General features: G+C 44.3%; 102 protein-coding genes, 5 tRNA genes, 1 pseudogene and 1 other annotated feature (1 of these 109 running past the window's edge). Of the genes and pseudogenes, 38 read left to right on the forward strand and 70 right to left on the reverse strand.

The genetic code is table 11. The annotated features are described in order from the left end of the window. Window positions 1–102 precede the first annotated feature (102 nt). From AB4167_RS07000 to AB4167_RS07035, 8 genes and pseudogenes are all read right to left on the reverse strand, one after another. On the reverse strand, window positions 103–1,674 hold the full coding sequence (locus tag AB4167_RS07000; protein ID WP_017060963.1) for a BCCT family transporter: 1,572 nt from the start codon (window positions 1,672–1,674) through the stop codon (window positions 103–105). Between the two features lie 271 nt (window positions 1,675–1,945). Further along, a pseudogene (locus tag AB4167_RS07005) lies at window positions 1,946–3,545 on the reverse strand (BCCT family transporter). A 169-nt stretch (window positions 3,546–3,714) separates the two neighbouring features. After that, window positions 3,715–4,353, reverse strand: coding sequence for a response regulator transcription factor (locus tag AB4167_RS07010; protein ID WP_017060961.1), 639 nt, complete (start codon window positions 4,351–4,353; stop codon window positions 3,715–3,717). Then, on the reverse strand, window positions 4,346–5,701 hold the full coding sequence (locus tag AB4167_RS07015) for a cache domain-containing protein (protein WP_017063573.1): 1,356 nt from the start codon (window positions 5,699–5,701) through the stop codon (window positions 4,346–4,348). The genes AB4167_RS07010 and AB4167_RS07015 overlap by 8 nt, the downstream gene beginning before the upstream one ends. Before the next feature lie 104 nt (window positions 5,702–5,805). Further along, window positions 5,806–7,089, reverse strand: coding sequence for a TRAP transporter large permease subunit (locus tag AB4167_RS07020; RefSeq protein WP_372136349.1), 1,284 nt, complete (start codon window positions 7,087–7,089; stop codon window positions 5,806–5,808). A gap of 9 nt (window positions 7,090–7,098) precedes the next feature. Beyond that, window positions 7,099–7,644, reverse strand: coding sequence for a TRAP transporter small permease subunit (locus AB4167_RS07025; RefSeq protein ID WP_017060958.1), 546 nt, complete (start codon window positions 7,642–7,644; stop codon window positions 7,099–7,101). Window positions 7,645–7,841: 197 nt separating this feature from the next. Continuing rightward, the gene (locus AB4167_RS07030; RefSeq protein WP_017060957.1) at window positions 7,842–8,936 is read right to left on the reverse strand and encodes a TRAP transporter substrate-binding protein; all 1,095 of its coding nucleotides are present in this window, start codon (window positions 8,934–8,936) and stop codon (window positions 7,842–7,844) included. Window positions 8,937–9,506: 570 nt separating this feature from the next. Further along, window positions 9,507–9,899, reverse strand: coding sequence for a hypothetical protein (locus AB4167_RS07035; RefSeq protein WP_017060956.1), 393 nt, complete (start codon window positions 9,897–9,899; stop codon window positions 9,507–9,509). A 220-nt stretch (window positions 9,900–10,119) separates the two neighbouring features. On the opposite strand from AB4167_RS07035, the gene AB4167_RS07040 reads away from it, so the two are divergent. Beyond that, window positions 10,120–10,920, forward strand: coding sequence for a DUF2982 domain-containing protein (locus AB4167_RS07040; RefSeq protein WP_372136350.1), 801 nt, complete (start codon window positions 10,120–10,122; stop codon window positions 10,918–10,920). A 111-nt stretch (window positions 10,921–11,031) separates the two neighbouring features. Here AB4167_RS07040 and AB4167_RS07045 read toward each other — a convergent pair whose 3' ends face one another. The 15 genes from AB4167_RS07045 to nrfB all read right to left on the reverse strand — a co-directional run bounded on the left by AB4167_RS07045 (window position 11,032) and on the right by nrfB (window position 25,887). After that, a complete protein-coding gene (locus tag AB4167_RS07045; protein WP_372136351.1) occupies window positions 11,032–11,685 on the reverse strand; it encodes an MBL fold metallo-hydrolase in 654 nt (217 codons plus the stop codon). A 220-nt stretch (window positions 11,686–11,905) separates the two neighbouring features. Further along, a complete protein-coding gene (locus AB4167_RS07050; RefSeq protein WP_017060953.1) occupies window positions 11,906–12,454 on the reverse strand; it encodes a YcbK family protein in 549 nt (182 codons plus the stop codon). Between the two features lie 198 nt (window positions 12,455–12,652). After that, window positions 12,653–14,191 carry a murein L,D-transpeptidase gene (locus AB4167_RS07055; RefSeq protein ID WP_017066831.1) on the reverse strand — a complete coding sequence of 513 codons (1,539 nt, stop codon included), beginning with the start codon at window positions 14,189–14,191 and terminating at the stop codon, window positions 12,653–12,655. 80 nt (window positions 14,192–14,271) lie between these two features. Then, window positions 14,272–15,360, reverse strand: a complete 1,089-nt coding sequence (locus AB4167_RS07060; RefSeq protein ID WP_372136352.1) for a DUF1513 domain-containing protein — start codon at window positions 15,358–15,360, stop codon at window positions 14,272–14,274. After that, window positions 15,350–16,411, reverse strand: a complete 1,062-nt coding sequence (locus AB4167_RS07065; RefSeq protein ID WP_102332081.1) for an imelysin family protein — start codon at window positions 16,409–16,411, stop codon at window positions 15,350–15,352. Before AB4167_RS07065 ends, AB4167_RS07060 begins: the two co-directional genes overlap by 11 nt. Window positions 16,412–16,570: 159 nt before the next feature. After that, window positions 16,571–17,959, reverse strand: coding sequence for a di-heme oxidoredictase family protein (locus AB4167_RS07070; protein ID WP_137001105.1), 1,389 nt, complete (start codon window positions 17,957–17,959; stop codon window positions 16,571–16,573). A gap of 111 nt (window positions 17,960–18,070) precedes the next feature. Further along, window positions 18,071–19,330 (reverse strand): imelysin family protein, encoded by a 1,260-nt coding sequence (locus AB4167_RS07075; protein ID WP_372136353.1) that lies wholly within the window; start codon window positions 19,328–19,330, stop codon window positions 18,071–18,073. A 176-nt stretch (window positions 19,331–19,506) separates the two neighbouring features. Next, window positions 19,507–20,103, reverse strand: a complete 597-nt coding sequence (gene ribA / locus AB4167_RS07080) for a GTP cyclohydrolase II (protein WP_009848836.1) — start codon at window positions 20,101–20,103, stop codon at window positions 19,507–19,509. 249 nt (window positions 20,104–20,352) lie between these two features. Beyond that, on the reverse strand, window positions 20,353–20,529 hold the full coding sequence (locus tag AB4167_RS07085; RefSeq protein WP_017063565.1) for a hypothetical protein: 177 nt from the start codon (window positions 20,527–20,529) through the stop codon (window positions 20,353–20,355). Between the two features lie 89 nt (window positions 20,530–20,618). Continuing rightward, window positions 20,619–21,059, reverse strand: coding sequence for a heme lyase NrfEFG subunit NrfF (nrfF, locus tag AB4167_RS07090; protein WP_017063564.1), 441 nt, complete (start codon window positions 21,057–21,059; stop codon window positions 20,619–20,621). Next, on the reverse strand, window positions 21,056–21,610 hold the full coding sequence (locus AB4167_RS07095) for a DsbE family thiol:disulfide interchange protein (protein ID WP_102332079.1): 555 nt from the start codon (window positions 21,608–21,610) through the stop codon (window positions 21,056–21,058). The genes nrfF and AB4167_RS07095 overlap by 4 nt, the downstream gene beginning before the upstream one ends. Next, complete coding sequence (locus AB4167_RS07100; RefSeq protein WP_372136354.1) at window positions 21,603–23,507, reverse strand: heme lyase CcmF/NrfE family subunit; 1,905 nt, start codon at window positions 23,505–23,507, stop codon at window positions 21,603–21,605. Before AB4167_RS07100 ends, AB4167_RS07095 begins: the two co-directional genes overlap by 8 nt. 128 nt (window positions 23,508–23,635) lie before the next feature. Then, complete coding sequence (gene nrfD / locus AB4167_RS07105) at window positions 23,636–24,610, reverse strand: cytochrome c nitrite reductase subunit NrfD (protein WP_372136355.1); 975 nt, start codon at window positions 24,608–24,610, stop codon at window positions 23,636–23,638. A gap of 2 nt (window positions 24,611–24,612) precedes the next feature. Beyond that, window positions 24,613–25,299, reverse strand: coding sequence for a cytochrome c nitrite reductase Fe-S protein (nrfC, locus tag AB4167_RS07110; protein ID WP_017060985.1), 687 nt, complete (start codon window positions 25,297–25,299; stop codon window positions 24,613–24,615). A gap of 3 nt (window positions 25,300–25,302) precedes the next feature. Continuing rightward, window positions 25,303–25,887, reverse strand: a complete 585-nt coding sequence (gene nrfB / locus AB4167_RS07115; protein ID WP_008222036.1) for a cytochrome c nitrite reductase pentaheme subunit — start codon at window positions 25,885–25,887, stop codon at window positions 25,303–25,305. A 482-nt stretch (window positions 25,888–26,369) separates the two neighbouring features. On the opposite strand from nrfB, the gene nrfA reads away from it, so the two are divergent. Beyond that, window positions 26,370–27,800 (forward strand): ammonia-forming nitrite reductase cytochrome c552 subunit, encoded by a 1,431-nt coding sequence (gene nrfA / locus AB4167_RS07120; RefSeq protein ID WP_029235145.1) that lies wholly within the window; start codon window positions 26,370–26,372, stop codon window positions 27,798–27,800. 125 nt (window positions 27,801–27,925) lie between these two features. Continuing rightward, window positions 27,926–28,270 (forward strand): rhodanese-like domain-containing protein, encoded by a 345-nt coding sequence (locus AB4167_RS07125; RefSeq protein WP_017063559.1) that lies wholly within the window; start codon window positions 27,926–27,928, stop codon window positions 28,268–28,270. 25 nt (window positions 28,271–28,295) lie between these two features. On the opposite strand, the gene AB4167_RS07130 is transcribed toward AB4167_RS07125, so the two are convergent. Together AB4167_RS07130 and gyrA are read right to left on the reverse strand one after the other, a co-directional pair. Next, window positions 28,296–28,925 (reverse strand): tetratricopeptide repeat protein, encoded by a 630-nt coding sequence (locus AB4167_RS07130; protein ID WP_017066842.1) that lies wholly within the window; start codon window positions 28,923–28,925, stop codon window positions 28,296–28,298. A 169-nt stretch (window positions 28,926–29,094) separates the two neighbouring features. After that, entirely contained in the window at window positions 29,095–31,737 is a 2,643-nt protein-coding gene (gene gyrA, locus AB4167_RS07135) for a DNA topoisomerase (ATP-hydrolyzing) subunit A (protein ID WP_017072500.1), read from the reverse strand. A gap of 258 nt (window positions 31,738–31,995) precedes the next feature. Here gyrA and ubiG point away from each other — a divergent pair, with 258 nt between their 5' ends. The 4 genes from ubiG to yfaE all read left to right on the forward strand — a co-directional run bounded on the left by ubiG (window position 31,996) and on the right by yfaE (window position 37,045). Continuing rightward, window positions 31,996–32,739, forward strand: coding sequence for a bifunctional 2-polyprenyl-6-hydroxyphenol methylase/3-demethylubiquinol 3-O-methyltransferase UbiG (ubiG, locus tag AB4167_RS07140; protein WP_017060991.1), 744 nt, complete (start codon window positions 31,996–31,998; stop codon window positions 32,737–32,739). A 508-nt stretch (window positions 32,740–33,247) separates the two neighbouring features. Next, window positions 33,248–35,530 carry a class 1a ribonucleoside-diphosphate reductase subunit alpha gene (gene nrdA / locus AB4167_RS07145; protein WP_017060992.1) on the forward strand — a complete coding sequence of 761 codons (2,283 nt, stop codon included), beginning with the start codon at window positions 33,248–33,250 and terminating at the stop codon, window positions 35,528–35,530. 103 nt (window positions 35,531–35,633) lie between these two features. Next, window positions 35,634–36,767 carry a class Ia ribonucleoside-diphosphate reductase subunit beta gene (gene nrdB, locus AB4167_RS07150; protein WP_017063554.1) on the forward strand — a complete coding sequence of 378 codons (1,134 nt, stop codon included), beginning with the start codon at window positions 35,634–35,636 and terminating at the stop codon, window positions 36,765–36,767. Further along, window positions 36,767–37,045 (forward strand): class I ribonucleotide reductase maintenance protein YfaE, encoded by a 279-nt coding sequence (gene yfaE, locus AB4167_RS07155; RefSeq protein WP_010438115.1) that lies wholly within the window; start codon window positions 36,767–36,769, stop codon window positions 37,043–37,045. Before nrdB ends, yfaE begins: the two co-directional genes overlap by 1 nt. A 172-nt stretch (window positions 37,046–37,217) precedes the next feature. Here the strand turns inward: yfaE and napF are convergent, their stop codons facing one another. Both napF and AB4167_RS07165 read right to left on the reverse strand, forming a co-directional pair. Continuing rightward, the gene (napF, locus tag AB4167_RS07160) at window positions 37,218–37,733 is read right to left on the reverse strand and encodes a ferredoxin-type protein NapF (RefSeq protein ID WP_372136356.1); all 516 of its coding nucleotides are present in this window, start codon (window positions 37,731–37,733) and stop codon (window positions 37,218–37,220) included. Then, on the reverse strand, window positions 37,733–38,299 hold the full coding sequence (locus AB4167_RS07165; RefSeq protein ID WP_017060995.1) for a molecular chaperone: 567 nt from the start codon (window positions 38,297–38,299) through the stop codon (window positions 37,733–37,735). Before AB4167_RS07165 ends, napF begins: the two co-directional genes overlap by 1 nt. A gap of 198 nt (window positions 38,300–38,497) precedes the next feature. Here AB4167_RS07165 and AB4167_RS07170 point away from each other — a divergent pair, with 198 nt between their 5' ends. The 3 genes from AB4167_RS07170 to AB4167_RS07180 are packed head-to-tail and all read left to right on the forward strand — an operon-like array spanning window position 38,498 to window position 42,415. Beyond that, complete coding sequence (locus AB4167_RS07170; RefSeq protein WP_017069171.1) at window positions 38,498–40,936, forward strand: DmsA/YnfE/YnfF family dimethyl sulfoxide reductase; 2,439 nt, start codon at window positions 38,498–38,500, stop codon at window positions 40,934–40,936. Window positions 40,937–40,947: 11 nt separating this feature from the next. Beyond that, window positions 40,948–41,568, forward strand: coding sequence for a DMSO/selenate family reductase complex B subunit (locus AB4167_RS07175; RefSeq protein WP_004733360.1), 621 nt, complete (start codon window positions 40,948–40,950; stop codon window positions 41,566–41,568). Between the two features lies 1 nt (window position 41,569). Beyond that, a complete protein-coding gene (locus AB4167_RS07180) occupies window positions 41,570–42,415 on the forward strand; it encodes a dimethyl sulfoxide reductase anchor subunit family protein (protein WP_372102921.1) in 846 nt (281 codons plus the stop codon). 174 nt (window positions 42,416–42,589) lie between these two features. On the opposite strand, the gene AB4167_RS07185 is transcribed toward AB4167_RS07180, so the two are convergent. After that, window positions 42,590–43,828 (reverse strand): CinA family nicotinamide mononucleotide deamidase-related protein, encoded by a 1,239-nt coding sequence (locus AB4167_RS07185; protein ID WP_017069172.1) that lies wholly within the window; start codon window positions 43,826–43,828, stop codon window positions 42,590–42,592. A gap of 210 nt (window positions 43,829–44,038) precedes the next feature. Here AB4167_RS07185 and AB4167_RS07190 point away from each other — a divergent pair, with 210 nt between their 5' ends. Beyond that, the gene (locus tag AB4167_RS07190; RefSeq protein ID WP_017069173.1) at window positions 44,039–44,947 is read left to right on the forward strand and encodes a DUF3943 domain-containing protein; all 909 of its coding nucleotides are present in this window, start codon (window positions 44,039–44,041) and stop codon (window positions 44,945–44,947) included. A gap of 267 nt (window positions 44,948–45,214) precedes the next feature. Next, window positions 45,215–45,727, forward strand: coding sequence for a glycine cleavage system protein R (locus AB4167_RS07195; protein ID WP_017061000.1), 513 nt, complete (start codon window positions 45,215–45,217; stop codon window positions 45,725–45,727). A gap of 73 nt (window positions 45,728–45,800) precedes the next feature. On the opposite strand, the gene nspC is transcribed toward AB4167_RS07195, so the two are convergent. From nspC to uvrY, 10 genes are all read right to left on the reverse strand, one after another. Beyond that, on the reverse strand, window positions 45,801–46,940 hold the full coding sequence (gene nspC, locus AB4167_RS07200; protein ID WP_102393396.1) for a carboxynorspermidine decarboxylase: 1,140 nt from the start codon (window positions 46,938–46,940) through the stop codon (window positions 45,801–45,803). A 199-nt stretch (window positions 46,941–47,139) separates the two neighbouring features. Next, window positions 47,140–48,393: a carboxynorspermidine synthase gene (locus AB4167_RS07205; protein WP_017069176.1), complete on the reverse strand. Its 1,254-nt coding sequence runs from the start codon at window positions 48,391–48,393 to the stop codon at window positions 47,140–47,142. Window positions 48,394–48,401: 8 nt separating this feature from the next. Beyond that, window positions 48,402–51,353 (reverse strand): pyridoxal phosphate-dependent class III aminotransferase, encoded by a 2,952-nt coding sequence (locus AB4167_RS07210; protein WP_372136357.1) that lies wholly within the window; start codon window positions 51,351–51,353, stop codon window positions 48,402–48,404. A 1,069-nt stretch (window positions 51,354–52,422) separates the two neighbouring features. Then, a tRNA-Gly gene (locus AB4167_RS07215) sits at window positions 52,423–52,498 on the reverse strand. A 32-nt stretch (window positions 52,499–52,530) separates the two neighbouring features. Then, window positions 52,531–52,617, reverse strand: a tRNA-Leu gene (locus AB4167_RS07220). An 80-nt stretch (window positions 52,618–52,697) separates the two neighbouring features. Further along, window positions 52,698–52,773 (reverse strand) — tRNA-Gly (locus tag AB4167_RS07225). A 36-nt stretch (window positions 52,774–52,809) separates the two neighbouring features. Further along, a tRNA-Cys gene (locus AB4167_RS07230) sits at window positions 52,810–52,883 on the reverse strand. 266 nt (window positions 52,884–53,149) lie between these two features. Then, complete coding sequence (gene pgsA / locus AB4167_RS07235; RefSeq protein WP_017061490.1) at window positions 53,150–53,707, reverse strand: CDP-diacylglycerol--glycerol-3-phosphate 3-phosphatidyltransferase; 558 nt, start codon at window positions 53,705–53,707, stop codon at window positions 53,150–53,152. 46 nt (window positions 53,708–53,753) lie between these two features. Then, entirely contained in the window at window positions 53,754–55,586 is a 1,833-nt protein-coding gene (uvrC, locus tag AB4167_RS07240) for an excinuclease ABC subunit UvrC (protein ID WP_372136358.1), read from the reverse strand. Window positions 55,587–55,601: 15 nt separating this feature from the next. Beyond that, window positions 55,602–56,246 (reverse strand): UvrY/SirA/GacA family response regulator transcription factor, encoded by a 645-nt coding sequence (gene uvrY / locus AB4167_RS07245; RefSeq protein WP_004729778.1) that lies wholly within the window; start codon window positions 56,244–56,246, stop codon window positions 55,602–55,604. Between the two features lie 426 nt (window positions 56,247–56,672). Here uvrY and AB4167_RS07250 point away from each other — a divergent pair, with 426 nt between their 5' ends. Next, window positions 56,673–59,036 (forward strand): DNA polymerase II, encoded by a 2,364-nt coding sequence (locus AB4167_RS07250; protein ID WP_372136359.1) that lies wholly within the window; start codon window positions 56,673–56,675, stop codon window positions 59,034–59,036. Between the two features lie 93 nt (window positions 59,037–59,129). Here AB4167_RS07250 and AB4167_RS07255 read toward each other — a convergent pair whose 3' ends face one another. Next, window positions 59,130–59,897 carry a nucleotidyltransferase domain-containing protein gene (locus tag AB4167_RS07255; RefSeq protein WP_136982005.1) on the reverse strand — a complete coding sequence of 256 codons (768 nt, stop codon included), beginning with the start codon at window positions 59,895–59,897 and terminating at the stop codon, window positions 59,130–59,132. 137 nt (window positions 59,898–60,034) lie between these two features. Here AB4167_RS07255 and yeiP point away from each other — a divergent pair, with 137 nt between their 5' ends. The 3 genes from yeiP to AB4167_RS07270 all read left to right on the forward strand — a co-directional run bounded on the left by yeiP (window position 60,035) and on the right by AB4167_RS07270 (window position 61,574). Further along, window positions 60,035–60,604: an elongation factor P-like protein YeiP gene (yeiP, locus tag AB4167_RS07260; protein ID WP_136982006.1), complete on the forward strand. Its 570-nt coding sequence runs from the start codon at window positions 60,035–60,037 to the stop codon at window positions 60,602–60,604. A 10-nt stretch (window positions 60,605–60,614) separates the two neighbouring features. Next, window positions 60,615–60,944, forward strand: coding sequence for an HI1450 family dsDNA-mimic protein (locus AB4167_RS07265; RefSeq protein WP_004741258.1), 330 nt, complete (start codon window positions 60,615–60,617; stop codon window positions 60,942–60,944). A 147-nt stretch (window positions 60,945–61,091) separates the two neighbouring features. Next, the gene (locus AB4167_RS07270; RefSeq protein WP_017061495.1) at window positions 61,092–61,574 is read left to right on the forward strand and encodes an RNA methyltransferase; all 483 of its coding nucleotides are present in this window, start codon (window positions 61,092–61,094) and stop codon (window positions 61,572–61,574) included. A 227-nt stretch (window positions 61,575–61,801) separates the two neighbouring features. Here the strand turns inward: AB4167_RS07270 and rluB are convergent, their stop codons facing one another. The 3 genes from rluB to rnm all read right to left on the reverse strand — a co-directional run bounded on the left by rluB (window position 61,802) and on the right by rnm (window position 64,533). Continuing rightward, window positions 61,802–62,836: a 23S rRNA pseudouridine(2605) synthase RluB gene (rluB, locus tag AB4167_RS07275; RefSeq protein ID WP_017055112.1), complete on the reverse strand. Its 1,035-nt coding sequence runs from the start codon at window positions 62,834–62,836 to the stop codon at window positions 61,802–61,804. Window positions 62,837–62,995: 159 nt separating this feature from the next. After that, the gene (locus AB4167_RS07280) at window positions 62,996–63,616 is read right to left on the reverse strand and encodes an L-threonylcarbamoyladenylate synthase (protein WP_009848751.1); all 621 of its coding nucleotides are present in this window, start codon (window positions 63,614–63,616) and stop codon (window positions 62,996–62,998) included. A gap of 62 nt (window positions 63,617–63,678) precedes the next feature. Next, window positions 63,679–64,533, reverse strand: a complete 855-nt coding sequence (gene rnm / locus AB4167_RS07285; RefSeq protein ID WP_136982008.1) for an RNase RNM — start codon at window positions 64,531–64,533, stop codon at window positions 63,679–63,681. A gap of 120 nt (window positions 64,534–64,653) precedes the next feature. Between rnm and AB4167_RS07290 the strand changes: the two genes are divergently transcribed. The 8 genes from AB4167_RS07290 (at window position 64,654) to AB4167_RS07325 (ending at window position 73,377) form a co-directional block, all read left to right on the forward strand. Then, window positions 64,654–64,779, forward strand: coding sequence for a trp operon leader peptide (locus AB4167_RS07290; RefSeq protein ID WP_009848753.1), 126 nt, complete (start codon window positions 64,654–64,656; stop codon window positions 64,777–64,779). Then, window positions 64,726–64,840 (forward strand) — a sequence feature (Trp leader region). (Overlaps the previous gene by 54 nt.) Before the next feature lie 125 nt (window positions 64,841–64,965). Further along, window positions 64,966–66,555 carry an anthranilate synthase component 1 gene (locus AB4167_RS07295; protein ID WP_017063545.1) on the forward strand — a complete coding sequence of 530 codons (1,590 nt, stop codon included), beginning with the start codon at window positions 64,966–64,968 and terminating at the stop codon, window positions 66,553–66,555. A gap of 2 nt (window positions 66,556–66,557) precedes the next feature. Further along, window positions 66,558–67,148, forward strand: a complete 591-nt coding sequence (locus tag AB4167_RS07300; RefSeq protein ID WP_010438041.1) for an aminodeoxychorismate/anthranilate synthase component II — start codon at window positions 66,558–66,560, stop codon at window positions 67,146–67,148. 9 nt (window positions 67,149–67,157) lie between these two features. Beyond that, window positions 67,158–68,153 carry an anthranilate phosphoribosyltransferase gene (gene trpD / locus AB4167_RS07305; protein ID WP_136982010.1) on the forward strand — a complete coding sequence of 332 codons (996 nt, stop codon included), beginning with the start codon at window positions 67,158–67,160 and terminating at the stop codon, window positions 68,151–68,153. Between the two features lie 25 nt (window positions 68,154–68,178). Continuing rightward, the gene (gene trpCF, locus AB4167_RS07310) at window positions 68,179–69,618 is read left to right on the forward strand and encodes a bifunctional indole-3-glycerol-phosphate synthase TrpC/phosphoribosylanthranilate isomerase TrpF (RefSeq protein WP_136982011.1); all 1,440 of its coding nucleotides are present in this window, start codon (window positions 68,179–68,181) and stop codon (window positions 69,616–69,618) included. 131 nt (window positions 69,619–69,749) lie between these two features. Continuing rightward, the gene (trpB, locus tag AB4167_RS07315; RefSeq protein WP_060982409.1) at window positions 69,750–70,940 is read left to right on the forward strand and encodes a tryptophan synthase subunit beta; all 1,191 of its coding nucleotides are present in this window, start codon (window positions 69,750–69,752) and stop codon (window positions 70,938–70,940) included. Beyond that, window positions 70,940–71,746, forward strand: a complete 807-nt coding sequence (trpA, locus tag AB4167_RS07320; protein ID WP_136982012.1) for a tryptophan synthase subunit alpha — start codon at window positions 70,940–70,942, stop codon at window positions 71,744–71,746. Before trpB ends, trpA begins: the two co-directional genes overlap by 1 nt. 311 nt (window positions 71,747–72,057) lie before the next feature. After that, window positions 72,058–73,377, forward strand: coding sequence for a dicarboxylate/amino acid:cation symporter (locus AB4167_RS07325; protein WP_346393668.1), 1,320 nt, complete (start codon window positions 72,058–72,060; stop codon window positions 73,375–73,377). A gap of 102 nt (window positions 73,378–73,479) precedes the next feature. On the opposite strand, the gene AB4167_RS07330 is transcribed toward AB4167_RS07325, so the two are convergent. The 5 genes from AB4167_RS07330 to hisC form a co-directional block, all read right to left on the reverse strand. Beyond that, the gene (locus tag AB4167_RS07330) at window positions 73,480–74,787 is read right to left on the reverse strand and encodes a TRAP transporter large permease (protein WP_010438025.1); all 1,308 of its coding nucleotides are present in this window, start codon (window positions 74,785–74,787) and stop codon (window positions 73,480–73,482) included. Window positions 74,788–74,808: 21 nt separating this feature from the next. Continuing rightward, window positions 74,809–75,288, reverse strand: a complete 480-nt coding sequence (locus tag AB4167_RS07335; RefSeq protein ID WP_004736522.1) for a TRAP transporter small permease — start codon at window positions 75,286–75,288, stop codon at window positions 74,809–74,811. A 67-nt stretch (window positions 75,289–75,355) separates the two neighbouring features. Then, on the reverse strand, window positions 75,356–76,315 hold the full coding sequence (locus AB4167_RS07340; RefSeq protein ID WP_136982013.1) for a TRAP transporter substrate-binding protein: 960 nt from the start codon (window positions 76,313–76,315) through the stop codon (window positions 75,356–75,358). Window positions 76,316–76,902: 587 nt separating this feature from the next. Then, the gene (locus AB4167_RS07345; protein WP_136982014.1) at window positions 76,903–77,676 is read right to left on the reverse strand and encodes an ABC transporter substrate-binding protein; all 774 of its coding nucleotides are present in this window, start codon (window positions 77,674–77,676) and stop codon (window positions 76,903–76,905) included. A 10-nt stretch (window positions 77,677–77,686) separates the two neighbouring features. Then, window positions 77,687–78,829, reverse strand: coding sequence for a histidinol-phosphate transaminase (gene hisC, locus AB4167_RS07350; protein ID WP_136982015.1), 1,143 nt, complete (start codon window positions 78,827–78,829; stop codon window positions 77,687–77,689). 181 nt (window positions 78,830–79,010) lie between these two features. Between hisC and AB4167_RS07355 the strand changes: the two genes are divergently transcribed. From AB4167_RS07355 to AB4167_RS07380, 6 genes are all read left to right on the forward strand, one after another. Further along, entirely contained in the window at window positions 79,011–79,898 is an 888-nt protein-coding gene (locus AB4167_RS07355; RefSeq protein ID WP_136982016.1) for a LysR substrate-binding domain-containing protein, read from the forward strand. 285 nt (window positions 79,899–80,183) lie between these two features. Then, window positions 80,184–80,432, forward strand: a complete 249-nt coding sequence (locus AB4167_RS07360; RefSeq protein WP_017069991.1) for a hypothetical protein — start codon at window positions 80,184–80,186, stop codon at window positions 80,430–80,432. Between the two features lie 133 nt (window positions 80,433–80,565). Further along, window positions 80,566–81,132 (forward strand): septation protein A, encoded by a 567-nt coding sequence (locus AB4167_RS07365; RefSeq protein ID WP_017061509.1) that lies wholly within the window; start codon window positions 80,566–80,568, stop codon window positions 81,130–81,132. 188 nt (window positions 81,133–81,320) lie between these two features. Further along, a complete protein-coding gene (gene yciA / locus AB4167_RS07370) occupies window positions 81,321–81,719 on the forward strand; it encodes an acyl-CoA thioester hydrolase YciA (RefSeq protein WP_009846426.1) in 399 nt (132 codons plus the stop codon). A 194-nt stretch (window positions 81,720–81,913) separates the two neighbouring features. Next, on the forward strand, window positions 81,914–82,210 hold the full coding sequence (locus AB4167_RS07375; RefSeq protein WP_136982017.1) for a YciI family protein: 297 nt from the start codon (window positions 81,914–81,916) through the stop codon (window positions 82,208–82,210). A gap of 1 nt (window position 82,211) precedes the next feature. Beyond that, entirely contained in the window at window positions 82,212–82,607 is a 396-nt protein-coding gene (locus AB4167_RS07380; protein WP_017062026.1) for a GspS/AspS pilotin family protein, read from the forward strand. Between the two features lie 92 nt (window positions 82,608–82,699). Here the strand turns inward: AB4167_RS07380 and metE are convergent, their stop codons facing one another. After that, window positions 82,700–85,063 (reverse strand): 5-methyltetrahydropteroyltriglutamate--homocysteine S-methyltransferase, encoded by a 2,364-nt coding sequence (gene metE / locus AB4167_RS07385; RefSeq protein WP_372136360.1) that lies wholly within the window; start codon window positions 85,061–85,063, stop codon window positions 82,700–82,702. A gap of 280 nt (window positions 85,064–85,343) precedes the next feature. On the opposite strand from metE, the gene AB4167_RS07390 reads away from it, so the two are divergent. Then, entirely contained in the window at window positions 85,344–86,255 is a 912-nt protein-coding gene (locus tag AB4167_RS07390) for a LysR substrate-binding domain-containing protein (RefSeq protein ID WP_017063530.1), read from the forward strand. A gap of 139 nt (window positions 86,256–86,394) precedes the next feature. Here the strand turns inward: AB4167_RS07390 and AB4167_RS07395 are convergent, their stop codons facing one another. Together AB4167_RS07395 and AB4167_RS07400 are read right to left on the reverse strand one after the other, a co-directional pair. Continuing rightward, window positions 86,395–86,595 carry a DUF4250 domain-containing protein gene (locus tag AB4167_RS07395; RefSeq protein WP_004736508.1) on the reverse strand — a complete coding sequence of 67 codons (201 nt, stop codon included), beginning with the start codon at window positions 86,593–86,595 and terminating at the stop codon, window positions 86,395–86,397. 132 nt (window positions 86,596–86,727) lie between these two features. Beyond that, window positions 86,728–87,408, reverse strand: coding sequence for a hypothetical protein (locus tag AB4167_RS07400; protein WP_017062029.1), 681 nt, complete (start codon window positions 87,406–87,408; stop codon window positions 86,728–86,730). A gap of 237 nt (window positions 87,409–87,645) precedes the next feature. Between AB4167_RS07400 and AB4167_RS07405 the strand changes: the two genes are divergently transcribed. Next, window positions 87,646–90,003, forward strand: coding sequence for a YgiQ family radical SAM protein (locus AB4167_RS07405; RefSeq protein ID WP_136982019.1), 2,358 nt, complete (start codon window positions 87,646–87,648; stop codon window positions 90,001–90,003). 110 nt (window positions 90,004–90,113) lie between these two features. Here AB4167_RS07405 and AB4167_RS07410 read toward each other — a convergent pair whose 3' ends face one another. The 3 genes from AB4167_RS07410 to AB4167_RS07420 are packed head-to-tail and all read right to left on the reverse strand — an operon-like array spanning window position 90,114 to window position 93,068. Beyond that, window positions 90,114–90,578 (reverse strand): GtrA family protein, encoded by a 465-nt coding sequence (locus AB4167_RS07410; protein ID WP_372136361.1) that lies wholly within the window; start codon window positions 90,576–90,578, stop codon window positions 90,114–90,116. Beyond that, entirely contained in the window at window positions 90,565–92,052 is a 1,488-nt protein-coding gene (locus tag AB4167_RS07415) for an ArnT family glycosyltransferase (protein ID WP_372136362.1), read from the reverse strand. The genes AB4167_RS07410 and AB4167_RS07415 overlap by 14 nt, the downstream gene beginning before the upstream one ends. Then, the gene (locus AB4167_RS07420; RefSeq protein ID WP_017062033.1) at window positions 92,049–93,068 is read right to left on the reverse strand and encodes a glycosyltransferase family 2 protein; all 1,020 of its coding nucleotides are present in this window, start codon (window positions 93,066–93,068) and stop codon (window positions 92,049–92,051) included. Before AB4167_RS07420 ends, AB4167_RS07415 begins: the two co-directional genes overlap by 4 nt. Window positions 93,069–93,193: 125 nt before the next feature. Between AB4167_RS07420 and AB4167_RS07425 the strand changes: the two genes are divergently transcribed. From AB4167_RS07425 to AB4167_RS07440, 4 genes are all read left to right on the forward strand, one after another. Further along, the gene (locus AB4167_RS07425) at window positions 93,194–93,871 is read left to right on the forward strand and encodes a response regulator transcription factor (RefSeq protein WP_017062034.1); all 678 of its coding nucleotides are present in this window, start codon (window positions 93,194–93,196) and stop codon (window positions 93,869–93,871) included. Further along, window positions 93,868–95,166, forward strand: a complete 1,299-nt coding sequence (locus AB4167_RS07430; protein ID WP_372136363.1) for a sensor histidine kinase — start codon at window positions 93,868–93,870, stop codon at window positions 95,164–95,166. Before AB4167_RS07425 ends, AB4167_RS07430 begins: the two co-directional genes overlap by 4 nt. Window positions 95,167–95,258: 92 nt before the next feature. Continuing rightward, window positions 95,259–96,194, forward strand: coding sequence for a pyridoxal-phosphate dependent enzyme (locus AB4167_RS07435; protein WP_372136364.1), 936 nt, complete (start codon window positions 95,259–95,261; stop codon window positions 96,192–96,194). Window positions 96,195–96,416: 222 nt separating this feature from the next. Continuing rightward, entirely contained in the window at window positions 96,417–97,154 is a 738-nt protein-coding gene (locus AB4167_RS07440) for a dienelactone hydrolase family protein (RefSeq protein ID WP_136982025.1), read from the forward strand. 75 nt (window positions 97,155–97,229) lie between these two features. On the opposite strand, the gene AB4167_RS07445 is transcribed toward AB4167_RS07440, so the two are convergent. The 13 genes from AB4167_RS07445 to AB4167_RS07505 form a co-directional block, all read right to left on the reverse strand. Beyond that, entirely contained in the window at window positions 97,230–98,483 is a 1,254-nt protein-coding gene (locus AB4167_RS07445; RefSeq protein ID WP_136982026.1) for a D-amino acid dehydrogenase, read from the reverse strand. A gap of 226 nt (window positions 98,484–98,709) precedes the next feature. Continuing rightward, the gene (locus AB4167_RS07450) at window positions 98,710–99,636 is read right to left on the reverse strand and encodes a LysR family transcriptional regulator (RefSeq protein WP_136973584.1); all 927 of its coding nucleotides are present in this window, start codon (window positions 99,634–99,636) and stop codon (window positions 98,710–98,712) included. Window positions 99,637–99,881: 245 nt separating this feature from the next. Continuing rightward, the gene (locus AB4167_RS07455) at window positions 99,882–100,859 is read right to left on the reverse strand and encodes a bifunctional oligoribonuclease/PAP phosphatase NrnA (RefSeq protein ID WP_017062040.1); all 978 of its coding nucleotides are present in this window, start codon (window positions 100,857–100,859) and stop codon (window positions 99,882–99,884) included. A gap of 58 nt (window positions 100,860–100,917) precedes the next feature. Next, window positions 100,918–101,724: an ETEC_3214 domain-containing protein gene (locus tag AB4167_RS07460; RefSeq protein WP_017071747.1), complete on the reverse strand. Its 807-nt coding sequence runs from the start codon at window positions 101,722–101,724 to the stop codon at window positions 100,918–100,920. A gap of 2 nt (window positions 101,725–101,726) precedes the next feature. Then, on the reverse strand, window positions 101,727–101,897 hold the full coding sequence (locus tag AB4167_RS07465) for a hypothetical protein (RefSeq protein WP_017062042.1): 171 nt from the start codon (window positions 101,895–101,897) through the stop codon (window positions 101,727–101,729). Between the two features lie 78 nt (window positions 101,898–101,975). Beyond that, the gene (locus AB4167_RS07470) at window positions 101,976–103,469 is read right to left on the reverse strand and encodes a transglycosylase SLT domain-containing protein (RefSeq protein ID WP_136982027.1); all 1,494 of its coding nucleotides are present in this window, start codon (window positions 103,467–103,469) and stop codon (window positions 101,976–101,978) included. Between the two features lie 84 nt (window positions 103,470–103,553). Beyond that, entirely contained in the window at window positions 103,554–104,165 is a 612-nt protein-coding gene (locus tag AB4167_RS07475) for a lipoprotein (RefSeq protein WP_017062044.1), read from the reverse strand. A gap of 15 nt (window positions 104,166–104,180) precedes the next feature. Next, a complete protein-coding gene (locus tag AB4167_RS07480) occupies window positions 104,181–105,164 on the reverse strand; it encodes a hypothetical protein (protein ID WP_029236521.1) in 984 nt (327 codons plus the stop codon). A gap of 50 nt (window positions 105,165–105,214) precedes the next feature. Continuing rightward, window positions 105,215–106,198, reverse strand: coding sequence for an LPP20 family lipoprotein (locus tag AB4167_RS07485; protein ID WP_136982028.1), 984 nt, complete (start codon window positions 106,196–106,198; stop codon window positions 105,215–105,217). 762 nt (window positions 106,199–106,960) lie between these two features. Next, window positions 106,961–107,746 (reverse strand): HAD-IIB family hydrolase, encoded by a 786-nt coding sequence (locus AB4167_RS07490; protein WP_136982029.1) that lies wholly within the window; start codon window positions 107,744–107,746, stop codon window positions 106,961–106,963. A gap of 35 nt (window positions 107,747–107,781) precedes the next feature. After that, complete coding sequence (locus AB4167_RS07495; RefSeq protein WP_065585139.1) at window positions 107,782–109,065, reverse strand: TRAP transporter large permease; 1,284 nt, start codon at window positions 109,063–109,065, stop codon at window positions 107,782–107,784. Window positions 109,066–109,074: 9 nt separating this feature from the next. Continuing rightward, entirely contained in the window at window positions 109,075–109,539 is a 465-nt protein-coding gene (locus tag AB4167_RS07500; protein ID WP_017062049.1) for a TRAP transporter small permease, read from the reverse strand. Window positions 109,540–109,646: 107 nt separating this feature from the next. Continuing rightward, window positions 109,647–110,660, reverse strand: coding sequence for a C4-dicarboxylate TRAP transporter substrate-binding protein (locus AB4167_RS07505; RefSeq protein ID WP_017062050.1), 1,014 nt, complete (start codon window positions 110,658–110,660; stop codon window positions 109,647–109,649). 273 nt (window positions 110,661–110,933) lie between these two features. Here AB4167_RS07505 and AB4167_RS07510 point away from each other — a divergent pair, with 273 nt between their 5' ends. Further along, window positions 110,934–111,638 carry a glycerophosphodiester phosphodiesterase family protein gene (locus tag AB4167_RS07510; protein WP_136982366.1) on the forward strand — a complete coding sequence of 235 codons (705 nt, stop codon included), beginning with the start codon at window positions 110,934–110,936 and terminating at the stop codon, window positions 111,636–111,638. 9 nt (window positions 111,639–111,647) lie between these two features. Next, entirely contained in the window at window positions 111,648–112,400 is a 753-nt protein-coding gene (locus AB4167_RS07515; protein WP_052879051.1) for a DeoR/GlpR family DNA-binding transcription regulator, read from the forward strand. Between the two features lie 64 nt (window positions 112,401–112,464). Here the strand turns inward: AB4167_RS07515 and gltS are convergent, their stop codons facing one another. The 4 genes from gltS to AB4167_RS07535 form a co-directional block, all read right to left on the reverse strand. Next, window positions 112,465–113,679: a sodium/glutamate symporter gene (gene gltS / locus AB4167_RS07520; RefSeq protein ID WP_017062061.1), complete on the reverse strand. Its 1,215-nt coding sequence runs from the start codon at window positions 113,677–113,679 to the stop codon at window positions 112,465–112,467. A gap of 254 nt (window positions 113,680–113,933) precedes the next feature. Further along, window positions 113,934–114,024, reverse strand: a tRNA-Ser gene (locus tag AB4167_RS07525). Window positions 114,025–114,204: 180 nt separating this feature from the next. Continuing rightward, the gene (locus AB4167_RS07530) at window positions 114,205–114,654 is read right to left on the reverse strand and encodes an L-alanine exporter AlaE (protein WP_017062062.1); all 450 of its coding nucleotides are present in this window, start codon (window positions 114,652–114,654) and stop codon (window positions 114,205–114,207) included. A 248-nt stretch (window positions 114,655–114,902) separates the two neighbouring features. Beyond that, window positions 114,903–115,343, reverse strand: partial view of a hybrid sensor histidine kinase/response regulator gene (locus tag AB4167_RS07535; RefSeq protein ID WP_017062063.1) — the final stretch only. Its footprint extends 2,013 nt past the window's final position; only the last 441 of its 2,454 coding nucleotides appear in the window; its start codon lies off the right edge, out of view; its stop codon occupies window positions 114,903–114,905.

The following is a 115,343-nucleotide window of genomic DNA, read 5'->3' on the forward strand; positions in this document are numbered from 1 at the left end:
ATGCTCGGCGCACCAAAAAAGGCAGAAGAGTTTCCTCTTCTGCCTTCATATTATTTACCGTTCTACTGCGTATAAATTGCAGTAGATTTCAGCTTAAAAAGCCTAGCGTTTTTCTGTACGCATACCCATTAGCAAGCTCACACACATCAGTAATAGAATGATGGTAAATGGTAATGCCGTCGAGATTGCACCCGCTTGTAGAGCTTGTACTGCTTCAGTACCACCAACCCACAATAGAGCCACAGCAATCGCACCTTCAAGGAACGCCCAGAACACACGTTGAGGCACAGGCGTATCAACTTTACCACCCGCGGTGATGCTGTCGATTACTAGAGAGCCTGAGTCAGACGATGTAATGAAGAATACTAGAACCAATACAACCGCAATGATTGAAAGCAGAGTCCCGAACGGCAGTGCATCAAACATTTGGAACATTGCTAGTGATACATCTGTTAGGCCGTCTTGACCAAGAATACCAACGTTATTCACGATTTGGTCAATCGCCATGCCACCGAATACTGACATCCAAATGATAGTCACTGTAGTCGGTACAATCAGTACTGCTGTGATGAACTCACGAACGGTACGACCTTTAGAAACACGTGCGATAAACATACCTACGAATGGAGACCATGAGATCCACCAAGCCCAGTAGAATACAGTCCAACCGTGCATCCACGTTTCATCTTCACGACCGTGAGGGTTACTCAACGGAATGATGTTTTCAATGTATGCCATCAATGTCGTTGGGATAGAACCTAAAGTCACCGCGTAGCCGATTAGAGCCACTAAGATAAGCAGTAGGAAAGCCACCAACATGTTGATGTTACTGATAACTTTAACGCCACCATCAATACCACGAAGTACTGATACTACCGCCAATAAAGTCACCGCTGTAATCACAATAACTTGCAGACCTAAGCCCGCTTCAATGCCGAATACATGCTGAATACCACTTGCCGCTTGTTGTGCACCAAGACCTAACGATGTCGCCAGACCAAATAGCGTTGCAAGTACAGCAAGAATATCAACAATGTGACCTGCCCAGCCCCAAGCTCTATCACCTAAAATTGGGTAAAAGATAGAACGGATAGAAAGAGGCAATCCCTTGTTGTAAGAGAAAAACGCAAGTGACAGTGCTACTACGCCATAAATCGCCCAAGGGTGTAGACCCCAGTGATACATGGTTGCGCCCAATGCCAGTTTTGCAGCTTCTGGTGTGTTTGGTTCAACACCTAACGGAGTTTCAAACCAACCCGTGAAGTAAGCCGCTGGCTCTGCCACACTCCAGAACATCAAGCCGATACCCATACCTGCGGCAAACAGCATCGATAGCCAAGAGAAGAATGAGTAATCTGCCGTCGCATCAACACCACCAAGGCGGATTTTGCCGTACGGAGAAACAATCAAACCTAAGCAGAAAATTACGAAAATATTACCCGACCAGATGAAAAGCCAATCAAACGAATTGATAATCTGGCCTTTAACGCCATCTAGCGCAGCCTTTGCTGAAGCGGTATCTGTAATAAGAACACCGATCAGGAACAAAGCGATAAGTCCCGCACTAATACCAAATACTGGGTTATGAACATCAAAACCCCATTTTTGGACGTTATCTTGACCGACAGTGTAATCCGTACTGTCGATACTGTATTTATCTATACCTTTAGTCATCATCCCTCTCTACGGAATTCTATTAGGGTCTATTGACCTCGTATTCCTTACTTACCTGCGACTTAATTACAAACTCGAACCTACGATCCAAGTAGTACAAGCTGTTGTCACAATAATTCAAATACTTGGATGTCTGAAGTTTAGCAGGTTAACTTGTTGTTTTCAGTAAACTAGAATCGGTTCGATGGAATTTCAAACAATATTCACGTAATTACTCAAGTTTATGACGAAAAAAAGGTCGACCCTGTCGACCTTTTTATCAAAAATACTTTTAACTCAAAGCATTTTGGTGCTTAACCAATTGATTTTCAGTTCGTAAACCTAGTAATAAGCTTAGGCACATAAGCAATAATATGAAGGCAAATGGTAGCGCTATCGATACCGTTCCAGCTTGCAGTGCTTGAATAGATTCCGTACCACCAACCCATAGTAGAACCGCTGCAATCGCGCCGCCCATCAACGCCCAAAATACACGTTGTGGAACCGGTGCATCCACTTTACCGCCAGAGGTAATGCTATCGATAACCAATGAGCCTGAATCAGAAGAGGTGATAAAGAACACCATAATCAAACCAATCGATACCACTGAAAGCACAGAGCTCATTGGCAGAGCATCGTAAGTATGGAAAAGAGAAAGTGTAATATCTTGCAGACCATTCACACCAATCTCGCCCACCTTGTTCGCCACTTGATCAATCGCGATGCCACCGAAAATAGCCATCCAGATGATGATTACTGTCGTTGGGATGAACAATACAGCAACGATGAATTCACGAATCGTTCGACCTTTAGAGATACGAGCGATGAACATGCCTACGAATGGTGACCAAGACATCCACCACGCCCAGTAGAATACCGTCCAACCTTGCATCCACGTTTCGTCATCACGACCGTGAGGATTGCTTAAGGGAATGAAGTTTTCAATGTAGCCCATTAGCGCGGTGGGGATTGCTTTAATACCCGCCATGCCACCAGCGATGGTAACGAAGATAAGTAAGCCCAAAGCAACCAGCATGTTCACATTACTCAGAAGCTTTACACCACCGTTGATGCCACGAACCACGGACATTGTCGCTAAGAAAGTAACCACAGCGATAACAATCAGCTGCATGCCAATACCGCCATCGGTACCAAATACATGGTTAATACCACTTGTTGCTTGTTGAGCACCTAAGCCCAATGAAGTTGCAAGGCCAAATAGCGTTGCAAGCACAGCGACGATATCAACAATATGACCAAACCAACCCCAAGTTCTATCACCCAAGATAGGGTAGAAAATAGAGCGGATTGATAGAGGTAAACCTTTATTGAAGGTGAAGAAGGCAAGCGCTAGAGCAACAACCGCGTAAATCGCCCAACCGTGCAGACCCCAGTTGTAGATGGTTGCACCAAGAGCCAACTTCGCCGCTTCAGGAGAGTAAGCTTCAACACCTAGTGGTGTTTCATACCAGCCAGTGAAATAAGCTACTGGCTCAGCAACCCCCCAGAACATTAAGCCAATACCCATTCCTGCGGCGAATAACATCGACATCCAAGATAGGTTTGAGTGCTCTGCTTTGGCATCATTGCCACCAATACGTATCTTGCCATACGGGGAGACAATGAGGGCAAAACAGAAAATTACGAAGATGTTTGCTGCCCACATGAAGAAACCATCGAAGTTACCAATGACTTTCCATTTGATTCCATCAAGCGCCACTTTTGCGGTTTCAGGGTCTGCGACTAGAAGTGCCAACAGGAAGATAATGACCGCCCCTGCACTGATTCCAAATACTGGGTTATGAACATCAAAACCCCATTTCTGAACGTTATCTTGTCCTACTGTATAATCGGGTATTTTCAATACTATACCTATCTTTTACAGGCTCCATGCTTCCTCTCTAATTTGCAGCGCACAGTTTGCAACATTGCATTCGGCGCTTAAATTTCGAAAAGAAGAATATCAACCTGTCGCAAAAATACTAAAAAAACCTCCATAAAGGAGGCGTAAATTACACATTTAGTAATTAAATTACACATTTAACGTTATTTAGCGTAAGTTCAGTCCACAAGCCCGGAGCTGACCGCATATTTAGCAAGCTCTGCCGTAGAGTGAATATCGAGCTTATGCTTAATATTTTGCCTATGGGTTTCTACCGTTCGATAGCTGATATTCAGCGCCTTTGCGACCTCTTTACTGCTCTCCCCTTTTGCGACTAATTTCAGCACAGCCTCTTCACGTCTGCTCAATGGATTCTTGACAGATGGCGTGGGAGTAATCGGCTGAGTAAACAAATTCTGCGTGACTTTTTCACAGAAATAGGTCGATCCTTGATTGACCGTTTTGATTGCCTGTACCATTTTTTCAGCCGAAATCTCTTTCAACATGTAACCGACAGCACCCGACTGCATCACCTTCATGATGTATTCACGGTTGTTATGCATGGTCAGCATCAGGACCTTGGCTTCTGGGTCTTCTTCTTTAATCAGATGGGTGGCATCAATGCCATTCATGATAGGCATGCTGATATCCATCAACACCACATCAGGGCGCAGAGACTTAACGACCTCTACGGCTTCTAGTCCATTGCTGGCCGTACCTATCACGCTAATATCTGGCTCGAGTTCCAATCTCGCCATAAAGCCATCCAGTACCACTTGGTGATCATCAGCAATCACAACTCGAATAACTTCACTCATTCATTAATCCCTCTAGTGTCAGTAACACTGTAATTTCCGTTCCGAGGCCAATCTCACTCATCAATTCAAAGTCACCACCGATGAACTCCACTCGCTCTCTCATGTTACGCAGCCCGATCCCTCGTTTTTCCATCGCTTTATAGGTGTTGAAACCGACACCGTTATCTTGAATCAGTAGTTGCAACACATTACCAATTTGCTGAGCGATAACCGTTACTTTGGTCGCTTGTGCATGTTTTTCTATATTATTCAGCGACTCTTGCACGACTCGATATAGGGTCGTCGCCGCCTCTGATTTTAACTTACCAGGTTGAGTAGCAAACATGGTCTCGACTTCTATGCCCGAGTGCGCCTGAAAATCTAACAGTAATGAAGACAATGCCGCTTCTAAGCCTATGTCATCCAATGAACTTGGACGAAGTTGATGCGAGATGTGCCTCACTTCTTCGATCGCTCGCATCAGTGAATGCTGCGACTTATTCAAATGTGCTTTAAGGTCTTCATTTTGTAGCTTATTACCGAGCAGTTCCAAATGGCAACGACTCGACACTAATAATTGGTTAATACCATCATGCAACTCACGCGCTAGATGCTTCTTCTCGTCTTCTTGGAACATCACCGTCTTATGCGCCAGCTCCTTTAAGTTGTTATCAGCAATCCGATGTTCATGCATGTTAATAGCCAAGGTCAGCACGATGATGACCGCGACCGTTACGCTCAAAATCACCACAATCGAAAAGAACGTGGTTTCAATATTCTTATTTATCGCAGCCTGCATCGAAGCCACTTCTTGGTGTACGTCTTCAATATACAAGCCGGTGCCAATCATCCAGTCCCAACGCTCTAACCAAGCGGCGTAGCTCAGCTTAGACACCACCTCACCCGTCGACGGTTTTTGCCACAAATACTGGTGAAACCCGCCTCCGGTTTGCGCTTCTCTTAACAGAGCCTCTATCAGAAAATCGCCATCTTCATCTTGCAGTTGGAGTAGGTTTTGGCCTATCAATTCTGGCTGAATTGGATGAACCAAGTTGGTCCCGAGGCGATCGTATGCGAAGAAGTACCCGTCAGAGCCATATCTAAGTTTAGACAATATGGTTCGAACTTTTTTTTTGGCTTGGGCTTCTTGGATATTTGGATCGTTATAGACGTGTTCTATGGCGTCGAACGCGAGATCAACCGTGTCTTTGAGGGCGTTTTCACGCGACTTGATTAGGCTGTCTCTAAAGATCTCGACTTCTTTAGCGCCTAACGTCTTAGTCTGGTGCAGCGAGATCCAACTAATACTCGCCGTTACCAGCAGCAACGGGAGCAACGTCAGCAAAATCAGCTTGGCTTTTAGAGGCATTTCTTTCCCTCACAAAAAACGGCTTACTGAACATCAATAAGCCGTTTTACTTTAGCAATTTATAGATAGCCGTCGAAACATATCATTCACATTCTTGGCTTCACTCACATTCCATAGAAAGATGGGAAAGCGAGAAGTGATCCAAGTACGAGGATTTGAATCAGAATGAACGGCATCACACCTCGGTAGATGTCCTTAGTCGTCACGCCTTTCGGTGCTACGCCTTTTAAATAGAACAAACTAAAACCAAATGGCGGCGTTAAGAAGGAAGTTTGTAGGTTCATCGCAATAAGGATAGCGAACCATGTCATGTTGATGCCCATCAGTTCAGCAACTGGCGCAATGATCGGCACGATGATGAAACAGATCTCTACGAAGTCGATGAAGAAACCCAGAATCAGAATCACCAGCATGGTAATGATCAGGAAGCCCCATTTTTCACCTGGCAGTTGTAGCATCCACTCTTCAACCAGATAGTCGCCACCAGTGTAGGTAAACGCCATTGAGAATGCCGTTGCACCCAACAAGATAGCAAATACCATCGCCGTTACTTTCACCGTCTCTTTCGACGCCTCGTACACCATCGACCAACTAAATTGACCGTAAAGCAGTGCAAGTATCATCGCACCCGCGCCACCTAATGCAGCTGACTCTGTTGGCGTAGCAACACCTGCGAAGATAGAGCCCAGTACAACAATGATTAACGCTAGAGGCGGAAGAATCGCTTTCAGTGCATTAAACACTTCCTGCTTACCGCTGATGGAGTCATCACGTTCAATCGGTTGAGCCGCTTCAGGGTGTAGCTTTGCGTATATCAAGATATAAACGATGTACGCGCCGACCAGCATCACGCCTGGCCAAATCGCCGCTTGGAACAAGTCGCCTACAGGAACACCTAGAACATCACCCAATAGAATCAATACGATGGAGGGTGGAATGATCTGCCCTAGCGTACCAGACGCACAAATAGTGCCGCAGGCTAAGCCTTTGTCGTAATTGTACTTGAGCATTACAGGTAGGGAGATAAGTCCCATAGCAACAACAGAAGCACCAACCACGCCAGTAGAAGCCGCAAGTAGTGAACCTACTAATACGGTTGAAATCGCGATACCACCACGAACGCCGCCAAACAGTCGCCCCATAGACTCAAGCAACTGCTCAGCAAGCTTGGTCTTTTGTAGAACGAGCCCCATAAAAACAAACAATGGAACGGCCATCAGAACCGTGTTTTCCATAATGGATTGAATTCGATATGGCATGAAGGCAAACATTTCAATGCCCTCAGCCCAAACACCAAAGATTAACGCGATACCACCAAAGGTAAACGCCACTGGGAAGCCAAGTAAAAGCGCAAACAAGGCTACGAAAAACATTACTATTCCAATCATGTTCAGCCTCTACTTGTTTTTTGTATGAATATTGTTTGCATGGATAAGATGCGGATTAAAAATCTTATTCAGTGAATGCAGGATCAAACCTACGCCACTGAGTGCCATCAAAAAGAATGACAGCGGGATCATAGCTTTGATGATCCAGCGATACGGCAGGCCACCGGGATCGCCTGAGGTTTCACCCAGTTCATAACTCTCTTTGGCAACATCGATACCAAACCAAGCCACCAGCAGGCAAAACGGAAGTAGAAAGATAAGCGTGCCAAGCAGGTCAATAATCGCTTGTGCTTTAAAGCTCAGTTGCTCGTAGAACACATCCACTCGCACATGACCACCAGCCTTGATGGCATAAGGAACACCTAATAGGAAAACGGCTGAGAAGAGGTGCCACTCCATCTCTTGGAAGGCGATAGAGACATCGTTGAAGGCATATCTCATGACAACGTCATACACGACGTTGGCGATAAGTAAAATAAACAACATACTGGAAAGCCATCCCAGTGCGTCACCGATACGATTAAACAGGCGTTCAATATAAATTAGACTTCGCATTCCCGACTCCATGGAATTTGAAAAGACATCGCGCAGCTGAGGTAACGAGCTGTAGGACGTAGAAAAGGTTCTTGAGCGTAATACAGGATTTATCCTGCTTAGTTATTATGTTTTAAATGAACCCTCGGCTTATTCACTCTTAAATACTCAATAAGAAAAGCTTCGGGTTCATTTAGATTCAGTTCAACAACTGTCGATTATTTCGCTTGGCTATTTAGATAAGCTCTATGTGAAATATCCGTCCATGAACGTACTTGCTCTAGGTAGCTTGCTTGTGAAGCTTGAATCTCTTTTGCTAGCTCATCTTTCTCAGCATGTGCAGCCAGTAGGCGATCGTTCGCTTCTTTCAGAGCAGACATAACCTCTGGTGGGAAATCTTTCACTTGTACATCTGGGTATTCTGTCTTCATTGAAACCCAGTTCTTACCACTTTCGTGCGTTGCTTGTGTGTACATGTCGTAAGCCGCAGTACGCATTGCAACACGTAAGATTTCTTGTAGGTCTTCAGGCAGCTTGTTCCATGTACGCTTGTTCACTAGGAATTGAAGCTCTGAACCCGGCTCGTGCCAACCTGTGTAGTAGTAAGGCGCGATTTTGTGGAAGCCCATTCGTAAATCCAGCGATGGACCTACCCACTCTAGTGCATCAATCGTGCGACGCTCTAGAGACGTGTAAAGTTCACCTGGGGCAATGTTCGTCGGTTTAGCACCTAGCTCAGCAAGAATCTCGCCTGCAAAGCCCGGGATTCGCATTTTCAGACCTTGTAGATCTTCTACGCTGTTGATCTCTTTTTGAAACCAACCACCCATCTGAATATCCGTGTTACCACCTGGGAAAGACATCAAGTTATGTGGAGAGTAAACCTGCTCCATCAACTCCATACCACCACCGTGATAGAACCACGCGTATTGTTCTGCTGGCGTCATACCGAAAGGCATAGAAGTGAAGTAAAGAGTGTTTGGAACTTTACCTTTCCAGTAGTAAGAGCCTGAGTGACCCATGTCGTATTGACCAGACTTAACCATGTCAAAAACGCCAAGAGGTGCTTTGTGTTTGTTTGCTGAATCGATTCTGATTTGCAGTCGACCATTCGACATCTTCTCAGCCATCGCCGCCATGTTTTTGGTTGCATCACCGAAAACTGGGAAGTTTGGTCCCCAAGTTTCCGCAAGTTTTAAACGGTAAACCTTATCAGCGGCTGTAGCACCAGTAGCGACCAAAGCTAAACAAGCCGCAGCAGTTACTGCAACGTTTTTAAAAACTCGTGTGAGGGAGTTAGAAATGAGACTCATGTTCACGTCCTTTGTTGGGTTAACACTCTTTCTATGAGCATTTTTTATGATTCAACACAAGAGTGCACCGTGATGAGGCAACAAGATATCAGGGAGAGCACGCACGACGGGCGCACACAAACTGCGTATTAGACCAAAGGATTACGTAGAACTACGTAGGAGATAATTAGGTAATGTCGATTTTAAAGGATTGAGGCCATTCACCAGAGAAATGCTTATTGGTAAATACCTAAGTATTAATAATTAAATACTCTTAACAATTGATTGCCATTTCGTGATGAAGCTCTATTCATTGCTGTATTTTAGGGAAAACAATCAAGGCGTTGCTCTCTTACTCTACCTAGCTAACGCCCTACTTTAGTGCTTGCTGATTCGAAGTTCAGACACGAGACAAGAGTAATCAGTTAAGCCGTATATCGAATTGGAGGTGAGATTATTGAGCCTAGATTTAGACTTGGATTTAGATTTGGGCTTGGGCTTGGGCTTGGGCTTGGCATAATGTGCCAGATACAAAAAAGCCTCGAAAATCGAGGCTTAAAAACTTAACGAAGCGAATGTAATCCCACAGGATTAGATAGCTTTGTAGATAACCTTGTTACCTGCTAGCTGCTCTTTCGCTACTAGGTTTTCTTCAAGAAGTTTTTTCAATGCGCCTGTTGCCCATGAAGCTGCTTTCGCGTCTTCTTGACCAGCTTCTAGGCCGATACCTTTAGGGTTAATGCCTTCAGCATTGCTAACAACGATGTCTAGAACTTGTTGTTGCTTAGGAGTCAGTGCTACTGCAACTTCTTTAGTTGCTGCTACTGCTTTCTCTACCGCTGGTTTTGCTGCTACAGTTTTTTCTGCTACAACTTTCTCTGCGACAGGCTTCGCTTTTTTCGGCGTTGCCACTGCTTTAACTACAGCCGCTTTAGTGCGTTTCTGCAGTTTAGCCTGCACCTTACGCTTATGAGCAAGTCTCATTGAATATTTCTCCAGTTCACTGCTCTTTTCGCAGTGGTGAAAATTTGAAGCGCGATTTATACCAAAAAACAGGAGCTATTTGTAGAGTGAAGCGTCGAAAGTCGACGAAAAATACCGATATTGTCTGCTAGCGTCTATTATTTAAACATCGACTTATCAATTCAGGGTCATATACACTGGTTATCCATCCAGACAAAAATATGAAAACTTGGTGTTGCCTATGGACACTCGTCACCTTAGTAATTTCTCTTTGCCTTCATTCACTCGCTCGTACCGTATCCTCGCCGTTATTTTGGGCTTCATTTGCTTGATCGTTGCGCTCTACAGTGACAATCCAAAGTTACTGATCGTGGGTGCTTTTTGCAGTATTGCGCTTCTGGGAACCGGCTACTATTTGATGCTGCGCAGCCGAGTGATGTTCACACTCACCCCGACTCATTTTCAGCAGCACTTTTACAAAGGGGGTTGGGTTTTAAAATGGAGTAACATCCAAAAGATTGGTCTTTGCACTTATGAGCAAGATGGTTGGCATCAGCCCCTGCCTTGGGTCGGAATTAAAGTAAAAGATTACTCGCCCTACCTCGATTCGATTTGTCCTAAAATCACATGTGAATTATTACTCAGCCAACGAGCACTTTTGTACTTAGGAGCCAAACAAGCAGGCAAAGAGTCCAACTTTGAGGATATGGTTCTCGACTCATCGCATTACCACGCGCGTTGTACCGAAAACGGCTGTGTTGAATTAAGCCAATATAAAGAGTCGCAGAATACCGACGACGTTGATTTCAACAATAACCAATCACAAGACAACCTTGATTCACCGAGTGAGACAAACAGTCAAAACGCGGTGATTAAAAACTATTCTGGATTGCAGGCGATGCTTGCCAACAGAATGAAATATCAAAGGGGCTTCCACGGTTATGACATTTTCATATCAACCCATGATTTGAATATGAGTGGAGAAGAGTTTGTGGGGCTGGCTCGACGCTACTTGGCTGCCGCTGAACGTCTTTCTGATTAAGGTTTACCAGTAAGTTCACACACAATAAAAAAGCTTAGCTTTCAGGACAAAAGCTAAGCTTCATTTTCAATCAATCGACACAAATAATCGGTTGGAAAATCAAAGATTTAATTAGTACAGAGGCATTTCATCTGCGACGAACGGGTTTGATGCACGCTCGCGACCGAATGTCGATTCAGGACCATGGCCCGGAACGAATGTTACGTCACTGCCTAGTGGCCAAAGCTTAGTCTTGATTGAAGCGATAAGCGTATTGAAGTCACCTTGTGGGAAGTCAGTACGGCCAATTGCGCCGTTAAACAACACATCACCCACAAACGCTAAACGAGCTTGCTCACTGAACAGTACAACGTGACCTGGCGTGTGGCCCGGCGTGTGAATCACATCAATCACTTGATTACCAAAAGTGACTTTGTCGCCCTCTTCTAACCAAGTGTTTGGTTCAAAAGCTTTACACAGTGGGAAACCAAACATCTGACTTTGATTCTCTAGACCTTGTAGCCAGAAGTTGTCTGCCTTATGCGGGCCCACAATTTCAACCTTCAAGATCTCAGCAAGTGGTACCGTACCGCCAACATGATCTAAGTGACCGTGCGTCAGTACCAAGTTCATAACCTTAACACCGAGTTCTTCAATGATAGCCGCGAGTTGTTGAACATCACCGCCCGGATCGACAACGATGCCTTCCATGGTTTCATCACACCACACAATCGAGCAGTTCTGAGAAAAAGAGGTAACAGGTACAACTTGATACTTAAGAGACATATACAAACCTTAAAGAGCGAATCTGGTGAACAACTCGAATATCGCTATGTTATTGGCAACAAACCCAACAATAACAAACTAAACAGCAACAAACTAAACAGCAACAAACTGAGCAGCAATAAACCGAATTATTAGAACAAACTGAAATTTGGGCAAACTATGACATTGGATGTCTACTTTGACAAGTGCCTACCGTATCACTCAATAACTCAGCTTAGCTCTACCAGCTGCGAACTGGACCAGTATCAATGTGGATGAAGTTACTACGAGCGTAATAACCAACACCACCTGCTTGCAGACTTTTAGCTACGTCTCTCAGTTCCTTTAAATCAACACCATCGATACGAAAATCGATCGCTTTACCAAGCATGTGATAGCTCTTTTTAGCGACACCACTCGACTTAGAGCGCAACGCTTCGTTGGTTGCTGGAGAGCGGTAGCCAGAGATGATTTGAACTTCTTTTTGAATACCCAGTACATTTTGAATCTGAGTGATCTGATCAAACAGGTTCTTATCCATTGGATGAATCTCATTGCGGCGGAAGTCACGGCACAGTTTGCTAAGGCGTGCCATCTCGTCACCAACATAGTTAGTGCCATCGAAATAACAAGTCTCTAATCGTTCACCAGTGTGAAGATTGTTCATGCTAATCGTTCTTGGTTGATCCGGGTATGAAGCGAAAGCGATAGAAGGAGTAAGAGAGGCGACTACAGCAGTACCACCAGCGTAAGTCAGAAACTGACGGCGTGAAAATAAACTTTGAGACATACAGCAAAAAAACCAATTAGATCGAACGAAAAATGCACGATACATAATGGAATTTGCTGCGTCAACGTACAAAAACCGTGCAAAACGTTAGTATTTGTAACCTTTGCACGGTTAGTTATTGATACTCATTATAATTTTATCAATAGAAGCTTGGTTGTCATTTTTCAGTCAAGATCACCTTTCTTGACCATATTTCAATCAACCGCCCTCTTTATCATATTGGTAGATATCACCGCGGTATTGTATGCCTCCTTCTTCAAACAACACGGTTTGATAAATGATATGCACTGGAATTCGCTTCTTGAGACGAACCTTAGTATTGGGCGCAAGTTCATCATCCTGATTCGGCACTTTCTTTACCTTAGTCGCAAATAACAACTCCGCGAGTTCCTCGGCATGCTCAACACGAATACAACCAGAGCTATAGGCGCGGAAGTCATCGTTAAACAAGCTTTTACTTGGGGTGTCATGGAGATAGATGGCTCGCTTGTTGGGCGTATTGAACTTATACAAACCCAATGCGTTACTAGAGCCTGCTTGCTGGCGCATTCGATAAGGAAAAGAGTTAAAGTTAATCGTTTGCCAATCTATCTCGGTAGTATCGACAGTTTCCATCGAACGCCAACCATCGATCACTTGAAAATTGTGTGTTTCAAGATAACTCTCGTCGGCTTTTACTTTAGGCAAGATATCTTTAACCATGATTTTCCATGGCACGTTCCAAGTCGGATTTAAGATAACCGAATCAAGCTTTATCTCTAAGAGTGGTGTTTTTCTCGATTTTCTCCCAACCACAACTTTAGATTCAAAAACCTCTTCCCCATCTTCCCAATACTTCATATCAAAACTAGGTACATTCACCACAATCAGTGAGTCTCTATTTCTTGGCCATAAGCGGGCACGCTCGGCGTTCAATGCTAGGGAAGTAAGTCGATCATCAAAGCCCATATTGATCCATTTGATCGTGTCTGGCCCGATGATCCCATCATCCGTAAGACCGTGCATGCGTTGGAAAGATTTAATCGCCTTTTGCAGATCTCGATCGAACTTGGGAAAATCGACCGCGATCATCGAGGTATCAACACCAACCAAAGCAATGCGCTCAACAAGAACCGTCTTGTCTGAAAGCTCGTCACCCAAGCGCTTCAAACCTTTCTGTCTATATCGTTCAATATTGAGTTCAGAGGCGGTTTCTAACACCGAATAGGTTGCTTTGAATTGGTCAAAATCCCCAACAGGCGGCGCGTAAGACAACACCATCTCCAATAAGTAATCATTGGCAACGCTGCTTTTTAAGCTCATCAGAATATGCGGAGAAGGCGCAGGTAATTTGGAATGCAACTTGCCCGAGAAGTACCAATCTTTACCGGCAAGCGGCGCATTTTCAACGTAGCTCAGGTAGTAGATAAAAGTATCGGTAAGTAATATGTCCAACTCTTGCCATTGAGCATGGGATTGATAGTGACGGATTTGCTTGAGTTGTCGCTCGAAGAGTGGTGCCATTTGCGCTTGTTCAAGAAGCGACAATTGGAACTCAAACGCTTTAACCAGCTCAGGAGAATCCCAAAGGATAGGCAGAGAAGTGTCTTGATAGATACTCTGTGTGAGCTCTGGATATATAAGCATGAAAGAGAGTTCTGATTCCGCCGGAATGAAACGGCTCTCGTCAGAACTCGCATAGCTCCATGCATGCACGGAAACTAACACCAATAATCCACAGAAGTATTTTGCTAACATGCTTAACTCCGTCACCAACAATTCCATAAGTATGGCAAAGAAACGGGAGTAAGCATGTTATTTTTTAAGGGATTTATGAATCAAATTGCACTCCAGTGATTATCCCACTGGACCGATGATTGCTGAGTTGATTTCTCATAAGGCTTGCGCTGGCTAACCACACTGCCCGCCCCAGAGCTTAATCGAAACTCACCATCAAACAGCACAGCACCAGAAGCGTCAGATAATGCAGACAGTTCTACTAATTCTTTGGTCTCTTTCGACCAAATACCGTAGCAATTGCCTCTTGGCGAAGTCGCAATAATCCAATCGTCTGACGCCGCAATACTGGCGATATAGTGATTGAACCTTGCCCATTGCTCAGGCTCTGCGTTCAGTGATTCAAACTGGCCGCCTTTAGTATGCATCGCCAATAGCGAAGGATACTCATCTGGTTCACCACGATATTGCTGGCCACAAAGTACCGTTTCAGCACCATCATGGGCTAAATGTCGAATGCTCAGCTTCTTATCCAACAATTCAACCTGATCAAGTAACACACCTTCAGGAGAAACATAACTCAAGCTCGGCAGCATCGAATCGAGGTTTTTCGGTGTTCTACCATCAGTATGAACGCCACCAACGCCGATCGCGAGATTACCATCCGGCATGATGATCACTTCATGTGGGCCGATACCGAAACCAGTGAACTCTTCGACCTTACGATAGCCTTGCGCGACATCGTAAACGCCAATCACGCCTTGGCTGGTGTCCGTTTTCCCTTCGGTGGCATACAGTAACTTGCCATCTAATGAGTAAACCCCATGACCATAGAAGTGGCGGTTGTTACCTTTGACGACCATTTTGATCTGCTGACCGTTTTTATAGTCAAACACCATAAAATAGTCACCAGGACGACGAGCAAAAACCACCGCATGCGATGAGGTTGGGCAAATCGCGACGCCATGGCCACGATTGGGGATGGGAAGTTGGCTCAGTGGCATGCCAAATTCGTCAGCCACAACTGCAGAATATTGACCACGACCATTAAGCGCACAGCCAATCAGTTGGGGATCGTTCGACGCACTCACCCCATCCTTTCGAGTCGCACACCCAAACGGAAGCAATGGAACAGCTGCACAACCCAGTGCAGCCTTGAGTAACGATCTTTTCGTATTATCAGTCACCATCGGTAGCATTAAATCCTATTACCACGCCAAGCTCTATCGCTACTTCTTCATGAATCAGGTACTTCAAACGTTCTAGTTTGTTGTATTGAGTCAGCACCTCTCGGTAGCCCTCTTTGCTCTGTAATAGAGTAAACAAGCTAGAGTCTGTAGGCCAAGTATCTAAGGTTAGCGTGAACTGGGCAGCTACACGATCGGCAAGGTCATTTAAGCCCTTTTCTCTCAATAAACCATCAAGACCATTACCATCTGCTAAGTACAATTTCTCTAGCGCCGCTACGTTCGATTTCAGCTGAGTCATTGAGGTTTGAGCGCGCCATGATTCCGAGAAGTAAGGGCGTGGATGACCAATTTTAGCCATCGGACGACTCAGTTTTTTCATGCTGTAATCAAGTTGATTGGTCAACAAAGCGATGTACTCCGATTCCCAACGCATCTCGTCCAGTGCTAACCACGGGTTAACCTGCCAAGCTTCAGCAATAGAGGCCGATTTCATCGCCAGGTTTTGTGCGATAGCTTGTGAAGATAGACAACCTGAAGCTTTGTCTTGAAGCAATGGAGATTGCTCGTCGTACAGAGACCACTCCAAGGCGCCAAGCCCTTGAACAGTCACACTCTGCTGTGCGATTTCATCTTGTGACCAAGCTTTATCTTGCTGAGTCAGTTGACGCATTTTTAGACCTGTGGTGTTCTTTTTGTCTGGCCAAAACTGAACATTCCAGCTCTGTTCCAATGCCGCTGTTGGGCCTCTTTCTTGTCCTTGCAGTGCCATCCAGCTGTTCATGGTGAGCTGCCACTGATTTTCCAACGCATCCAGCTCAATATTGTTGGTTTCACAGTAACCCTGCATCAAGACTTCCAGCTCACCGGCTTGCTTAGCGAATAGCACGGCTGAATCAAACTCTTGTTGATACACGCTACGGCTGATATGAGCAGTCGTGTCTGCTTGATAAGAGACACCGTTAACCTCAGATGAAGCCGTTTGCTCACCCGATGACTGGCAGCCTGCCATGATTAATACCGACAAGGGCATTAACAAAAATTTATGTGCCATGCTGTTACCTTACTTCCTAGTTTTTCTTTTAATTATATGAGTTCAATAAATATGAAACGACCGCTGGCCTCGTATCCCTACAAGTTCAGCGGTAGTCAGTCTTTTGTTAGCGGTTTTCTTAAGTAACTAAGCCGTTGGCTTAACTGAATTCAAGACAGCCTATAATGAGTCCAAAAACGCTAGTAGTGCTTCGCGTTCACTGCTACTCAAAGCTAATACTTTTTGTTTTGCCATTTCTGCTTCACCACCATGCCAAAGTACCGCTTCCATAACGTTTCTTGCGCGACCGTCATGAAGTAAGAACGTATGACCGTTCACTTCTTTGGTATAACCTAATCCCCAAAGTGGTGTGGTACGCCACTCTTGACCATTGGCAAGATACTCAGGACGGTGATCTGCTAAACCTTCACCCATGTCGTGTAGCAACATGTCGGTATATGGGCTAATTAACTGATTAGACAATGCAGGCAAGCCTTCACGCTCAGCCGTGCGGAATTCAGCTTGGTGACAACTTTGACAACCAGCGTCTTTAAACAGCTTTTTACCTTGTACGACAGCTGGGCTATCGACATTACGACGAATAGGTACTGCGAGATGCTGCGAATAGAACTCAACAAAATCTAAGATATTGTCACTGACTTCTGGCTCGCCACCATTTGGAAAATCATCACAGGTTGATTGCGCTGATGTGCAGTTTTCATTCGGAAATAAGCGGCTTGTCAGGCCTAAGTCACCGTTAAATGCCGCCGCGTTTTGCTGCATTAAGTTTGGCTGCCCGGCTTTCCAACCAAAACGACCTAGCGCCATTTCATTGGTTTGAACATCAAGAACATAGTTAGCTTTACCCGACACACCTTGCTTGTCAGCAAATTGCTGCTCTGCAAATCCTAGAATCGTTTCTTGTGGGATACTTTCAAGCAGACCAAGACCAATCATTGGCGGCGCCACTCGAGCTGAAAACTCGGTCTTAGGATGCATCTCGCCGAAAGCAAGTTCAGTAATATTTAAAGTGGGTTTACGCAGAGTAACGACGGTGCCGTCTTTGAATTCAACAGGAACATCCGTGTAGCTAATGTTCACTTTGCCCTCTGGTTTTACACCTTGAAGCGCAAAATCTTGTAGCTGACCGCCGTACGTCGGCTCTGGAATTCCACCATCTCGAATGAAGGCTTGTCGCTGCTCAGGCGTTTCAGCCGGAATGCTTAAACGAACCAACATGGATACTGCGTTCTCATCTCCTTCTTCTGGCGCGTGACCACGACCATCTTTGATGTGGCAGTTTTGACAGCCGTTAGTATTAAATAGTGGTCCTAACCCATCACGAGCATCGGTTGATGACGGTGCAGGAACCCAAGGGTTTCTAAAGAAGCTATTACCTACGCTGAAATCCAAGCGCTTACTCATTGGTAGATTGGCTGCGGGAAGGGAAAAAGCGTTCGCTCCTTCTTTCTTCACGGTCGTTTTGCCGCCAGAGTAGGTTTCATGAGCGTGTAATGGAGATACGAAAAACAGTGCGGTTAATAGTGAGGCTGAGAGATACGACTTCATACATTGCCTTGCTGTGTTTTTGATTTTAGTTTTTATGTGGGTGTGGCTTTCTTGAGGATCAAACAATTAAGGGCTCAATCAGAGCCCTTACATTTGTGTCGGCTCGGGTTCTTAGAACTCGTGATCCGCTGTGTCTGGGTTTAGGCTATCAATGCCAATCACACCCGCAGCACGCTCAATAGCCGCTGTTTGAGACACTAGCGCAACAATTGTTTTGTTTACTAGTGCATTACCCGCAGCGTTGTCAGCAGCGATTAGCTGATCGAAGTGCTGGTTGTTTTTCTCTGCAGACGTTACTAATTCGCCTACTTGTGCACGTGCTAGGTCAAACTGCTTTTGAATCTCTTTCGCAGCTTGCTCATCTTTTTGCTCTACTAGGTCGAACAGGCTTGGGCCGGAAAGCAGAGTACCGTCTTCACGCTTGTATAGACCCGTGTAAACGTTGTAGATGCCTTGCTCGTTGTAGTAGTGAGAGTTGTGCGTGTTATCAGAGAAACAATCGTGCTCGTCTTCAGTAGAGTTTGCTTCTAGTGCAACCTTCATACGCTCACCCGCTAGCTCACCTAGAGACAGTGAACCCATGCCAAACAGCATTTTACGAAGACCATTCTCGCTAGATTCTGAAAGAAGCTCTTGACGGTAGTTGCCTTTCTCGCCTTCAGCCCACTGCTTTTCCATCCATTCTAGGTCTTGGATAAGTAGCTCAGCAGATGCTTTTAGGTATGCGCCACGACGGTCACAGTTGCCGTTAGTACACTCAGCGCCAACAACGAAATCAGTGTAAGCACGCTCACCTGCACCGCTGTTTGTACCGTTTAAATCTTGGCCCCAAAGTAGGAATTCAATTGCGTGGTAGCCAGACGCTACGTTCGCTTCAGAACCACCGATCTCGTTCAAGTCTGCGATTAGCTCAGGGGTGATGTTGGTTGCATCAACGGTAGTCTGACCAATTTGGAAAGTCTTGTTAGCCACGATGTTTGCGCTAGCGCCTTCGTTACCAAGTTCATATTGGTAATCAGTCGAAACATAATCAATCAGGCCTTCATCAAGTGGCCATGCGTTCAGTTGGCCTTCCCAATCATCAACAACAGCGTTGCCGAAGCGGAAAACTTCTGACTGTTGGTATGGTACGCGAGACTCAAGCCAAGCTTGTTTTACTTGTTCGAAGTTGCCAGCAGAAGGAGAAGCTAAGAAGGTATCAATAGAAGAGTTCAACGCTTTTGCTGTAATTACTGAATCTGCAAACACTGCATGCGCAATATCTGCGTAATGTTCTACAACTTGATCTTGAGTTACTGCTGCGAAAGAAGAAGCAGAGGCAAAAATGAGTAACGAAGTTACGGCTTTTGTCACTAAAGATTTAATGGTCATGAAGCATCCTTGTTGAGCTTTAAATTATTATTCGTAGTAATAGTGCAAACCATTATCATTTGTACTACGGATTGAAATAATACAAACTTACAATTTTATTGCAAGATAAATACAAAAAAACCTCACATATGTGAGGTCTTTAAACATTTTTATGTTAAGCGTAACAAAGAGGCTAATCAGATATCCAGATTATGCTTACCGTGTGAGACTTTTGCCTTCAGGTAGCTTTCATTACCCGATTTGATATGAGCAGAGGTATTCACCACTTCTTCAATCTCAATACCAAAAGATTTTAGCTCATTGATCTTCTTAGGGTTGTTGGTGACTAAGCGGATTTTTGTAGTACCTAAGGCGCGTAGCATTTCAGCAGCTTCAGTAAAATCGCGTAGATCATCGCCAAAACCTAGGTGGTTGTTGGCTTCATAGGTGTTCATGCCTTCGCTTTGCAGACGGTACGCATCGATTTTGTTGTACAAGCCAATACCACGACCTTCTTGGCGAAGATAAAGGATCACCCCACCCGTCTCACCCATAATTCTAATGGTTTCGTCTAACTGCTCGCCACAGTCACAGCGAGAAGAATGGAAAACATCACCAGTCAGGCACTCAGAGTGCATACGAACAAGAGGTATGTCTTGTGTCTTGTCTGCTGATTTAAATATCACAGCAACATGCTCTTTATCTGTTTTCAATCCATGAAAAGACAGAAGTTCAGCATCTATACTGCTTGTTACCCCTACTTTGAAATCTATTCTGGCACGCACTTCCGCCATAGCTATACTCACTTGAAAATTCGATGTATTTAACGACGCTACATTATATGTCTAGGCAATATTTTGTAGCTAACTATCTAATGATAGACACTATGAGGCTGTTAACAATTTTTTTCAAGGTCGACCTTGTACAAATTGTTATAATATAACAATTATTTTTCAAGTAAGAAAAAACCCCACATTGGGATGACCAACATGGGGTTATAAATTAAACAGTTGCGGCTAAAACTACACTTTTTTACAGAACGCTCAACTTACTTGAGTTTGCTTCCAGATGACAAGTTGCACCCAAGCATTCTCTAATTCGGTTAGCTCTTCTTGAGTAAGCGTAGAAATGCTCGACTTTGCACTGTATTTTTCTGCCCATTTATCAGATCGGACATGAGTATGGAACTCTTTCTTTAAATTTGAGATTACGTTATCCACAGATACATCCTTATATAGCAGTGCTTAGCCTTTATAATCGGTCAATGTTACAAAATACAGGTCAATTGGTAAACAGTAATACACAATTTTTATGAGCTCTTCCTAACACTTTTTACTGATAAATATATAAATAAGAGAAATAATAGGCTCGGTAGCAACCAAAGTAATAGATTTGAAACCTTCATCGCCGGCTTATAAAGTACAAATTCACCAAATCTTTCCGTCATATATCGAGTAATCTCATTATTACTCTTCCCTGCTTTCACCATATTGAACACAACAAGGCGTAAGTCTTTTGCTATTGGTGAGTTGGATTCAATCAGATTTTGGTTTTGACATTGTGGGCAGCGTAACGTTTTCGCCAAGCTAATAGCACGTTGCTGTTGTTCTGGGTTTTCAAACTCAAACAGTTCAACTTGAATACTCGTCTCTGTATTACTGGCAGTAAACAGATCTTCAGCCATGGTTGAAAGGCTAATCACTAAAAGAGCTGACAGCATAAACAAGGTTTGTATTAGAGACTTCATCATCCATTCACACCATCAAAATACATCGCAAGCTCATCTTTCCATACCATTTCATTAATCACGCCCAATAGCTTTTTAATGATCTGGCCATTGGCATCAACCAAATACGTTTCAGGTGTGCCGATTACGCCCAACTCTAACGCTAACTTGCCTTGAGGGTCACTGATCACGGTTAAGTACGGGTTGCCATCGTTCGATAACACGTTAATCGCAGCCCCAGAGTTATCTCGATAATTGAGCCCAACGATGGGAATGCCTTTATCGTGAAGTTGAAGCAAAAATGAATGTTCGGTTTTACATATCCCGCACCAAGATGCCCATACATTAACCAGTTGATAAGGGTGCTGCGTGACATCAGTAAGCGTAACTTTCTGCTGACCACTGACGCCTTCACTATTCACTAACGCACTCGATGTAAATTCTGGAAATGCCCTTTGTTGTTCAGACACCATGGTCGATTGCTGCTTATTATCAAGCGCAAAGACAAATCCCAGCACCACAATCAATGCTAAGGCAATTAGAGTAATTAGCTTGTTACGAACGCTGTTATGCATACTGTGACGCCTTAACGGTTTTCTTTTTACGATGAGTCAATGAGAGCAAAGCGCCGATAATGGAGAACAGCCCACCAAACCAGATCCAGCGCGCATACGCCTTATACTGAACACGAAATGCGTAAGCGGTGGAATCAACTTTCTCACCCATGGTGATATAAACATCACCATGCCAGAACCATTTCATTGCGGGCTCACTCATGTTCATGACTCGAACTTGGTAATGTCTTCTTTCCGGCGCGATAGAAAAGCGCTGCTCGCCAGACTCTAGGCTGAGTATCGCTTTTTCTGCGGTAAAGTTTGAAGCGACATACAGCTCAGTATCACGATGAGAAAGCGTCCAATCCATGAATTCGACTTCTACGCCTGGGCTTAACTTATAGCTGCGCTCAAACGAGTGGTAGCTATTCATGGCAGCACCTACCGCTAACACCGAAACCCCAACATGGGCAAAGGTCATCACCCAGACTTTGCGTTGGAACTTGGAACTGCGCGTTACCACCAAACCATACACATGAGTGAGTAAAACCCAAAATGCGAGTGACCATGTCATCAGCACCATCACTTGGACCTTCTCTACTTGCAAAGCGTAACAGACAAACCCGAGGCAAATAGATGCTAGAGCGATCAACGTAATAACGCCTTTCGATGCTTGAGGCTTAATAGTCAGCAATGGGGCAAGGCCGACGACAGCCAACGCAAGCAAAGCCAAAGGTGCAATCAAGAGATTAAAGTAAGGCGCGCCGACCGAGATATTTCCCAGGCCAAGCAACTCAAAGACCATAGGATAAAACGTGCCGAACACCACGACAGCAGTCGCCAGAACAAAAATAAGCACCGCAACTAAACTCAAAAAACTCTTACTGGCGAAACTGGTAATCGGGCTTGATTCAAAAGACTCTCCTCTGACGATAAGCAGAGAAAATGAACTCACCAGTACCAGAACTAATATCAGCAGCAGTGCAATCCCTTTGGTTGGGTCGACTGCAAAAGCGTGTACCGACGTTAATACGCCAGAACGAACAATAAAGGTGCCTAAGATACTCAAACAAAACGTAATGAAAGCAAGACTGAGAGACCATTTCAGTAACTGTTGTTTGCCCTTAGCAACGCCTAGACTGTGCAGTAAAGCGGTCGAAGTAAGCCACGGCAACAAGCTGGCATTTTCAACAGGATCCCAGAACCACCAGCCGCCCCAGCCTAATTCGTAATACGCCCACCAAGAGCCAAGAATGATCCCTGCGGTTAAAAAGATCCAAGCGACTAGACACCAACTGCGACAATGAGCAACCCAATCAAATTCAATTGGATCAACCAGCAAAGCGGCAACTGCAAATGCCAGTACCACAGAAAAGCCGACATAACCAAGGTAAAGTAATGGAGGGTGAAAGATCAGACCTACATCTTGCAGCATTGGGTTAAGGTCACGCCCTTCTAGCGGCAAGATCGAGTTCATTTCAAATGGATTTGATGCGAATAACGTGAACCAAGCAAATATCGCGAGCAGTAGATTCATTACCCACAACACACGGCTTTGGTATTCATTCGAATAGTGTTTTTGTAAGGCAATAACGCCAGACCAGACGCTGATCGTCAGTACCCAAAATAACAAGGAACCTTCATGGCCTGCCCATACGGCTGCGAGCTTAAAAAATGAGGGTAATTGAGTATTTGAATGTTCAGCGACATAGAGAATAGAGAAGTCATCACTGACAAAAGCATAGCCAAGCAATGCAACAGAAGTGAGAGAAAACAGCGCACTTGAAAGAGAGAAACTGCGGATTAAACCTATATTTTGCGTCCGTTTGTTTAGCATTTGATAAAACGAATGCACACCAATAATGCTACTGAGTACAGCAACCAACACTAAACTAAACAGCCCCAAAGAACCGACCATATCACCTCAATAAGGCTCCGCTTGAGCAGAGCCGATCTGAACACGCATCTCATGTTTACTTAAAGCATGTTCATTAATAAGCAGATATTTAGTATCCAACATCTGCTCACTAATAAACTTGAGCAAAATTAAGCTATCGTTAACTGCCCCGCATAAAGAACAAAAGTTCGTAGCATTAATACGCCCATTAGGCTCAGCGAAGTCACGGAGAAAATATACACCGAGCTATGGCGGATTGAGGTTGGTGTAACGGCATTCAGCAACAACGGTAAAACCATGCCAACACCGATGACGCCATACCAGAACCAACTCGCCCAGAAGCCACTGCCAATTGCATTCCATACTGCTTGCTCACTTTGACCACCAGCGAAAATAAGCCCAGTAAAGAAAGTAATTAGAACAAACAATTCAAACATCACTACCGGACGTTCAAATCCGTGGATCCATGAAATACTCGGGCTATGAGGTGATTCTTTAAAGACCAACACACCAAATAAAATACACGCCGCCGCTCCCGAAGATAAGCTCGAGAATAAGAACAAAATCGGCAACACTGGGTTATTCAACAGTGGGAAGGTATTTAAAGCTGAAAGCAAGAATCCGGTATAAGCGGCAAGCATTAGAGCAAGAACAGCTAAGAATATTTCCAAAGCATTCTCAAACACTTCTAATTTGCCAATCCAGTTACTGACGAAATCGAGTCGTCCTTTTAACCATGTTTGGTCATTTGAAAATACGACGATTTGATCTCTAAATATAATGCCGATCCAAAGAAATAAGATCACCATATACACTTGGAATAAGATCACACCCATCGACATCACAGACGTCGGATTATAGAAGATCATGATCTTCCAAAAAGATAACGGTTTTGTCAGGTGGAAAACCAAGATCAGTAGGCCTGAAATGATCCCAAATGGCGCAAGAAAAGCGGTCGCCTTTAACACACCATTATGAGCAGGATCGCCTTCAATGACCTTACGTTTTAGGTAAATGGAGATCATTACGGCACCCGCCGACATCCCCGCGAGAAATAGATAGATAGCTATAATCCAGTCCCATACCACGGTACCAGACTGAAAAGCTGTGTCCCATGCACTCATAATCAGATCTCCCCTTTTTGGTGTGGCACTTTATAGAGTTTTGGCTGAGTACCGAGATAAGCCTTATCTCTGTAAACCACTTCAGATTTAAGTACCTGGTTTATCTCGCTCTTAGGGTCATTTAAGTCGCCAAATATCAGCGCATTGGTAGGGCAAGATTCAACACAAGCAGGTAATTTACCTTGCGCAAGATTGGTATCGCGGCAGAAGTTACATTTGTCGGCCGACTTATTCTTAGGATGGAAGAAGCGCACTTGATATGGACAAGCTAGCAGGCAATAACCACAGCCGACACACTTCTCTTTATGTACATCAACAATTCCTGTCTTCTCATCTTTATAGGCGGCGCCTGTTGGGCAAACCATCACACAAGGTGCATTATCACAATGTTGACAAGAGTTACGAGTGAAACGGTAATCAACATTTGGATATTCACCTTGAGGTTCGCTCTTTATGATTTCTAAGCGCGATACGCCTTCAGGCACTTTGTTTACTTCACGACACGCCTCAGTACAAGCAGTACAGCCAATACAAGCGGTTTCGTCATGAACCATTCCGTAACGCTTGGTGCCATCTTCCTGAACATTAGCCAGCGTTTTGCGGCTTGTAACCGCTGCAGTACCTGCAACACCAGTTGTGAAAATAACGGCACCCGCGCCAGCTAAAAAGTTTCTTCTTGAGCAGCTCATTGATTACTCCCCTTCTTTCTTCTGGTTGAAGTCTGAATGGCAATCCACACACAGCTTGATGGTTTGCTTTTTATCTAAGCCAAGCACCTTCGCTTCACTCGCATGCACATCGTGACAGTTTGAACACGTTAAGTTTTGTGCGTGTACGTCATGAGTCCAACTCGCTTCGCGCAGATCATCAGGCTTATGACAATCTATACATTGGCTGTTGGCATCTAGGATTAAGCTAGGATCGAGGAAAACCTTTTCGGTTCCGGGTTGTGATTGAGCCGCGCGATACTTCACCACCTCAGGTGCACCATCACGGTGATCGGGGCCAATAGAACTATGACAATCTGTGCAATTCACTTCACGGCCAAGCAAAGCGTGCGCACTCTCACCATGTGAACCAAATACCGTTTCTTTAGAATCTTTATGGCATTGGACACACTTGTAATCTTTGTCACGTATTAATTCGACTTCATGTCTTGTTGACTCTCCTACTGGCGTAACAGCAGGCTCTGCAACAGCATGAATGGAATAACCATAGAGGCAGAATGCTAGAAGGGATTTAAGCATTATGACTATGGCCAATTTAATATTGCCCATTTTATCCTTTCCTTATACCGGCATTATTTAACTCTCAACTAAATAATATTCCGGTTAAACAAAAGTACCCTTAAACGATATTATTACCGCTTAAATGATATCAATTCTTATTTTGGATAAGCCACAACGCTTTCTATATTTAGAATATACCCCTAATTAGGTAAAGCGAAATATACAAAGGGTAATATGTGAACACAATCACCCTATTTATAGTGAGGGCATGTCGGGTAATTATTTGTTATATATGATAATAATTCTCAATAAGACCAGTCTAACTTGATGTCCACATACCCCTTTAGGGCTATATAAACTTCAACGTGATTGAAGTCACTGTCATTAATTGATCTAAAACAAGCAAACATCCGACACGTAACAAAATGTGTTTATTTATGAATTAATATAAACAGCAATTCTCCAGTTCTTAATTTGAATAGCAAACTCACAACGCTTGGTATAAAAATCAGTATATTGGAGATATCACTGTGAAAAAGCATTGGATACGTAATTCCGTCACAGCATTATTAATGGTTAGCGCATCACTAGTAAGCGCGACCAGTTTTGCTGCGTCTGAACAAAAAGAAATTGGTGATCCTCGTAACGACCAGTTCGAGCAAAACCACCCAGATCAATACCATTCATGGAGACAAACGTCAGAGAGCGAAGCCATTGAAGACGCACTAAAAGAAGATCCAAACATGGTTATTCTATGGGCGGGCTACGGTTTCGCGAAAGACTACAACAAAGCCCGCGGCCACTTTTATGCGGTTGATGATGTAAGACAAACCCTGCGTACTGGCGGACCAACCGACGAAAATTCAGGCCCAATGCCAATGGCGTGCTGGAGCTGTAAAAGCCCAGACGTAGCACGCGTTATTGAAGAGCGTGGTGAAGACGGTTATTTTGAAGGTAAATGGGCTCGTCTTGGCAGCGAGATAGTCAATCCAATTGGTTGTGCCGACTGTCACGATACTCAAAGTGAAGGCTTTAAAAATGGCGAACCTGCACTAAAGATCACTCGTCCTTATGTTGAACGTGCGTTCGATGCGATTGGGAAGAACTTCGAAGAGCAAGGTCGCTTTGATCAGCAAGCCTCTGTGTGTGCTCAGTGTCACGTGGAATACTACTTCACGGGTCCAACAAAAGGTGTGAAATTCCCTTGGGATAAAGGGACGCGTGTTGAACAGATGGAAGAGTACTACGATCAGATTGGTTTTAAAGATTGGACACATAAAGTCTCTAAAGCACCAATGCTAAAGGCTCAGCACCCAGGTTACGAAACTTGGCGTGAAGGTATTCACGGTAAGAACAACGTCGCTTGTGTTGACTGCCACATGCCTAAAGTGACGAAAGAAGACGGTACCGTTTACACCGACCATAAAGTAGGTAACCCGTTTGACCGCTTCGAAGACACTTGTGCTAACTGCCATACTCAATCTAAAGAGACCATGCGTAACATCGTTTCAAGCCGCAAAGCTCAAGTACTAAACATGAAGCTGACCGCTGAGAAACAAATCGTAGCCGCTCACTTTGAAGCAGGCGCAGCATGGGAAGCAGGCGCAACAGAACAAGAGATGGCACCTATCTTACAAGATATTCGTCATGCGCAATGGCGTTGGGACTACGCTATCGCATCTCATGGTGTTCACATGCACGCGCCTGAAGTAGCCCTAGAGGTTCTTGGAACGGCGGTTGACCGCGCAGCAGACGCGCGAACTAAGATTGTTCGTCTACTTGCGAAGAAAGGCATTACCGATCCAATCGAGATTCCAGATATCTCAACCAAAGAAGCCGCTCAGAAAGCGCTAGGAATGGACATGGATAAGATGAATGCTGAGAAGCAACACTTCTTAGACACCGTGGTTCCTAAGTGGGAAGAGCAAGCTGAAAAGCGTGAAGCTAACTACGAATACTAGTTCCTTCAAATAGACCAATAAGATAAAACCAGTCACACTGTAAAGGTGTGGCTGGTTTTTTAGATTTGGGCGCACTCAACCGTCCCAATTTCACATTACCTTTTAGCTAATTCAAGGAACAAAGAATGAAGCACTTACTTTCGCTTTCGGCATTATGCATCGCATTAACAAGTTCAGGACTTCACGCCTCAGAACGAGCAGAAACAGGGTGGGAAATGATTGAGGAAGGTGCGCTGGTCGTTGATGTCAGGACACCAGGAGAGTTCAAGCAAGGTCATCTGGACAATGCGATTAACTACCCTCTTTCTGAAGTCGCTACGCACTTTGCCAGCATAGACAAAGCTCAACCTATCGTTTTGTATTGCCGCAGTGGTAACCGCTCAGGACAAGCTTACCAGTATTTGAAAGCTCAAGGGTTTACACAGATCCACAACGCTGGCGGTTTAATTGAGATGCAAGAAAGCAAATAATCTCGAAATTACAGATAGTGCCCGTTTAACGGATCATTTGCTTAGCTTGGTTGATCGAATGGATGATAGAGACACGATCAATGCCTTTCTGGTTAGAATCGAGAATTTGAGTCCAAGCATCGATCGCTTGTTGGTAGCGCATACTGATGAAGTGATCGGTCGCTATCAACATCAATGCCGTACGATCGTTGGGATCAAGCTCCATGGATTGATTTAAGAGCACTTTCACATCATCACTCATCGCTTGTGAACTTAGGTAATACAAGGCGCTCGCTTTAGCTGCATAAAGCCCTGAAGGCGCCTGTGGGTCTAAACGAATCGCATAGTCGTAACAGGTAAATGCAGCATCAAACTCCCCTTTCTGCATATAAACACCACCAAGCTTAAACCAAAGGTCTGATTGATTAGGGTCTTGCTCCAGGCTCTGCTGAAGTTCATTTTGGAAATCTGTTGCTGTATAGCTGCTGTCGTCACTTGAAGTAAGTTGAGGGGCTTCTTGTTTCATCTGAGACCAAACCAGAATGCTGGCTAATATCGCCACACATGAAATAAGGAGGTTGCCTTTAAGATGACTGGTTTTTCTGTTTGATGCGATCACGATTGCCACTAGAAATAGGCTCATTAGCAGCAAAGCAATCAGTAACCAGATATCCATTCCATTCTCCTTTCATTGACGCTTTACTGTACCTTTTTCTCACTAAAACAATATTGATCGAGGTTTAGCTATTGGCTTTTAAACAAGTCACAGCCAAATTCTAGGTAATAAAAAACCGAGCACAATGGCTCGGCTTTTTGTCTCAACTTCTATTTATAGAAGTGAAAGATTACTCAGTGTCTTGCTCGCTATCAGAAGCGTCTGATGCTTGCTCTTCACTTGATTCAGAAACGACTGCTGCTTCAGCGTTTGCTACTTCAGCTTCGCCTTCAACAACCTCAGCTTCTTCTACTTCGTCGATACGTTGTAGACCTACAACGTTCTCGTCGTCAGAAGTACGAATCAGTGTTACACCTTGAGTGTTACGACCAACTTGGCTCACTTCCGCAACGCGAGTACGTACTAGCGTACCTGCGTCGGTGATCATCATCATTTCGTCGCCTTCTTCAACTTGAACAGCGCCAACAACTGGGCCATTACGTTCAGAGACTTTGATAGAAACCACACCTTGCGTTGCACGGCCTTTCGTTGGGTATTCAGCTAGTTCAGTACGCTTACCGTAACCGTTTTGAGTCACAGTTAGGATATCGCCTTCGTTAGAAGGAACAATCAACGATACTACTTGATCGTCTTCTGGAAGCTTCATACCACGAACACCAGAGGCAGTACGGCCCATTGCACGTACTTTGTCCTCGTTAAAGCGAACAACTTTGCCCGATTTAGAGAACAGCATGATGTCGCTATCACCGTTAGTGATGTCAACGCCAATCAGTGAATCATCGTCACGTAGGTTAACTGCAATTAGGCCGTTAGCACGTACGTTTGCGAACTGATCCAGTGATGTCTTCTTAACAGTACCGTCACCCGTTGCCATGAAGATGAATTTCTCGTTAGAGAACTCAGAAACAGGCAGGATAGCCGTGATACGCTCACCTTCTTCTAGAGGAAGAATGTTAACGATAGGCTTACCACGAGCAGTACGACTTGCTAATGGCAGTTGGTAAACTTTCAGACGGTATGTCTTACCACGAGTAGAGAAACATAGGATGTTATCGTGAGTATTAGCAACAAGCAGACGCTCAATGTAATCCTCATCTTTCATCTTAGTTGCACTCTTACCTTTACCACCACGACGCTGAGCTTCGTAGTCGCTTAGGATTTGGTACTTAACGTAACCTGCGTTAGAAAGCGTTACTACAACGTCTTCTTGAGCAATCAGCTCTTCCATGTCGATGTCATGAACTGCCGCTGTGATTTCTGTACGACGCTCGTCGCCATAGATTTCACGTACTGCTTCAAGTTCTTCACGGATAACTTCCATCAAACGCTCAGTGCTTGCAAGAATGTGCATTAGCTCAGCGATCTCTTCTAGAAGGGCTTTGTACTCGTCTAGAATCTTCTCGTGCTCAAGGCCTGTTAGGCGGTGAAGACGAAGTTCTAGAATTGCTTGTGCTTGTGTTTCCGTTAGGAAGTATTGACCATCGCGGATGCCGTATTGGTCTTCTAACCAATCAGGACGAGCTGCGTCAGTACCTGCACGCTCAAGCATTGAAGCAACGTTACCAAGATCCCAACCACGAGACACTAAACCAACTTTAGCTTCTGCTGGTGTTGGCGCGCTCTTGATCAGTTCAATGATTTCATCAATGTTAGCAAGTGCTAGAGACAATGCTTCAAGGATGTGTGCACGGTCGCGTGCTTTCTTCAATTCGAAGATAGTACGACGAGTCACAACTTCGCGACGGTGGTCTACGAAGCACTTAAGCATGTCTTTGATGTTGAACAACTGTGGTTGACCGTTATTCAACGCAACCATGTTGATACCGAAAGTCGTTTGCAGTTGAGTTTGAGCGTATAGGTTGTTAAGAACCACTTCGCCTACTGCATCACGCTTACATTCAATAACAATACGCATACCGTCTTTATCAGACTCGTCACGCAGTGCACTGATGCCTTCTACTTTCTTATCTTTAACCAGTTCAGCAATCTTCTCGATCAAACGAGCTTTGTTTACTTGGTAAGGAATCTCAGTAACGATAATGGTTTCTTTACCATTCTTCTCTACTTCGATATCCGCTTTTGAACGCATGTAAACCTTACCGCGGCCAGTCTTGTAAGCATCTACGATGCCTTTACGACCACTGATAAGTGCTGCTGTTGGGAAGTCAGGACCAGGGATATAGTCCATTAGCTCATCAATAGTGATATCTTCATTATTGATAAATGCTAAACAGCCATCAACAACTTCACCAAGGTTATGTGGTGGGATGTTGGTAGCCATACCTACTGCGATACCAGAAGCACCGTTTACCAATAGGTTAGGAATTTTTGTAGGAAGTACTGCTGGAATTTGTTCTGTACCATCGTAGTTCGGTACGTAATCCACAGTTTCCTTATCAAGGTCAGCCAGGAGCTCGTGAGCAATTTTCGCCATACGAACTTCGGTATAACGCATTGCAGCCGCGGAGTCGCCATCGATAGAACCAAAGTTACCTTGGCCATCAACTAGCATGTAACGCAGTGAGAACGGTTGCGCCATACGAACAATAGTATCGTATACAGCACTATCACCATGTGGGTGGTATTTACCGATTACATCACCTACTACACGAGCAGACTTTTTATATGGTTTGTTCCAATCATTACCTAGTACATTCATCGCGAACAAAACGCGGCGGTGTACAGGTTTTAGGCCATCACGCACATCTGGAAGGGCACGACCAACGATGACGGACATCGCGTAGTCTAGGTATGAACCTCTAAGCTCATCTTCAATATTTACGGGCGTGATCTCTTTCGCTAGATCGCTCATAGAGCCATTTTCCCTCTATAGTCAGATCGTATTTTTGAATACGTATAAGACCGAAAAATATAACACAAATTTACCTACGGAGGCATCACTTTCCCTCTCCTTTTACCATCTTGTGACCCTTGTAGCCAATCAATTGATGAGAAATTGCACCTCCGCATCATATCTTGCTGAAACATGGTCACTTTACATCCAATAAACTAGCAAAATTGTAGATCTTCTGGTCAGCGCGAAAAGGCAAGTTATAATGCCTGCAATTTCATGGATGCATTATTTAACTTGGAAATGCCGATTATGACTAAATCACAGAACGTAGACCCAGCAGAAATCAAGAAATTCGAAGACATGGCGTCACGCTGGTGGGATCTAGAAGGCGAATTTAAGCCACTACATCAAATCAACCCACTGCGCCTAAATTACGTATTAGAGAAGACTGAAGGCCTATTTGGTAAGAAAGTCCTCGATGTTGGCTGCGGCGGCGGTATTCTTGCAGAAAGCATGGCGGTTGAAGGTGCGATAGTGACAGGCCTAGACATGGGTAAAGAACCGCTAGAAGTCGCGCGCCTTCACGCATTAGAAACGGGCACCAAGCTCGATTACATCCAGAGCACTATCGAAGACCACGCAGAACAGAACCCACAGACGTACGATGTGGTAACGTGCATGGAAATGCTTGAACACGTTCCTGACCCACAATCTGTTATCACTGCCTGTTCGAAATTGGTGAAACCGGGCGGCCACGTGTTCTTTTCTACATTAAACCGTAATTTCAAATCTTACTTGTTTGCGATTGTTGGTGCAGAGAAGCTATTGAGGATCGTTCCAGAAGGCACTCATGAACACGAGAAGTTCATTCGCCCTGCTGAACTTATCAAGATGGTCGATAACACTCCGCTGCAAGAACTAGGGATTACAGGGCTGCACTACAATCCTCTTACGGACACTTATCGTTTAGGCACAAATGTAGACGTAAACTACATCGTCCACACGCAAAACTTTGGCTAAAAAATATCGGTAGCCCTACCGTAAAACCTTTTGTAAAAAAGACGAATGAAAAGAGTTGCAATTACCATAACTTTGCGACTTTTTTCAGTCTAAATTTCGTGCGCTAGCTTCCATTTTGACCACCTCGATTTAAATTTAATCGCCTAAAATCAATCGCCCATTTTGGCCAAAGATCAAGGAATTTTTTTTTATGGGCGTGCAAAAATAAAGCATCATTAAAAGCCGACTTTTATACAATCAAGTCACATATAACCTCATCAGTTAGTGGTCACTTACAGTTTTTTTTCAATCCACCACTTATCCACAAGCAACCCCATTTCTTTACCTTGAAAAATATCAGTTGTAGCACTATCTTGTAACCCAACAAACAAATGACCCCTATATGTTGTGTTTGAACTACAATGTATGGGTAGACCAAGATCACAAAGCCGAAACGTAATTTACAAAAATTACACAGAAATACACAAAAACACGGCCTTGTTCAGTTTTGTTAGGGAAATTAAGCAGAATGAACCAACAACTTACTGTTACCAAGCGTAACGGGCGCAAAGAAACGATCGATCTAGAGAAGATCCATCGCGTGATTACATGGGCAGCTGAAGGCTTGCACAATGTTTCTGTATCACAAGTAGAATTGAAAGCTCACATTCAGTTTTACGATGGCATCACCACTACTGACATTCATGAAACTATCATCAAGTCAGCAGCGGATTTAATCTCTGAAGAGACTCCTGATTACCAATATCTAGCAGCACGTCTGTCTGTATTCCACCTACGTAAAAAAGCGTACGGCGAATACGAGCCGCCTGCACTGTATGACCACGTTGCAAAACTGGTTGATATGGGTAAATACGATAGCCACCTTATGGAAGATTACACGAAAGCTGAATTCGAAGAGCTTGACGAGTACATCGACCACAAACGTGACTTAGACTTCTCTTACGCAGCGGTTAAGCAGCTCGAAGGTAAATACTTCGTGCAAAACCGTGTAACGAAAGAAATCTACGAGAGTGCTCAGTTCCTTTACATTTTAGTTGCTGCGTGTCTATTCGCTAAATACCCGAAATCGACTCGTCTTGACTACATCAAACGTTTTTACGACGCATCGTCTACGTTTAAGATTTCTCTACCTACACCGATCATGTCTGGTGTACGTACGCCTACTCGTCAATTCAGTTCTTGTGTACTGATCGAGTGTGGTGACAGCCTTGATTCAATCAACGCGACAGCAAGCTCAATTGTTCGTTACGTATCTCAACGTGCTGGTATTGGTATCAACGCAGGTCGTATCCGTGCGCTTGGTTCTGAAATCCGTAATGGTGAAGCGTTCCACACAGGCTGTATCCCTTTCTACAAATACTTCCAAACAGCAGTAAAATGTTGTTCTCAAGGTGGTGTTCGTGGCGGTGCAGCAACGGTATTCTACCCACTATGGCACGGTGAAGTTCAGTCTCTATTAGTACTGAAAAACAACCGCGGCGTTGAAGAGAACCGAGTTCGTCACATGGATTACGGCGTACAGCTGAACAAGCTTATGTACTCTCGCCTAGTTCAGGGTGGCAACATCAGCCTGTTCTCACCTTCAGACGTACCTGGCCTTTACGATGCGTTCTTCGAAAACCAAGACCGTTTTGAAGAGCTATACGTTAAGTACGAAAACGATCCTTCAGTGAAGCGTGAAACGGTTAAAGCCGTTGAGCTTTTCTCTCTGCTAATGCAAGAGCGTGCTTCTACTGGTCGTATCTACATTCAGAACGTTGACCACTGTAATACACACAGCCCGTTTGATTCTGAAGTAGCACCTGTTCGTCAATCGAACCTATGTCTAGAAATCGCGCTTCCTACTAAGCCACTTTCTAACGTAGAAGATGACGAAGGCGAAATTGCACTATGTACGCTTTCAGCATTCAACCTTGGCGCAATCAATGAACTGGACGACCTAGCAGAGCTTTCTGAGCTGGTTGTTCGTGCTCTAGATGCACTGCTTGATTACCAAGACTACCCGCTTCCAGCTGCATACAAGTCGACAATGAACCGTCGTACTTTAGGTGTAGGTGTAATCAACTACGCATACTACCTAGCTAAGAATGGTGTTAAGTACTCTGATGGCAGCGCGAATGGCCTGACTCACCGTACTTTTGAAGCAATTCAATACCACTTGCTAAAAGCATCTGTTGAACTAGCGAAAGAGCAAGGCCGTTGCCCATCTTTCCACGAGACCAACTACGCGAAAGGCCTACTGCCAATCGATACTTACAAAAAAGATATCGACTTAGTATGTGAAGAGCCACTGCACTACGATTGGGATTCTCTACGTGAAGAGATCATGGAGCACGGTCTGCGTAACTCTACGCTAACAGCGCTTATGCCTTCTGAGACATCGTCTCAAATCTCGAACGCGACTAACGGTATCGAGCCACCACGTGGTTACGTATCAGTGAAAGCATCGAAAGACGGCATCCTTAAGCAAGTGGTTCCAGATTTCCTAAATCTTAAAGAGAACTACGAGCTACTTTGGAACATTGGTTCTAACGACGGTTACCTACACCTAGTGGGTATCATGCAAAAATTCGTTGACCAAGCTATCTCTGCAAACACTAACTATGATCCAAGTGTTTACGACAGCGGTAAAGTACCAATGAAGAAGCTGCTTCAAGACCTACTAACAGCGTACAAGTACGGTGTTAAGACGCTTTACTACCATAATACTCGTGATGGTGCTAAAGACGACCAAGGCGATGCAGTTCAAGTGCCGGAAGAAGATTGTGAAGGCGGCGGTTGTAAGATCTAAACCGCAATAAACATTAAGACCCCAGAGAAGAGTTATCTTCTCTGGGTTTAAAGCATTAACAGGGTCCGTTTTATTACGGGTCTTTAAAGGATTTGAGGCATTTATGGCTTACAGTACTTTTTCTCAGCAAAAAAATGACCAACTAAAAGAACCAATGTTCTTGGGTCAGTCGGTAAACGTTGCACGTTACGACCAACAAAAATTCGAAATCTTCGAAAAGCTTATCGAGAAGCAGCTTTCTTTCTTCTGGCGTCCAGAAGAAGTAGACGTGTCTAGCGACCGTATCGACTACAACAAGCTTCCTGAGCATGAAAAGCACATCTTCATCTCTAACTTGAAGTACCAAACGCTTCTAGATTCAATCCAAGGCCGCAGCCCTAACGTTGCCCTACTTCCATTGGTATCTCTACCAGAAGTTGAAACTTGGATTGAAACTTGGTCTTTCTCTGAAACGATTCACTCTCGCTCTTACACGCACATCATCCGTAACATCGTGAATGATCCAGGCGTAGTATTCGACGACATCGTTGAAAATGAAGAGATTCTGAAGCGTGCTAAAGACATCGCTTTCTACTACGACGACCTAATCAAGCTAACGGCTGACTACCACCGCTACGGTGAAGGCAACCACAGCATCAACGGCGAAGACGTCAAGATTTCACTTCACGACCTGAAGAAGAAACTTTACCTATGTCTAATGTCTGTAAACGCACTAGAAGCGATTCGTTTCTACGTAAGTTTCGCATGTTCATTTGCATTCGCTGAGCGTGAGCTAATGGAAGGTAACGCGAAGATCATCAAGCTAATCGCTCGTGATGAAGCCCTTCACCTTACTGGTACACAGCACATGATCAACTTGCTACGCAATGGTCAAGATGATTTTGAATTCATGCAGATCGCTGAAGAGTGTAAGCAAGAGTGTTTCGACCTATTCAAAGAAGCGGCTGAGCAAGAGAAAGAGTGGGCAGAATACCTATTCAAAGATGGCTCTATGATTGGTCTGAACAAAGACATTCTTTGCCAATACGTTGAGTACATTACCAACATCCGTATGCAGGCTGTTGGCCTAGGTACGGCTTACCCAGCAGCAACGTCGAACCCAATTCCATGGATCAACGCTTGGTTGTCTTCAGATAACGTTCAAGTTGCTCCACAAGAAGCAGAAATCAGTTCTTACCTAGTTGGCCAAATCGACAACGAAGTAAAAGCTGACGACTTTGAAGGATTTGAGCTGTAATGCCAACAATCAAAATCAACAAACTGACTTCAATTGAATCTAACCCTTCAAACACTCTGTTGGAAACAATGGAACAAGCTGGGTTAGAGCCAGAATACAACTGCCGAGATGGTCACTGTGGCGCTTGCCGCTGCACGTTGGATTCTGGTGAGGTCGAGTACGTTGGTTTTGCTATGGCTTACACGCAAGGTAATGAGATATTGCCTTGTATCTGTAAAGCAAAGACTGAGCTATCGCTGAGTAACGTTATTCATAGAAACAAGCAAAAACGCGCATAAGCCAGCTGGCTTTAGGTCACTTTGTTCGAATATCGTCAATAAGAATCAAAAAAGGGTCCGCTTCCTTTAGGAATGCGGACCTTTTTCTATTTATGTCTTTAGGTATCTAAAGCGACTCGTCTATCACTCAACCAAATCTTCCTGTTGGCTTGTGTCATACAAAGCCAAACGTTTATTGCTGAGTCAGGTTAAGAGTCACAGAGCCAATATAACAAGCGCTTCGGCACTCTCCACAGCCGTTACACTTATCTTTGTCCACTGTAGGCAACTCTCCTACTTCGATGTGTATTGCACCAGCTGAACACGCCGTTTGGCATGCTGAACAGTCCATTTTCATGTAATTATTGCAGCTATCCGCAAAGCTCGGCTTGAGGTCGATATAAGGCGTGACCGTTGGATGAAGTGCGCCGGTCGGACACACTTCAGTGCATTTGTTACACATAGAACAACTGTTGTAATCCAAATTCAGCAGCGCACTGCCCTCTAGCATCTCAATAACGCTATTTGGACACGATTGTTCACACAATCCACAACCGTCGCAAAGACGCTCAAACAGCACCTCATCGACCGCTCTTGGCGGTCTTGCATGCAAGCGCTGTGATATCTCTTCATAATTCGCGGCTGCTTTAACCGGTTTAGAAAGTCGAGTTAAGAAACCGCGTCTATTTGAATTTATTTGTTCAGACATTAGTCGATATATAACTTTTTAGTAGCAACGTTTAAATTATATTCAGATATTAAGTACTTAAACCAATCTATTACATCAACCGATAGCTTTTTATAAAAAGATAACTCTGATGCTTTATTTAGTTTTTCTAAATAAACAGAAGACCAAGTTAATAAGTGACCCTCAAGCAATTCACCAGCTGAATTAATATTATTATTTTCTAACAAATACGCATGAGCGAATAACATTAAACCAAATTGATCTTCCGGCTCTCTTAACCCAGTGTCTAATTCAATCTGATTCAATTCTAAAAACTGGCGATACTCAACCGTAGAAGCACCAAACACAACGCGGTCTTTATCTAGGTACACAGAACCCCAAGGCGGAGCTGGCATGTCTCCAACGCCTTCAAACAGGCGGCTGAACTCTGCTGCGAGCGCATCTTCGTCTTCGCTTCTTAATGCCTGCAAGCATTCTTCAGAGAGTACTTCGCTCTCAACCAAAGCTTCGACAATGGTGATTAACTGTTCTTTACTTGTCGCTTGATAAAATAGCGAACCCAACAATTTATGCGTATCGATAATCATTATTATTTATACCGTTATAGGTTTAAAGATAATTATATTAATTAACTCATTTCATTCTTTGATCTATTTTATACATTCAATTCATAAACTTTAAATTCCACACTTATTTGATGCCAATCAATCAATAATTCGAAATAAATACATAAAGAACAAACTACCTATAAAGTGCTAGCTATCAATAGCAAAAGGCATCTTAGAATGACGAATAAGAAAGAATCTGGGGTAATGAATCTTACTCGAAGAGGCTTCATGAAAGCTTCCTCTGCAGTAGGTAGTGCAGCTGCACTTGCGGGCGGTATTGCATTACCTTTCAAATCCAAACCAGTAGCGGCTGCAGTTGCTGAAAATGTGGATGAGAAAATCGTATGGAGTGCATGTACAGTAAACTGTGGCTCTCGCTGCCCACTGCGTATGCATGTACAAAACGGTGAAATCAAATACGTAGAAACAGACAACACAGGCACTGACGAATACGGTCATCACCAAGTTCGTGCGTGTCTACGTGGTCGCTCGATGCGCCGCCGTGTTTATAACCCAGATCGCCTAAAGTACCCAATGAAACGTGTGGGTAAACGTGGTGAAGGTAAGTTTAAGCGTATTAGCTGGGAAGAGGCTTATGATGAAGTCGCTGGCACCATGCAACGCCTTATCAAAGACTACGGTAACGACACTATCTACCTAAACTACGGTACAGGTACGCTGGGCGGCACGGTTACTAAATCTTGGCCACCAGCTCAAACGCTGATTGCTCGTCTAATGAACCTAAGTGGTGGTTACTTAAACCATTACGGTGACTACTCAACAGCGCAAATCACGAAAGGCTTGAGCTACACCTACGGCGGTTGGGCAAACAACAACTCTTTCTCTGATTTAGAGAACACTAAACTTAACATTCAGTTTGGTAACAACCCTGCTGAGACACGTATGTCTGGTGGCGGCCAGATCCACCACTACGTTGAAAGCAAAAACAAATCAAACGCAAGAACGATCATCATCGACCCTCGCTACACCGATACTGCCGGTGGCCGTGAAGATCAATGGATCCCAATTCGTCCTTCTACAGATGCGGCATTGGTAGCGGGTCTTGCACACGTGATGATCACTGAAGACCTTGTCGACCAACCGTTCCTAGACAAATACTGTGTCGGTTACGATGAGAAGACCCTTCCTGCATCAGCGCCTAAAAACAGCGACTACAAATCTTACATCCTAGGTTTAGGTGAAGATGGCGTAGAGAAGACACCAGAATGGGCTTCTAAGATCACGGGTATTCCAGTTGACACCATCGTTAAGCTTGGCCGTGAAATGGGCACAGCGAAACCATGTGCGATTCACCAAGGTTGGGGCTTACAACGCACTGCGAACGGTGAACTAGCGTGTCGTGCAATCGCGATGCTGTCACTGCTCACTGGCTCTGTGGGCGTATCAGGCGGTTCAACAGGCGCTCGTGAAAGCGACATCAACATTCCATTTGTCCGCTTCCCTACTGTGCCAAACCCAGTTGAAACGTCTATTTCAATGTTCATGTGGACAGACGCGATTTACCGTCACCATGAAATGACCGACATCACTGATGGTGTTCGCGGTGCAGAGCGCCTTAAGAACCCAATCAAGATGATCTGGAACTACGCAGGTAACTGCATCATTAACCAACACTCAGACATCAACAAGACTCACGCGATTCTTCAAGATGAAAGTGCGTGTGAAATGATTGTCGTGGTTGATAACCATATGACGTCTTCAGCGAAGTACGCCGATATCATCCTGCCAGACTTAACAACGTCTGAGCAAGACGACTGGTGTATGGACGGTAAAGCGGCGAACATGCCTTACTTCATCTACGCGCAGAAAGCGATTGAGCCTCAGTTTGAAGCAAAATCTATCTACGAGATGTGTACTCAGCTTGCGAAACGAATGGGCGTAGAAAAAGAGTTCACCGAAGGCCGTACTCAAGAGCAATGGATTGAGCACCTTTACGCAGAAACTCGTAAGAACGATCCAACACTGCCAACCTTCGAAGAGATGAAAGAGCTGGGTATCTACAAACGTAGCTACGACCACCACTACATCGCTTATGAAGATTTCCGTAAAGATCCTGAAGCGAACCCACTGACCACACCAAGTGGCAAGATCGAGATCTACTCAGAGCAACTGGCTGATATCGCGAAGACTTGGAAGCTGAAAGAAGACGAAGTGATTCACCCACTTCCGATTTACGCGGACTCTTTCGAAGGTCATAACGACCCACTAGCAGAGAAGTACCCACTTCAGCTAACCGGTTTCCACTACAAGGCTCGTACTCACTCGACTTACGGCAACGTTGCAGAAATCAAAGCAGCAGCACCGCAAGAGTTGTGGATCAACCCAATCGATGCAAAAGAACGTGGTATTGATAGCGGCGACATGGTGAGTATTTTCAACGACCGTGGCGAAGTACATATTCCAGCGAAAGTGACACCTAGGATTCTTCCTCGAGTTGTCGCACTAGGCGAAGGTGCATGGTACGCACCAGATGGTCAGAAGATCGACCATGCAGGCTCTATCAACGTGCTGACGACTCAGCGCCCGAGCCCACTTGCTAAGGGTAACCCTCAGCATACAAACCTAGTTCAAATCAAAGCGCTAAAGAAAGCATAAGGTAGGTTGGAATGAAACAATACGGCTTTTACATTGATTCAAGTAAATGCACGGGTTGTAAAACCTGTCAGCTTGCTTGTAAAGATTATAACGATCTAGACATCAAAACGAACTACCGTCGCGTATACGAATATGCCGGTGGTGGCTTCACTCAAGATGGTGATACCTGGGTTCAGAAAGATGTCTTTTCTTACTACCTATCTATCGCTTGTAACCACTGTACTAACCCAGCGTGTGTGAAAGTGTGTCCTTCGGGCGCAATGCACAAACGTGATGAAGACGGTTTGGTTGTGGTTGATGAGAGCGTATGTATTGGTTGTCAGCACTGTAGCAATGCGTGTCCTTACGGCGCACCACAATACAATGCTAAGAAAGGTCATATGACGAAATGCGATGGTTGTTACCAACGTGTTTCTGAAGGCAAACAGCCTATCTGTGTTGAGTCTTGCCCACTTCGTGCATTGGAGTTTGGTGAAATCAATACACTTCGCGAGAAGTACGGCTCTGGTGCGGATGTGGCTCCACTGCCATCTTCAACAGAAACGCTACCAAACATCGTGATTAAGCTGAACAAAAACGCGAAGCCGACTGGCGATACCAGCGGTCACCTAGCAAACCCGAAGGAGGTGTAAGATGATTTTTCATGAGTGGTCTTTAATCTTCTTTACGGTGCTGGCGCAAACTGCGGTTGGTGGTTACTTACTGATTGGCGCACGTGCACTGGTACTTGGTCATGACGAAGAGAAGCTGAACAGCTACAAGGTTCCAATGTTTATCCTATGGGTACTGATGGGTCTTGGCTTCATGTTCTCGACAACGCACCTTGGCTCTCCACTGCGCGCGTTTAACGCTTTTAATCAGCTAGGTTCGGCTTGGTTGTCTAACGAAGTGTTCTTCGGTGCGGCATTCTTCGCTGTCGGTGGCCTGCAATGGTTACTGTCGGTAGTCAAGAAAGGTGGCGTTGCTATCCAGAAAGCACTGATGGTTAGCGCGATGGTACTGGGTGTTATCTTCATGTACGCGATGATCAACGTATACATGATCAACACAGTACCGACGTGGGACAACATCTACACACCACTGAGCTTCATCATGACGATGGTTGTGGGTGGCTTGCTGTTATCTCAGTTCGTGATTGTATTCGCAAACGACAGCCGCTTTACGGTTGACCGTAACATCACCATGTTGGCTGTTATCGCTGTTGCTATCAGCTTGCTTGTGACAGTAGGAAAACTGAACCTAATCGGAGACATCCAAACTTCAGCGGCAAAAGCGTCTGAGTTAGTCGATGGTTTAGGTAGCTATGTGATTCTTCAAGTGGCACTGCTAATGGCAAGCTTGTTGATTTGGATTCTACCTATGCTGAACAAAGCAAAAGTGAACCCAGTTAACCTTGGCTTAGCACTAGTATTGTTCTTGGCTTCAGAGTTAATCGGCCGTGGTTTGTTCTACAGCCTACATATGACAAGCGGTTTGTAATCGAGTTCTTACAGACATGAGTTGCGTGTAAACATCGCTGCTTGTTTGGTTATCTAGAAGGCTAGATAAACAAAAGGCCCAACACCTATTTAGATGTTGGGCCTTTTTATTTCGTTTTTTCTAGCGTTTTTAATACAGACTTAGCGAGTTCGCTTACATCGTTAGCTTACATAGCTACTTAATGATAGCCGCTGGAATAAACATGTCTTTTAATCGCTTAACCGAAGAATAAGTACCAAACATCGGTTTGTTATCTAAATGCCTTCTCAGCATATCGGCGGCAACGGTCTTAATCACGTTGCGTTGGTCTTCACGCGAGTACTGACGATAAAACTCAAGTACCTGCCCCCACTCGCCTGCTTCAGTCGACAATGCAACGCTGAATGTGTTGCCTTCCAGCTTACCAGTCACCAAAGCCAATTCAGTTCCGCACTTATCTCTTGTTGCTCCAGCCAGCGCAAAGGTCGCGGCTAATGGATCGCTCTTTTCAAGTTCGCTCTCTTTTGGCTCAGCCATCACCCATGAGTGTCCGAAGCAATCTTCTATCTGCTCATTCAATTGCAGCCACGCTGACAGTGAACCTTTGGTCGACACTTCAGACACAGATAACGTCTTCTTTTTTTCCGCCATGATGTGTCCAATATGGTCAATCATCGGCTCATCAACACTAACGACATTACTCTCTAGCAGCTTGTAAACCATCTGCAGAAGCTTAACGCGAGTTTCTAAGTCTGCCTTAGGACCAAACAGTTTGACCTCAATGAACGGCAGATAAGAGCGATAACCAAGTTCATAACCTTCTGGCAGCTTTAGTTGATCCAAAACATCAGAGATACCGGACTCAGACAAACCAAACGTAAACAGTCGACTGCATTCAGAGGCAACCACTTGAGGGTAGGTACACGACAAGTCAGGAAGAATCTCAAACGTCACCATGCGCTTGAATTCACTTGGTACACCCGGCGTGAAATAGAAAGTCGCATCGTTAATTTTCAGTTTGAAGCCACAAGCCGTCCCCACAGGGTTATCGACAATCTCTGAACTCGCAGGTAACAAAGCTTGTTTAAGGTTGCTGTCTGGCATTGGCATGCCACGTCCAGAGAACATCTCTTCCATACGAGCAAGCCATTCAGGGAACATGACGAGTTTCTGCTCGGAAGCAGCTGCAGCGGCGGCAGCACTCATATCATCGGTTGTCGGGCCTAAACCACCATTAACGATAACCACATCATAGTTAAAGCTCAGCATCAGCAGTTCTTCAACAAGAGCATTCATTTGATCACCCACAGTTGAGCGCTTAGCAAGCGCAAAACCATGCTGATAAAACTCAGCAGACATCCAAGCTGCGTTTGTATCTACAATGTCTCCATGAAGAACTTCTTCACCTGTGCTTAACATTGCGATTTTCGTCATATTTCTATCCCTTGTTGTCATAAAAAGACACGGCATTATTTACAAACTGGTCTATGGTTGAATTTGGAGCAATTCGCCTTTTCACTAATATTAATAATGTTAAACCTAAGGTTTTCTTAGGAAAAGCTATAAATTATTAGTTCCCTAAATCAGGCATTTAATAGATAATTGTGACCCTGATCAATTCCAAACTTTCTCATGGAGACCCTTGTGGCCAAATCACCGTTACTAGCAAAGGTTACTGCCGCATTTTCAATGCTAATGTCAGTTAACTCGGTCGCAAGCCAATACGACTTCGACCAGCCAATCAACCTTTCTTACTCGGATGAATGTGCTCAAGATTACTGTTTTAATGACAACTTGTACACCTACAAGCCTAGTACCAATTACGCACTGAGCGAGTCGAGTGATGAGTACGACTTCTCAATCCAACAACCAAAACACATGTTGGTGAGTCAGGAGAAAGATTGGGATTACCTAATGGGTCAAACCTACACCATTCTTGGCTTGAGTGTCGCGACAGTGGGTCTAATGACTCTGCTCCCTGAAAGTATTACTAAGTGGGATGATGACCAACGTGATATCAGCTCATTAGGTAAAAAGTGGAAAGATAACGTTTCTGCTGGTCCAACATGGGACCGTGACGAACACTTCCTAAACTACGTAATGCACCCATATTTCGGTGGTGTTTACTACACCGCAGCTCGACACGCAGGTTACGACGAGTTTGAGTCATTCTTATACTCTTGGACTATGTCGACGTTCTTCTGGGAATACGGCGTAGAAGCGTTTGCAGAAGTACCTTCATGGCAAGATCTCTTCATCACACCTTTCTTCGGTGCGGTTGTCGGTGAAATGATGCTAGAAGCAGAGCAGGATATCATTGCTTCAGGTGGCGAAGTGATGGGCTCTCAAACCATGGGTGATGTGTCGCTATTCTTCCTTAACCCTGTTGGACACATTCACTACTGGGTAAGTGACGCATGGGGCGGTGATGCAGAAGTTAACCTGAATACTAACCCTTGGTGGGATAACCAAGACGCTGCACGTTTTGCTTACGATGCTGGCGCACCATACGACTCTCAGTTTGTTGGTATGAACTTCAAAGTAACGTTCTAATTCGTCTCTAGTACTACTCAATATAAGTTATTGAATATAAGTTGCTGAATCATCAATCACAGTGACAACTCTTCTAAAAAGCGGCTCTCTAGCCGCTTTTTTTGTGCCCTACTCTTCATTCTCTTTTTTTGCATCGAAGCTTAGTTTCAAAAATTGACCTAGGTCAAACATTGTTCGATGTAACCTTCTACACTGAAATTAAAGAACTTTATCGCGTGATATCAAACATTTAATTAGCAAAGAATAATTGAAACCTTGGGGGCTGATATGAACAGTACATTTATCGTAAACTTTATCGGAAAAGCATCACCAGCAACAATCAAACAGCTTGCTGCGGTTACTCACGAAAACGACGGCAAATGGCTCATCAGTAAAGTGAACTTTATTGAAGACCAAGTCGCAGGCGTACTAAAGGTTCAACTTCCAGCCATCAACGAATCGATTGTAAAAGAAGCGTTCAGCGCCAATCCAGATCTCATCGTGCAGTTTGTCGATTCCGATCATACGCACAATGTTCAAGACACGGTCCATCATTTAAGACTCGACTCTAACGACCGAGCAGGTATCGTCAACGAAGTGACTCATGTATTGGATAGACAAGGAATCAGTATTCTCGATATGGATTGTCACCGCGTCTTTATCGCTGGTGGCGGCGGTGTTAGCTCAAGTCTATTCACATCAAAAATCGCCGTTAAGCTGCCAATCGAAGTACAGATCGACGACGTAGTTAATGAACTCGAAACGCTCAGTGAAGATACTCGTGTGATGATTGAAAGCTAAATAAACAAAATTAAAGAACAAAAAAGAGCAGCTCATTAGCTGCTCTTTGTATTGCTCTGAACTTGTGATTCAGTTACTTAACTGACCATTGTGATAATGAGCGTTTGAAGTCTTCATAGCCGAATTCATTTAGCTTCTGAACTTCACCACTGCTACGTTCACAGTAGATTGAAGGCATTTTAAGGCCATTGAACCAGTTCAATTTCACCATTGTGTAACCCGCGCTGTCTAACAGATGCAGCTTTTGACCAATCTTAAGTGGCTCATCAAAGCTCGCTTCGCAGAACTGATCGCCCGCAAGACATGAACACGAACCAATCACGTAGTCATGGCTGCCTGTTTCTGATGCTTCCAATACTGATGCGGGCTCATTGTAGATAAGCGTGTCAAGGCGGTGCGCCTCAGTCGCTGAATCCACAATCGCTGTTTTCTTCACGTTCTCAACAATATCGACCACTGTCACAACTAGGTCGGTTGTTTTAGTGATGATCGCTTCACCCGGCTCAAGATACATCTGCACACCGTGCTTTTCAGAGAAGGCTTTCAGCGCAAGACCGAGTTTTTCGATGTCATAGCCAGGCCATGTGAAGAACACACCTCCGCCCATGCTCACCCAGTCCAACTTATCTAAGTGCTCACCAAACTGTTCTGAGATTGAATCAAGCAGGCCGATAAACGCATCGACGTCTTTGTTCTCACAGTTCATGTGGAACATCACACCATTAATCTCATCGAAAATTTCTGGTTTGATGTGGTCAGCTTGCACGCCCAAACGCGAGAATTGACGTGCAGGGTTTGCTAAGTCTTGTCCTGCGTAGCTTACGCCCGGATTTAGACGTAAACCCAGCGAGGCTTTACCTTCAACAATATGACGGTAAGCTTCGAATTGGCTTTGCGAGTTGAAGATCATCTTGTCGCAAATATCCGCAACTTCTCTCACGTCATCTTCACTGTAGCCCACACTGTAAGCATGAGTTTCACCGCCAAAAGTTTCGTGACCTAATTTCACTTCATAAGGGCCAGAACTAGTAGTACCGTCTAGGTACGGTTTGATGATGTCAAACACGCCCCAAGTCGAGAAGCACTTAAGCGCAAGTACCAATTTCACACCTGAAATCTCTTTCAGTTGCTTGGCTTTTTCTAAGTTCGCAATCAACTTGTCTTCGTTGATCATGAAATATGGGGTTTTTAGTTCTTCTTTCTTAAACGTCATTTTTGTAAACACTCAAGCAGCATCTATAGATGGAAAGGTAAATTAACAATTTTGGTGTGATTTATTTTGATTTTGTCCTGTCCGAGCGCAGTGAGTTACAAAATCAAAATAAATGATACCAAAGCTTCAAGGCTATCATCATCGAAAAGGGAACAATCCATGTCCCCTTTAATTAGCAATCAAAACAAGAAATCAGTTCTTATTTTTTCAGCTCATGAATCACTGGAAGACCTTGGCCTGCTTCAAGCTCTTGAACATGCCAATCTAGACCAATTTCCGGCATAGTTGCTAGGAACGGATCTGGATTTAGCTGTTCCATGTTGAACACGCCTTTATCAGCCCATTCGCCACGGAAGAACTGAAGTGCAGCGGTAATCGCTGGAACACCAGTTGTGTAAGAGATCGCTTGGTGCTCTACGTCTTCGTAAGCCACTTCGTGGTCTGCGTTATTGTAGATGAATACGCTACGCTCTTTACCATCTTTCTTACCTTGAACCCAAGTACCGATACACGTTAAACCAGTGTAACCCGGAGCTAGAGATGTTGGATCCGGTAGTAGTGCTTTAAGAACATGCAGAGGCTGAACCACAGTACCATCGTGCAGTGTTAGCGGATCTGGGCTAAGAAGACCGATATCACGCATGCAGTTGAAGTAGTTCAAGTATGCATCACCAAAGCCCATCCAAAATTCGATACGCTTAGCTGGGATGAACTCTTTCATTGAACGAACTTCATCATGCGCCATTGAGTAAACTTTGTGAGAACCACAGTTCGGGAATTCAAACTCAAGCATACGAGAGTGACAAGGTACTTGTTTCCACTCTTCATTTTCCCAGTAGAAAGAATCGCCTTGGATCTCAAGCATGTTGGTTTCTGGGTCAAAGTTTGTCGCAAACTTCTTGCCGTGGTCACCAGCATTCACATCCATTACATCAATTGAGTCAATCTCATCGAACAAGTGCTTAACCGCGTATGCAGCAAAGATTGATACCACACCAGGATCGAAACCAGCACCAAGAATACCTGTGATGCCTGCTTCAGCGAACTTCTCACGGTAGCCCCACTGCCAGTCGTAAGCTTGTGGTACTTGTTGACCTTCAGAACATAGGTCAACCGCAACCGATGTATCTAGGTAAGAGACTTTAGTTTGGTAACACGCTTCCATGATCGCCATGTTTACCCAAGGAGGACCAGCGTTGATCACTAGATCCGGCTGAACTTCTTTAATCAAAGCAACAAGCGCATCAACATCATCAGCGTCTACTGAACGTGCTTCTAGTTTCTTAGTTGAATCTTTAAGGTTGTTTTTACCTTTAATCGATTCGATGATTTTTTCACACTTCGCGATTGTGCGAGAAGCGATTGTGATATCACCCAGTACTTCGTTATTTTGTGCTGCTTTATGTGCAACAACCCAACCAACGCCGCCTGCACCAATTTGTAGAATAGCCATAGTATTAATTACCCTTGTTGTTCTGCTAGCTCAGTGGCTAGAGTTTGAATTTTGTTAATTAGAGATTTGAAATCTGATGTCTTTAAGCACGGATTCAAGATAGTAAATTTCAACGCGCTTTTACCATCAACGACCGTTTCGCCAAGAACAGCAATGCCACGAGTCAGCGCCTCCAGCCTTAACGTCTGATTCAGTTTGTCTAAATCAAGAACGCCGTTTGCCGATTGCTCGTTGCTAGGCACCGAGCGGAACAGCACAGTCGAAAGTGACGGCTCAGCAAGTAGCTCAAAATCGTCATGCTTCTGAATCAAATCGGCAACTTGAAGCGTCTGCTCAAGAAGATGGTCGTACATATCGCCCAACTGCTTTGGACCGACACTTTGCATGGTCATGAAGACTTTCAGTGCATCAAAGCGCTTGGTGGTCGCAATAGACTTATCGACCAGATTAGGTAGCTCATCGTGCTCACGATTCAAGTAATCTGCGTGATGCAGTAAGTACTTAAAGTTCGCTTTGTCTTTGAGCAACACCGCACCACAGCTGATTGTTTGATAGAACAATTTGTGGAAATCGACGCTCACTGAGTCTGCTTTTTCGATGCCTTGTAGACGAGCTTTATGGCTACTTAAAATAAGTGCGCCACCGTATGCACTGTCGACATGGAACCAAAGATCTTGCTGACTTGCGATTTCTGCAATCGCATCAAGGTCATCGATAGCACCATGATCGGTTGTGCCCGCAGTACCAATCACAGCAAAAGGAATCAGACCTTGTGCTTTCAGTGCTTTCACTTCTGCGTCTAGCAAGTCAGGCTTGATAGTGCCGTTTGCATTGGTATCAACACAGCACACTGCCGCTTCGCCTAGCCCTAGTAGAGAGGCTGACTTTTGAACCGTGAAGTGAGATTTCTTTGAACATAAGATACGCAGTTTGCTCGCGTATTCTGGTAAGCCAAGCTTTTGGATAGAATGACCATTGTGCTTATCCGCAACCCAGTCTCTCGCAAGCAATAAACCCATTAGGTTACTTTGCGTGCCTCCGCTAGTGAAAACACCGTCAGCTTGTGCGCCAAGTTGGTATTTGTCACACATCCAATCCACAACGCGCTGCTCAACATAAGTCGCAGCCGATGCTTGGTCCCATGAATCCATTGATTGATTCAACGCCGCGATAATCGATTCCGCTGCTACCGAAGCCATAAGAGGAGGAGTGTGAAGGTGTGCAATGCAATCTGGGTGTTGCACGAAGATGGAGTTTGCAGCGACAAGGTCTGCAGTACTATCTACAACATCAACCAAAGCGTGTTGATTGTTATCAAGGTCGACAGCATTGATAGCTGCTTCTAGCACTTTTGGATCTAAACCCGAATAAGGGGTTTCAACCTGTTCAAAAACCGCTTTCATCGCTTGAGTGGTTTGGTTCATCACGTTAGCAAATTCGTCGCTACCGCCTAAACCTGTATGGATGAAATGCTTGTTCCATTCTTGGTTTGCTTGTTCGCTTGAAGTTGGGTCTTGTTGTAAGCCACCACCAGCTGCGATGATCGCTTCTTCCATTACGCGGAGTGCAAAGTCAATCTGCTCAAAAGAGATAATCATTGGCGGAAGGAAACGAATTACCGAGCCATCACGACCACCCTTTTCAACCATCAAGCCACGCTCTAACGCTGCTCGTTGAATCGCTAGGGTTAGTTCGCCGTCTGATTGTGGTTCGCCAAACTTGTTAAGCTCACCATTTGGTTGTTTGATCTCAGCACCGAGCATCAGGCCTTTACCACGAACTTCAGCAATACAGCTAACGCGTGATTGAATCTTCTCAAGCCCGTGACGTAAATATTGGCCTGCGATGTTCGCGTGCTCAACTAAGCCATCTCGTTCGATGATCTCCAACGCCTTAGCGCCAGAGACCATTGCTAATTGGTTACCACGGAATGTACCGGTGTGCTCACCCGCTTTCCATGTATCAATGCTCTTATCGAACACAAGCAGCGACATAGGCAGTCCGCCACCAATCGCTTTAGATAAACATAAGATATCTGGATTAACACCAGACTCTTCAAACGCAAATCGATGGCCAGTTTTGCCCACACCACACTGAATCTCATCAAAAATCAGTAGGATGCCGTGCTCATCACAGATGCGACGTAGGCCTTGTAACCAAGATGCTGGAGCAGGAATCACACCGCCCTCACCTTGCACAGGCTCAACGATCATCGCCGCCGGTTTCATGATGCCAGACTCGTCATCATTCAACATACGTTCGATGTAACGAATGCTCGCGTTAGCACCCGCTTCACCACCAATACCAAACGGGCAGCGTAGGTTGTATGGGAAAGGCATGAAGTGCACATCAGACATCAAGCCGCTACGACGCTCTTTAGTGCCGAGGTTACCCATCATACCCATGGTGCCGTTCGTCATACCATGGTAAGCACCACGGAAAGCAAACATGGTGTTGCGACCTGTGGTTTGCTTGGCGAGCTTGATCGCCGCTTCCACAGCGTCAGCGCCAGATGGGCCACAGAATTGAAGAACCGAGTTATTTGAAAAGTCTTGAGGAAGAAAAGCTTTAACTCGCTTGATAAACGTCTCTTTTGCTTGAGTCGTGATATCAAGTGTTTGGTATGGCAAACCAGAATCGAGTTGGTCTTTAAGTGCTTGGTTAATCTCAGGGTGGTTGTAACCCAGAGAAAGTGTACCTGCACCGGCTAAGCAATCGAGAAAGAGTTGGCCACGAGTATCTTCAACTAAAGCGCCACATGCTCGTTTAATAGCAATAGGCAGGCGTCTTGGGTAAGAGCGAACATCCGACTCATGCTGTTCTTGCTCTAGCAAAATAGCGTCAGGTGTTAGGTCGTACGTTCCCTCTAAGATAGGAACCATAGTTGAAAATGAATTTGCGATAGTATTGATATCGACTTCAAAGGCGGTAGTCATAAAAGTCCCCTTGAATGTGTTCATACTCACCTCCATCAGACGCAATTACCCACCAACTCTCGTTAAATTTGGAGAGAGTTCATAGTGAAGTACACGTATTGTCTAGAAATGAGATATAGCTGTACGCTCGCATAAGTCAAATGACGAATACGAAATTAAGCCGTCTTAAGACAGCGATAAATTGTTAGCGTGAGCTCAAGGTTCAGTAATGCTACTGTTTTGAAGAATTGGACATTTTTGCAGGATCGGGCAGCTATGAGGAGCTGGTCCCTTTGGAAATGCAGAGCTGATTAGCAATGTTGTAATTAGTGTGTTCAATGTTGGGTTTCCCATTAACATGGCGAACTGCGCCATAAGTATCCCGTCTATCAGCTAAAGGACTAGCCAATACCTACCCTACGTAATGTCCCAATCAGCAAGAATGGTCACTACGCGTATCCCCCAGAAGCAATCGTTGCTCTTCTTGAACATTGTTCATTCCGAGATTGCGCGGGAAAGTAACATAAAGTGAAATGAACGACCAATAGTTTTTAATAATAGCTTGATAAATAGCAGCGGTGGCTAAGGAATTGCTGCAAATATCGTCAACACTATCGTTTGGGAAAGAGATCCCCGGTTCGCTCGTTCCTCACGCCCGAGGAGGATGACGTGGGGTTATAAACGTTACTAGAGAGACTTTGAGGTCATACCGTCATTCCCTAGTACGAGGAACGAGTTCATAGGGAATCTCACATTGAAACCAACGAAGCTCACCACACAATATAGGAATCGAAAGTTAATCATCTGTCCGCGTCTACGTCATTCCCTAGCACGAGGAACGAGTTCATAGGGAATCTCACGCTGAAACCAACAGAGTTCACTACACAGATAAAGGGATCGAAAGTTAATCATCTGTCCGCGTCTACGTCATTCCCTAGCACGAGGAGCGAGTTCATAGGGAATCTCGCTTTTAAAAACGAACTTGATTGCGAAACTTTAAGGCAAAAATAGAAATAAATTTTGAGTGCGGGTTCAAACAAGAAGAGTACTGACACGTAAAAGCTACACGTCAGAACCCAAAAAGCCCGAACATTTCTGTTCGGGCTTTTTAATTTGGAGCGATACATCGGGTTCGAACCGATGACCTCAACCTTGGCAAGGTTGCGCTCTACCAACTGAGCTAGTATCGCATTTGCTTTATCGAGATAAAGACTTTAATAGATGGTGCCCCGGGCCGGACTTGAACCGGCACAGCGCGAACGCCGAGGGATTTTAAATCCCTTGTGTCTACCAATTCCACCACCAGGGCACGCAATTCTTTATTGCGATGCCGATTACTGAAAAGTAAAACACCATCTTAATGCTGACGCCAATCAACATTACAAAATTTGGAGCGATACATCGGGTTCGAACCGATGACCTCAACCTTGGCAAGGTTGCGCTCTACCAACTGAGCTAGTATCGCATTTTCATTCAAATTCTTTCTAGAAAAAAGAGAGAATGGAGGCGCCTCCCGGAGTCGAACCGAGGTCCACGGATTTGCAATCCGCTGCATAGCCACTCTGCCAAGGCGCCTTAGTAACTCCAATCGAATCGCTCATTGCCATCCTCTTGGGTACGGGATGCATTCTACGGATTCAGACGATTGAGTCAATATTATTTTTGTATTTTTAATTCGTTTGAATAGATTTCATACGAAACAGGCCAAATAGCTGACTTTATGTTCAAAACACACTGTGAGCGGGTTATTCAAAGGAGATCTATATCACATTAGATATCCACTATTGATAACTTAACCTTAGGTTAAAGATCAAAAAAGCGAGCCTCAGCTCGCTTCTTCATCAATGATGTTTTTCGTCTAACAAATCGTCTTTGGCGGCCATCAAGTATTGTGCCATTGACCAGTAAGTAAGTACGGTTGCGACATAGAGCGCAATGTATCCGACCCATACCATCCAATCGTCATAACGCCAGATAAGTACCCAAAGGGCGAACATCTGAGAAACCGTTTTTACTTTACCAACCCAAGATACCGCAACACTTGCACGTTTACCGATTTCAGCCATCCATTCACGAAGCGCTGAAATTATGATCTCACGAGCAATCATAGTCACCGCTGGGATAGTTATCCAAATCGAGTGGTAATGCTCAGTAATCAGGATAAGAGCCGTAGCGACCAACACTTTGTCAGCCACAGGGTCAATGAAGGCACCGAAGCGAGACGTTTGCCCTAACTTACGAGCTAGCATGCCATCTAGCCAGTCAGTGAAACCTGCTACCCAAAACACCATCGCAGCAGCGAAAGGAGCCCATTGATAAGGTAGATAGAAAACGACAACGAATACTGGGATCAAAAATAGTCTCAGTAAGGACAAAATGTTAGGTATATTCAAACGCATATTATTGGGCTCTTATTAATTGCGCTTTAATGGTGCGGGATTTTTACTATTGTTTCAATGCTTGATAAATGTTTTCTGCCAAAGAATGACTAATGCCCGGCACTTTGGCTATTTCTTCGACAGTTGCACGCTTAAGTTCTTGTAAGCCACCCATATATTTCAGCAAAGCTTGACGACGTTTAGGCCCTACCCCTTCAATTCCTTCCAAAGCACTGGTTCTGCGCGTTTTACCACGTTTCGCCCTGTGCCCTGCAATCGCATGATTATGGCTTTCATCACGAATGTGTTGGATAAGGTGCAGTGCTGGCGCATCGCTAGGTAAATTAAACTCTTCACCTTCAAGGGTTACCAAAGTTTCTAAACCCGGTTTACGTGTTACCCCTTTAGCAATACCCATCATTCTTGGTCGAAACGGCCAATCTCCCCAATATTTAGAAATGATCTCATGAGCACGGTTTAGCTGACCTTTACCACCATCGATAAAGATGATGTCTGGGATCTTGTCGACATCGAGTTGCTTCGAATAACGTCTCTCAAGCGCCTGAGCCATCGCAGCGTAATCATCACCACCTGTAATGCCGGTGATGTTGTAACGACGGTACTCCGGTTTCACCGGACCTTCTTGATTGAATACCACACAGGACGCAATCGTGCTTTCACCCATGGTATGACTGATATCGAAACATTCCATGCGCTTGATAGCATCCATCGACAACACTTCTTGAAGCTCTTTGAAGCGCTGATTAATCGTCATCTTGTGATTAATCTTGGTGGTAATAGCCGTCAATGCATTGGTATTCGACAATTTAAGGTAACGACCTCGGGTACCAGAAGGGTTGGTATTGAAGTGAATCTTACGACCCGCCACTTCACACAAGGCTTCTTGAATAGGTGTGACATCTTCCATCAAATCGGCATTGAGAATCAAACGAGTTGGGATGGTTCTTGCTTCATTATGCGCAAGATAGTATTGGCTTAAAAAGCTCGAAAAGACCTCTTCTCGCACCGTATTGTTTGGAATTTTAGGGAAATGACTTCTGCTGCCTAAAACCTTGCCTTGGCGAATCATCAAGATATGAATACACGCTACGCCATTCTCTTGAGCAAAGCCCAACACATCCATATCTTCCATGGAGTCGTCAGATACATACTGTTGTTCTTGCACGCGTCGAATCGCTTGGATTTGGTCACGGAAAGCGGCAGCTTGCTCAAAGCGAAGCTCACGGCTTGCTGTGTCCATCTTCTCGATGAGCGTCTCTAGCACCAACTTATCTTTCCCTTGCAGAAATAGACGAACGTAGTCGATAAGTTCACTGTACTCTTCATCAGAGATGATTGAGCTGACACAAGGCGCGGCACAACGACCAATCTGATACATCAAACACGGGCGCGTTCTATTGGCATAAACCGTATCTTCACACTGGCGGGCAGGGAAAATCTTTTGGATTAGGTGTAGCGTCTCACGCACAGCGCCGGAATCAGGGTAAGGACCAAAGTATTCGCCCTTTTTCTTCTTAGCACCACGGTGCATCGACAAACGAGGATGCTTGTGACCGCTAATAAAAATATAAGGGTACGACTTATCATCACGCAAAAGTACGTTGTATTTAGGCAAGTACTGCTTGATGTAGTTGTGCTCAAGAATGAGCGCTTCTGTTTCCGTGTGCGTTACAGTGACATCGATCTTGTCAATATTACTAACTAGAGCGCGTGTTTTTTCACTGTCGACTTTTTTACGGAAATAACTGGAAAGGCGTTTTTTGAGGTTCTTAGCTTTACCGACGTAAATAACGGCAGCCTCGGCGTTATACATTCGATAAACGCCGGGCTGCTCTGTTACTGTCTTGAGGAATGAGACTGAGTCAAACAAGTTGGTCACTATACGATCTCAGTGTTAAAGGGTCTCAGTGTCTAACATTCCATGTCTAATCGCTAAATGCGTCAGCTCTACATCGCCACTGATATCCAGCTTACTGAACAAGCGGTAGCGGTAACTGTTGACTGTTTTAGGACTTAGATTGAGTTGTTCTGAAATATCCGTCACTTTCTGACCTTTAGTAATCATCATCATGATTTGAAGTTCACGTTCAGATAAGTCTGCGAATGGATTTTCAGACGCAGGCGAGAATTGGCTCAAAGCCATCTGCTGCGCAATTTCTGGTGAAATGTATCGTTGGCCACTATTAACCACTCGAATTGCATTTACCATTTCATCCGGACCTGCCCCTTTAGTAAGGTAACCAGCAGCTCCAGCTTGCATCACTTTAGTTGGAAACGGATTTTCCGTATGAACAGTTAAAACGATGATTTTAACATCAGGGTTGAAACGCAAGATCTTCTTGGTTGCTTCTAAGCCACCAATACCAGGCATATTCATATCCATCAAAATAACGTCAGTATTGTTAGTACGACACCATTTTGCAGCATCTTCACCGCTTTCAGCTTCCCCTGCTACGTTCATTCCACGGACGTCTTCAATAATACGTCGTATCCCTGTGCGAACCAGCTCGTGATCATCTACAAGGAAAACATTTATCAAACTTGTATCTCCACACTATTAATTGGCTCTGCAACCACTGTGTCGTTTCATCTGTTTGAAACAATTGAACAAAGGAACAGTGGATCGCAGCATTGATTACATCTTAACTTAATTACTAAAAAAAAGCTCTGTTGAATATGTGCTGAAACACGAACTTTAGCAAGTACTTATTAACAAATAAGCTAACTAAAACAACAAGCTTTTTCTAAAAATCAACCAGTTAAAACAACACCCAATAAAATTACATAAGATAGAGATATTTTCAATACCATTGAATAACCATTCGTGACAATTTCACTTATTTGCTTATAGAGTCCCGTTATTCGCCTCTACTAACTAGAATTTAGTTAGTATTTTTACTGCCTGTTGTGCGCAGAGGGTCGCTAAATGGTAGTATTCGATTCCCCATTTCAATAGGTTACTACATTGGATATTCAGCAAGGCTTTGTACTCACAAGACAAGCAAGAGATTTTTCAGGGCGCACACAAATCGACTTGTGGTTAAGCACCCCTCAAGGCCCTACTCTGCTGACGATTCAAAATGAAAAACCGGTATTTTTTGTTGCTCAATCTGACGTTGAAGCATGTCAGGCAATCGCAGCGAAAGAATCGATCGATTGCCAATTTAAGCCTCTAGAAATAGCCACGTTCGAGCAAACACCTCTCGCCGCGTGTTACACCTCACTGTCGAGAAGTAGCTTTGGTTTAGCGCAAGCCTTTCGCAACGAAGAAATCCAAACCTTTGAAAGCGACATTCGACTCGCCGATCGATTCTTGATGGAACGTTTTATCAAGGGAAGTATTGAGTTCACTGGGTCTACTACGCAAAAAAATCAGCATCGTCGAGTCTCAAACGCAAAATGCCGAGCAGGTGACTACTTACCCAACCTATCAGTGGTCTCGCTTGATATTGAGTGTTCGGAAAAAGGCGTGCTTTATTCAATTGGCCTAGACAGCCCGATGGACAGCCGAGTAATCATGGTAGGCGAAGCACAACAAGCTGAAACCAATATCCAATGGGTTGCCAACGAGAAAGCTCTGCTCGAAGCAATGATAGCTTGGTTCTCTGAATTTGATCCTGACATCATCATTGGTTGGAACGCTATCGACTTCGATTTTAGGCTGCTGCACAAACGTTCAGAATGGAACGAAGTGAAGCTCAACATCGGCAGAGACAATCAACCGAGTTTTTTCCGTAGTTCCGCTCAAAATCAGCAAGGTTTTATCACGATTCCAGGACGCGTTGTCTTGGATGGTATCGATATGCTAAAGACAGCGACCTATCACTTCCGTTCATGGTCGCTTGAGTCGGTATCACAAGAGTTGCTTGGTGAAGGCAAAGACATCCATAACGTTCACGACCGTATGGATGAGATAAACCGAATGTTTAAGTTTGATAAACCTTCACTCGCCAAGTACAACCTTCAAGACTGCGTACTGGTAAACCGAATCTTCGAGCACACTCACCTACTCGACTTCGCGATTGAGCGCTCTAGATTAACCGGTGTTGAGCTGGACCGCGTTGGTGGCTCTGTTGCTGCCTTTACTAACTTATATCTGCCTCAAATCCACAGAGCGGGTTATGTCGCACCGAACTTAGAGCCAGAGAATTGGATTGCGAGCCCCGGTGGTTATGTGATGGATTCAATTCCCAATCTGTACGACTCGGTTTTGGTACTCGATTTTAAGAGCCTGTATCCATCGATCATTCGCTCGTTTCTGATTGACCCTATGGGACTTATTGAAGGGTTGAAGCTTGAACTTGGCCCAGCAGAAGACCAAGCCGTTGATGGCTTTCGAGGTGGGCAATTCCACCGCTCTAAACACTTCTTGCCCGAGATGATCGAAAACCTTTGGGCTGCACGTGATGTGGCTAAGAAGAACAATGAAAAAGCATTCTCTCAGGCGATTAAGATCATCATGAACTCATTCTATGGTGTGTTAGGTTCGTCTGGTTGTCGTTTCTTCGATACCCGGTTAGCGTCTTCGATTACCATGCGTGGACATGAGATCATGAAGCAAACCAAGGTTCTGATCGAAGACAAAGGCTATCAAGTAATTTACGGCGATACCGATTCAACCTTCGTGTCTCTGAACGGCAGTTATGATCAGCAAAAAGCCGATGAGATCGGAAACACACTGGTCGCTTACATCAACGATTGGTGGACGAATCACTTAAAAGAGACCCATAACCTAACCTCAATACTCGAGTTGGAATACGAGACTCACTATCGCAAGTTTCTAATGCCAACCATTAGAGGTTCAGAAACCGGCTCGAAGAAACGTTATGCAGGCTTAATCACTCAAGGCGACAAAGAAAAGATTATCTTTAAAGGACTTGAGAGTGCACGCACCGATTGGACACCTCTTGCCCAGCAATTCCAACAAACTTTGTATGAGATGGTGTTTCACGACCAAGATCCGACCGACTACGTCAGACAGTTTGTCGACGAAACCTCTGCTGGCAAGCATGATGATTTATTGGTGTATCAAAAGCGTTTACGCCGCAAATTACACGAATACCAAAAGAACATTCCGCCGCAAGTTCGCGCAGCTCGAATGGCCGATGAGATCAATGCTCAGTTAGGACGCCCTCTTCAATACCAAAACAAAGGACGGATTGAGTATTTGATTACTCTGAGTGGCCCTGAGCCCAAAGAGTATTTAAAGAGTGGTATCGATTATCAGCACTATATCGACAAGCAGATTAAACCGGTCGCAGAGGCAATTCTGCCCTTCATCGGTTTAGATTTTGAAAGAGTCAATGGGCAGCAGTTGGGTTTGTTCTAGCACTATATTCAATATGCTCTTTAAACGAAAAAAGCAGAGACATGCTCTTCAGCACGCTCTGCTTTTTTGTATCAATTGATCGGTTATAAATCTCTATCCGATTCTGAACTCGGTTTTCTGATACTGCTTAATCAACCACTCACCAAAGCCATCAAGAATACCGATCACCGAACGTTTAGGGATTGGTCTACCAGAAAGCAAAATGCCCAACCTTTGGATTTCGACTTCTCGATCTGGATGATACTTCAAAAATTGCTGGCCACACTCAACAGGATCATCGTACCAATATTTATCGCGGTACATCACCAGTGAGTAACTCGCCCGTAGAAGCTTCTTGGCAATAATCACCTGCGCAGTGACTTGTTGTTCTGGCGTTGTCGCTCGTGCGATCTTGTTGCGATACACCGCTAACCAGTTTTCAGCATCCATATTCCAGTGCTTAGCGATTTCCCAGCTTGTTTCAAAATCACCATAGCAATCCGATAAGTCCTCACCATGCACACACACGGCCAAATGCTTGAGCATAAAACCCCAAGTGAAGATATTGTCGAAATCGACTATCTCACTCACTAAGGTGGTTTTGATCGCAACTTGAGTTACCTGCGGGAAGCTCTTTTGGAAACGCCATTTGATGGTGTTCAACAAAGTGGTTCGTTGGTCAGGAAACGGTCGATGGGTCACCACAACCACATCTAGATTGGAGCGACCCACGACGGCTTGCTTACGAGCCACACTGCCATAAATATAAATACTGTGCAGATTAGATCCTAATCCACCTTTTAGAAAGGTAATCAGATCGTTAACCACAGGTTGAAATTCAGGTTGAAAAGGCTGTGTTGGGTCAATAACAGGTAGCTGCATAGGTCGTTTCGGTAAATAAAATAATGATTTAACTATAACTCTATGATCGCCTAGGTGACTTTATGATTCAAGCTATTCCTATTTATAGCATCTCCGAGATATAATCAGTGGATAGACCCACTAAGGACAAACACAAAATGCCTAGAGCAAGTGAAATTAAAAAAGGTTTTGCGATCGACGTTGATGGTAAAACAGTACTAGTTAAAGATATCGAAGTAACAACACCCGGTGGCCGTGGCGGTCAAAAAATTTACCGTTTCCGTGGTAGCGATGTAGCAACTGGCGTTAAAACTGAAGTTCGCCACAAGGCTGACGAAATCGTTGAAACTATCGACGTAACTAAGCGTGCAGTAATGTTCTCTTACGTTGACGGCAACGAGTACATCTTCATGGATAACGAAGATTACACACAATTCATCTTCAACGGTGAAACAATCGAAGACGAACTACTGTTCATCAACGAAGAAACTCAAGGCATGTACGCGATCCTTATCGACGGCAACGCTGCAACGCTTGAGCTACCAACATCTGTTGAACTAGTTATCGAAGAGACTGATCCTTCAATCAAAGGTGCATCAGCGTCTGCTCGTACTAAGCCTGCTCGTCTTTCTACAGGTCTTACTATTCAAGTGCCTGAATACATCGCAACTGGCGACAAAGTTGTTGTGAACACAGCTGAACGTAAATACATGAACCGCGCAAGCTAAGATACTTATTATGACCGAAGCTAACGACCTAATGTCTTATGACGACGCAATTGACACTGCATACGACATCTTCCTAGAGATGGCACCTGACAACCTAGAGCCTGCAGACGTGATTCTTTTCACTGCTCAGTTTGAAGATCGTGGCGCAGCAGAGCTTGTTGAAACTGGCGATGATTGGGTTGAACATGTTGGCTTTGAAGTCGACAAAGAGATCTACGCTGAAGTGCGCATTGGTCTTGTGAATGAAGCTGATGACGTTCTAGACGACGTATTTGCTCGCATGTTAATCAGCCGTGATCCAGAACATAAGTTCTGTCACATGCTGTGGAAACGCGACTAATACCGCTGTTGACGCTCATCTGCATGAGTAAACAAGTATTCATGTAAGCGAGTTAAAAGTTAGCCGAGCCCATTGCTCGGCTATTTTTATCACGCTATTTTCCATCGTGATTCATCACTTTCATCATCAACGTTAGATTCACTGATTATGACCAAAGCAAAAACAGACACACAATCAAAAGGCTATGCCTGCATTGGCCTAGTTAACCCAAAGACGCCAGAAAACGTAGGCTCAGTGATGCGAGCAGCTGGCTGCTACGGCGCCAACTCTGTGTTTTACACTGGCACACGCTACGACCATGCGCGAAAATTCCATACCGATACCAAAGAAAAGCACTTAGCCCTGCCTTTGATTGGTGTTGAAGAGCTGAAAGATATTATTCCAGTAGGCTGCGTGCCGGTTGCTGTTGATCTGATTGAAGGTGCTAAGCCTCTACCTGATTACAAGCACCCACCACGTGCGTTTTACATTTTTGGCCCAGAAGATGGCACGCTAAAGAAAGAGATCACAGATTTCTGTCGTGAGACGATTTACGTTCCGACCAACGGCTGCATGAACCTAGCAGCATCAGTGAATGTAGTGCTTTACGACCGATTAGCGAAAGGCGATAACTTCTCGAATCATAAGTAAATAGAACGAGATACGAGATGCGAAAAGATTTATAGATACGTGTAAACGAGATAAGAGATGCGAAGAGCATGCTTACTGCCGATTATGGCAGTATGTTTTCGATACTCGATTACTCGCATCCCGAATCTTTTATTTCTTCTAGACGTAAAAAAACCTGCTCAATGAGCAGGTTTTTTAGTATTCAGTGCTTTTAGCTAATGAAGCTTTACGCGCAATAAATTACGTAATTACTGACGTGTTCTTGGCTTAGCTGGTTTAGCCGGACGACCGTTGTTCAGTTTAGGCTTACTTTTGTTAGCCTGAGGTTTGCCTTTGTTTGCAGCTGGAGCGCTACGACCTGAATCAGGTGTTGTAGTACCGCGAGTTGCAGGCTTCTTACGCTTAGTTTGGTTGCTACGGCCTTTTGGTGCGTTTGCACGCTCTTCGTGACGTTTAACAGCACGACGAATTTTTTGGCTACGAGAACGCTCACGCTTACGAGAAGTGTTTGAAGGATCAAGATCCAACAGTGTCTCTTTCTCAGGCTTAAGCTCAACAAGCTCACGCAAGTAGTTAACTTCTTGAAGATCTAGCTCTTTCCAACCGCCACGAGGCAGTTTCTTATCAAGGTAGATATCACCGTAACGTACACGTTTCAGGCGGCTTACTGTTGTTTCTTGTGATTCCCAAAGACGACGAACCTCACGGTTACGACCTTCGTTAATCGCTACGTAGAAAGTATGGTTCATACCTTCACCACCAGCGTAAACCACATCTTCAAAACGAGCCATGCCGTCTTCTAGTTGTACGCCACGAGTAACGTTTTTAACTTTCTGCTCAGTCACTTCACCGAATACACGCACTAGGTACTCACGCTCAACCTGACGGCTTGGGTGCATTAGACGGTTTGCAAGCTCACCATCAGTAGTGAAAAGCAAAAGGCCTGATGTGTTTGCATCAAGACGACCAACTGAAATCCAACGAGAACCACGGATCTTAGGTAGACGATCGAAAACAGTACGGCGGCCTTCAGGATCGTGACGAGTACAAAGCTCACCTTCAGGTTTGTAGTAAGCAAGTACACGACAAACCACTTCTTCAGAAGCCTTGCCTGAAACAGTATGGCCATCGATACGGATCACTGAGTTCTCGTCTTCAAGACGTTCGCCCAGTTTCGCAACTTGACCGTTAACACTTACACGACCAGATTTGATTAAACCTTCTAGTTCACGACGAGAACCGTGACCAGCTCGCGCTAAAACCTTCTGTAATTTTTCGCTCATTTACTCTTTTCTACCTAATTGTCGTCTTCACAGACGTCGAATGAATTTTTCGCGACCAAATCGCGGTCGCGTATTATCGCAAATAACCTGCCAAAAAGCACTTGTTATTTACTGTGGCAGGTTTGCTGTATCGTTACAGACTGTTAATCAGTAAAGCGACTATTCAAACGGTGCAGGATCGCCAGCACCACGACGTAGAACCACGGCATCATCGTCACTGAAGTCAATAACCGTCGTCGGTTGCTCACCTAAGTAACCGCCATTCAAAATCACATCAACCGCATGCTCTAGGCTGTCACGAATTTCTTCTGGATCCGACTCCGTAGTCTCGTTACCCGGCAGAATCAAAGACGTCGACATCAATGGTTCACCCATCGCTTCCAACAGGTCGAGTGCAATCTTGTTGTCTGGGACACGAATACCAATCGTCTTACGCTTGGCGTTCATCAAACGCTTTGGCACTTCTTTGGTTGCTTTAAAGATAAACGTGTAAGCACCTGGTGTATGCGCTTTCAGTAGACGGAAAGCCACGTTATCGACGCGTGCATACAGTGATAATTCAGAAAGATCACGACATAACAAGGTGAAGTTATGCTTGTCATCGATGCGACGAATTTTACAGATACGTTCAAGTGCTTGTTTGTTTTCAAGCTGACAGCCCAGCGCATAACCGGAATCTGTTGGATAAACCACAACGCCGCCATTGCGAATAATCGCAACCGCTTGAGTAATTAAGCGTGCTTGTGGGTTATCTGGGTGTACATAAAAAAACTGGCTCATTGTTGATCCTCGTTATCGAATCTCTCGACTCTATCATCAGAAGGAGCTGGCTCACCTAAAGACTATTCAGATGGTGAAACCGTTTGAAACTCCCAATCTTTCCATACTTCTTCGACCCCAGAAGGTAGCCAGAGATTGCGTCCAAGTTCCATCCACGGAGATGGGTAATGGAAATCACTGCCTTGGGAGGCTAATAGTTTGTATTGTATAGCATAATCCGCGAGTGTGCGTCTTTCTTGTTGCGCTTGCTGAGGTTGAGCTACTTCCATCGCATCCCCTTTCGCTTCAACAAATGCCGCTAGTAGGCGCTTAACCCACTTGGCTGTAAGGCCATATCGCCCAGGGTGAGCGAGTACGGCTTGACCACCAGCAGCGTGAATAGCCGTAACAGCATCACTCATTGAACACCATGTTGGCGGCACATAACCTGGGTTATTGCGAGTAAGAAACTTTTTAAACACCTGCTGCATGGTTTTTGCGTAGCCGTTATCGACTAACCACTTAGCAAAGTGAGCACGAGTAATAGGCGCATCACCCGCAATCAATTTAACTTCTTCTAGCACCCCTTCACGAGTCGCTTTCTCAAGACGTTGAGCAATCATCTCTGCACGTCCAATACGGTGTTGCTTCTGTTGCTCAACGAGCGCTTTAAGCTCTGGTGACTCAGGATCAACATTTAACCCAACAATATGGATATCTTTATTTTGCCAAACAGTCGAAATCTCAATGCCGTTGATCAGCTGAATAGGAAGGTTGTTATCAGCAATATAGTTGCGTGCTTCAGCAAGCCCATCAGTCGTGTCATGATCTGTAATCGCTAGCGCTTCGATGTTAAAGCCAAGCGCTCGGTCAATTAGCTCAGGTGGAGTAAGTCGGCCATCTGAGGCTGTTGTATGACTATGTAGATCAATTCTCATATATTCTTTTTCATTGTTTTCAATTTTTATCGTTATATTTGTGCCAACACACTTGACCCGCAAGCAGAAAACTAGTTAACTAGTACACAAATACGAAGTATCACATTTGATAGGTTCACCATGTTACAAGAATTTAACCAAAACCATAAAGATAAAGTTTTAGAACTTTCTTCAGTAGAAGCAAGTTCAGAGCTTAATTGGTGGCGCACTTGGACAAGTTCTTGGTGGGCTAACGTGTACTTCTAATTAAACAGTTTGTTTATAAAAAAGTTATCACTAAGCCCGCTTTAATAGCGGGCTTTTTAATTTGTCGAACATCTCACATTCAACTGACTAACAAATCATCGAATTGACCATATTCTAGATTGGGTGAAAGGTATCTTTATGCGACTATGTACGGCAGGAAATTTAAAGAATCATAAAGGAGGTCTTGTGAACAAGGCCATTGAAATCAAAAAGCTGGGAACCATTGAGGTCATCAATTCTTCAGTTCCTTACTCGCAAGATCCAACCAGCGTTTTTCATACTTTGTGTGAAAACAAAACTGATAGTCTTTTGTTGGAATCTGCCGAGATTGAATCTAAACAGAACCTGACAAGCCTACTCCTTATCGACTCTGCTGTTCGCATCGTATGTCGCGGACATGAAGTAACCTTTCAAGCATTGACTGAAAACGGTCAAGCGCTTATCGAACATCTCACTCAAAACGTGAAAGCAGAAATTAAATCTGACCTTACTGATAACGTTTTGACGCTGACTTTTATCGAACCAAGCAACGAATTAGACGAAGACTCACGTTTAAGAGAAGCCTCTTCATTCGATGCACTGCGTTTGGTTCAGCACAGCTTTGAGCAAGACGCGGATAACAAACACGCATTATTCATGGCGGGCTTATTCGCTTACGACATCGTGGCAAACTTTGAGCCACTAGGTGATGCTGAAGCAACCAACAATTGTCCTGACTTTGTATTCTACGTAGCTGAAACACTATTGCGTTTCGATCACCAAGAGAACGAAGGCCTACTTCACGCGAGCTTATTTGCTCAAGATGACAACATCAAAGCGCAATTAACTGACCGTCTAGCCGACATTCAAACTCAGTGTCAGTCCCTGAAAGCCATCACTGAAGTAACGCCGTTAGACAACGTTGAAGCTGTACCTAGCGTTTCAGATGAAGACTTCTGCCAAACGGTTCGTGATTTAAAAGAGTACGTAGTTAAAGGCGATGTATTCCAAGTAGTACCTTCACGCCGCTTCACTCTACCTTGCCCTGCCCCACTGGCGGCTTATAAAGAACTCAAACAAAGCAACCCAAGCCCTTACATGTTCTACATGCAAGACGAGCTGTTTACTCTGTTCGGTGCATCTCCAGAAAGCGCGCTGAAATACGAGACAGAAACCAACCAAATCGAGATCTACCCGATTGCTGGTACTCGTCGTCGTGGTAAGCGCCCTGACGGTCAAATCGATTTCGACCTAGACAGCCGTATCGAGCTTGAACTGCGTACCGACAAGAAAGAAAACGCCGAGCACATGATGCTAGTTGACCTAGCGCGTAACGATGTGGCACGTATTGCCGAAGCTGGCACTCGCCACGTAGCAGACTTACTGAAAGTAGACCGCTACAGCCATGTAATGCACTTGGTTTCTCGTGTTGTTGGTCAGCTCCGTGAAGACTTAGATGCTCTGCACGCTTACCAAGCTTGTATGAACATGGGCACGCTAACGGGCGCACCAAAAATCCGCGCAATGCAGCTTATTCGTGACGTAGAAAAAACGCGTCGTGGTAGCTACGGTGGTGCAGTCGGTTATCTAACCGGTGAAGGGACTCTAGATACTTGTATCGTAATTCGCTCTGCTTACGTTGAAGATGGCGTAGCACAAGTACAAGCTGGCGCTGGTGTGGTATTCGATTCAGACCCACAAGCAGAAGCCGATGAAACTCGCGGCAAAGCACAAGCGGTTATCTCAGCGATTCAAGCAGCTCATACTAAGAACCTAACAAATAAGAAGGAGTCGTAATCATGGCTGATATTGTATTCATCGATAACTTCGACTCGTTCACTTACAACCTTGTAGACCAGTTTCGTTCATTAGGTCACAGCGTAAAAATTTACCGTAACAACATTCCTGCAAAAGTAGTTGAAGCGGCGATCAACGAACTAGACAACCCTGTTGCACTGCTTTCGCCAGGCCCTGGCGCTCCAGCAGATGCGGGCTGTATGCCAGAGCTGATTCAGCTTCTAAAAGGTAAAGTGCCAATGATTGGTATTTGCTTAGGCCACCAAGCGATTGTTGAAGCCTATGGCGGCACCGTTGCAGGCGCTGGCGAAATCATTCATGGTAAAGTGTCGATGATGGAACACCAAAACCATGCGACTTACCAAGGCTTACCTTCGCCATTGGCTATCGCTCGCTACCACTCTTTAGTGGCAACGCATGTATCTGATAGCCTAACGGTGACCGCTGAAGTAGATGATTTGGTGATGTCTGTGGTTCAAGAACAAGACAAGGTGTGTGGATTCCAATTCCACCCTGAATCAATTATGACGACCTACGGTGCAACGCTTCTAGCAAACGCTATCGAATGGGCTCTTGAGAAAAAGACGATATAGGAAACGATCATGGAACAGATTAATAAACTTTACGAACAGCAGTCTCTTACTCAAGAAGAAAGCCAACAGTTATTTGATGTGATCATCAAGGGTGAACTAGACCCAATCTTGATGGCTTCTGCGCTAACTGCACTGAAAATCAAAGGCGAAACGCCCGATGAAATTGCAGGCGCAGCAAAAGCACTACTTGCGAATGCAAACCCGTTCCCGCGCCCTGATTACGATTTCGCAGACATCGTAGGTACAGGTGGCGACGGTCACAACACCATCAATATCTCGACGACTTCTGCATTTGTTGCCGCAGCGTGTGGCTTAAAAGTCGCGAAGCACGGTAACCGCAGCGTATCGAGCAAATCAGGCTCTTCTGACCTACTGGATTCGTTCGGTATTAACCTAGCGATGACAGCAGAAGACACTCGTACTGCAGTCGACGAGCTTGGCGTAGCATTCCTATTTGCTCCGCAATATCACGTCGGTGTACGTCACGCGATGCCTGTTCGTCAGACGATGAAAACGCGCACTATCTTCAACATCCTTGGTCCACTGATTAACCCTGCTCGCCCTAATATCGAGTTAATGGGTGTTTACAGCAAAGAGCTCGTCCGCCCTATCGCGGAAACCATGCTGCAAATGGGTATTAAGCGTGCTGCCGTTGTGCATGGTAGTGGCCTTGATGAAGTGGCTATTCATGGCGAGACAATCGTTGCTGAAATTAAAGATGGCAAAATTCACGAGTACACAGTGACACCGGCAGACTTTGGCCTGAACACTCACCCTCTTGAAGCAATCAAGGGCGGCGAGCCAGAAGAGAACAAAGCCATCACAACCGATATCCTGACGGGTAAAGGCACTGATGCTCAAGTTGGCGCAGTGGCAGTCAACGTTGCTCTACTGATGCGTCTGTTTGGTCACGAAGACCTAAAAGCCAACGCACAGCAAGCAATTGACGCGATGAACTCTGGCAAAGCATACGAGCTTGTACAAAAGCTTGCTGCACACGCCTAACGAACGACGAATCGAGACAAAGAACATGACACAGACTACCGATAAACTGTCGACCCACGTTTCAGTCAAAGAAGCTGAAATGGCGGAAGTATTAGCAAAAATCGTTCGTGATAAATACCAATGGGTTGAAGCACGTAAGCAGACTCAACCATTAGACGAGTTTAAAGCGTCACTAACTGCAACAGACCGCAGCTTTTATGACGCTCTGAGCGGAGAACAAACGGTTTTCATCACTGAATGTAAAAAGGCCTCTCCGTCAAAAGGTTTAATCCGTGACGAGTTTGACCTCGACTACATTGCTTCTGTTTACAACAACCACGCAAACGCGATTTCTGTGCTGACAGACGAGAAGTACTTCCAAGGTGACTTTGAGTTTTTACCTAAAGTTCGCAGCATTGCTAAGCAGCCTATCCTGTGTAAAGACTTCATGGTTGATACCTACCAAGTGTATCTAGCTCGTCATTACTCAGCTGATGCTATCTTGTTAATGCTATCGGTATTAGATGACGAAGAGTACAAAGCGCTGGCGGAAGTCGCTCACTCACTCAACATGGGTGTATTGACCGAAGTCAGCAACGAAGAAGAGCTTCACCGTGCAGTCGCTCTAAACGCTAAGGTGATCGGCATTAACAACCGTAATCTTCGTGACCTTTCGACTGATTTGAACCGTACTAAAGAGTTGGCGCCGCTGATTCGCGAACTGGCTCCAAACGCAGTTGTGATTTCAGAGTCTGGCATCTACACACATCAACAAGTTCGTGACCTTTCAACGTTTGCAGATGGCTTCCTAATCGGTAGCTCTCTAATGGCAGAGAAGAACCTCGAGCTTGCGGTACGCAAAGTAACACTGGGTGAAAACAAGGTGTGTGGTTTAACTCACTCTGACGATGCAGCAAAGGCTTATCAAGCTGGTGCGGTATTCGGTGGTCTGATATTCGTTGAAGCATCTAAGCGTCATGTGGATATCGAAGCGGCTCGTTTGACTATGAGCGGCGCACCTTTGAACTACGTGGGTGTGTTCCAAAACCACAGCGTTACTGACGTTGCGAAAACGGTTTCTGAGCTAGGCCTGTTCGCTGTGCAATTGCACGGTGATGAGTCTCAAGCGTTTGTCGATGAGCTAAAACAGTCACTACCTGAAAGCGTTGAGATTTGGAAAGCTTACGGTGTTGCTCCCGATGCTGAGAGCTCGCTACCAGAATTACTGGAAAGCAACGTGACTCGTCACCTGCTAGATACTAAAGTGGGTTCTCAAACTGGTGGCACAGGCCAAGTGTTCGATTGGAACCTAATCAACAACCAAAGCACAATCATGTTGGCGGGTGGCCTAAACCCAGAAAATGCTAACCAAGCCGCTAAGTTGGGTTGCTTAGGATTAGACCTAAACTCTGGCGTTGAATCCGCTCCAGGAAAAAAAGACGCAGACAAACTGCAACGTGCTTTTGCAGCGATTCGCAATTACTAGTCCAAACTCGGCGCTAGAAATTAGAAAGCAGAAACTAAAAACATATTTGTGAGCTTTGCCTTTTGCGAAGCTCAAACAAGATTAAATGACTTGGTGTGAATACACATCAGTAGAATTGAAGGAATAACACAATGGCTAAACTCGATGCCTACTTTGGTGAATACGGTGGTCAATACGTACCGCAGATCCTAGTGCCAGCACTAGACCAACTTGAACAAGCATTTATCGATGCACAAGCCGATCCTGAGTTCCGCAGCGAATTCATGACGCTTCTTCAAGAGTACGCTGGTCGTCCAACGGCACTAACGTTGACTCGTAACCTAACTAAAGGCACAAAAACCAAACTGTACCTTAAGCGTGAAGATCTACTTCACGGTGGCGCCCACAAGACAAACCAAGTACTTGGTCAAGCATTGCTAGCAAAACGTATGGGTAAGCAGGAAATCATCGCTGAAACTGGGGCAGGCCAACACGGTGTGGCAACGGCTCTAGCGTGTGCTCTACTAGGTCTTAAGTGTCGTGTATACATGGGTGCGAAAGACGTTGAACGTCAAAGCCCGAACGTGTTCCGTATGAAGCTAATGGGCGCAGAGGTTATCCCTGTTCATTCTGGCTCTTCAACGCTAAAAGATGCATGTAACGAAGCGCTACGTGACTGGTCGGCAACTTATGAAGACGCGCACTACCTATTGGGTACTGCAGCGGGCCCTCACCCATTCCCAACGATTGTTCGTGATTTCCAACGCATGATTGGTGAAGAAACGAAGAACCAAATTCTAGCTCGTGAAGGTCGCCTTCCTGATGCAGTTATCGCGTGTGTCGGCGGTGGTTCAAACGCTATCGGTATGTTCGCGGATTTCATTGAAGAAGAGTCTGTACGCCTAATCGGTGTAGAGCCTGCTGGTAAAGGTATTGATACCGACCAACACGGCGCGCCGCTTAAACACGGTAAAACTGGTATCTTCTTCGGTATGAAAGCACCACTGATGCAAGATGAGAATGGTCAAGTAGAAGAGTCTTACTCTGTATCTGCGGGTCTAGACTTCCCATCAGTTGGCCCTCAACACGCGCACCTAAATGCTATTGGCCGTGCTGAATACGACAACGTAACCGATGACGAAGCACTAGAAGCTTTCCAAGCTATCGCACGTAACGAAGGTATTATCGCAGCGCTAGAGTCATCTCATGCTTTGGCTCATGCAATCAAAATGGCTCACGATGATCCAGAGAAAGAACAGCTATTAGTCGTTAACTTATCTGGCCGTGGTGACAAAGACATTTTCTCTGTACACGACATTCTTAAAGAGAAAGGAGCATTATAATGGATCGCTATCAATCACTCTTCACTCGCTTAGCTGAAAAGAATCAGGGCGCATTCGTACCATTCGTAACAGTTGGCGATCCTAACCCTGAGCAATCGCTTAAGATCATGGAAACTTTGGTTGAAGCGGGTGCAGATGCACTTGAGCTTGGTATTCCATTCTCCGATCCGCTTGCAGATGGCCCGACAATCCAAGGTGCAAACATTCGTGCGTTAGATTCAAAAGTAACGCCAGATGTGTGTTTTGATCTTATTGGTCAAATTCGTGCTAAATACCCAGAGCTACCAATCGGCCTACTGATGTACGCAAACTTGGTGTACGCACGTGGTATCGAGAACTTCTACGAGCGTTGTGCGAATGCAGGTATCGATTCAGTATTGATTGCTGATGTACCAACCAACGAGAGTGGCGAGTTTGTTGCTGCAGCTAAGAAGTTTGGTATTCACCCAATCTTTATTGCTCCACCAACAGCAAGTGATGAGACGCTTCAATCGGTTTCTGAGCTAGGTGGTGGTTACACTTACCTACTTTCTCGTGCTGGCGTAACGGGTGCAGAAACCAAAGCAAACATGCCTGTGACAGCCCTACTTGACCGTTTGAACAAGTTTGATGCGCCACCAGCACTGCTTGGTTTCGGTATCTCTGCTCCTGAGCAAGTAAAAGAAGCCATCGAAGCTGGCGCTGCTGGTGCTATCTCTGGCTCTGCGGTTGTGAAAATCATTGAAAACAACGTTGAACAACCAGAAGCAATGCTTAAAGCACTTGCTGAGTTTGTTACGCCAATGAAAGCGGCAACGCAAAAATAATAAATAGGCTCCCACTAGTGCGATAATTAGCGCTGTGGGAGTTTTTCTCCGAGAACACGTCCAAACCCTCTCAATTGTTAAATTTCTGATAAAAACAACACCTCATACAAACCTGTAGCACACCTATAATACCCCACCAAAACATCACCACCATTTATAAAAATAATGACAAATCAAAAAAGCAAACGTTTGCTTTAGTGTGAAAAATCATCAAATGACATTTGATTACTGCTTTTTGGTGTTCTTTCATCTCTGCTCATATTGATAAATGTAAAAGATACGTGTAAAACTTCTCGCGAAATATTAATCCAATGGTACATCGTACATTGGTGAGTAGTTCTGGGATTTTTATATTTAGTAGCACAGAGGTTATGGAAGTGTTAAAAGAAAAGAGTTTACTAAGCAACATCGGCGTTCAAGTCGTTATTGCAATGATCATCGGTACCCTAGTCGGTGCGATGATGGGTGACAGCGCAACTATGTTCGCTCCACTGGGTGCTATCTTCATCAATTTGATCAAGATGCTGGTTATCCCTCTAGTCGCGGTTGCCCTAATTTCAGGTGCTGCTGGTCTAGGCAACAGCTCATCAGCAGGTAAAGTGGGCGTGACCACTCTAGGTTACTTTGCACTAACGTCTGCACTTGCTGTAGCACTAGCGCTAGTAATGGGTGAAATATTCGAACCAGGTCGTGGTATCGATGTTTCTGGCGTTGAAGGCATGTTCTCTTCTGAATACGCTGCGAAAGGTGAACTTCCAACGTTCTGGGCAACCATCACAGGCATGATCCCGACCAACGTTTTCCAATCACTGAATGAAGCAAACATTCTGCAAATTCTAGTTTTCTGCTTATTCTTCGGTATTGCGATTTCTAAACAAGCGAAAGAGAAACGTGACCCTATCATCAATGGCGTAAACGCGATTGTTGACGCTATGGTTTGGATGATCAACAAGGTTATGATCATTGCACCACTTGGCGTATTCGGCCTAATGGCAGAAGCTGTGGGTACATTCGGCTTTGGCGCACTTATGGTTGTGTTCAAACTGTTCGTTGTCTACATCGCTGCGATTCTGATCTTCGGCTTTGTTGCTTACCCGCTAATGATTCAAATCTTCACTAAGACTTCTGCTAAGAAGTTCCTAGTGGCAATGAAGAAGCCTCAAGCGGTTGCACTATCAACAGCCTCTTCAATGGCGACACTGCCAGTAACAATGGAAACGGTAGAGAAAGAACTTGGCGTTCGTAACTCTACGGCTTCATTCGTTCTGCCACTTGGTGCGACGATCAACATGTCTGGTAACGCAATTTACTACGGCCTAGTTGCTATCTTCTTCGCACAGCTGTTCAACATCGACCTGTCTATGGGCGCTTACATTGCTATCATCGTAACGTCGACTCTAGGCGCAGTTGGTCAAGCAGGTGTTCCAGGTCCTTCTTTCCTAGTGGTTGCGGTTCTTCTAGCAGCTGGTATCCCTATTGAAGGTCTACCTCTGTTGTTCGCTCTAGACCGTATCTTCGACATGATCCGTACTGCTCTAAACATCACTGGTGATGCAGCATGTGCAGTCATCGTTGATTCTCTAATCGAAGACGAAGCGAAAGAAGCTGAGCTACAAAAACAGCAAGCGTAATATTAAGCTTCAGTTTGATTGATAAATAAAACCGCCTTCATGAGGCGGTTTTTTTATTAGGTAATGATCGATATTGATTCCATAAATCTTACCCTTGTCAGGCTAATTGATGAGTCCAAACGCACGAGGCAGAGCCAAACTAATTTCAGGAATAAAAGTAATGGCCAACAGTGTGACGATCAATACGGCACAAAACGGCATGATACTTCTTATAACGTTTTCAATCTTAGAGCCACTGACACTACAACCCACAAATAGCGCCGTACCAACGGGTGGCGTTGCAATGCCAATACATAAGTTGAAGATAATCATCATCGCGAAGTGAATTGGATGCATGCCTAAATGCTCAGCAATCGGCATAAAGATAGGGGTAAAGATCAATACGGCTGGCGTAAGGTCCATAAACATACCCACAATCAGTAGAATCAGGTTCATCAGAATAAAGATGATAATTGGATTGTCTGAAATAGAGAGCATCCAATCACTGATCATGGTTGGTAGACCGGTAAACGCCATTGCCCATGACATAATGGTAGAAGCACCAATCAAGAACAGCATAATGCCAGTAACCTGAACCGTTTCTCTACAAATTATCGGAAAGTGTGCCCATTTGAGGGTTCGGTAACAGAGTGACAGTATAAAAGAGTATAGAACCGCTATACATGCCCCTTCTGTTGCAGTGAATATACCACCAATAATACCGCCAATAACAACAACAATAAGCCCTAAGCTTGGTGTTGCTTGCCAAACAATATTCAGCACATCTTTCGTTGTGAAGCCGTCATTCGCACTTGTTTTGTAGCCCTTCTTTTTAGCGATGAAATAGGCGACGACCATACAACTTAAGCCCATTAGAATACCTGGGACATACCCTGCGATAAACAACGCCGCAACGGATGTTCCACCCGATACCACTGAAAATACGATCAGTGAATTACTCGGCGGTATTAATAAGCCTGCCGGGCAAGATGCAACGTTTACTGCTGTTGCTAAGTTTTTATCATAACCATCTTTTTCTAATTCTGGGCCTAAGGTTTTACCAACCGCAGCTGCTGCTGCAACGGCTGATCCTGAAACGGCGCCAAACATCATATTGGCGAAGATGTTCACGTGAAAAAGTGAGCCCGGGATCCAACCAACCAAGAGCTTTGCAAGGTTGATGAGTCGACTCGCGATGCCACCTACATTCATTATATTCCCCGCGAGGATAAAGAAAGGGATGGCTAATAAACTGAAACTATCAATACCGGTAATGATTTTTTGACCCGCAGTAATACTGGCGACTTCAAACGGTAAGATGAAATACATGATGGTTAAAGATGACATGGCAATTGCAATCGCAATCGGCATGCTTATCGCGATCATGAATAAGAATAGGCCTAGCAGCCAAACACCAATGGACAAATCCATAATATAGAGTCCTTTTAAAACTTATTTTTTGTTGGGTTCACAAAAAAGATCAAACGTATTCATGACCAAATAAATGAGGATAATAACGGCTGAAATCGGCAATATTGAATACACCGTCGACATCGGTAATTGCAGTGCTGGAGAGAGTTGTTGTGTGGTTCTTCCCATTAGGGCGATGCCACCTTGAAGCATTGCTAGAAATACAAATGCGCCAGAAATGATATTGATGAGTACATGTAATGCGATATGTGCTTTACCCTTAAGATAACCATCCAATAACGTTATTGCTAAGTGTCCTTTGATACCGAATAAGTAGCTTGCTCCTAATAAGCCAAGCCATACCATCGCATAACGAGCAAGTTCATCAGTCCAGTTACTTGGATCATTCAAAACATAACGACTAAAGACCTGCCAAGTGACAGTAACGACAAGTAACATTAGTGCAAAAGAAGAGACAAAAAGAATCAGCCTATCAAGTAGGTTTCTGAAAGTTGCTAACATGGTGTGATACCTCAAAAAATTTTGCCTTAGCAAAGCCAAGGCAAAATTATATTTTCACTAAGACTGATTAAAGAGCTTCAATTTTTTCAATGAATGGAGCTAGTTTTGGATCTTTTTTCGCCTCATCAATCATAGGTTTAACAGCTGCACGGAAAGGGGCTTTATCAACTTCAACAAACGTGACACCTTCTTTCATTCCTTTCTCTTTGTTCATGTCATCTGTTGCATCCCAGATTTTGATCTGCTCTTCAAGAGACTCAGCTGCAGCTTCTTTTAAGATTTTTTGCTCGTTAGCCGTTAAAGTACCCCATTTGTATTCAGAAATGATGATCACGTCAGGCGTCATCATGTGCTGGTCCATAGAGTAAAATTTGGCAACTTCGCTGTGTTTCATTTCAACTAAGCTAGAAATATTATTTTCAGCACCGTCAATTACACCTTGTTGCAATGCCGTGTATACCTCATTGAAAGGTACAGGCGTTGCTTTGCCACCAAGTAGGTTGACCATTTCCATCATGGTCGGGGAGCCAGGAACTCGAACTTTCATGCCAGCGAGATCAGCTGGTGAGTTGATGGCTTTCTTAGCGTAGAAGCTACGTGTGCCTGAATCATAGAATGTAAGACCGATGAAGCCTTTACCTTCACTTGAAAGCAACATCTCTTGTGCAGCTTCACTTCGCATGAAGGTTCTCATATGTGGAACGTCACGGAATAAGAAAGGCAGTGCATTAACCTTAAAAGTTGGTTCAAAAGATTCGGCTAACCCACCATTGATTTTGGCCATATCAATCGCGCCAGTAACAACTTGCTCCGCTTGGTCACGTTCAGAGCCTAATTGACCGTTTGGAAAGATCTTAATCGTAAGTTCACCATTCGATTTTTCTTTAACTTTATCAGCCATGATCACCATGCCTTGGTGAGCTGCGCTTTCTAATGACATTGCATGCCCTAACGTCAAAGTTTTTGCTTGAGCGCCAAATGCCATCAGAATTGATGCTGCTGCAATCGTCAGTAGGTGTTTTTTCATGTTCTTCTCCAGAATCCATTTTGTAAGAGGTACAGTTTCTATATGCAACGCTATAGCTAAGTTTGAAATCTAACGTTCAATTGCACATCGCTCATAGCAGTAACGTTTCATTACAATATTCTTACCCTATAGATTTTGTATTACAATACTATATGTATGTTTTGTGAGCTAAGGTTCATCTATTGGCCTGAGAACCTAATTGATTGTGATACCAATCATATTTGGGACTAATTAGACTATTAAGCAGCCCTACTTTGGATTTTTTGGGAATTTCGATTACTTTCAACTGCTTTAAGAACAATCTCTTAGCAAAAAAAGAACCGATATTTTTATGTTATTTTAAGACATTAAATTCAGTTATGGAGCACGACAAAGAAGGTCTCATCGATTGAAAAAGCGAGTCGTGAACTGCGATTTCTGAGGTGGTCGAGGTAAGGTTTTAGGCTGAGCGTATGGAACAAGAGTGGATAAGCAGGGATAAAGACAACGGTGGGAATCTTACTAGGACGAATTGTTTGTAACAAAAATCCGAGAGCCTCACAGCCCTCGGATTTTTTGGTGGTCTAGTTTTTTAGGCGTTAGACGAATTACAAATCAGCACCATAAATATCAAACGTGAAGTACTTAGCGGCGATCTTGTCGTAAGTACCGTTCGCTCTGATCTCTTCAATCGCGGCATTGAATTGTTTAGCCAGTTTTGAATCCTGCTTTCTTAGTGCTAACGCCGTACCTTCGCCAATGTAGGCTTTATCGGTTACTGCTTTACCTTTGAACTCAAAGCCCTCGCCTTCTTTCTTATCTAAGAAAGCCAATGACAGTTGATCTGAGTTGCCGAAGGTTAGATCTAGACGACCATTTTGCAGATCCAAGTAAACTTCATCTTGGCCGGTATAACGCTTAATGTTTGCCACATCGCCAAACTTGTCGGTTACGTAGCGATCGTGAATCGTACCCTGCTGAACACCGATGGTTTTGCCCGTTAAGCCAGCCTCATCAACGCTGAACTCCGCGCTTTTAGCCGCAACAAACACGGCTGGAGTTTGGTAGTACTTATCAGTAAATAAGATTTTACGCTTACGCTCTTCGGTGATACGCATCGAAGCCATAATCACATCTGACTTTCTTGCCAACAAACTTGGAATTAGCGAGTCCCAGCTTTGTGAAACCCAAGTACAATCGAGTTTAGCTTGCTCACACAAAGCATCAGCTATCTCAATATCAAACCCGACAGGCACACCGTCACTGTTTTTATAGTTGAATGGCGGATACGTAAAGTCCGACGCCAAACGGATTTCTTTCGCCTGTACCGTTGTACCAAGTAAAGCGACCGCACAAGCGAGTCCTAGTATTATCTTTTTCATCATTGCCATCCTAGATATGATCTTTATCGAGTTGAGATTGAGTTTCTTTATGTTGAGCTTGTTGAATGTGTTTGCCTTGTTGACTCTGTTCTAATTCGGTTTGGTAACGTGTTAGTGACGTTATCACTTCTAGCATGCTCTCTTGGCTACCAATACTGATTCGAACACAGTTACGCAAAGCCGGTTCATGGTTTTGGTTCCTTGTCACAATGCCGTCCTTCGCCAAGACACTGAACACTTGATGCCCAGCTTTTTGACGCAGCAAAATGAAGTTTGTCGATGAAGGGTAAACAGACTCGATGAAATCAAACTGCGTTAACTCACAAGCAAACCAGTTACGCAGCTCAACCAGATTCTGCGTCGCATCTTGCATCACTGAGACTCGTTCATCAGACAAAGCGTCTAACACGATTTGCGATGAGCAATCCGGCATCGGATAAGGTGGAATCAGCTTCGCGACATACTGCATCACATTTTGACTCGCTAAGATAAAGCCACATCGAACCGCAGCCAGTCCAAACGCCTTAGACAAGGTGCGAATCACTACCAAATGCGGATAACGCTCAATAAGGCTCACAGCTGACGTTTGTGGTTCAAACTCGATATACGCTTCATCGACGACCACTAGCGACTTTCCAGTCGTGCCTTCCAGTACCTGAATCAAATCCGATTTAGGAATCACATTGCCCGTTGGGTTATTTGGTGAGCAAAGAAACACGATATTAGCCAACTTCGCTTTGTTCACAATATCAGTGACGTTAAGGCTAAAGTCTTCCTGCAATGGAGAGTCCAAGGTATTAATCGCCAATGCATCAGCGCAAAACTCATACATCGCATACGTTGGAGAGCAGATAAGTATGTTGTCGCACGCCGGTTTACAGAATGTTCTGATCAGCAAATCAATCGCTTCATCTGCACCACGAACAGCCACAGTCGCGGCATCGGTACTACAGTAATCTTGATAAGCCTTAGCAATATCTTGTGGTAAGAAGTCTGGGTATCGGTTGTGACTTGCTTCTCCTTGAAACAGCGAGCTTTCCAATTCATTGGCGTTTAGCCAGACACGTCCATCACCACCAATTCTTCTTGCCGATTGATAAGGTATTAATTTTTTTACAGCCTGAGGCACTAAGCTATCAATAAAAGATGTCAAGAAGCTATCCCTTTCACAAAATCACAACGTCTTCATCATTGCCTTCATATTCAAAAAATGTGACTTATACACATATTGAATCACAAATGATGATTAAGTATTTACATTCAAACAGAACACTATTGATAAATGAATCGAAATAATCACATAATAGCCATGATAAAAAGTCATAGGTAAAGATATGAATCGCACACTTCCTTCAACCAAAACCTTGCTCGCGTTTTTGTCTACGGCAAGGCACCTCAACTTTACACGCGCGGCACATGAGCTCAATGTTACGCAAGGTGCAGTGAGTCGTCAGGTATTGTCGTTTGAAGAAAGCCTTGGCTGTGATCTCTTCTATCGCCATGCTCGCGGATTGTCTTTAACGCCGAAAGGAGAAGAACTGGTTCCCCTGATACAAAGAACGATTCATCAGCTGCAATCGGCTCTAAATCAAGTGGCTAGCTCTCCGTCTAAGATCAAACTCAACGCACCGAGCTGTATTACCTCTTGGCTACTACCTAAGTTGATGTCTTTTCAGCAAGCCTATCCTGAAATTGATGTCGAACTGACGTCGACCATCAAGCACGTCTTCGAACCAAGCTTTGATCCGTTTGACGCCGTAATTACCTATGGTAAGAAGCCAAACCAACAATCGATTATCAGCCAATTATTGTTTAACGAGCAGCTAGCGCCCGTTTGCCAAGCACAAAGCATTACACAGAGCCATCTTGTAAGTAGCGCTTCTACTATCATCAAGCCACACAAGCTCGCTCAATACACTTGGTTACACGCTAACAATGAGCAAAGTGATTGGCGACTTTGGTTAGAGCACATAGGCAGCCACGACCTTTCAAGCAAGAACAACCAACAATTCGCGACACTCGATCAAGCTATGAACGCCGCCATTCAAGGGTTTGGCATTGCCATAGGCGACATCACACTGGCCAAGCAAGATATTGATTTAGGTAGATTGGTAAAAGTGAGTGAAGGCAGTGTTTTCTCTGGAAATGGTTACTTCTTGCTGCAACCCAAGAATCGACAAAATACATCCTTATCTACGCTTGTTGATTGGCTCGTCGATTAGCGGCAATCATTGTTGGTAGGCCTCTTTATAAGCGGCAGGAGAGCGTCATAATGAGAATTTTTCCGTTCTCAAAATGAAACTATTTGATGTCTGTTTCGTATTGATTGTCAGAGAATAGAACGTACCTTCCTTTAACTATTTGAAAAGAAGTTCAATTCTATTTAGCCGGGAATTTATTCTGTTCCGTTGGAGAAAATGGCATTCGAGTTGCTTTGTCATAGATAACCCAACCAATATACAGCAGGTTGCACCAGTTTCACTGCAGCTTGTCACGGAGGATAGGCTATGACCTTACAAAGACATACGTATTACGGCTTGATTCACCATGGAATTAAAACCCTATTAATGGACAGAATTGGCCACTTCACAGAGCGTGAATATCACGAGTATCTCGACTTAACGACCGGTAAATCGACATGTTTTGCCATGAGTGAGCAAGAGCTCGAAAACACCTTAGACAGCTTAAAGAGCGAAGGTTACCTTGAAGATATCAAAAAGCTGATACCTCGCTATCAAACCTCGTCAATGCGATAACCTGCTTCAACTCTTTAAACACGATGAGTGGTTAGATTGAATTAATTGGCACCCAATTGTCTCGAGCTATTTAGCATCGAGACAGTTTTCGTTAGACTGTCAGCAACTCAACTAACTGGATAGTCAGTGTCTCATGAAACAAATTCTTGATTTCATTCCTCTCATTATTTTCTTTGCGCTTTATAAGATGTACGACATCTATACCGCGACCGGCGCTTTGATCGTTGCCTCTGCAGTTCAAATTATTTTGACTTATTTCATCTACAAGAAAGTCGAAAAAATGCAGGTCATCACCTTTCTAATGGTTGCCGTATTTGGTGGCATGACCATCTTCTTGCACGACGACAACTTCATTAAATGGAAAGTCACCATCGTTTACGCACTGTTTGCGATTGGCCTGACGGTCAGTCACATCATGGGCAAATCAGCGATTAAAGGTATGTTAGGCAAAGAGATCACACTGCCTGATTCGGTATGGGGCAAGATCAACTGGGCATGGACGCTGTTCTTTACCCTATGTGCCGTTCTCAACGTTTACGTTGCTTTCAGCCTACCGTTGGATGTTTGGGTCAACTTCAAAGTGTTTGGTCTACTCATCGCGACCTTGCTCTTCACCTTGCTCACTGGTGTTTATATCTATAAGCATCTACCAAAAGACCAGCAGAAAGAGTTAACGGATAAAAATACCGACGAGAAATAGCCCTTAGGGATGAGTCCTCATACCCTATTTGATACAATTATTATCAATATGCGATTGGCCAATGATACTCGTGATCATTGGCCGCTGATTATTTGTGTTCGGTGAAGACGTTAAAAATTGGACCACCACGAGTCTCGTAAACACATCTATTTTTATATAAAACAATCAATACCATTAAGAGTACGACAATGACTATTCAATCAACTTTGAACCCGATTGGTTCTTTACTTCTTCGCACATTAGCGATGCCTTCTGATACAAATGCAGCAGGCCAGATTTTCGGTGGTTGGATAATGTCACAGCTTGACCTTGCTGGCGGCATACTGGCAAAAGAGATATCTAACGGCAAGATAGTCACGGTTTCAGTATCGAGTATCGAGTTCAAACAGCCGGTTTCAGTAGGTGATGTGGTGTGCGTTTATGGTGACTGTACTAAAATTGGTCGTAGCTCGATGAATATCGACCTAGAAGTATGGGTTAAGCCTGTACTTGATCACGGCATCGGCGACCGTTACAAGGTGTGTGGCGCGACGTTCAATTACGTGGCAGTTGATGAAAGTGGCAAGCCTCGCTCTATCAATAAATAGGACTTTCGACAGCCCTATCGCACTGTAAGGTCTTTAGCCATTTCGATTAAAAATGCTAAAGACCTTCTCACTCTCCCGCACCAATTCACAATTTCTTATCATTAGTCCTTCCAATACCAATTAGTTCGCGTAAATTAGCAAGATAGCGAATTTAAACGCCCCAATTTAGTGAAGTAAAATAAGGATATCTCAATATGTGGTACGTGATTTTTTCTCAAGACGTCGAAAATTCATTAGAAAAACGCCTAAGTGTTCGCCCACAACATCTAGAACGCCTACAAACACTTCACGATGAAGGCCGACTGTTAACAGCAGGCCCAATGCCAGCCATTGACTCAGATAACCCTGGTGAAGCTGGCTTCACAGGTTCGACTGTGATTGCTGAGTTTAATTCTTTAGAAGATGCACAGACATGGGCAGACGCAGACCCGTACATTGATGCTGGCGTTTACCAAAATGTGATTGTAAAACCATTCAAGAAAGTATTTTAACGTGAAAAAATGGATTATTGGCTCACTGGCTTTAGCTCTGCTTGCAGGCTGTGCTTCAAGTGAGCAAGACGAACAAAGACAGCTAGAGATGATGGCGCAGCACCGAGCTGGCGTTTTATCTGCAGGCCTGCCGATTGAGTATGGCCCACTGTCGGTCATGCGCGTGCTAGCAAAAAACACGGTTATCGAAATCATGATGATCTACAACCAAGATGCAAAAGGTGCTAAGCCTTTAAACCAAGTTGTAGACATGAGTGTGAATAGCTACTGCACCAACTCTGAAGTGAGAGCAAACCTTGATATGGGCTTGGCTTACAACATCAAGATTCGCAACACTCGCGGACAACTGATGGTTGAGAAGTTGATCAGCAAAGAGACGTGTCAGAGCAGCAGCTAGATTCTAGCTCGAGATTCGAACAAGTATAAAACCAGAAGGCCTCGCAAATGCGAGGCCTTTGTTTTATGAAGCAATCAAAATCCTAAGCTGAATTATGCCTCGGTTGATTCCCACTCTTTACGCAGTGCTTTAGTTGCCGAAACTAAGTTAGTCAGCGCCGCTTCCGTCTCTGCCCAGTTCCGTGTCTTCAGCCCACAATCAGGGTTTGCCCACAAACGTTCCGCTGGAATTTTCTCTGCCGCTTTCTTAAGTAAATCAACAATCCACTCTTCTGACGGGATGTTTGGTGAGTGAATGTCATAAACGCCAGGTCCAATCGCATTCGGGTAGTTGAACTCTTCAAATGCTTTCAGCAGTTCCATGTTCGAGCGAGAAGTCTCAATGGTAATCACATCGGCATCTAGCGCGGCTACTGAATCAATGATCTCGTTGAACTCGCTGTAACACATGTGGGTATGAATCTGAGTTTCTGGTTTAGCACTTGCCGCTGAGATCTTAAAGGCATCGACCGCCCACTCTAGGTATTCTGCGTGGTCGCGCTTTTTCAATGGCAGACCTTCACGAATCGCTGGTTCATCGATTTGGATAATGTTGATGCCCGCGTCTTGCAAATCAGACACTTCATCTCGCAGCGCAAATGCCAATTGATTAGTGATCTCTTTGCGTGAAATGTCTTCACGTGGGAATGTCCAACATAAGATAGTGACTGGGCCTGTCAGCATCCCTTTCATCTGCTTCGAGGTCAGAGATTGGGCATAGGTCGACCATTCTACGGTCATCGGCTTCTCACGCTCTATATCCGCGACCACAACCGCCGGCTTCACGCAGCGTGAGCCATAGCTTTGTACCCAACCAAACTTAGTGGTTTGAAAGCCTGCTAGGTTTTCTGCAAAGTACTCCACCATGTCGTTACGTTCAGCTTCGCCATGAACAAGCACATCCAAATCCAGTGCTTCTTGACGTTTAACGGCATCCGCAATATGGCCTTTCAATGCAGTGTTATATTCCGCTTCACTCAGTTTGCCAGTGCGGTAAGCGCTACGTTGAACACGGATCTCGCCTGTCTGTGGGAATGAACCAATGGTTGTGGTTGGTAACAGCGGTAAGCCTAACACCTCAGACTGGTGCGCGGCACGTTCTGCGTATGGAGCAGTGCGCTCTGCTAGCGCTTTAGTTATCGTGTTAATACGAGCTTGAACTTGCGGCTTATTCACATGAGTTGCACTCTTGCGTGCAACAATCGGGTGGCTATACGTCTCACACGCTAAAATGGCATTTTGGTCGCCGTCTAACGCCGCACCCAATAAGCTCACCTCAGTGACTTTCTGTTTTGCAAAGGCAAACCAACTCTTCACTTCTTCGCTAAGCGTCTCTTCTAACTCAAGGTCGACTGGGCTATGCAGCAATGAACATGAACTTGCGACCCATAGTTTATCGCCTAGCTTTTCTTTCACTGGTTGCAGCAACTCAAGCTGCGCGGCTAAGTCTGCTCGCCAAACATTGCGTCCGTTGATTGCTCCTGCAGAAAGCACCCAATCTTCAGGTAGCTTGTTCACCACTTGATCGAGTTGCTGGGGTGCGGCAGCCAAATCGATGTGTAAGCCGTTGACGGGCAGTTCCATGATTTTATCTAACGTGTCAGTCACAGAATCAAAGTACGTGGTAAGGAGTAGCTTCACATCACCTTGAATCACCTGATAAGCCAATTTGAATGAATCTGCCCACTTAGTCTCAAGTTCCAGAGAAAGGATAGGTTCATCGATTTGTACCCACTCAACGCCCAACTTGGCCAGTTTTGCCAGAATCGCTTGGTAAGCGGTAAGCAAGCGTGGAAGCAAAGTTAAACGGTCAAAGCCCTCTTCTACTTCCTTGCCGAGATATAAATAAGATAATGGGCCTAGAAGAACTGGCTTCACCTTATGCCCCGCTTTAATCGCTTCACTCACTTCGTCAAACAGTTGTGGCCAACTCACTTCAAAGGTGTCGTCTTTACTGAACTCAGGAACAATGTAGTGATAGTTAGTGTTGAACCACTTCGTCATATCTGATGCTGCTGCACCATCTTTAGCGCTTTCAGAGCCATGCTTAGCGCCACAACAAGTTGGCTGCCTTTGAGATTGTATTTGAGTTTGAGATTGACCGCGACCAACGCGGAACAAGGTATCTAAATCTGGGAAGGCTTTTTCACCTTCTGATCCACCAGCGTGACGCTCAGGTACATGACCTAGAAGTAACGTCGTTGTTAGAACATGGTCGTACCATGCGAAGTCACCCGCAGTTGCAAAGCTTAGATTCGCCTTAGCTTGTACATTCCAGTTACGATTTCTTAGTTCGCTACCGAGTTGCTTTAAATCTGATTGGTTAATCTCACCGCGCCAGTATTTTTCTAAAGTGAATTTGAGTTCGCGTTTTTCGCCGATACGTGGGTAGCCTAAAATATGCGTTGTCGTAGTCATGAACCTGTTCCTTATTCAATAATTTTTAGTGTTCGATCAAACTGCCTAGCTTATGGTTTAAGTTCTTTACAAGGCGTCTAGATGGCTAAACTATCTCCCTAATCTGAACGATGAACAACGTCCAAATATTCATCTTGTTTATTAAAAATATTCATCTTGAATAATCTAAAGCTGAAAAATTAAATCCATCTGGACATCTAGACGTTTACAAATGAAAGAAAACCCCGTAGGGTGATTATTAAGAAATATTGAATTGGCTTAGGGAATATGAGGAAAACTCATGATAGAGCTTAAACACCTTCGAACATTGACTACCTTAAGAGACAGCGGCTCGCTAACAGCGACGGCAACTTCTCTTCACTTGACTCAGTCGGCGCTTTCTCACCAACTGAAAGACCTTGAGGCGCGTATCGGTGGTCAGCTTTTCCTACGTAAAACTAGACCAGTTAAGTTCACCTCTGAAGGTGAGATTTTGCTTAGGCTTGCCGATGAGATACAGCCAAGAATAGCTAAAGCGGAGAACGAACTCGCGAGCCTGAAAGAGGATGTGAATGGTCGTTTGCACATGGCGATTGAATGTCACTCATGCTTCCAATGGTTAATGCCTGCTTTGAAGGAATATCAAGTGGCTTGGCCAAGCGTAACGCTAGATTTCTCGTCAGGCTTTGGGTTTGAGCCGCTACCCGCGCTAATGGCAGGCGAGCTAGATTTGGTGATCACCTCTGATATACAGCCTCGCTCTGAGGTTCACTACGAACCACTCTTTGATTTTGAGATGCGTTTGATCACCGCAATCAACTCACCTTTGGCAGAAAAGGCGAGCATTGAACCGCAAGATCTTAGCGATCTCACTATGCTCTCCTACCCAGTTCAAAAGCAGCGTTTAGACGTAGTGAAGCACTTTTTGCAACCAGCAGGTGTAGAACCTAAGAAGTGGAAACAAGCAGACAACACCTTAATGTTGGTGCAAATGGTATCGGCAGGATTAGGTGTCGCGGCATTACCAAATTGGGCGATCAGTGAGTTCTCAAGACAAGGTTTGATAGCCAGCAAACCGTTAGGTAAAGGGCTTTCAAGAAGACTGTTTGCCGCAGTAAGAAACTCAGAAAAAGACAAACGTTACCTACAGGCTTTCTTTAGCACAGCAAGACAGCAGAGTAAGAGTCACTTAGATGGTATTGAGGTCGTTTAAGAGGTTCATTATTGAGCTAGCTTAAGCCTGTATTAAATCGGAAAGGCAAACGCCAGAAACAAAAAAAGTCACAGGTAATCTGTGACTTTTTAGTTTCAGTATCGATGATTTTCGATATCTGTTGATTCGCGAAAATAGACTATCTTGGATAAGACTTAAACTGGTTAGTCAATGGGTCGTATTGATAGCCAAGCATATCGAGCTTGCCCACGACACTTTCTATATCCATTTCATACATACTGATCAGCTCTTCAAAGCTATCGCACTCTAGGCGAAGTTTCTCATTCACGATTCCCAGCAAGATAATGCTATCGAAACCTTTGACGTTGCTTAAATCCATCTCGTACTCCTTACGAACACACCGACTAAAATTAAGTTTAGAACGCTTACCAAGGCCATGCTAAAAAACTGATCACACTTCTTAAAGAGAATGCGTGATTAATGAGCGCACGGAATTAATGAAAGTGCGCGATTAAAGTGCCCACACTGGCGTTAAACCCACAGCCGCAGCCAATAACATCAGTAACGAAACCGTCAGTTGAAGTTTTTCCGGGGTTTTAACGAACAGTAGATGCCAACACCACACCACGATAGCTGAGATTAGCAAAGCAAAGCTGAACAGTAGCGTTGAAATCACTGGTTCTAGTTGAGCTTCAGACAAAGAATAGACACTCACGACTGTTGCCAAAACCACCAACATGCCCGTCAAAACACCAACAACAGGCAGAACACGGTGAAATGCCTGTAAGCGTGTTCTTGCAATCGTCAGCAGTAAATGGCCAAACGCTGAGCCTAACAGTGCCACTAGCAATACAGTAGTGATGATACCAACGGTAGTTGCTTGTTCCGTCGCTTGGATAGCAACGTAAGACAATGCCAAACCACAAGCTAAGTACATCACCCAAATAGGGCCAGAATCGCGTGTCTTCTTAGTTTGAACTTGAGAATAGAAATAAAAGATCGCAAACACGACCAGAAAGGCTTCAATTTTTACTGAGGCAACGGCAAGCCACAGCACGCCAATCGCAGGTAACATCTTGTGGATACGACCACGCTGCCCCGGACAAATATCCCCTTTCACCAAGATGAGGGTTAAGATCAGTTGGGCTCCTAAAAGCATCGGAGCAAATTGTACTAATAACGTTTCGACCATTGTGGATCTACTTCTTCAGACTTATTTTCGCGAATAATATCAAAAACTGCTGCGAACACTAATCAAAATCACAAATTAGCGACGTTATTCAAGGCTTCAACTATGCTGTTGTATGGTTCTTTTGTCGCCATTTACCGTAAAAAGACGAAAGACACCAGAACTAACAGGGGCATGTTCTACTGGCTAGTCTAGGCTCATGCCGCTATAATTCCCGCCTCAAAAATCAGAGGTTGAAATATGTACAGCGATATCACTCCTATTCACGAACACAAAAAATACTGGGCCGAGTGCTACGGAACTGCACCCTTTTTGCCTACCAGTAGAAAGGAGATGGATGCTCTTGGATGGGATAGCTGTGACATTATTATTGTAACTGGTGACGCGTATGTCGATCACCCGAGCTTTGGTATGGCTATCATCGGCCGTCTGCTTGAAGCTCAAGGTTTCCGCGTGGGCATTATTGCTCAACCAAAGTGGGACAATAAAGATGCCTTCATGAAGCTAGGTAAACCTAACCTATTCTTCGGCATCACAGCGGGTAACATGGACTCCATGATCAACCGCTACACCTCTGATCGCAAATTACGTCACGATGATGCTTACACACCAAACAATGAAGGTGGCAAGCGTCCTGACCGTGCAACTCTGGTTTATTCTCAACGTTGTCGTGAAGCTTACAAAGGCACGCCAATCGTACTTGGTGGTATTGAAGCAAGCTTGCGTCGTGTGGCTCATTACGACTACTGGTCGGATAAAGTTCGTCGCTCTGTATTGTTTGATGCAAAAGCCGACATTCTTCTTTTTGGTAACGCTGAACGTGCACTGGTTGAAGTGGCACATCGCATTGCCGACGGCGAAGACATGTCTACACTAACCAATATCCGCGGTACTGCTATCAATCTTCCAGCAGCGCCTGAAGGCTTCAAAATCATTGACTCTTCTCGTATCGAAAAGCCGAACAAAGCGTATGTTCCCGTTAACCCATACGAAGTTGAAACTCAGTGTGATACCAAAGACGAAAAAGAAGAAGTAAAAGCGCAGCCTATTACTATTCGCCCTTCTCGTCACGATGCAAAAACTACAGCAGTTCGTATCCCAGGTTACGAAAAGCTAAACAATGACCGTATTCTTTACGCTCACGCTAGCCGTATTCTGCACCTTGAGACAAACCCGTACTCGGGTCGTGCTCTGATTCAACGTCACGGTGATCGTGAGCTCTGGGTTAACCAAGCGCCAATTCCACTGACTACAGAAGAGATGGATTACGTGTTTGGCCTTGCTTACAAGCGTGTTCCTCACCCGATGTACGGTAAAGCGAAAATCCCAGCATACGACATGATCAAAACCTCGGTTAATATCATGCGTGGTTGTTTTGGTGGTTGTTCTTTCTGTTCAATCACAGAGCACGAAGGTCGTATCATTCAAAACCGTTCGAAAGAATCTATCTTGGATGAGATCGAAGACATTAAAGATAAAGTACCGGGCTTTACCGGTACTATTTCTGACTTAGGTGGTCCAACGGCGAACATGTACCGTTTAGGTTGTTCAGATCCAAAAGCAGAAATTAACTGCCGTCGTCCATCATGTGTGTTCCCGAAAATCTGTGAAAAGCTAAACACAGACCATCAACACACCATCGACCTGTACCGCTCTGCGAGAAAAGTGCCGGGCGTTAAGAAGATCATGATCGCTTCTGGTGTACGTTACGACTTAGCGATTGAATCTCCAGAATACGTGCGTGAGCTTGTGACTCACCACGTTGGTGGTTACTTGAAGATTGCTCCAGAGCATACTGAAAAAGGCCCACTGGACCTGATGATGAAGCCGGGCATGGGCACTTACGATCGTTTCAAAGAGATGTTCGAGAAGTACAGCGCTGAAGCCGGTAAGAAACAGTATCTAATTCCTTACTTCATCTCTGCTCACCCGGGCACAGAAGATGAAGATATGCTTAACCTTGCAATGTGGCTGAAAAAGCACAACTACGAGTGTGACCAAGTACAGAACTTCTACCCATCACCAATGTGTAATGCAACGTCGATGTACTACTCAGAGACCAACCCTCTGAAACGCGTGAAATATAAGAAGCGTGAAGATGTTCCTGTACCGAAAGGTGATCGTCAACGTCGTCTGCATAAAGCACTGCTTCGTTACCACGATCCTGAAAACTGGAAAATCATCCGTGAAGCACTGATCAGCATGGGTAAACAGCACCTAATTGGTGACAAAGCAAACTGCCTAGTACCAGCAGAAGACTTTGATGCACAAACACCGGCACAACGTCGTAAATCTGGTCGTCACGGTTCACAGCGCTTTGCGACTAAGCACAGTAAGTCTCAGCCAGGTCTTGGTGGCGAAAGCCCACGTAACCACTCTGGTAAGAAACCGGGTGGCAAGAAGCCGACTGCTAACGGCAACGGTAGCCAAGGTGGCGGTAATGGCAATGGTCGTAAACCAGCGACTGGCTTCATTAAGAAAGGTCCTGGTGGTCAATCACAAGGCAATGGCAGCGGAAACCGCAACAAAGCAGGTAATGGTCAAAGTGGCAAACCTGCTGGCAACGGCAAGAACCGCCAGCGCGCAGCACAACGCTAATATCGCGAGCCAATTTACTTCGCTATCGTAAAAACACAAAGCGCAGCTATATAGCTGCGCTTTTTTGTGGCTGTACCAGTTTTCACTTGGCTAATTGATTGCAAGAGAGCTTAACGGGTGAAGACCCAATACTGACTAAACAAATAGTTAGTGACCATGCCCACCAAGATACCAACGGCCATTGCGATAAACACAGCCCCAGTAAATGCAGGCAGCAATTCAGTCATCAACTTAAAACACAGCAAATTAGGAATCGCCGATATCGATGCTGAAAACATGAACTTTTGCCACTGAATCAGCTTTTCGGACCAATTCCCCTGCCCTTTGAATTCAAAGGTCAACACTCGATTTCCAAACCAGGTTGTCGTTGCTGCAACGATGAAAGAGCCAATTCGAGCACTCATTAACGGCAGCCCAATAACGTAATGCAGCAACGCAAACACGGCACAATCGACAACAAAGCCACCCGACCCCACCATAGCGAATTTAATCATCTTATGATGAGGTTGTAGTTTTTGGTTTAGCACGTCGAACTTGTGGCTAAACAGTCTCGATGACGAGTTAAAATTGAACATCGCCATCACTTCGAATATGGCTCAACGATAGATTTGGTTTGATGTTTTGGCTATGACAACTAAATAGAGCGCGCTTGATCTTCACCGTCGGCTCTAAAATACAGGTCAACGCATTGTCTTTAATCTTGGTTTCCACTTCCGCTCTTTTACCAATCAGATAGAACTTGTCGATACCATCTAACTGTTTAACATCAAGTAGCTTTTTCGCTTGTCCATGACTGTAAAATTGCCCAGAGAACGGTCGTTTACCGATGTAAAAGCTCGGCGCTTCATCCGTGATCTGCTCGAAGATAATACGGTCACTTTTCTCATTCGCTTTGCCTAGGTTGAGGTAGACCATCGCAATCATTAACAGCACAGGTAGCACCAAAGCCACACTCGAGAACCACTTCTTATCTTTTTCTACCACAAGCGTTGCCACCAGCAAGCCAAGGGCTGGAATACCCGGTAGGACGTAAGCTGGAAGAATATTACCCGCCATAGTGAAAAGAATTAGAGGAGAGACCAACCAACACACAAGGAATGAAAACAACCCACTATGTTCAGCGTTAACTTCTGCGATTTTCTTACGACGGGCGAAAGTCAAAATAGGCAACACAATCGACCACGGCGCAGCCGCTTGAATCCAGAAAATCCAAATCATGCCTCTTGCTTGGTCATGGGCAGAACCGTATAAATCGCCCTCCCAACCACTCACAACAAAACGCTTAAAGTGCTCGCCAACAATAAAGTAATCAATAAAACCCGGTGTTGCCATTTCAGCCATGATGTACCACGGCAAAGCAATCGCTAGCATCACGCCTAAGCCTGACAACAGTGGAAAGCGTTGCCATAACACTTTAAAAGCGCAAAAAAATCCATGTTGCAATACTAACCAAGGGAAAACGGCGATACCCATAATCACAATCGCTACCGGCCCTTTTGCCAGCAAGCCTAATGCTAAACCAATGAAACCAACATAACCCCAAGACCGATTAGTCTTCGCATTGCCCTCTCCCTTACAACTCTCTCCTCCTAACCAACATAGGTAAAAACCTAACATGGCAATGGTCATCGCTAACGTTAACGCCATGTCGGTCATCACAGCACCCGCCGCAATAGAGAAAATCCCACATGTCGCCAATACCACAGCCGCCACCAAGGCACTTTGTCCGGTACGCTTAGCCATGTATGCAACCAACAGAATCGTCGCAAAACCTGCTAGCCAGTGTGGTGCACGCACAGCAAACTCACTCAAACCAAACAGCTCAATCCCAGCCGCACTCATCCATGTGAACAACGGTGGTTTACCCCAGAAAGGGATGCCGTAATCAAATTGAGGGGTTAACCAATTGCCGGTTTCTACCATCAAGCGAGCCATTTCTCCATAGCGCGCTTCCGTAGTATCCATTAAAGGGTATGTCGCCAGAGATAAGAGCCTTAGAACCAATGCAAAAGCCAACAAATACCATAGGTGCGTTCGGTTCAGGCTCATGCTGACTCCTCTAATTTAAAATGTGTTTTTAATGCTGGGGTATCGACCACCGATTGAATCAGATACAAAGGGCGGTTCTTGGTTTCAATGAAAATACGACCTATGTATTCCCCCATTAAACCAATACTCAGAAGTTGAATGCCGCCAAGGGCAAGTTGAACCACCATCATGGATGGGTAGCCAGTAATAGGCTCACCAAACATCATGGTTTTGAACACGATGAAGACGCCATACACAAAAGCGGTAAGCGCCACTAATCCACCAACGGCCGTCGCAATACGCAGTGGGCGGATAGAAAATGATGTGATGCCATCCATCGCCAATCCGATGAGTTTCAGGTAGTTCCATTTCGTCTCGCCACAGAAGCGAGCATCGCGCTTAAACTGAATCGTTGCTTGTCTAAAACCTGGCCATGAAAAGATGCCTTTCATGTAACGGTTACGTTCAGGCAGTTGGTTGATATGGTCGACAACCTCTCGGCTTAACAGTCGGAAATCACCGACATTTTCAGGAACATCGATTTTCGCAGCCACATTCATGACTTTGTAAAAGCTCGCCGCTGAAAACTTCTTAAACCACGTTTCACCATCACGCTGGCTGCGCTGCATATTCACAACGTCATAGCCTTCGCGCCACTTGGCAACCATTTGTGGGATCAGCTCCGGCGGATCTTGCAGGTCTGCGTCTAACAAGATCACCGCTTGTCCTCGGCAATGCTCAAGGCCAGCACTCATGGCTGACTCTTTACCAAAGTTACGGCTTAAACCAATCACCGAGATTGAGCTGTTGATTGAAGTGAATGAACTCACCAAGTCCAAGCTGTTGTCTTTGCTGCCATCGTCGACATAAACAATCTCACTCGTGATCGGTAAGCTATCAAGCACCTTGGTAAGGCGAGAGTGGAACTCTTCCAATACCTCTTGTTCATCGTAAAAAGGCACAATGATAGACAAAGAGACCGCAGGATTGATCTGCGATGTAGATATCTTAGGGCGGCTAATATGAAGTTCAGACATAATACGTTCTTCTATTTTTTAATCTGAAGCCAACCTACCCTCCCATAAGTGAAAGTTATGTTATTGACATATTTTTCACGCTCACTCAGGATAATGTTACTGTCTATTTCTGTATGAGAATCAAAATGAAACGAGTTCTATTAGTCGAAGATAACCGTGAAATTGCAGGTGTCTTGTTTGATTATTTTGAGTGTATTGGCATGGAACTCGATTACGCAGACAACGGTGAACTTGGCCTACAACTCGCGTTGGAAAACTCATTTGATATCATCATATTGGATCTAATGTTACCGAGAATGGACGGCCTAACGGTTTGTAATAAACTGCGAGACCAAGGTAACGCGACACCTATTTTGATGCTGACCGCCTTAGATAGCCGAGAAGATATGCTGAAAGGCTTTGAACACGGTGCCGATGATTACCTCACCAAGCCATTTGATTTGGATATTCTAGAAGCAAGAATGAACGCGTTAGTCCGTCGTTACCGCGGAAAAGTCGCCTCATCAAAACTTCAGTTCGATGAACTCACCATCGACCAAAAAACCCGTAAAGCTTACCGCCAAGATAAACTACTAGCGCTCAACCCAACCACTTACACCATACTTGAGATGCTGTGCCAAAGCGCACCTGAAGTAGTCACTCGTGAAGCTATTTCCTACAAGTTATGGGAAGAAAACGAACCCAACAATGATGTGTTGCGCAGTCACATTTATCAGTTACGTAATCAACTCGACAAGCCTTTCGACACTCAGATGTTAATTACGGTGCCTAAAGTTGGCTTCCGATTGGAGCCATCGAATTGATTTCAAATGTTCTTACAAGCACAAAAACCCTAACGGGCCGCTTAGCGGTTTTCTTTGGGTTAATGGCCGTAATTGTGTCGGCATTTGTCTATGTGGTATTTATCACAGCCCTGTACTTGTCGGAAGACCGCGTGGGTGAAAGACGCATCCTAATTGACCGCAACTATGCAGTCGGGTTATTCCAGTCAGGTGAAAGTGGAGAGCTTCGTATTGATGACCTGACTATCGCTTACAACGATCTTTCCTATCTACCGAAAAAGTATTTAAAGTATATTGAAGGCAAAGAAAATTTCATTGGTGAGGTCGGTGAAGATCCAGAATCTCGCATGGTCTATGTAGGCGAGTATACTCATGAAGGTAGAACTCACCCTATTGTTCTGCTTTCTGAAATAGACCGTGTCGAGCTTAGTGTCTTTGAGCTCGTTTATGCCACCACATTTGTATTAGCCCTTCTCTCTATTCTAATATTCAGCTTCGGAGCTCTGCTCTATCGGTTGTCTAAACGCCTGATTGAGCCCTTCAACTCCCTGTCTGAACAGCTTGAATCCAATAAGCTCAATCTAAACGAAGAATTTGGAGTGAATGACGATGCGGCGGTGGAGTTTCGTCAGTTGACGGATCAACTCAATCAATACAGAAGAGAAATCAATTCTCTAGTAAAACGCGAGCAAGCTTTCGCACGCTACTCAAGTCATGAACTAAGAACTCCGTTGACTGTTGCTCGTGGTGCCAACAAACTGTTACTGAGAAGCGAAACAACCGAATTTCAATCTCGTCAGGTTGAACGTATTGATGAAGCCATTGTTCAAATGTCTGAAATGGTCGATGCACTGCTTGGTCTCGTTCGCTATGAAAGAAACAGTGACGATGCACCGCTACGTTTATTCAGCCAGCAAGAGCTAGAGACTATCGTTTCTAAAAATTCGTTGCAGGCTGACGAGAAGGAAGTCGCGATAACCTTACAAGTTCAATCAGAACCCACAATTCAGGCCACCAGCGCGATAATGAATATGTTGGTCGGAAACTTGTTGAGAAATGCCATTGCAGCGACCAATAGTGGCACCGTAACGGTCACTCTGTCCCACGAGAGTGTTGTGATTGAAGACCAAGGAGAAGGCCTCCAAGAACAATACAATCCAAATGGGCATGGGTTAGGTTTATTGATTGTCGAGGACTTGTGTCAGCGTTTTCATTGGGACTTTGAATTGTTTAATCGCAGCTGTGGTGGATGCACAGCCAAGATCACCTTTCAAGCCGATTCATCCGCGTCAATATCGAACGAAAACTTGATTTAGTTGGTTTACAGCCGCCTCTGGCTACTAGATACTCGTCCGTCCTATTTGATTTAAAAATGCTGGCTCTTGAGTCAGCATTTTGTCTAAGTGCGATGAAACTAAATAATAGCCCTGTAACTCAACATCAATACAACGACCACACCTTTTTCTTAAAGCGTGACGATCAGCTTCATTCCCACTTTTGCGGCAACAAAGCCAGAAAGTTCATGAAGCTACTGGAAGACGAGCACCCAAGCACTACCACCCTAATAAGCTATGGTTCCGCTCAAGCCAACTCATTGTTCTCGCTAGCCGCACTTGCAAAAATCAAAGGTTGGACGCTTGAGTTTTACGTTGATCACCTACCTCGATGGCTACAAGAACGCCCACTCGGCAACTACCGTGGCGCTATCGATCTCGGGGCTGAGGTTATTTCAGTCAAAGAAACAGGCTCTGAGCTTCATCCACAAGAGTATATTGAGCAAGTAAGACAACCTGACTCACAATGCATTGTGTTACCAGAAGGTGGACGCTCTCAGCTTTCTGAATATGGCGTAAAACAACTGGCGATGGAAATACTGAGCTGGACTCGCTTTGAAAACCAATACGATTTTGTTGTGGCCCTACCCGCAGGAACTGGCAGTACTGCGCTGTACCTTCATAAGCATTTAAAAATGCACAACATCCCAGTGCTAACCTGTGCTTGTGTTGGTGGCAGTGACTATTTAACGCAGCAATTCAATGAGCTTGGCGAAAGTGAACATCCGCAGATATTACCTCTCCCGAAAAAGCACCACTTTGGTAAACTGTATAAGCAAGACTATCAGACATGGCTAGATCTTCAGGAGCAAACTGACATTGAATTCGATCTGCTTTACGATCCATTGATGTGGCAATGTTTAGAGCAATGGCAGACAGATAACCCAACTAAAACCATTATCTATATTCATCAAGGTGGCATCTTAGGTAATGAGTCGATGTTGCCGCGCTATCAACGTAAGTACCCAGAACTTCGAAGTAGTCACACCGCTGATAACGCTACTTGGTAGTAATCCGTTCTTTTCTACTCTAATGCCCCGCGTTTCTGCGAACTGAGAATTTCTCAGCGCATCATGAACAGCCATCGCACTCCCTTTCGATGGCTGTTTATCAGTAATAGCCACCTGCTATCCCTGCCAGACATTTCAAGTTAGAGACAGAAATCTGGCGAGAATCATCGCGTTATCTATACTTTCGATTGGAACGTCAATTGTCATCGAAAGGAATTACGCATGCGAAAACTCACTACGCTCGGCCTGTTTTCAGTTTTACTGCCCTTCTCTGCGATATCAGGAGAAAACGTCACTTACCAAGTCGATGGGATGGATTACGAAGGTTATTGGAGTGAAGCCAGTGACCAAGCGCCTTTGGTACTGCTAATACACGATTGGGATGGCTTAACCGATTACGAAAAGAAACGTTCTGAGATGCTCAACGAACTCGGTTACAACGTGTTCGCTATCGACCTATTTGGTAAAGGCATCCGCCCAACCGAAGTGAAAGACAAAAAGCAGCACACGGGCGAATTGTATAAAGACCGTGAAAAAATGCGTGCGCTACTCAACGCAGGAGCCATGGAAGCACAAAGACTTGGCGGAAACTTAGATAACAACGTAATGACGGGATACTGTTTCGGCGGAGCCGCTGTATTGGAAGCCGCTCGTGCGGGAATTCCTTCGAAGGCTTACGTAACCTTCCATGGCGGTTTATCAACACCAAAAGGCCAAGACTACTCGCAGACTAAAGCTCCCGTAGTCGTGTTCCACGGCACGGCTGATGCCATGATTTCAATGCACGACTTTGGAAGCCTCGCCGCTCAACTTGAATCAACCAAAGTTCCGCATGAGATGATCACTTATAGTGGTGCGCCACACGCCTTCACAGTATTCGGATCGAATAACTATCAACATGAAGCTGACCAAAAATCGTGGGAACGATTCACTCATGTGTTAGAAACCACCACCCGATAAGCCGCGACACTCAAACCAAATTAGCCCATGCTTAATAAACATGGGCTAATTCGTATGACCAAGGATTTGGATGAACTACATGTAACGATGGATGCTCAAGTCGTCTGCTTTTATATCGCAATCAGAGCCACTGACCACGCTTGCCAAGATCTTTCCTGAGCCACATGCCATTGTCCAACCTAATGTCCCATGTCCAGTATTTGTAAATAGGTTCTTGATAGGCGTCTTACCGATAATAGGCGTACCATCCGGCGTCATTGGTCTTAACCCAGTCCAGTATTCAGCCTTAGAAAAGTCACCCGCTTGTGGGAAAAGATCTTTAATCACCATATCAATCGTGGCTTTGCGTTTTTCAGGGATAAGGTAATTAAACCCCGCAAGTTCTGCCGTCCCTGCAATGCGAATACGATCATCAAATCGCGTCATCGCTACCTTGTAAGTTTCATCCATCACAGTCGAGGTTGGTGACTTATCTGCATTCACGATCGGCAGTGTTAGCGAATAGCCTTTCACTGGATAAACCGGGATCGACAAATCGACTTGCTTCAACAGTTCTCGAGAATAGCTTCCTGAAGCGACCACGTAAGCATCCGCTTTGAACTCGCCTTGAGTCGTTGTAATACTCTCAATGGTTTGATTCTGATGATTGAGCCTAACCACTTCGGTATCAAACACGAACTGAACGCCGAGTTGCTTGGCTTTCTCAGTCAGGATTAAACAGAACTGATGACAATCACCGGTTTCATCGTGTGGTAAATACAGGCCGCCCACCAGCTTGTCTTTAACGTCTGCTAAACCAGACTCCACTGACAGACACTGTTCAACATCAAACAGCGAGTGTTCGATTCCACTCTCTGTTAATAGCTTCATATCCTGCTGAATAGCGTCCAATTGTTTTTCGCTTCTGAATACTTGCAAGGTGCCTTTCTGCCGGCCCTCATAAGCCAAATCTTCACTGATTCTTAGATGAGTCAGGCAATCTCGGCTGTAGTTAGCGACTCGTAACATCCGCGATTTATTCTGTGCGTACTTGGCTTCATTACAGTTGGCGAGCATCTTAGTCGCCCAAGACATTAACTCTGGAGAAAGAGAAGGCTTCACTTTAAGTGGCGCATGTTCTTGGGTAAGCCATTTCATCGCTTTCAAAGGGATGCCCGGTGCCGCCCATGGTGATGAATAACCGTAAGAAATTTGCCCGGCATTCGCAAAACTGGTTTCTTTGCCACTGCTATCTTGACGATCGATAACCGTCACCGAGTGGCCCTCTTTCGCCAGATACCAAGCACTGGTCAAGCCAATCACACCGCTGCCAATTACAATTACTTCCATTCTCTTCCCCTAATGCCCGACAAAGCCAAAACCAGCCGAACACAACTGTCAGTGTAAAACTCGTTTCGTTAATGGTTTGTAACTTATTCCGCACGTGTTGACTTAACAATAGAGAGAGCGTTGACAAAAACTCAATTCGACTTAAAAACGAATTCGGCAGTTTGAAAGTGTGATATTGGCGGTATTTGAAAGCTTAGGTAGGAGTCGCTAAGTAAATCAACTAAGCCTAGATATTATAAGCGTCATGGCTTAAGAAAGTGGCGTTCTCGAGTAAGAAATCCAACAAGGTTTCGGCTTGTAGCGTAAGTGCACGGCCTTTCAAAGATTGAACCTTAACCGTCGCCTTCGATAGCATCTCCAACTCGGTCGCAACCACTTCAATCTGCCCTGACTTTATTTCATCGATCACAGTGAGCTTAGGCATAAAGGTGACGCCCAACCCTGCTGAAACGAAGTTAGTCAGTGCCGTGACTGAGTTAGTTTGAAGTTTTGGCTGCAAGGTAAGATGGGAAATTTGTTCAGCCTGCTTTACTAGCCTCCCCATACCGGTCGAGTTATCGATCAAGGCGAGAGAAGCGTCTTGAATATCTTGCATTACCACTGGTGCATCTTTCATCGTAAGGAAGTGCCCCTTCGGAGCAATCAATTCGAGCGGATGACTACGCTCGACGTGTGAATGCAGTTTAGGATGAGGTGCAGACGCATAGGTGATCGCGAAATCTATCTGTTGATCTTCTAACATTTTCACGGCATCCAATGCACCTGCAATTTCAATCGATAAATTGATATCAGGGTATCGAGCCATGAAGGTTTGCATCGGTTTAGAGACCAAGTTAGTAATAAATCCTTCTCCAATCGCGATGCTAACATTACCGCCCTTGAGGTTTTTAAGCTTGGTTAGTCGAGCAAGCACAGCGGCCTCTCCACGAACAATGGAACGGTAGTAATTCAGCAGTTCATTACCCGCTTCGGTTAACAGTGATTGGCGGTTGTTGCGCTCCCATACTTTCATTTCCGCTTGCGCTTCTAACTGTGTCAACATCCGACTCATCGCGGCAGGGTCAACGTTCATCATCTTAGATGCCTTACGTAACGACCTGTATTTTGATAACGCGTTTAAGTACTCGAGAGCACGGATATTAAAGTGGTGCATTCAACTTCCTTGTAATTCAACTGACACTTAATCAAGCGTCTCACAAATTTGCTGCGAACATATATCCCAATTTATCAAGATCGTAATTGCACTTTCTAACTTGTGCACCGAGTCACTTCAAGACATCACATCAAAGGCTGATATACGTGTTTTAGCTTGCTGTCGATAAAACAAAGGCGACAACTTTCGTCATCACCTTTGAGTTGTTACTTCTTGTAGAGCAACAATCATTTTCACTGATGGACTTAGGCATCAAGTAAAAGGTTCGGTCGAATCAAGTCATAAACACAAGCAAGTTCACTGCTGAATTCAAACTGTTTGTTGATAATGCCGCCAGCCATATGAGGGTGCCCGCCGCCAAAACCAATCCCTTTTTCATTAAGGGCCCTTCTAACTATCTTCGCGACATTGTTTTTTGAACACTCTGAACGGAGAGAGATAAAGGTCTTCTCTCTATTTCTAGCAGTGAGAACAACAATATCGAGCTCATCAACACTCAGCAAGAAATCACCTAACACGCCAAGCATATTTTTAGGGCAACCTTCAGGAAGCACAGCAAATGCTGCGTTTTTTTCACGACGTAAGCTATCGAGCATGGAATAGAAAAGTTTTAATTCATGGAACTCTACTTGATTACGACAAATTTTGTTAACCATATCATTATTGGCCTTCGCTTGAAGATACAACAATGCTTTTAGATCTGCAGTCCCTACCCCTCGGGTAAAGTTTGCGGTATCAAAACTCAGACCAACCAATAGTGCTGTCGCAATATTTTGGGGCATCTGCAGAGAAAAATAACGATAATACTCAACCATTATGGTTGCTGTTGAACCATAGTTTGAACGTATATCGGAATACCATACAAAATCAGGTGCTTTCACTTGATGGTGGTCGATCACTCCGACCTCAAGCCCCGGAAAATCGATGACATTTTTCTCACCAATACAGCCATCAACAACAATAACCTTGTCATCCGGTTGTAGTTTCAAATCTTTTGGCTGATAGATTGGAATATCTAGCCAATCTATTAAGTTCCTGAGTGACACTCGATCTATATAACCATGAAACGTAATATATGGGCGCAACCCTTTGCTTTTTAATAAGTATGCTAAGGCGTATGCGGAAGAAATCGCATCATGGTCAGGAAAGTCATGAGCTTGAATAATGATTCTGTCATCACCCTTAAGCCGTTCTAGAAAGCTTTCGAACTTTAAATTTGCCATAATCCCACTGCTAATAAAGTTCTAGCTTGATCATAAGCTAGAACTGATGCGTTAATGGTTAACTCTTATGAATTAAACGATATTCGGTGTTAGACAAAATAGCTTCTTCTAAAGCCCCCACACCTAACGTACTGTAACCATAGAAATTAGGTTTCGCATTCAAACGTAAAGACTGTACGCTTTCTACAACGTTCTCGTCCATTGTTAAAGCGTCTACCACTTCCGAAAGCAACTTCCTGTTCTCTTGTAACATCGGCGAAATAAACTCACTCGCACCACTGATTGATGAGTACAAGTAGCCAAATTCGCCACCATTATTCTCTTCAATGTAGTAGTTACCTGTTCTTGCAAACGATGCACGGATCTCATTGACACTTTCAATAGAACTAAACGTCTGTGCAAAAAACTCAGAACCACCTGCATGCTCGAATGTTTCTGGAGCAAAGTCTTCATTTGGGAAGACCAGATAAGCGACGATCGCATTATCTCGAGTAATCGCAGAAAGGATGAAGTTGTCGTCCTGGTAGTACTTAATCACATCATCCGTTGTAGCGCGCTTAATATAAACAGGCGCACCAAATGTTTGGTCTAAGGTTTCGGCAGATGAACGAATATAGATTTTGTCCAACTTTCTATGCGATGGAATGTCTGTCATTTGAGAAAGACCAAAATCGAACATCTTTTCTAGCGCGTCAAAGCTGTCATTAAAGCCGCCCAAAGCAATGGAAATAACCGACACTAAGCCGATAGTGCGTGCCATACCGCCCTTCTTCTGCTCTTCCAACAGAGACTCTTGAGTGTCTTGAAGTTCTTGTAACTCTTCCTGTATATCTTTTTGAATATCCTTGTTTTGCTCTTCAGACATTTTTAACCTTTGATCTCGTCGATTTTATCCATTAGCGCATCTGTACCATCTTCAGCCTTCTCTTGAACTCGCTCAAAAGCATCCGTGTCCATGGTGCTTTCAATTTCATCGCTGTAATTAAGACCAAGATAAATGCCGATACCGATAAATACTAAAGCGAAAATTTTAAACATTGCTACTCTCAATTCATTAACTGGTAATCCAAGTACATGCCAATGACATGTACTTGTTTGTTTTGCTTAACTAATTTATTACTTATACAAAGCGATACGACTGTTTACTTTCTTCAAGTAATTTTTGGTTTCGTCGTACGGCAGATTAACCACTAGCTGATCATAGACTTGTTGAGGCGTCAGCTGGTTGATAATCTTCGATGCTTTGCCAATACTGGTGGAGCGATCTTTATTGAACGCTCTAGCCACATTACCCGCACCAGTGTTATATGCGGCAATGACACAGTACAAACGGCTTTCGTCATTCTTTATCTTGCGAAGATACTTACTGTTTAGGATGTCTAAATAGGCCGTACCTGTTTCTACGTTGATAACTGGTTGATACAGATCCGCCACTTTCATTGGCGCGTCGATATTACGGACTTGTTTGTTAACGTCATGACCCGCACTGGTTGGTACCACTTGCATCAAACCAAACGCAGGCACGTGTGATTTCGCATCCGGACGGAACGCCGATTCCGAGTGCATGATTGCCATAATCAGTGCAGCATCAACTTCCCAGTTTTTACTCTCGTTTTCAGCCAACGCACTGTACTTGCTCGCGCGCGCTTTTAAGCTGTTCTCAGGAAGCTTAACTTTGTAACTGATCACTTTTTTCGGCTTAGACGGGGCCGCCGCAACGTCAACGGCTGGCTTAGGCTTTACCACTTGTGGCTGTGGCGCTTTTTCGACGACTTTTTCCACAACTTTTGGCGGCTGCTTTTTTGTTGGCGCGGGCTCTAGCTTGGCAACCTCTTTTGATACTTCAACCTTTTCAGCTGGCTTTACGATCTCAACTTCTGGCTCTGGTCGTTTAACCTCAATACCATGTTTGGCACGCATTTCGTCATACAGCTTGGTTTGCGCCGCAATACGTTCCTGAGCTTTTGCCAGTAGTGCCATTTTCTTGTTATGAGCACGCTGGTAAATGAAAGAGTCTGGAATACCAGTATCAGATAAAACCAATCGCTCGGCTTGCACATCCAACTCATTCATCTGGCTTTGCGTCTGCTGGATAACGAAGTTTTTCTCTTCTTGCTCTTTCTCCAAAGAGTAAAGCACCGCGTGGTCTTCTGCTTTTAGCTCCGCTAGCTCAACGTTTTGACCAGCAACCTCAACCGGAATGTTTTTAACAAGCGCTTTAATCTCTTCAGGGCTGCTATCTTCATCCACCAATACAGATACTGTTGCAGTATTGGTTTCGTAATCGACTGAAGTTTTCACCTGATCGTCTTGAGAGTAATCCACCTGCTTGGTTTGAGATGAAACCTCACCCTCGCCCCATGTCTTGATTAGATCGGTTCTGCGCTCATCGAGGTTGTTAGTATATTCATCACGCCAAGCTTCGTACTCATCCAAATAAGCATTAACGTAAGCATGAAACTCTTTGACTTTGTCTTCTTGAGACTGGCTTGCTTTGGCAACAGCATTGTTTAGCTGCTGCTTTTGTTCTTCTGACACAGCAAATGCCTGAGAACTAATAGCTGCCGAAATAACTACAGCTAACACGGTCTTATTGATCATTTTGTACATAGTTCACTCCCAGAGTGTATAGAGACAAAAGGCCACTCAAATGGCGGCCTTTTTCACTAATACTAATCGCGGTTCCGTTCGCGGTTATTTTTTCAATGCATCGAACGCCGCCGCAAGGTCTGCTGCCGCTTTCTCATTGTTGAATTGATCCCACAAAGCAGAATCTTCACCACCAACTTCATCAATTACTTTGTTCATATTCGCATCGTATGCAGCTTGGTCCATACCGACTAGAACGTACAAGCCGCCCGTTGGGCTTGCTTGGCTTACGATAATGCGGCTGCTAGTAAGCGTTTTATTCACGACTGTCTTAGTGATGTTCTCGAATGTCTCTTGAACATCTTCAGTCACTAGCGTTATACCCTCTGCTGCCGATGTAGAAGTCACACCTTCAGTAGCCGCTTGGAATAGGTTGCTCACGTCAGTTTCAAACTCAGCTGCAAGGTTTACACGAGCATCATTGACTGCAACTTTTCGCATAACGCTCATACCAGCTGCACTCTTCTTGGAGTAGCCTTTTGCCGCTGCAGCGATATCGCTTGGTATCACGTCACAAATCCAACCAGGCGCAGATACGGTAGGTGCATCTGGGAAAGTACATGGAGCGAAGTTTTGCGCTTCCTTAACCGTCGCGTTGTTGCTCTGACAGCCAGCTAGAACTGCTACTAGTGAAGTTGCAATAAGTAGTTTTTTCATTTTTTAATTACCTGACTATTTAAGCGTGCATTCTATATCTGCCCAGTGACAGCCTTCTGGCACCATTTTGCCTAAAGAGCCTTTTTGAACTTTAAGAGCTGTTTCTTCGTCAATCGACACCCAAGAATAATTTGGTGTCACTGCGTTGTGTTCATTGTTTACAACATGGCCGGTACCAATAGGGAATATTTCCGTATCGCCTTCCATTGACTTCATTGCTTTTGAAAACAATACCTCAGCCCCTGGTGTGACCTTTTTATTCTTACCCATATTTAACTTCACCATGCTGCCGTGTTGGCACTGACGAAGCTCGGATACATGAGCACTTGCTGCCAACATTTGCTTTAAGTCATAGGTATGTTCAACCGCTTCCATAGCCGCTTTGCTAGCTAGGCTTTGATATTGTCCAATTGTGATTGGACAATCAGAACTGCGCTCTTCTACTGTAATTTGCTCATCACCTTCCATTTCAAAGCGTTTAAGCAATGTCATACTTGGGACTGAAACCACTTTCGTGACAGCTTTAACATCAACCTCGAATCTACATTCAGCTGGGTAATATTTCACTTCACCATCATCCTTAGTTTTCTTACGAGCTTCTTTGTACTTGTAAGTAAGGTCTGATGCCGTTATTTCAGTAATGATTGCAATATCTGCTACCGACGCTCCTTTGGTGTTGTATCGGCCACTTTGCTCGGCGAACATTAGCTCTTTCTTAAGCTTATTAGCTAAAGTACGATCGACCAATTCTGCACCGGAGCTGGAAATCTGACTTTCAAGCTCATTTCGCATTGAAGAAATCAGCTTTGTTCGCGCTTCATCTTGAAAAGAAATATCTGGCGAAAGTACGATAACTTTAACGTCTTCTGTTGATGGGATAGTTACGTCAGCTTGCTCAATTTCGACGCGAGTATCAGGTGTGCAAACCTCTACAGGCGTACTCGAACAACCAGTCAAGATAGTAAGTACCGCACTAGCCATTAACGTTTTCTTTAACATATATTCTCTCCCGAATATGTTTATTTTATTTTTCTAGGACTAGAGGTTCGCTATTTAATTAAGCCCAGCGCAGTCCAAATCCCTTTCTCTTTTATTTGCTCATCAAAGTGGCGAGCAGCCCCTTCGTCGGCATATTTGTAGCTAGTTACAGAATTTCCTGTAGAGATAATTTCACTACGTGACACTGTTTTAGATTTCTTATTTATAATTTTGACATTAGAGACCAAGGTTGAAATATACGCGTCTCCGACTTTGTTTCTTCGACGCTCAGAATCCACTTTCAACACATGAGTTTGGTTTTTGTTCTTTGAAGTTGAGGTCGCGATATTGAACTCTGATAACTGGTTCCCCAGCAGTTCAATTGCTTTTCTTGACTCTCTATCTGAAGAGAGACGGATGTTAATTTGGCTGCTTAGTTTTTGGTGTGTAATAGTCAGCAGTTCGATTGCGCTGATGTCAGCTTTATAACTAGGCTTCAGAGATGAAAGCATTGCGATACGCACAGAAGCATCGTGTTCAGTTTGATAAACACTGCGATTGTCTAACCACCAAAGTAATTTATCTTCGTGAGAAAGCGCATCAAGTTCGATTTGAGATTTACGGTTTAGATCTTTTATTTCGCGAATCAACTGTTGAGTCACGAGTGACTTTTTCACTCTTACTTCGACAAACGCACCAAGATCATTCTCTTCCATTTGTACATATTCGATACCATTTAAGGTCAAGGATTCAGTCTTAGTATTAACTTTGTTATCAACTAGACTATTTGAAAAAACCTTACCATTGGTTTCTCGAACGATGTCTCTCATGTAAAAAGACGACTCGACTTGAGTCCATAACTTTTCGTTGATGTTGTTTACAGCAATTTTTTTAGCATGAGACAGAGTTAGCGCTTGAGAAACTGCATAAATGTACTCGTCACTGTCTACTTTAGGCTTTAGATACCATTCAGGTTTTGTAGATTGACAGCCAGAAAGAACAAGCAACGCGAATAGCGCTATGAAAAAGCGAACTATTTTTTTATTTGAAGACATTTGGAACCAACATCGAAAAAGTTTGTCGCAATCTTATATCCTCAAAATTAAACATTCAAACGACCAAATTTATAGTTTGATTCATTTTTGAGCCAAATATATTTATTTTCTATTGATCTCACACATCAAATTCATACAAAACCTCCGTTAATTAACAAAAAAGACAATACAAAGCCTTGATTTTTTGGCAATTGATGTAAATTATAAATTACACAATAACTCTTTATTTTCCATTGATAAAAACGTGAACAAAGTCTTAAAAAAACCGAATTTCGGTTCAAAAAATACACATAACTTTGATTAAAAAAGTGATATTCATTCAATAAAAGTGAAATACTGATCTCAATGACAAATTTGATATTAACAGCAGATTTTAGTCTCTACCCTAAATAAAGATACCAGACAGACACTCGAAAAAATGAAATTCCGTTAATCACAACAATGTTAATAAATCACTATCGCGCGGGATTTACAGAAATGAGCTGTCTATTTCTCATGCCAATACTGATAAAAATGAAAATAAGGTCTAATTAAATGGATATCAGAAATATAGGCCATTAGCGGATAAATAAAGATGGGAAGTAGATCTTGTGGGAAGATAAATTATTTTTAGTTTCTATTTAAATCGAACCAAGAAACCAAATAAAACACCAACAGACAATGAATCCTTATTAAAAATAACCTTCATAGACAGAAAGTACAGATACCACCTTAAGGGTAGTTTCACTTTTATCTATGAAGGGTTTGAGCATGTCTTTCTGACTATTTTAGCGCGAGTAACTTGTCCGTAAACTCGGCAAAACCATATCCGCCAGGTTGAGTCATCACAACGACTGGATGGTGTTCAAGGCGTTGCCAATAGTGCTGAATGTTAGATACCCCAACGCTATTTGATAAGGCTTCAAACATATATTGGTCGTTCATCGAGTCACCGACATAGCAACTACGCTCAAGTATATCTTGGTCAGATAACCCCTTCTCTTTAAGAAAAGCGGTCGATGTCGCTTTCTTAGAGTGCTCACCATACCAAGCATTGATGTGAATAGAGCTTGCTGTCGCATGTGCACCTAACGCGTGAATCTTAGAGACTATCTCTTCGATAATGGCATCGTCGACTTTAGGACGGTTTTGACCGATATCGATTGCCACCTCACACAGGCGGTAAGACTGATCCAGCGTTAAACTGAGCTCTGGGTAATCGCCCAAAATAGCCAATACTTGTTCTTTCAGCTTACTCTGATTGGCACTGACTTCTGGCAAAGGGATATCAGAGCGCAATGTCAGATAACCGTTTTTCTTTTCCATAATGAACGCGCCGTTCTCGCCGAGAACCGCATCAACAGGCCACAACTGAGCAATGTGATCACACCACCCTGCACATGCGCCCGTTACCGCAACTACTTTTTTCCCTGAATCACGTAGCTTGCTTAACGCAATCAAGGTTTCAGGAGGCAATTGACCTTGCCACGTTAAGGTGTCATCCACATCGGTTAACACCCAATCTATCTTTTTCCAATTTTGGTTCAATTCATTCGATACCGAATTCATTTCTACACCTCTAAACAATCAATCACTAAACAGTGTTAAAGCAAATTCGGTAAAAACATCACTAAGCTTTCAGAGAAAGTCAGCAACATCAGAACCGTAAGTAGTGCTAGCAACAACGGAGCCACTTCTCTTACGAAGTCGACAATACGAACTTTTAAAATCGAGCAAACCGTAAACATCATCGAACCAAATGGCGGAGTCACACCACCAATCATGATATTCACAATCACAATAATGCCGAAGTGAACCGGGTTAACGCCTAGGTTAAGCACAGCTGGCAATAGTAATGGCGTGAGTATGATCATCGCAGCACCGCCTTCGATGAACATGCCAACCACTAACAGCAGTACGTTAATCAACAACAGCAAGACGAGCTTGTTGTCGGTAAGTTCAATCAACGCAGACGCAACATTGTGTGGGATCTGCTCTAGCGTCATGTAGTAACCAAAGACCATGGCACCGATAATGATGAACATGACACTACTGGTGCCTTGCACTGTTTCACGCATGATCAGCGGGATATGGCGGAAGCCCAGTTGACGATAGACAAAGATGCCAATAATCGCGCAGAGTAATACAGCAATCGCACCCGCTTCAGTAGGCGTGAACAAGCCAAAACGCATGCCTAAAATAATGCCAAATGGGATCAACAGTGCCGGAATCGCTTTCAGGAAATAATGAAAGCGCTCTTTGGCAGAAGCTGGCTCAGAACGCGACGGTTTGTAACGACGTTTGCGAGCGATGAACGCGATCGTCACCATCAGCGACAGCGCCATCAAAAATGCCGGAACGTAACCCGCAATAAACATTTGATGGACCGACACATTCGCTAATAAAGCAAAGATGATTAGGTTGATACCCGGTGGAATCACAGGGCTGATACTTGATGAAGCAGCTGTTACAGCGGCCGTGAATGGTAAGTCGTAACCACGCTTGGTCATCTCAGGAGCAAGAATCTTAGACTGCATCGCCGCATCCGCATTGGCAGATCCAGAGATACCGCCCATCAGAGTACTCAATGCTACATTCACTTGAGCAAGGCCACCGGTTTTGTGACCAATCATAGAATCAGCAAAGGCAAGTAAGCTCTTACTGATCCCCGCATAGTTCATCACCGAACCCACCATGATAAAGAACGGAATAGCCAACAACGGAAAAGACTCAGCAGAGCTAATAAAGCGCTGCATAACCAAGCTCACCGGAATAGAGTCATTGATAAAAAGAAAGTAAACCATCGCCGATGCAATCAGAGAAAACGCGATGGGGATGTTCAAAAGAAATAGAACAAACAGAATAAGGATTGGAAGATAGCTTTCCATGAATCGTACCTACTTAGAAGAGCGCTTTAGAGAAGCGACATCGTTCGCAATAAATCGAACGGTGTGGATCGCCATCAATGAGAAACAAAGCAACAACACGCCATTGATAACAAAATATGATACGCCCATGACTGGCGTTACCTTGTTAGATAACATGAGATATTGATAACTCAGAACTGCCATTAAGAGGTTCAGAGCCAGTAGGAAAACGGAAACACATAGCCTAAATGGGATTTTTGCTTTTTCTGGCAACATGGCAACCACCACGTCCACACCCATGTGAAGCTTGTGTTTGTAACAGGAGCTAATCCCTAAGTAGACAGCCCAAATGAAGCAAATAACCGACAACTCTTCGCTCCACGGGACAACAAAGCCAAATCCATAACGCAGGACGACGTTAACGATAACAACCAAAACGGTGATCGATATAGCGATAGAAGCGAGGATTTCTTCAATATTTTTCAATAAAAACAAAAGACTTCTCCAGCGAAATACCGAATACAACGTGGGTATTTCAGGAATAAAACGGCCTAAGAATAGTTAGGCCGTAATCATTAACTAATTAATTGACGTATGCAGGATTACTGTGCAGCTCGGATCGTTTCTAGCTCTTTCATGATCGTCGCGTGTATACCTTCACTCCAGCTTGGGAACTGGTTGTACACATCTGCCGTCAACTGGTTGAACTCTTCAGAATTCACTTCATTGAAGGTAACGCCTAGCTCTTCAAGTTTCTGAGTGTATTCAACATCCAATTTAACTAGCTCAGCAGTGTTAGATTCAGCGCCAGCCTCTAGCTCTTCGTTGATGATCTGTTGTTGCTCTGGCGTAAATTTGTCCCAAAGCGTTGGTGAAATGTAGATACCCACTGTGCCAAGGAAGTGCTTAGTCAAAGACATGTTCTTAGCCACTTCGTAGATCTTGGTTGAGTACATTGTCAGGATAGAACCTTCAAGACCGTCAACAACGCCTTGTTGAACACCTGCATAGGTCTCAGGGAATGGAAGAGAAGCTGGAGCTGCGCCCATTGCTGAAAGTGTGCTAATGAACAGCTGACTTTGTGGAACACGAATACGCATGCCTTTCATGTCATCAGAGTTAACGATCTCTTTATTGGTGATCATGTGGCGGAATCCAAACATGTAGTCTGCATTCAGTACTTTGATGCCTTTCTCTTCCGCTTTAGTCTTAAGGCCAGCGACGAAATCAGTGTCCATCATCGCTAAGTATTCATTGTAGGTGTTGTACAGCATTGGACCTGCAAGTGCAGCAAAGTCAGGCACGTAATCACCTAGATAAGTCAAATCCTCTACGGCAATCCAGTTGGCACCGTTAACCACTTGTTCCAAGTTATCTTTGTAAACAGGCAATTGGCCACCAGGGAAAACTTTAATGTTTACCGAGCCATCGGTTCTTTCTCGAATTTTGTCGGTCGCTTTGATTAGCTCTTGTGTAAGCAGCTCATTTTGAGTGAACACAAGGCTCATGTTGATATTGATCGGCTCGTCTTTAGCTTCAGAACCAGCCTTGTCAGCTTCACCACAACCAACAAGCAGCGTTGCCGCCATAATTACTGTACCTAATAGCTTTTTCATTTTTTATCACCTTTATGTGGCTATCGTTTTCTAAATATAGAGGGGGTTATTAAGTTTTCGTAGAGTATGTGAGTGAATTATTACATTCATATGAACATTAATCTTACCGACTTGAACATTGTGAGTATAAGGTCTCACTATTGTATAAACTCTGTACAACACCTTTTAGCTAGCTCTCATTTAAAATAAGTAGATATAGCGGATAGATAATAAATCTGTAATAAAGTAGAGCTACTGTTTCCTGAGTTTTCAAATGAACATCGAGATTGAATTATGATCACAGGCCACCGCGGTGCCGCGTCTTTAGCACCTGAAAATACGTTAGTGAGTATTGAACAAGCAGCGAAAGCTGGTGCTAAATGGATTGAAATTGATACCCAGTTGAGCGCTGATGGCATCCCTATGCTTTTTCATGACAAAACAGTCAATCGTTGTACTAACGGAACGGGCAATATTGCAGACTTAGATTTAACTGCACTCAAGGCTCTAGATGCTGGCAGTTGGTTTGGTAGCGAGTTCGCGGGGACAACTATTCCTACGTTGAGTGAAGCGCTCGACAAGTGTCTAGAGCTCGATGTGACTTTGAACCTTGAGATCAAAATTTACGACGATAAGGCTATCCAACCTTTAGTTGAGAAAGTCGCGGCACTGATTGAACAAAAGCAGTTCCCTACTGAAAAGCTACTCATCTCAAGCTTCAAAAAGGAGGCACTAAGCCTTTGCCAGCAAATAATGCCAGAGGTTAAAAGAGGCTTTATCTGCGAGGTTTGGAATGATTTCAGCCTCGAGTCACTTAAATCACTCGACCTTTACAGCATTCATATTGACCACCGAATTCTTGATGAGAAAATAGCAAAAGCGATCAAAGCTTCAGGCGCAGTTCTTAAAATATGGACTCTGAACGATCCACAATTGGCGGCTAAATATTTTAACCTTGGCGTCGATAACATCATCACTGACGTACCAAACCAATTTTAGTGGGCTTCTATGGAACTGAACCATCGCCAGAAAGAAATACTCGCAACGCTTAAAGCAAACCAAGATATTCAGATTGACCACTTAGCCGAGTTGTTTTCTGTCACTACTCAAACCATTCGCCGTGACGTAAACCACCTGTGTGAGCAAGGTCTAGCGCGTAGAGTGCACGGAGGCGTGAGCCTACCTACTACGCTCACGAACACGAGTTATCGATTCCGCGCTGGCGTTGAGTCAGAAACAAAAGACAGTATTGCGATGGCGGTTGCCGATGCGATACCTGAAGGTTCAACCGTCATGATGGGCATTGGTACGACCGTCACTCGAATTGCGCAGTATTTGTTGGCAAAGCCCGCGTTACGAGTGATCACCAATAACCTACAAGTGGCCCGTATCTTAGAAGCAAACGAGCAAATTGAAGTGTATTTGGCCGGTGGTTTGTTCAGACGAGAACACCAAGACATGGTGGGCAGTAGCGTGGTCCACTTCTTTTCCGATTTTGAAGCTGACATTGGCATCTGTGGGTGTGGCTCAGTAACAGACAGTCATTTCGCTATGGAACATGAGCAAGTTGAGGCTGACCTATCCAAATCAATCATAAAGAACAGCCGTGAAAGCTGGCTTGTCGCGGATGCCAGTAAATGGGGACGCTTTGCCGCTCTAAAGGTAGCGTCACTGAATGACTTTGACCGCATATACACCAATAGCAGCCAATTACCTTCGGAGCTAAACATACACTTAGTAGAAGAGAATGCTCATACTTGAATACAACAAAGCCTAGCATCACAGCTAGGCTTTTTTTGCTTAAGACAATTGCTCTTAATTAGCGCTACAGACCAACAAAGAAACTGATCACTAGCGCATTAATCAAATCAACAAAGAAACCACACACTAATGGCACCACAATGAATGCTTGTGGGCTTGCGCCATATCGATGAGTTACTGCGGTCATGTTCACAATTGCTGTTGCGGTCGAGCCTAGAGTGATACCACCGAAGCCTGAACATATCACCACAGAATCGTAGTTTCTTCCCATCAAGTAATAAACGACAAACACAGTAAACAACAGGGAAAGCAAGATCTGGATACTCATGACAACAGAGATATAGCCAAACAGTCCATCGAGATCCCAGATACGCAACCCCATCAATGCCATGGTCAAGAACATGCCTAAACAAATATCAGAGATCATCGCTAAGCCTTTGCGGCCTTGAGCGATTTTCTCTTGTGTACGACGTTTCTTAAACAGTGCGCGACCAACGTTTCCGATTAGGATACCTGCGATCAAACAGCTAACGAATAACGGCAGTTTTAGGCCCATCGAGTCGATAACTTCACTCAAGCTGTAACCCAGCATTAGTGTTAAGTTAAGAATCAACCACGCCCACAGAACGCCGTAGTGGCTAAGCTCTGTTTTTGTTTCACTCTCTTGGAATGCACCAACCGTAACCTCTTCTTCATTAGAAGGGCTTACTTTGTGTTTATTGAGCAGGTAGTTCGCAATCGGACCACCAATCACACACGCTGCAATTAAACCAACCGTGTTTGAAGCGACACCAAGTTCGAGCGCGTTAGCAATACCAAACTCTTCCACAAACATTGGCGCCCAAGCTAACGTTGTGCCTACGCCGCCTATCAAGCTAACAGACCCAGATAGCAAGCCTGCTTTCGCATCCATTCCAAAGCCAGAAGCGACTGCCATTCCGACTACGTTTTGCAACACGATAAAAATGGCAGCAAGACACAGTAGGATGAACAACGGTCGCCCGCCTTTAATCAGTGTTTTAATATCCGCTTGGAGCCCGATGCCAGCAAAAAAGTAGAGAAGCAAAAAGTCTCTGACATCTAGGCTAAAAGTGATTTGGATTTCAAAAATATAGTAAAGCGCCGCTACGGTCGCTGCGCAGACAAAGCCACCAATCACAGGCTCTGGCAGTGAATACTTTCTTAATACTTCAGATCGCTCGATCAAACCTTTACCGATAAACAGTAATGAAATCGCGATCGTAAAAGAGAGCATTGGAGAAACTAGGGTTTCTGTCATGAGGTTATGGATTCCTAATAGTTAGATTATTCATAATATTGCGTACTATTAATAATCTAGGTTCACGCCAAAAAATCAAGCGATTATCTATGATAAAAACACCTAATATGGTTAATTCTGCGACGGTATTAATAGAGATTATAACTATAAAGCAATGATTAAAGGAACGGATATTAGGGAGGTATACAGATGAGGTGGGATATAGAGGCTCTAAAACGAGAAAACCCCAGCATTTCTGCTAGGGTTTTGAATAGTGGTGGAAGGATGGGGATTTGAACCCCAGATACGCTATAAACGTATACTCGCTTTCCAGGCGAGCGCCTTAAGCCACTCAGCCATCCTTCCACAAATTGTGTGTTGAGCATGTCACTCAACGAGGCGCTACTTTATTGATTCTGCTTGCTTTGGTCAAGGGGCATTCTCAAAAAAAGTGCCTTTTTCGGTTTGTTCGATTACAAATTAACTCATTAGATCAAAAACAAACCAAATTTCATTCTTTCGCTGCACTTACGCTTGTTGCTTTTCTTAAGCTTGTTGATAGTAGCCAGGAACTCGAAACCATTTACGACACATATCGAGGAAGTAGCCGTAAAGTACGCCCATACCGCACGAGATAACTGCATTACTGGTGACAGCCGTAACGATCTGGTCGCCTGAAGCACCCACTGCCAACAAAATACCCGCATACACTGGAGACTGGAATAACACGTATGCCATCAAATCAGACAAGTTTTTCATCAATGAGCTTTCTGAAAGTTTTGCACCATTGCGTAAGAACCAATCACGAAAAACGCCATAAGGCCAAGCGATAGCAATGTTTACAGGAATAGATAACGTTCGAGAAGCAAGAGATTGCTCAAACGTCATACCAGAAATAAACACTTCTACGATCATGCCAGAAATAAAACAGAAAACGACCATAGCAAATGTATCCGCAGCTGCGTTTCGAATACAAAATGGACCACGAGACTTCATTGACGACAAACCTAAAATATATCACTGCTTAATTAGTGATTTAGTAACATATAAACAAGGCACATTTGCACCTCACCAGATAATGTCGCTATTAAATCACAAGATTAGTAGTCATACACTCCAAATTAAAAATCAAGTTGTAAATTAACAACCAAAAACCACTTTAAAAGCAGTCACTTTCACCAAAAAATCCAACCAAGGTCAAATATTGGACAGTTCGTCATTTACTTATCGTAATTAAACAACATTTAAGCCATAGGTAGATTTACAGTAATGATATTAATGACATCTTGTGTAGGTGGTGATCCTAAAGCAACCTGCTCTAACGCTTTATCGACTTGTTCAGTAAGTTCCGCGTTGTTCATAGCTTCAACGTGGACACGTAGGCTCTCTAGTGCAAATTGAATCAGTTCTAGGTTGTTGTCTTCTAGCGCCACATACAACGTCACTAACAGCTCTTCAGTGTTATCTTTGTTGCGAAGATCAGGTTTAGGCAGTGACTCGCTTTTACTTTTCGAATCGTGTGGTTTTACGTCTTGGCTTTCGAGCTCATCCGCTTTTACTTCATGGTATTGATAAAGCTTATTTGAATAGCGGAACAAGGCATCATCCAGTTCACGCTCGTCAATCGGCTTAGCAATAATATAATCCACACCTGCCCCCAACATACGCTCACGAGTCTCTTTAAA

It is taken from the genome of Vibrio sp. 10N.286.49.E11 (assembly GCF_041469505.1).
In the GTDB taxonomy this organism is placed as follows: Bacteria; Pseudomonadota; Gammaproteobacteria; order Enterobacterales; family Vibrionaceae; genus Vibrio; species Vibrio crassostreae_C.

Excerpts from the sequence above, each read along its gene's own strand:
- AB4167_RS07000 (WP_017060963.1), bottom strand. The coding sequence starts at position 1,674 with ATGACTAAAGGTATAGATAAATACAGTATCGACAGTACGGATTACACT.
- AB4167_RS07010 (WP_017060961.1), bottom strand. The coding sequence starts at position 4,353 with ATGAGTGAAGTTATTCGAGTTGTGATTGCTGATGATCACCAAGTGGTA.
- AB4167_RS07015 (WP_017063573.1), bottom strand. The coding sequence starts at position 5,701 with ATGCCTCTAAAAGCCAAGCTGATTTTGCTGACGTTGCTCCCGTTGCTG.
- AB4167_RS07020 (WP_372136349.1), bottom strand. The coding sequence starts at position 7,089 with ATGATTGGAATAGTAATGTTTTTCGTAGCCTTGTTTGCGCTTTTACTT.
- AB4167_RS07025 (WP_017060958.1), bottom strand. The coding sequence starts at position 7,644 with ATGCGAAGTCTAATTTATATTGAACGCCTGTTTAATCGTATCGGTGAC.
- AB4167_RS07030 (WP_017060957.1), bottom strand. The coding sequence starts at position 8,936 with ATGAGTCTCATTTCTAACTCCCTCACACGAGTTTTTAAAAACGTTGCA.
- AB4167_RS07035 (WP_017060956.1), bottom strand. The coding sequence starts at position 9,899 with ATGAGACTTGCTCATAAGCGTAAGGTGCAGGCTAAACTGCAGAAACGC.
- AB4167_RS07040 (WP_372136350.1), top strand. The coding sequence starts at position 10,120 with ATGGACACTCGTCACCTTAGTAATTTCTCTTTGCCTTCATTCACTCGC.
- AB4167_RS07045 (WP_372136351.1), bottom strand. The coding sequence starts at position 11,685 with ATGTCTCTTAAGTATCAAGTTGTACCTGTTACCTCTTTTTCTCAGAAC.
- AB4167_RS07050 (WP_017060953.1), bottom strand. The coding sequence starts at position 12,454 with ATGTCTCAAAGTTTATTTTCACGCCGTCAGTTTCTGACTTACGCTGGT.
- AB4167_RS07055 (WP_017066831.1), bottom strand. The coding sequence starts at position 14,191 with ATGTTAGCAAAATACTTCTGTGGATTATTGGTGTTAGTTTCCGTGCAT.
- AB4167_RS07060 (WP_372136352.1), bottom strand. The coding sequence starts at position 15,360 with ATGGTGACTGATAATACGAAAAGATCGTTACTCAAGGCTGCACTGGGT.
- AB4167_RS07065 (WP_102332081.1), bottom strand. The coding sequence starts at position 16,411 with ATGGCACATAAATTTTTGTTAATGCCCTTGTCGGTATTAATCATGGCA.
- AB4167_RS07070 (WP_137001105.1), bottom strand. The coding sequence starts at position 17,959 with ATGAAGTCGTATCTCTCAGCCTCACTATTAACCGCACTGTTTTTCGTA.
- AB4167_RS07075 (WP_372136353.1), bottom strand. The coding sequence starts at position 19,330 with ATGACCATTAAATCTTTAGTGACAAAAGCCGTAACTTCGTTACTCATT.
- ribA (WP_009848836.1), bottom strand. The coding sequence starts at position 20,103 with ATGGCGGAAGTGCGTGCCAGAATAGATTTCAAAGTAGGGGTAACAAGC.
- nrfF (WP_017063564.1), bottom strand. The coding sequence starts at position 21,059 with ATGATGAAGTCTCTAATACAAACCTTGTTTATGCTGTCAGCTCTTTTA.
- AB4167_RS07095 (WP_102332079.1), bottom strand. The coding sequence starts at position 21,610 with ATGCATAACAGCGTTCGTAACAAGCTAATTACTCTAATTGCCTTAGCA.
- AB4167_RS07100 (WP_372136354.1), bottom strand. The coding sequence starts at position 23,507 with ATGGTCGGTTCTTTGGGGCTGTTTAGTTTAGTGTTGGTTGCTGTACTC.
- nrfD (WP_372136355.1), bottom strand. The coding sequence starts at position 24,610 with ATGAGTGCATGGGACACAGCTTTTCAGTCTGGTACCGTGGTATGGGAC.
- nrfC (WP_017060985.1), bottom strand. The coding sequence starts at position 25,299 with ATGAGCTGCTCAAGAAGAAACTTTTTAGCTGGCGCGGGTGCCGTTATT.
- nrfB (WP_008222036.1), bottom strand. The coding sequence starts at position 25,887 with ATGGGCAATATTAAATTGGCCATAGTCATAATGCTTAAATCCCTTCTA.
- AB4167_RS07125 (WP_017063559.1), top strand. The coding sequence starts at position 27,926 with ATGAAGCACTTACTTTCGCTTTCGGCATTATGCATCGCATTAACAAGT.
- AB4167_RS07130 (WP_017066842.1), bottom strand. The coding sequence starts at position 28,925 with ATGGATATCTGGTTACTGATTGCTTTGCTGCTAATGAGCCTATTTCTA.
- gyrA (WP_017072500.1), bottom strand. The coding sequence starts at position 31,737 with ATGAGCGATCTAGCGAAAGAGATCACGCCCGTAAATATTGAAGATGAG.
- ubiG (WP_017060991.1), top strand. The coding sequence starts at position 31,996 with ATGGATGCATTATTTAACTTGGAAATGCCGATTATGACTAAATCACAG.
- nrdA (WP_017060992.1), top strand. The coding sequence starts at position 33,248 with ATGAACCAACAACTTACTGTTACCAAGCGTAACGGGCGCAAAGAAACG.
- nrdB (WP_017063554.1), top strand. The coding sequence starts at position 35,634 with ATGGCTTACAGTACTTTTTCTCAGCAAAAAAATGACCAACTAAAAGAA.
- yfaE (WP_010438115.1), top strand. The coding sequence starts at position 36,767 with ATGCCAACAATCAAAATCAACAAACTGACTTCAATTGAATCTAACCCT.
- napF (WP_372136356.1), bottom strand. The coding sequence starts at position 37,733 with ATGTCTGAACAAATAAATTCAAATAGACGCGGTTTCTTAACTCGACTT.
- AB4167_RS07165 (WP_017060995.1), bottom strand. The coding sequence starts at position 38,299 with ATGATTATCGATACGCATAAATTGTTGGGTTCGCTATTTTATCAAGCG.
- AB4167_RS07170 (WP_017069171.1), top strand. The coding sequence starts at position 38,498 with ATGACGAATAAGAAAGAATCTGGGGTAATGAATCTTACTCGAAGAGGC.
- AB4167_RS07175 (WP_004733360.1), top strand. The coding sequence starts at position 40,948 with ATGAAACAATACGGCTTTTACATTGATTCAAGTAAATGCACGGGTTGT.
- AB4167_RS07180 (WP_372102921.1), top strand. The coding sequence starts at position 41,570 with ATGATTTTTCATGAGTGGTCTTTAATCTTCTTTACGGTGCTGGCGCAA.
- AB4167_RS07185 (WP_017069172.1), bottom strand. The coding sequence starts at position 43,828 with ATGACGAAAATCGCAATGTTAAGCACAGGTGAAGAAGTTCTTCATGGA.
- AB4167_RS07195 (WP_017061000.1), top strand. The coding sequence starts at position 45,215 with ATGAACAGTACATTTATCGTAAACTTTATCGGAAAAGCATCACCAGCA.
- nspC (WP_102393396.1), bottom strand. The coding sequence starts at position 46,940 with ATGACGTTTAAGAAAGAAGAACTAAAAACCCCATATTTCATGATCAAC.
- AB4167_RS07205 (WP_017069176.1), bottom strand. The coding sequence starts at position 48,393 with ATGGCTATTCTACAAATTGGTGCAGGCGGCGTTGGTTGGGTTGTTGCA.
- AB4167_RS07210 (WP_372136357.1), bottom strand. The coding sequence starts at position 51,353 with ATGAACACATTCAAGGGGACTTTTATGACTACCGCCTTTGAAGTCGAT.
- pgsA (WP_017061490.1), bottom strand. The coding sequence starts at position 53,707 with ATGCGTTTGAATATACCTAACATTTTGTCCTTACTGAGACTATTTTTG.
- AB4167_RS07255 (WP_136982005.1), bottom strand. The coding sequence starts at position 59,897 with ATGCAGCTACCTGTTATTGACCCAACACAGCCTTTTCAACCTGAATTT.
- yeiP (WP_136982006.1), top strand. The coding sequence starts at position 60,035 with ATGCCTAGAGCAAGTGAAATTAAAAAAGGTTTTGCGATCGACGTTGAT.
- AB4167_RS07265 (WP_004741258.1), top strand. The coding sequence starts at position 60,615 with ATGACCGAAGCTAACGACCTAATGTCTTATGACGACGCAATTGACACT.
- AB4167_RS07270 (WP_017061495.1), top strand. The coding sequence starts at position 61,092 with ATGACCAAAGCAAAAACAGACACACAATCAAAAGGCTATGCCTGCATT.
- rluB (WP_017055112.1), bottom strand. The coding sequence starts at position 62,836 with ATGAGCGAAAAATTACAGAAGGTTTTAGCGCGAGCTGGTCACGGTTCT.
- AB4167_RS07280 (WP_009848751.1), bottom strand. The coding sequence starts at position 63,616 with ATGAGCCAGTTTTTTTATGTACACCCAGATAACCCACAAGCACGCTTA.
- rnm (WP_136982008.1), bottom strand. The coding sequence starts at position 64,533 with ATGAGAATTGATCTACATAGTCATACAACAGCCTCAGATGGCCGACTT.
- AB4167_RS07290 (WP_009848753.1), top strand. The coding sequence starts at position 64,654 with ATGTTACAAGAATTTAACCAAAACCATAAAGATAAAGTTTTAGAACTT.
- AB4167_RS07300 (WP_010438041.1), top strand. The coding sequence starts at position 66,558 with ATGGCTGATATTGTATTCATCGATAACTTCGACTCGTTCACTTACAAC.
- trpD (WP_136982010.1), top strand. The coding sequence starts at position 67,158 with ATGGAACAGATTAATAAACTTTACGAACAGCAGTCTCTTACTCAAGAA.
- trpCF (WP_136982011.1), top strand. The coding sequence starts at position 68,179 with ATGACACAGACTACCGATAAACTGTCGACCCACGTTTCAGTCAAAGAA.
- trpB (WP_060982409.1), top strand. The coding sequence starts at position 69,750 with ATGGCTAAACTCGATGCCTACTTTGGTGAATACGGTGGTCAATACGTA.
- trpA (WP_136982012.1), top strand. The coding sequence starts at position 70,940 with ATGGATCGCTATCAATCACTCTTCACTCGCTTAGCTGAAAAGAATCAG.
- AB4167_RS07325 (WP_346393668.1), top strand. The coding sequence starts at position 72,058 with ATGGTACATCGTACATTGGTGAGTAGTTCTGGGATTTTTATATTTAGT.
- AB4167_RS07330 (WP_010438025.1), bottom strand. The coding sequence starts at position 74,787 with ATGGATTTGTCCATTGGTGTTTGGCTGCTAGGCCTATTCTTATTCATG.
- AB4167_RS07335 (WP_004736522.1), bottom strand. The coding sequence starts at position 75,288 with ATGTTAGCAACTTTCAGAAACCTACTTGATAGGCTGATTCTTTTTGTC.
- AB4167_RS07340 (WP_136982013.1), bottom strand. The coding sequence starts at position 76,315 with ATGAAAAAACACCTACTGACGATTGCAGCAGCATCAATTCTGATGGCA.
- AB4167_RS07345 (WP_136982014.1), bottom strand. The coding sequence starts at position 77,676 with ATGAAAAAGATAATACTAGGACTCGCTTGTGCGGTCGCTTTACTTGGT.
- AB4167_RS07355 (WP_136982016.1), top strand. The coding sequence starts at position 79,011 with ATGAATCGCACACTTCCTTCAACCAAAACCTTGCTCGCGTTTTTGTCT.
- AB4167_RS07360 (WP_017069991.1), top strand. The coding sequence starts at position 80,184 with ATGACCTTACAAAGACATACGTATTACGGCTTGATTCACCATGGAATT.
- AB4167_RS07365 (WP_017061509.1), top strand. The coding sequence starts at position 80,566 with ATGAAACAAATTCTTGATTTCATTCCTCTCATTATTTTCTTTGCGCTT.
- yciA (WP_009846426.1), top strand. The coding sequence starts at position 81,321 with ATGACTATTCAATCAACTTTGAACCCGATTGGTTCTTTACTTCTTCGC.
- AB4167_RS07375 (WP_136982017.1), top strand. The coding sequence starts at position 81,914 with ATGTGGTACGTGATTTTTTCTCAAGACGTCGAAAATTCATTAGAAAAA.
- metE (WP_372136360.1), bottom strand. The coding sequence starts at position 85,063 with ATGACTACGACAACGCATATTTTAGGCTACCCACGTATCGGCGAAAAA.
- AB4167_RS07390 (WP_017063530.1), top strand. The coding sequence starts at position 85,344 with ATGATAGAGCTTAAACACCTTCGAACATTGACTACCTTAAGAGACAGC.
- AB4167_RS07395 (WP_004736508.1), bottom strand. The coding sequence starts at position 86,595 with ATGGATTTAAGCAACGTCAAAGGTTTCGATAGCATTATCTTGCTGGGA.
- AB4167_RS07400 (WP_017062029.1), bottom strand. The coding sequence starts at position 87,408 with ATGGTCGAAACGTTATTAGTACAATTTGCTCCGATGCTTTTAGGAGCC.
- AB4167_RS07405 (WP_136982019.1), top strand. The coding sequence starts at position 87,646 with ATGTACAGCGATATCACTCCTATTCACGAACACAAAAAATACTGGGCC.
- AB4167_RS07410 (WP_372136361.1), bottom strand. The coding sequence starts at position 90,578 with ATGTTCAATTTTAACTCGTCATCGAGACTGTTTAGCCACAAGTTCGAC.
- AB4167_RS07415 (WP_372136362.1), bottom strand. The coding sequence starts at position 92,052 with ATGAGCCTGAACCGAACGCACCTATGGTATTTGTTGGCTTTTGCATTG.
- AB4167_RS07420 (WP_017062033.1), bottom strand. The coding sequence starts at position 93,068 with ATGTCTGAACTTCATATTAGCCGCCCTAAGATATCTACATCGCAGATC.
- AB4167_RS07425 (WP_017062034.1), top strand. The coding sequence starts at position 93,194 with ATGAAACGAGTTCTATTAGTCGAAGATAACCGTGAAATTGCAGGTGTC.
- AB4167_RS07435 (WP_372136364.1), top strand. The coding sequence starts at position 95,259 with ATGAAACTAAATAATAGCCCTGTAACTCAACATCAATACAACGACCAC.
- AB4167_RS07440 (WP_136982025.1), top strand. The coding sequence starts at position 96,417 with ATGCGAAAACTCACTACGCTCGGCCTGTTTTCAGTTTTACTGCCCTTC.
- AB4167_RS07445 (WP_136982026.1), bottom strand. The coding sequence starts at position 98,483 with ATGGAAGTAATTGTAATTGGCAGCGGTGTGATTGGCTTGACCAGTGCT.
- AB4167_RS07450 (WP_136973584.1), bottom strand. The coding sequence starts at position 99,636 with ATGCACCACTTTAATATCCGTGCTCTCGAGTACTTAAACGCGTTATCA.
- AB4167_RS07455 (WP_017062040.1), bottom strand. The coding sequence starts at position 100,859 with ATGGCAAATTTAAAGTTCGAAAGCTTTCTAGAACGGCTTAAGGGTGAT.
- AB4167_RS07460 (WP_017071747.1), bottom strand. The coding sequence starts at position 101,724 with ATGTCTGAAGAGCAAAACAAGGATATTCAAAAAGATATACAGGAAGAG.
- AB4167_RS07465 (WP_017062042.1), bottom strand. The coding sequence starts at position 101,897 with ATGTTTAAAATTTTCGCTTTAGTATTTATCGGTATCGGCATTTATCTT.
- AB4167_RS07470 (WP_136982027.1), bottom strand. The coding sequence starts at position 103,469 with ATGTACAAAATGATCAATAAGACCGTGTTAGCTGTAGTTATTTCGGCA.
- AB4167_RS07475 (WP_017062044.1), bottom strand. The coding sequence starts at position 104,165 with ATGAAAAAACTACTTATTGCAACTTCACTAGTAGCAGTTCTAGCTGGC.
- AB4167_RS07480 (WP_029236521.1), bottom strand. The coding sequence starts at position 105,164 with ATGTTAAAGAAAACGTTAATGGCTAGTGCGGTACTTACTATCTTGACT.
- AB4167_RS07485 (WP_136982028.1), bottom strand. The coding sequence starts at position 106,198 with ATGTCTTCAAATAAAAAAATAGTTCGCTTTTTCATAGCGCTATTCGCG.
- AB4167_RS07490 (WP_136982029.1), bottom strand. The coding sequence starts at position 107,746 with ATGAATTCGGTATCGAATGAATTGAACCAAAATTGGAAAAAGATAGAT.
- AB4167_RS07495 (WP_065585139.1), bottom strand. The coding sequence starts at position 109,065 with ATGGAAAGCTATCTTCCAATCCTTATTCTGTTTGTTCTATTTCTTTTG.
- AB4167_RS07505 (WP_017062050.1), bottom strand. The coding sequence starts at position 110,660 with ATGAAAAAGCTATTAGGTACAGTAATTATGGCGGCAACGCTGCTTGTT.
- AB4167_RS07510 (WP_136982366.1), top strand. The coding sequence starts at position 110,934 with ATGATCACAGGCCACCGCGGTGCCGCGTCTTTAGCACCTGAAAATACG.
- AB4167_RS07515 (WP_052879051.1), top strand. The coding sequence starts at position 111,648 with ATGGAACTGAACCATCGCCAGAAAGAAATACTCGCAACGCTTAAAGCA.
- gltS (WP_017062061.1), bottom strand. The coding sequence starts at position 113,679 with ATGACAGAAACCCTAGTTTCTCCAATGCTCTCTTTTACGATCGCGATT.
- AB4167_RS07530 (WP_017062062.1), bottom strand. The coding sequence starts at position 114,654 with ATGAAGTCTCGTGGTCCATTTTGTATTCGAAACGCAGCTGCGGATACA.